Annotated in this window: 118 protein-coding genes (2 of these 118 only partly in view); 66 read left to right on the top strand and 52 right to left on the bottom strand. The window is 58.9% G+C overall.

Features of this window, described 5'->3' with window-relative positions; translation table 11 throughout:
* The 3 genes in view from pilO to EDC23_RS01590 are tightly spaced (each overlapping or abutting the next) and all read right to left on the bottom strand, a layout consistent with a single transcriptional unit that may run on beyond the window.
* Positions 1–139: the 5' end (the start) of a type IV pilus inner membrane component PilO gene (gene pilO, locus EDC23_RS01600; RefSeq protein ID WP_134080523.1), read on the bottom strand. It extends 464 nt beyond the left edge of the window; only the first 139 of its 603 coding nucleotides appear in the window; the start codon lies at positions 137–139; its stop codon lies beyond the left edge, outside the window.
* Positions 136–711, bottom strand: a complete 576-nt coding sequence (locus tag EDC23_RS01595) for a PilN domain-containing protein (RefSeq protein WP_134080522.1) — start codon at positions 709–711, stop codon at positions 136–138. Before EDC23_RS01595 ends, pilO begins: the two co-directional genes overlap by 4 nt.
* On the bottom strand, positions 711–1778 hold the full coding sequence (locus EDC23_RS01590; protein ID WP_134080521.1) for a pilus assembly protein PilM: 1068 nt from the start codon (positions 1776–1778) through the stop codon (positions 711–713). Before EDC23_RS01590 ends, EDC23_RS01595 begins: the two co-directional genes overlap by 1 nt.
* Before the next feature lie 184 nt (positions 1779–1962).
* On the opposite strand from EDC23_RS01590, the gene EDC23_RS01585 reads away from it, so the two are divergent.
* Positions 1963–4554, top strand: a complete 2592-nt coding sequence (locus EDC23_RS01585; protein WP_134080520.1) for a penicillin-binding protein 1A — start codon at positions 1963–1965, stop codon at positions 4552–4554.
* An 8-nt stretch (positions 4555–4562) separates the two neighbouring features.
* Positions 4563–5174, top strand: coding sequence for a hypothetical protein (locus EDC23_RS01580; RefSeq protein WP_134080519.1), 612 nt, complete (start codon positions 4563–4565; stop codon positions 5172–5174).
* Here the strand turns inward: EDC23_RS01580 and EDC23_RS01575 are convergent.
* The 6 genes from EDC23_RS01575 to trxA all read right to left on the bottom strand — a co-directional run bounded on the left by EDC23_RS01575 (position 5171) and on the right by trxA (position 10030).
* Positions 5171–6409 (bottom strand): malic enzyme-like NAD(P)-binding protein, encoded by a 1239-nt coding sequence (locus EDC23_RS01575; RefSeq protein ID WP_134080518.1) that lies wholly within the window; start codon positions 6407–6409, stop codon positions 5171–5173. The two genes, EDC23_RS01580 and EDC23_RS01575, sit on opposite strands and share 4 nt — an antisense overlap.
* Before the next feature lie 131 nt (positions 6410–6540).
* A complete protein-coding gene (locus EDC23_RS01570) occupies positions 6541–7332 on the bottom strand; it encodes a thermonuclease family protein (protein WP_134080517.1) in 792 nt (263 codons plus the stop codon).
* Between the two features lie 4 nt (positions 7333–7336).
* The gene (gene rpmE, locus EDC23_RS01565; protein WP_134080516.1) at positions 7337–7543 is read right to left on the bottom strand and encodes a 50S ribosomal protein L31; all 207 of its coding nucleotides are present in this window, start codon (positions 7541–7543) and stop codon (positions 7337–7339) included.
* A 121-nt stretch (positions 7544–7664) separates the two neighbouring features.
* A complete protein-coding gene (locus tag EDC23_RS01560; RefSeq protein WP_134080515.1) occupies positions 7665–8015 on the bottom strand; it encodes a DUF3135 domain-containing protein in 351 nt (116 codons plus the stop codon).
* Between the two features lie 215 nt (positions 8016–8230).
* Positions 8231–9487, bottom strand: a complete 1257-nt coding sequence (gene rho, locus EDC23_RS01555) for a transcription termination factor Rho (RefSeq protein ID WP_134080514.1) — start codon at positions 9485–9487, stop codon at positions 8231–8233.
* A gap of 216 nt (positions 9488–9703) precedes the next feature.
* On the bottom strand, positions 9704–10030 hold the full coding sequence (gene trxA, locus EDC23_RS01550; RefSeq protein ID WP_134080513.1) for a thioredoxin TrxA: 327 nt from the start codon (positions 10028–10030) through the stop codon (positions 9704–9706).
* A gap of 226 nt (positions 10031–10256) precedes the next feature.
* Here trxA and rhlB point away from each other — a divergent pair, with 226 nt between their 5' ends.
* A complete protein-coding gene (rhlB, locus tag EDC23_RS01545) occupies positions 10257–11552 on the top strand; it encodes an ATP-dependent RNA helicase RhlB (RefSeq protein WP_134080512.1) in 1296 nt (431 codons plus the stop codon).
* A gap of 75 nt (positions 11553–11627) precedes the next feature.
* On the opposite strand, the gene EDC23_RS01540 is transcribed toward rhlB, so the two are convergent.
* From EDC23_RS01540 to fnr, 8 genes are all read right to left on the bottom strand, one after another.
* Positions 11628–11873, bottom strand: a complete 246-nt coding sequence (locus EDC23_RS01540) for a hypothetical protein (RefSeq protein ID WP_134080511.1) — start codon at positions 11871–11873, stop codon at positions 11628–11630.
* 39 nt (positions 11874–11912) lie between these two features.
* Positions 11913–12443, bottom strand: coding sequence for a FixH family protein (locus tag EDC23_RS01535; RefSeq protein WP_134080510.1), 531 nt, complete (start codon positions 12441–12443; stop codon positions 11913–11915).
* A gap of 18 nt (positions 12444–12461) precedes the next feature.
* Positions 12462–13871 carry a cytochrome c oxidase accessory protein CcoG gene (ccoG, locus tag EDC23_RS01530; RefSeq protein ID WP_134080509.1) on the bottom strand — a complete coding sequence of 470 codons (1410 nt, stop codon included), beginning with the start codon at positions 13869–13871 and terminating at the stop codon, positions 12462–12464.
* Between the two features lie 301 nt (positions 13872–14172).
* Complete coding sequence (gene ccoP / locus EDC23_RS01520) at positions 14173–15057, bottom strand: cytochrome-c oxidase, cbb3-type subunit III (RefSeq protein WP_134080507.1); 885 nt, start codon at positions 15055–15057, stop codon at positions 14173–14175.
* Complete coding sequence (locus EDC23_RS01515) at positions 15054–15230, bottom strand: cbb3-type cytochrome oxidase subunit 3 (protein WP_134080506.1); 177 nt, start codon at positions 15228–15230, stop codon at positions 15054–15056. The genes ccoP and EDC23_RS01515 overlap by 4 nt, the downstream gene beginning before the upstream one ends.
* A gap of 5 nt (positions 15231–15235) precedes the next feature.
* Positions 15236–15865, bottom strand: a complete 630-nt coding sequence (gene ccoO, locus EDC23_RS01510; protein WP_134080505.1) for a cytochrome-c oxidase, cbb3-type subunit II — start codon at positions 15863–15865, stop codon at positions 15236–15238.
* Positions 15866–15880: 15 nt separating this feature from the next.
* On the bottom strand, positions 15881–17299 hold the full coding sequence (gene ccoN / locus EDC23_RS01505; RefSeq protein WP_134080504.1) for a cytochrome-c oxidase, cbb3-type subunit I: 1419 nt from the start codon (positions 17297–17299) through the stop codon (positions 15881–15883).
* A gap of 154 nt (positions 17300–17453) precedes the next feature.
* A complete protein-coding gene (gene fnr / locus EDC23_RS01500; protein ID WP_134080503.1) occupies positions 17454–18230 on the bottom strand; it encodes a fumarate/nitrate reduction transcriptional regulator Fnr in 777 nt (258 codons plus the stop codon).
* 262 nt (positions 18231–18492) lie between these two features.
* On the opposite strand from fnr, the gene hisB reads away from it, so the two are divergent.
* From hisB to EDC23_RS01440, 12 genes are all read left to right on the top strand, one after another.
* Positions 18493–19086, top strand: coding sequence for an imidazoleglycerol-phosphate dehydratase HisB (gene hisB, locus EDC23_RS01495; RefSeq protein WP_134080502.1), 594 nt, complete (start codon positions 18493–18495; stop codon positions 19084–19086).
* A 42-nt stretch (positions 19087–19128) separates the two neighbouring features.
* Positions 19129–19779 carry an imidazole glycerol phosphate synthase subunit HisH gene (hisH, locus tag EDC23_RS01490; protein WP_134080501.1) on the top strand — a complete coding sequence of 217 codons (651 nt, stop codon included), beginning with the start codon at positions 19129–19131 and terminating at the stop codon, positions 19777–19779.
* 42 nt (positions 19780–19821) lie between these two features.
* Positions 19822–20562, top strand: coding sequence for a 1-(5-phosphoribosyl)-5-[(5-phosphoribosylamino)methylideneamino]imidazole-4-carboxamide isomerase (gene hisA / locus EDC23_RS01485; RefSeq protein ID WP_134080500.1), 741 nt, complete (start codon positions 19822–19824; stop codon positions 20560–20562).
* Between the two features lie 222 nt (positions 20563–20784).
* On the top strand, positions 20785–21552 hold the full coding sequence (gene hisF, locus EDC23_RS01480; RefSeq protein WP_134080499.1) for an imidazole glycerol phosphate synthase subunit HisF: 768 nt from the start codon (positions 20785–20787) through the stop codon (positions 21550–21552).
* Between the two features lie 149 nt (positions 21553–21701).
* Entirely contained in the window at positions 21702–22088 is a 387-nt protein-coding gene (gene hisI, locus EDC23_RS01475; RefSeq protein ID WP_134080498.1) for a phosphoribosyl-AMP cyclohydrolase, read from the top strand.
* Positions 22089–22129: 41 nt separating this feature from the next.
* Positions 22130–22447 carry a phosphoribosyl-ATP diphosphatase gene (locus EDC23_RS01470; protein ID WP_134080497.1) on the top strand — a complete coding sequence of 106 codons (318 nt, stop codon included), beginning with the start codon at positions 22130–22132 and terminating at the stop codon, positions 22445–22447.
* 7 nt (positions 22448–22454) lie between these two features.
* A complete protein-coding gene (locus tag EDC23_RS01465; protein ID WP_134080496.1) occupies positions 22455–22793 on the top strand; it encodes a histidine triad nucleotide-binding protein in 339 nt (112 codons plus the stop codon).
* Positions 22794–22869: 76 nt separating this feature from the next.
* Positions 22870–23109, top strand: a complete 240-nt coding sequence (tatA, locus tag EDC23_RS01460; protein WP_134080495.1) for a twin-arginine translocase TatA/TatE family subunit — start codon at positions 22870–22872, stop codon at positions 23107–23109.
* 90 nt (positions 23110–23199) lie between these two features.
* Entirely contained in the window at positions 23200–23607 is a 408-nt protein-coding gene (gene tatB, locus EDC23_RS01455) for a Sec-independent protein translocase protein TatB (protein ID WP_134080494.1), read from the top strand.
* Positions 23582–24508, top strand: a complete 927-nt coding sequence (gene tatC / locus EDC23_RS01450) for a twin-arginine translocase subunit TatC (RefSeq protein ID WP_134080493.1) — start codon at positions 23582–23584, stop codon at positions 24506–24508. Before tatB ends, tatC begins: the two co-directional genes overlap by 26 nt.
* 394 nt (positions 24509–24902) lie before the next feature.
* Positions 24903–25232 carry an HvfA family oxazolone/thioamide-modified RiPP metallophore gene (locus EDC23_RS01445; protein WP_134080492.1) on the top strand — a complete coding sequence of 110 codons (330 nt, stop codon included), beginning with the start codon at positions 24903–24905 and terminating at the stop codon, positions 25230–25232.
* A 201-nt stretch (positions 25233–25433) separates the two neighbouring features.
* Positions 25434–26027, top strand: a complete 594-nt coding sequence (locus tag EDC23_RS01440) for an HvfX family Cu-binding RiPP maturation protein (RefSeq protein WP_134080491.1) — start codon at positions 25434–25436, stop codon at positions 26025–26027.
* Positions 26028–26155: 128 nt separating this feature from the next.
* Here EDC23_RS01440 and EDC23_RS01435 read toward each other — a convergent pair whose 3' ends face one another.
* The 4 genes from EDC23_RS01435 to EDC23_RS01420 are packed head-to-tail and all read right to left on the bottom strand — an operon-like array spanning position 26156 to position 27893.
* Positions 26156–26332 (bottom strand): zf-HC2 domain-containing protein, encoded by a 177-nt coding sequence (locus tag EDC23_RS01435; protein ID WP_134080490.1) that lies wholly within the window; start codon positions 26330–26332, stop codon positions 26156–26158.
* A gap of 8 nt (positions 26333–26340) precedes the next feature.
* Positions 26341–27042: a sigma-70 family RNA polymerase sigma factor gene (locus EDC23_RS01430; RefSeq protein WP_208321241.1), complete on the bottom strand. Its 702-nt coding sequence runs from the start codon at positions 27040–27042 to the stop codon at positions 26341–26343.
* The gene (locus tag EDC23_RS01425) at positions 27039–27446 is read right to left on the bottom strand and encodes a thioredoxin family protein (RefSeq protein WP_134080489.1); all 408 of its coding nucleotides are present in this window, start codon (positions 27444–27446) and stop codon (positions 27039–27041) included. Before EDC23_RS01425 ends, EDC23_RS01430 begins: the two co-directional genes overlap by 4 nt.
* A gap of 12 nt (positions 27447–27458) precedes the next feature.
* Entirely contained in the window at positions 27459–27893 is a 435-nt protein-coding gene (locus EDC23_RS01420) for a DUF6789 family protein (RefSeq protein WP_134080488.1), read from the bottom strand.
* A gap of 350 nt (positions 27894–28243) precedes the next feature.
* Here EDC23_RS01420 and EDC23_RS01415 point away from each other — a divergent pair, with 350 nt between their 5' ends.
* The 15 genes from EDC23_RS01415 (at position 28244) to EDC23_RS01350 (ending at position 44144) form a co-directional block, all read left to right on the top strand.
* Complete coding sequence (locus EDC23_RS01415) at positions 28244–28579, top strand: DsrE family protein (protein ID WP_208321240.1); 336 nt, start codon at positions 28244–28246, stop codon at positions 28577–28579.
* 105 nt (positions 28580–28684) lie between these two features.
* Positions 28685–30967 (top strand): putative bifunctional diguanylate cyclase/phosphodiesterase, encoded by a 2283-nt coding sequence (locus EDC23_RS01410; protein WP_134080486.1) that lies wholly within the window; start codon positions 28685–28687, stop codon positions 30965–30967.
* 20 nt (positions 30968–30987) lie between these two features.
* Positions 30988–32472 (top strand): FMN-binding glutamate synthase family protein, encoded by a 1485-nt coding sequence (locus EDC23_RS01405; RefSeq protein WP_134081250.1) that lies wholly within the window; start codon positions 30988–30990, stop codon positions 32470–32472.
* 173 nt (positions 32473–32645) lie between these two features.
* Positions 32646–35486: a 2-oxoglutarate dehydrogenase E1 component gene (locus EDC23_RS01400; protein ID WP_134080485.1), complete on the top strand. Its 2841-nt coding sequence runs from the start codon at positions 32646–32648 to the stop codon at positions 35484–35486.
* Positions 35487–35488: 2 nt separating this feature from the next.
* Positions 35489–36715: a 2-oxoglutarate dehydrogenase complex dihydrolipoyllysine-residue succinyltransferase gene (gene odhB, locus EDC23_RS01395; RefSeq protein WP_134080484.1), complete on the top strand. Its 1227-nt coding sequence runs from the start codon at positions 35489–35491 to the stop codon at positions 36713–36715.
* Positions 36716–36741: 26 nt separating this feature from the next.
* Complete coding sequence (gene lpdA, locus EDC23_RS01390; RefSeq protein ID WP_134080483.1) at positions 36742–38181, top strand: dihydrolipoyl dehydrogenase; 1440 nt, start codon at positions 36742–36744, stop codon at positions 38179–38181.
* A gap of 235 nt (positions 38182–38416) precedes the next feature.
* Positions 38417–38875: a thioredoxin family protein gene (locus EDC23_RS01385; protein WP_134080482.1), complete on the top strand. Its 459-nt coding sequence runs from the start codon at positions 38417–38419 to the stop codon at positions 38873–38875.
* Positions 38872–40119, top strand: a complete 1248-nt coding sequence (locus tag EDC23_RS01380) for a hypothetical protein (RefSeq protein WP_134080481.1) — start codon at positions 38872–38874, stop codon at positions 40117–40119. The genes EDC23_RS01385 and EDC23_RS01380 overlap by 4 nt, the downstream gene beginning before the upstream one ends.
* Before the next feature lie 108 nt (positions 40120–40227).
* Entirely contained in the window at positions 40228–40614 is a 387-nt protein-coding gene (locus tag EDC23_RS01375; RefSeq protein ID WP_243830700.1) for a DUF192 domain-containing protein, read from the top strand.
* Between the two features lie 274 nt (positions 40615–40888).
* Positions 40889–41227, top strand: a complete 339-nt coding sequence (locus EDC23_RS01370) for a SaoD/DsrE family protein (RefSeq protein WP_134080479.1) — start codon at positions 40889–40891, stop codon at positions 41225–41227.
* Positions 41228–41300: 73 nt separating this feature from the next.
* Positions 41301–41450, top strand: coding sequence for a hypothetical protein (locus tag EDC23_RS14070; RefSeq protein ID WP_166668741.1), 150 nt, complete (start codon positions 41301–41303; stop codon positions 41448–41450).
* A 103-nt stretch (positions 41451–41553) separates the two neighbouring features.
* Positions 41554–41841: an encapsulin-associated ferritin-like protein gene (locus EDC23_RS01365; protein WP_134080478.1), complete on the top strand. Its 288-nt coding sequence runs from the start codon at positions 41554–41556 to the stop codon at positions 41839–41841.
* A 175-nt stretch (positions 41842–42016) separates the two neighbouring features.
* On the top strand, positions 42017–42481 hold the full coding sequence (soxY, locus tag EDC23_RS01360) for a thiosulfate oxidation carrier protein SoxY (protein ID WP_134080477.1): 465 nt from the start codon (positions 42017–42019) through the stop codon (positions 42479–42481).
* A 42-nt stretch (positions 42482–42523) separates the two neighbouring features.
* Entirely contained in the window at positions 42524–42838 is a 315-nt protein-coding gene (gene soxZ, locus EDC23_RS01355; protein WP_134080476.1) for a thiosulfate oxidation carrier complex protein SoxZ, read from the top strand.
* A 619-nt stretch (positions 42839–43457) separates the two neighbouring features.
* On the top strand, positions 43458–44144 hold the full coding sequence (locus EDC23_RS01350; RefSeq protein WP_134080475.1) for an alpha/beta hydrolase: 687 nt from the start codon (positions 43458–43460) through the stop codon (positions 44142–44144).
* A 51-nt stretch (positions 44145–44195) separates the two neighbouring features.
* Here EDC23_RS01350 and EDC23_RS01345 read toward each other — a convergent pair whose 3' ends face one another.
* The 6 genes from EDC23_RS01345 to prlC form a co-directional block, all read right to left on the bottom strand.
* Entirely contained in the window at positions 44196–44750 is a 555-nt protein-coding gene (locus EDC23_RS01345) for a DUF4136 domain-containing protein (protein ID WP_166668740.1), read from the bottom strand.
* 57 nt (positions 44751–44807) lie between these two features.
* Complete coding sequence (locus tag EDC23_RS01340) at positions 44808–45452, bottom strand: ParA family protein (protein WP_134080473.1); 645 nt, start codon at positions 45450–45452, stop codon at positions 44808–44810.
* Between the two features lie 532 nt (positions 45453–45984).
* Positions 45985–47454, bottom strand: coding sequence for a 4-hydroxy-3-polyprenylbenzoate decarboxylase (gene ubiD / locus EDC23_RS01335; protein ID WP_134080472.1), 1470 nt, complete (start codon positions 47452–47454; stop codon positions 45985–45987).
* Between the two features lie 176 nt (positions 47455–47630).
* Complete coding sequence (xth, locus tag EDC23_RS01330; protein WP_208321257.1) at positions 47631–48404, bottom strand: exodeoxyribonuclease III; 774 nt, start codon at positions 48402–48404, stop codon at positions 47631–47633.
* Positions 48405–48419: 15 nt separating this feature from the next.
* Positions 48420–49256, bottom strand: coding sequence for a TIGR04211 family SH3 domain-containing protein (locus EDC23_RS01325; protein ID WP_134080470.1), 837 nt, complete (start codon positions 49254–49256; stop codon positions 48420–48422).
* 71 nt (positions 49257–49327) lie between these two features.
* Positions 49328–51370, bottom strand: a complete 2043-nt coding sequence (prlC, locus tag EDC23_RS01320) for an oligopeptidase A (RefSeq protein ID WP_134080469.1) — start codon at positions 51368–51370, stop codon at positions 49328–49330.
* Positions 51371–51471: 101 nt separating this feature from the next.
* Here prlC and EDC23_RS01315 point away from each other — a divergent pair, with 101 nt between their 5' ends.
* Together EDC23_RS01315 and EDC23_RS14065 are read left to right on the top strand one after the other, a co-directional pair.
* Complete coding sequence (locus EDC23_RS01315) at positions 51472–52461, top strand: serine/threonine protein kinase (RefSeq protein WP_134080468.1); 990 nt, start codon at positions 51472–51474, stop codon at positions 52459–52461.
* Positions 52462–52538: 77 nt separating this feature from the next.
* Positions 52539–52697 (top strand): hypothetical protein, encoded by a 159-nt coding sequence (locus EDC23_RS14065; RefSeq protein ID WP_166668739.1) that lies wholly within the window; start codon positions 52539–52541, stop codon positions 52695–52697.
* Positions 52698–52854: 157 nt separating this feature from the next.
* Here EDC23_RS14065 and EDC23_RS01310 read toward each other — a convergent pair whose 3' ends face one another.
* Positions 52855–53175 (bottom strand): hypothetical protein, encoded by a 321-nt coding sequence (locus EDC23_RS01310; protein WP_134080467.1) that lies wholly within the window; start codon positions 53173–53175, stop codon positions 52855–52857.
* A gap of 131 nt (positions 53176–53306) precedes the next feature.
* Here EDC23_RS01310 and gorA point away from each other — a divergent pair, with 131 nt between their 5' ends.
* From gorA to EDC23_RS01290, 4 genes are all read left to right on the top strand, one after another.
* Positions 53307–54656, top strand: a complete 1350-nt coding sequence (gorA, locus tag EDC23_RS01305; protein WP_134080466.1) for a glutathione-disulfide reductase — start codon at positions 53307–53309, stop codon at positions 54654–54656.
* A gap of 116 nt (positions 54657–54772) precedes the next feature.
* Positions 54773–55300 (top strand): gamma carbonic anhydrase family protein, encoded by a 528-nt coding sequence (locus EDC23_RS01300; protein ID WP_134080465.1) that lies wholly within the window; start codon positions 54773–54775, stop codon positions 55298–55300.
* Positions 55301–55306: 6 nt separating this feature from the next.
* Entirely contained in the window at positions 55307–55999 is a 693-nt protein-coding gene (locus EDC23_RS01295; protein WP_134080464.1) for a DNA-3-methyladenine glycosylase, read from the top strand.
* Complete coding sequence (locus EDC23_RS01290) at positions 55968–56351, top strand: DUF2784 domain-containing protein (RefSeq protein WP_134080463.1); 384 nt, start codon at positions 55968–55970, stop codon at positions 56349–56351. Before EDC23_RS01295 ends, EDC23_RS01290 begins: the two co-directional genes overlap by 32 nt.
* Positions 56352–56671: 320 nt before the next feature.
* Here the strand turns inward: EDC23_RS01290 and aroE are convergent, their stop codons facing one another.
* The 4 genes from aroE to hemB form a co-directional block, all read right to left on the bottom strand.
* On the bottom strand, positions 56672–57520 hold the full coding sequence (gene aroE, locus EDC23_RS01285) for a shikimate dehydrogenase (protein ID WP_134080462.1): 849 nt from the start codon (positions 57518–57520) through the stop codon (positions 56672–56674).
* A gap of 27 nt (positions 57521–57547) precedes the next feature.
* On the bottom strand, positions 57548–58807 hold the full coding sequence (locus tag EDC23_RS01280; protein ID WP_134080461.1) for an inorganic phosphate transporter: 1260 nt from the start codon (positions 58805–58807) through the stop codon (positions 57548–57550).
* Positions 58808–58826: 19 nt separating this feature from the next.
* Positions 58827–59504 (bottom strand): TIGR00153 family protein, encoded by a 678-nt coding sequence (locus EDC23_RS01275; protein WP_134080460.1) that lies wholly within the window; start codon positions 59502–59504, stop codon positions 58827–58829.
* A gap of 211 nt (positions 59505–59715) precedes the next feature.
* A complete protein-coding gene (gene hemB / locus EDC23_RS01270; RefSeq protein WP_399359073.1) occupies positions 59716–60687 on the bottom strand; it encodes a porphobilinogen synthase in 972 nt (323 codons plus the stop codon).
* Positions 60688–60859: 172 nt separating this feature from the next.
* On the opposite strand from hemB, the gene EDC23_RS01265 reads away from it, so the two are divergent.
* From EDC23_RS01265 to EDC23_RS01220, 10 genes are all read left to right on the top strand, one after another.
* Positions 60860–61570, top strand: coding sequence for an MlaC/ttg2D family ABC transporter substrate-binding protein (locus tag EDC23_RS01265; RefSeq protein ID WP_134080458.1), 711 nt, complete (start codon positions 60860–60862; stop codon positions 61568–61570).
* Positions 61571–61879: 309 nt separating this feature from the next.
* Entirely contained in the window at positions 61880–62836 is a 957-nt protein-coding gene (locus EDC23_RS01260; protein WP_134080457.1) for a bile acid:sodium symporter family protein, read from the top strand.
* Between the two features lie 69 nt (positions 62837–62905).
* On the top strand, positions 62906–63445 hold the full coding sequence (gene hslV, locus EDC23_RS01255; protein ID WP_134080456.1) for an ATP-dependent protease subunit HslV: 540 nt from the start codon (positions 62906–62908) through the stop codon (positions 63443–63445).
* Positions 63446–63471: 26 nt separating this feature from the next.
* Positions 63472–64821 carry an ATP-dependent protease ATPase subunit HslU gene (hslU, locus tag EDC23_RS01250; protein WP_134080455.1) on the top strand — a complete coding sequence of 450 codons (1350 nt, stop codon included), beginning with the start codon at positions 63472–63474 and terminating at the stop codon, positions 64819–64821.
* A gap of 46 nt (positions 64822–64867) precedes the next feature.
* Positions 64868–65251 carry a gamma-butyrobetaine hydroxylase-like domain-containing protein gene (locus EDC23_RS01245; protein ID WP_134080454.1) on the top strand — a complete coding sequence of 128 codons (384 nt, stop codon included), beginning with the start codon at positions 64868–64870 and terminating at the stop codon, positions 65249–65251.
* 434 nt (positions 65252–65685) lie between these two features.
* Positions 65686–66429, top strand: coding sequence for a bifunctional demethylmenaquinone methyltransferase/2-methoxy-6-polyprenyl-1,4-benzoquinol methylase UbiE (gene ubiE, locus EDC23_RS01240; protein WP_134080453.1), 744 nt, complete (start codon positions 65686–65688; stop codon positions 66427–66429).
* Entirely contained in the window at positions 66426–66929 is a 504-nt protein-coding gene (locus EDC23_RS01235; protein WP_134080452.1) for an RDD family protein, read from the top strand. The genes ubiE and EDC23_RS01235 overlap by 4 nt, the downstream gene beginning before the upstream one ends.
* Positions 66926–67564, top strand: a complete 639-nt coding sequence (locus tag EDC23_RS01230) for a ubiquinone biosynthesis accessory factor UbiJ (RefSeq protein ID WP_134080451.1) — start codon at positions 66926–66928, stop codon at positions 67562–67564. Before EDC23_RS01235 ends, EDC23_RS01230 begins: the two co-directional genes overlap by 4 nt.
* A gap of 129 nt (positions 67565–67693) precedes the next feature.
* Positions 67694–67873, top strand: a complete 180-nt coding sequence (locus tag EDC23_RS01225) for a hypothetical protein (protein ID WP_134080450.1) — start codon at positions 67694–67696, stop codon at positions 67871–67873.
* 90 nt (positions 67874–67963) lie between these two features.
* On the top strand, positions 67964–69295 hold the full coding sequence (locus tag EDC23_RS01220; protein ID WP_134080449.1) for a 6-phosphofructokinase: 1332 nt from the start codon (positions 67964–67966) through the stop codon (positions 69293–69295).
* A 146-nt stretch (positions 69296–69441) separates the two neighbouring features.
* Here EDC23_RS01220 and EDC23_RS01215 read toward each other — a convergent pair whose 3' ends face one another.
* Entirely contained in the window at positions 69442–70482 is a 1041-nt protein-coding gene (locus EDC23_RS01215; RefSeq protein WP_166668738.1) for an aminopeptidase, read from the bottom strand.
* 105 nt (positions 70483–70587) lie between these two features.
* On the opposite strand from EDC23_RS01215, the gene EDC23_RS01210 reads away from it, so the two are divergent.
* The 4 genes from EDC23_RS01210 (at position 70588) to EDC23_RS01195 (ending at position 75164) form a co-directional block, all read left to right on the top strand.
* On the top strand, positions 70588–71523 hold the full coding sequence (locus EDC23_RS01210) for an AAA family ATPase (protein WP_134080447.1): 936 nt from the start codon (positions 70588–70590) through the stop codon (positions 71521–71523).
* A gap of 7 nt (positions 71524–71530) precedes the next feature.
* Positions 71531–72484 (top strand): DUF58 domain-containing protein, encoded by a 954-nt coding sequence (locus tag EDC23_RS01205; RefSeq protein WP_166668737.1) that lies wholly within the window; start codon positions 71531–71533, stop codon positions 72482–72484.
* A 5-nt stretch (positions 72485–72489) separates the two neighbouring features.
* Complete coding sequence (locus tag EDC23_RS01200; RefSeq protein WP_134080445.1) at positions 72490–74484, top strand: transglutaminase TgpA family protein; 1995 nt, start codon at positions 72490–72492, stop codon at positions 74482–74484.
* A gap of 179 nt (positions 74485–74663) precedes the next feature.
* Positions 74664–75164 carry a potassium channel family protein gene (locus EDC23_RS01195; RefSeq protein WP_134080444.1) on the top strand — a complete coding sequence of 167 codons (501 nt, stop codon included), beginning with the start codon at positions 74664–74666 and terminating at the stop codon, positions 75162–75164.
* A gap of 93 nt (positions 75165–75257) precedes the next feature.
* Here EDC23_RS01195 and EDC23_RS01190 read toward each other — a convergent pair whose 3' ends face one another.
* From EDC23_RS01190 to rpmH, 6 genes are all read right to left on the bottom strand, one after another.
* Positions 75258–76073, bottom strand: coding sequence for a M48 family metallopeptidase (locus EDC23_RS01190; RefSeq protein WP_134080443.1), 816 nt, complete (start codon positions 76071–76073; stop codon positions 75258–75260).
* Positions 76074–76093: 20 nt separating this feature from the next.
* Positions 76094–77425 carry a tRNA uridine-5-carboxymethylaminomethyl(34) synthesis GTPase MnmE gene (gene mnmE / locus EDC23_RS01185; protein ID WP_317622972.1) on the bottom strand — a complete coding sequence of 444 codons (1332 nt, stop codon included), beginning with the start codon at positions 77423–77425 and terminating at the stop codon, positions 76094–76096.
* Between the two features lie 87 nt (positions 77426–77512).
* A complete protein-coding gene (gene yidC, locus EDC23_RS01180; RefSeq protein ID WP_134080441.1) occupies positions 77513–79213 on the bottom strand; it encodes a membrane protein insertase YidC in 1701 nt (566 codons plus the stop codon).
* Positions 79214–79435, bottom strand: coding sequence for a membrane protein insertion efficiency factor YidD (gene yidD, locus EDC23_RS01175; protein ID WP_134080440.1), 222 nt, complete (start codon positions 79433–79435; stop codon positions 79214–79216).
* Positions 79420–79779, bottom strand: a complete 360-nt coding sequence (gene rnpA / locus EDC23_RS01170) for a ribonuclease P protein component (protein ID WP_134080439.1) — start codon at positions 79777–79779, stop codon at positions 79420–79422. The genes yidD and rnpA overlap by 16 nt, the downstream gene beginning before the upstream one ends.
* A gap of 14 nt (positions 79780–79793) precedes the next feature.
* Complete coding sequence (gene rpmH / locus EDC23_RS01165; RefSeq protein WP_134080438.1) at positions 79794–79928, bottom strand: 50S ribosomal protein L34; 135 nt, start codon at positions 79926–79928, stop codon at positions 79794–79796.
* Between the two features lie 243 nt (positions 79929–80171).
* Here rpmH and dnaA point away from each other — a divergent pair, with 243 nt between their 5' ends.
* From dnaA to EDC23_RS01130, 7 genes are all read left to right on the top strand, one after another.
* Complete coding sequence (dnaA, locus tag EDC23_RS01160; protein ID WP_134080437.1) at positions 80172–81560, top strand: chromosomal replication initiator protein DnaA; 1389 nt, start codon at positions 80172–80174, stop codon at positions 81558–81560.
* A gap of 225 nt (positions 81561–81785) precedes the next feature.
* Positions 81786–82886 (top strand): DNA polymerase III subunit beta, encoded by a 1101-nt coding sequence (gene dnaN / locus EDC23_RS01155; RefSeq protein ID WP_134080436.1) that lies wholly within the window; start codon positions 81786–81788, stop codon positions 82884–82886.
* Between the two features lie 10 nt (positions 82887–82896).
* Positions 82897–83973 carry a DNA replication/repair protein RecF gene (recF, locus tag EDC23_RS01150; RefSeq protein WP_134080435.1) on the top strand — a complete coding sequence of 359 codons (1077 nt, stop codon included), beginning with the start codon at positions 82897–82899 and terminating at the stop codon, positions 83971–83973.
* 28 nt (positions 83974–84001) lie between these two features.
* A complete protein-coding gene (gyrB, locus tag EDC23_RS01145) occupies positions 84002–86422 on the top strand; it encodes a DNA topoisomerase (ATP-hydrolyzing) subunit B (RefSeq protein ID WP_134080434.1) in 2421 nt (806 codons plus the stop codon).
* Between the two features lie 166 nt (positions 86423–86588).
* Complete coding sequence (locus EDC23_RS01140; protein WP_134080433.1) at positions 86589–87206, top strand: aldo-keto reductase family protein; 618 nt, start codon at positions 86589–86591, stop codon at positions 87204–87206.
* A 232-nt stretch (positions 87207–87438) separates the two neighbouring features.
* Positions 87439–88740 carry an ammonium transporter gene (locus EDC23_RS01135; protein ID WP_134080432.1) on the top strand — a complete coding sequence of 434 codons (1302 nt, stop codon included), beginning with the start codon at positions 87439–87441 and terminating at the stop codon, positions 88738–88740.
* Positions 88741–88757: 17 nt separating this feature from the next.
* A complete protein-coding gene (locus EDC23_RS01130) occupies positions 88758–89441 on the top strand; it encodes a hypothetical protein (RefSeq protein WP_134080431.1) in 684 nt (227 codons plus the stop codon).
* 17 nt (positions 89442–89458) lie between these two features.
* Here EDC23_RS01130 and EDC23_RS01125 read toward each other — a convergent pair whose 3' ends face one another.
* From EDC23_RS01125 to glyQ, 7 genes are all read right to left on the bottom strand, one after another.
* Positions 89459–90493 carry a class 1 fructose-bisphosphatase gene (locus EDC23_RS01125; protein WP_134080430.1) on the bottom strand — a complete coding sequence of 345 codons (1035 nt, stop codon included), beginning with the start codon at positions 90491–90493 and terminating at the stop codon, positions 89459–89461.
* A 149-nt stretch (positions 90494–90642) separates the two neighbouring features.
* Positions 90643–90765: a hypothetical protein gene (locus EDC23_RS14305; protein WP_279585910.1), complete on the bottom strand. Its 123-nt coding sequence runs from the start codon at positions 90763–90765 to the stop codon at positions 90643–90645.
* Positions 90766–90867: 102 nt separating this feature from the next.
* Positions 90868–91581: a lysophospholipid acyltransferase family protein gene (locus EDC23_RS01120; RefSeq protein WP_134080429.1), complete on the bottom strand. Its 714-nt coding sequence runs from the start codon at positions 91579–91581 to the stop codon at positions 90868–90870.
* A gap of 4 nt (positions 91582–91585) precedes the next feature.
* Positions 91586–92131, bottom strand: coding sequence for a D-glycero-beta-D-manno-heptose 1,7-bisphosphate 7-phosphatase (gene gmhB, locus EDC23_RS01115; protein WP_134080428.1), 546 nt, complete (start codon positions 92129–92131; stop codon positions 91586–91588).
* Between the two features lie 81 nt (positions 92132–92212).
* A complete protein-coding gene (locus EDC23_RS01110) occupies positions 92213–92545 on the bottom strand; it encodes a MazG nucleotide pyrophosphohydrolase domain-containing protein (RefSeq protein WP_134080427.1) in 333 nt (110 codons plus the stop codon).
* Positions 92546–92549: 4 nt separating this feature from the next.
* The gene (gene glyS, locus EDC23_RS01105) at positions 92550–94622 is read right to left on the bottom strand and encodes a glycine--tRNA ligase subunit beta (protein ID WP_134080426.1); all 2073 of its coding nucleotides are present in this window, start codon (positions 94620–94622) and stop codon (positions 92550–92552) included.
* On the bottom strand, positions 94619–95521 hold the full coding sequence (gene glyQ / locus EDC23_RS01100; protein WP_317622971.1) for a glycine--tRNA ligase subunit alpha: 903 nt from the start codon (positions 95519–95521) through the stop codon (positions 94619–94621). The genes glyS and glyQ overlap by 4 nt, the downstream gene beginning before the upstream one ends.
* Before the next feature lie 219 nt (positions 95522–95740).
* Here glyQ and EDC23_RS01095 point away from each other — a divergent pair, with 219 nt between their 5' ends.
* From EDC23_RS01095 to EDC23_RS01055, 9 genes are all read left to right on the top strand, one after another.
* Entirely contained in the window at positions 95741–96319 is a 579-nt protein-coding gene (locus EDC23_RS01095) for a hypothetical protein (protein ID WP_134080424.1), read from the top strand.
* A 239-nt stretch (positions 96320–96558) separates the two neighbouring features.
* On the top strand, positions 96559–97602 hold the full coding sequence (locus EDC23_RS01090) for a tRNA (5-methylaminomethyl-2-thiouridylate)-methyltransferase (protein ID WP_134080423.1): 1044 nt from the start codon (positions 96559–96561) through the stop codon (positions 97600–97602).
* Entirely contained in the window at positions 97590–97835 is a 246-nt protein-coding gene (locus tag EDC23_RS01085; RefSeq protein WP_134080422.1) for a sulfurtransferase TusA family protein, read from the top strand. Before EDC23_RS01090 ends, EDC23_RS01085 begins: the two co-directional genes overlap by 13 nt.
* Complete coding sequence (locus EDC23_RS01080) at positions 97822–99006, top strand: cation diffusion facilitator family transporter (protein WP_134080421.1); 1185 nt, start codon at positions 97822–97824, stop codon at positions 99004–99006. Before EDC23_RS01085 ends, EDC23_RS01080 begins: the two co-directional genes overlap by 14 nt.
* Before the next feature lie 212 nt (positions 99007–99218).
* Complete coding sequence (glnA, locus tag EDC23_RS01075) at positions 99219–100625, top strand: glutamate--ammonia ligase (protein WP_134080420.1); 1407 nt, start codon at positions 99219–99221, stop codon at positions 100623–100625.
* A gap of 711 nt (positions 100626–101336) precedes the next feature.
* Positions 101337–101897 carry a DUF4124 domain-containing protein gene (locus EDC23_RS01070; RefSeq protein WP_166668736.1) on the top strand — a complete coding sequence of 187 codons (561 nt, stop codon included), beginning with the start codon at positions 101337–101339 and terminating at the stop codon, positions 101895–101897.
* 232 nt (positions 101898–102129) lie between these two features.
* Positions 102130–103191: a nitrogen regulation protein NR(II) gene (glnL, locus tag EDC23_RS01065; RefSeq protein WP_399359072.1), complete on the top strand. Its 1062-nt coding sequence runs from the start codon at positions 102130–102132 to the stop codon at positions 103189–103191.
* A gap of 7 nt (positions 103192–103198) precedes the next feature.
* Positions 103199–104590, top strand: a complete 1392-nt coding sequence (ntrC, locus tag EDC23_RS01060) for a nitrogen regulation protein NR(I) (RefSeq protein ID WP_134080418.1) — start codon at positions 103199–103201, stop codon at positions 104588–104590.
* 363 nt (positions 104591–104953) lie between these two features.
* A complete protein-coding gene (locus EDC23_RS01055) occupies positions 104954–105457 on the top strand; it encodes an REP-associated tyrosine transposase (protein WP_134080417.1) in 504 nt (167 codons plus the stop codon).
* A gap of 769 nt (positions 105458–106226) precedes the next feature.
* Here the strand turns inward: EDC23_RS01055 and EDC23_RS01050 are convergent.
* From EDC23_RS01050 to EDC23_RS01025, 6 genes are all read right to left on the bottom strand, one after another.
* Positions 106227–110627 (bottom strand): DUF6701 domain-containing protein, encoded by a 4401-nt coding sequence (locus EDC23_RS01050; RefSeq protein WP_134080416.1) that lies wholly within the window; start codon positions 110625–110627, stop codon positions 106227–106229.
* A 293-nt stretch (positions 110628–110920) separates the two neighbouring features.
* Positions 110921–111397, bottom strand: a complete 477-nt coding sequence (locus EDC23_RS01045) for a pilus assembly PilX family protein (RefSeq protein ID WP_134080415.1) — start codon at positions 111395–111397, stop codon at positions 110921–110923.
* A 91-nt stretch (positions 111398–111488) separates the two neighbouring features.
* Positions 111489–112292 (bottom strand): prepilin-type N-terminal cleavage/methylation domain-containing protein, encoded by an 804-nt coding sequence (locus EDC23_RS01040; protein WP_134080414.1) that lies wholly within the window; start codon positions 112290–112292, stop codon positions 111489–111491.
* Positions 112292–112849, bottom strand: a complete 558-nt coding sequence (locus tag EDC23_RS01035; RefSeq protein WP_166668735.1) for a type IV pilus modification PilV family protein — start codon at positions 112847–112849, stop codon at positions 112292–112294. The genes EDC23_RS01040 and EDC23_RS01035 overlap by 1 nt, the downstream gene beginning before the upstream one ends.
* Positions 112839–113333 (bottom strand): prepilin-type N-terminal cleavage/methylation domain-containing protein, encoded by a 495-nt coding sequence (locus EDC23_RS01030; RefSeq protein WP_134080412.1) that lies wholly within the window; start codon positions 113331–113333, stop codon positions 112839–112841. Before EDC23_RS01030 ends, EDC23_RS01035 begins: the two co-directional genes overlap by 11 nt.
* A protein-coding gene (locus EDC23_RS01025; RefSeq protein ID WP_134080411.1) for an O-antigen ligase family protein crosses the window boundary here: on the bottom strand, positions 113284–113573 show its end. It continues 1696 nt past the right edge of the window; only the last 290 of its 1986 coding nucleotides appear in the window; its start codon lies off the right edge, out of view — the gene reads right to left on this strand; it ends in the stop codon at positions 113284–113286. The genes EDC23_RS01030 and EDC23_RS01025 overlap by 50 nt, the downstream gene beginning before the upstream one ends.

Here is a 113573-nt window from a genome sequence, read left to right as displayed (position 1 = left end):
CCATTTTTTTCTGGACATGCAGGAAATACCCCAGCGCCAGTACTGCAACACAGACAACCGCGACTACCGCCGCCTTGGCGGCGGTCGGCCAGGATCCGATGGTGCTCAGGTCTAATTCACTTAAATCGAGATCTTTCATTTTTCCCGGTCCTCACCAGCATTGTCCACACTGACCTGCGACATATGCAGAACAAATGACCTTGAGCTGTCTTGCTCATCACCTTTGCCTTTTTTCTCGATTACTTCCAGCCGCGGTTCAGTCAGCCAGTTCGAAGATTCGATATTGCGCATAAAGGCCGATACACGGGCATTGGATTCCGCCACCCCGTTAAGTACTACCTTGTCACCAGACTGGTTCATACTCTCCAGATGAACGCCGTCCGGGATAATATCAAGCATCTCATCAAACAGATGAACCACCTCGGGGCGGTTGCGCTGTAATTGCTGGATAACCTCCATGCGTGCCAACAGGCGCTGTTTGTCTTCTTCAATCTGATCAATTTCCTTGATCTGCTTTTCCACCTTGCTGATTTCATTTTGCAGATACCGGTTGCGCGACTCCTGATGATCGATCATTGCGGCCAGGCGCAGGTGCACACCCAGAATAATCACGCCCATAAGAATGACGGACAGAACCAGCGTCGTCAGAAACTGCCGCTGCCGCTCACGGCGTAGCTCTTCGCGCCAGGGTAAAAGGTTGATATGCGCCATCAGTCAAAGCTCCTCATGGCCAACCCGCAGGCAATCATCAATGCCGGGGCATCATTACTCAGACTCTGCGCTTTGACCCGCGAGGCCAGGGTCATATTGGTGAACGGATTGGCCACCGAGGTGGGGACGCCGAGCTTGTCGGCAATCAGCTCGTCAATACCGTCAATCATGGCACTGCCGCCGGCCAGAACAATATGGTCCACGCTGTTATACGCGCTGGAGGAGAAGAAGAACTGCAGGGAACGGCTGACCTGCTGGACCATGGCATCCTTGAACGGCTCCAGCACTTCGGGCACGTAATTGTCCGGCAAGCCGCCCTGGCGCTTGGCCATGCCGGCCTCTTCATAGGAGAGGCCATAACGGCGTTGAATCTCCTCGGTCAGCTGCTTGCCGCCGAAGACCTGTTCACGGGTATAGATGTTTTTCAGATCGTGCATCACATTCAGGGTAGTCATGGTGGCGCCCACATCGATCACCGCCACGGTCAGATCCAGCCCCTGCTCCGGTAACTGGGGCGCCAGCAACTGGAACGCGTTTTCCATGGCATAGGCCTCGACATCGACGATTTTCGCCTTCAACCCGGCCAGCTCCATGGCAGCCACCCGCACATCCACGTTCTCGCTGCGCGAGGCGGCCAGTAACACGTCAACCCGTTCGGGATCCTCCGAGTCGCCCATCACTTCGAAATCGAGGTTCACCTCTTCCAGGGGATAGGGAATGTATTGATCCGCTTCCAGATGGATCTGTTGCTCCATGTCGTCTTCGCCCAGTGAGGCGGGCATGGAGATAATCTTGGTAATAACCGCCGAACCGGCAACAGCAGCGGCCGCCTGCCTGGTACGGGTCCCCGAGCGCTTCACCGCCCGTTTGATCGCTTCACCCACCGCCTCGACATCGGAGATATTTTTCTCGATCACCGAGTTGGCCGGCAGCGGCTCCACTGTGTAACTTTCAACCCGCAGACGATCGCCGCTCTTGCCCAGTTCCAGCAACTTGATTGCCGTGGAGCTGATGTCGAGCCCGAGCACCGGGGGTTTTTTTGGCTTGATAAGATCCCTGAGGGCCATATTTTTCTTTATTCGTAGTAAGTTATAGTAGATATATGTATAACTACTTTAGGTTTATGAGTCAACTATAGGTCAGCAAAACTATAAATACAAATGGGAATAGTGTTCACAGAACGGAAGAATTATACTGGACGCTTGTCCTCTATCGGGTGGCACAATCCGATTCTTTATTAAAATTAGGTATATGAAACCCATATTTAAGAAGTTGGTCACATTTTCCCTCGCCTCCGCCCTGACCCTGAGCCTGCTCGGTGCCCTTGGCCTGCTGGGGGCCTACGCCTACATCACCCCGCGCCTGCCGGATATCGACACCCTCAAGGATGTCCGCCTCCAGGTTCCCTTGCGAATCTACGATAAAGAGGGGGGATTGATCGCGGAATTCGGCGAAATGAAGCGAACTCCGTTGAAATACGAGGAGTTCCCCGAACAGCTCATTCAGGCGGTACTGGCCGCCGAGGATGACCGTTTCTTCGAACATCCGGGCGTCGATTACCAGGGTATCCTGCGCGCGGCGATTAATTTGATCCTCACCGGCGAAAAGGGGCAGGGCGGCAGCACCATCACCATGCAGGTGGCCCGCAACTTCTTTTTAAGCCGGGAGAAGACCTACCTGCGCAAGCTCAACGAAATTTTCCTGGCGCTGAAAATCGAGGGCGAACTCTCCAAGGAGGATATTCTCTCCCTCTATCTGAACAAGATCTATCTGGGCAAGCGGGCCTACGGCGCTTCGGCGGCCGCACAGGTCTATTACGACAAGGCGCTGGCCGACCTGAGCCTGGATGAGATGGCGATGATTGCCGGACTGCCCAAGGCCCCCTCCAGCTACAACCCGGTGGCCAATCCCGCACGCGCGATTCAGCGTCGCAACTATGTACTGGGCCGGATGCGCGATCTCGATTACATCTCCGACGAGGCGTACCAGCTCGCCCTGGCGGTGCCGGTCCACGCCAAAACCTATGGCCAGTCTTCCGATCTCGAGGCCCCCTACATCGCCGAGATGGCGCGCAACGAAATGGTCACCCGTTACGGCGACAAAGCGTACACGGCCGGCTACGAGGTCTACACCAGCGTCGATCCCCGCCGCCAAAAGGCCGCCAACCGGGCGCTGCGCCAGGCCCTGCTGGAATATGATCGGCGCCATGGTTATCGCGGTCCTGTCAATCACATTGATCTGTTTGCCGGCGTCACCCCCGACCCGGCAGTGCAGCCCGGGGAAGTACCCCGTGAAGCCCGGCAATCCCTGCTCGAGATCCCGGTCGGCGAGGCTCAGTGGAGCAGCCTGCTCAAAAATGTTCCCGCGCCGGGCAACCTGACTCCGGCACTGGTACTGCAGGTCGAGGAGCAGGCGGTCTACGCCCTGACCCGCGACAACCGGCTGACCTACCTGCCCTGGGAACAGATCAACTGGGCGCGCGAATATATTAATGAAAACAGCCGTGGACCGGAGCTGGAGTCAGCCGCCGAGGTACTGCAGCGGGGCGACGTGATTTACGTGACACCCGCCGGGGCGGGCTGCAGCTGGCTGGCCCAGCTGCCGCAGGTGGGCGGCGCGCTGGTCTCGCTCAACCCCGATAACGGCGCCATTGAGGCTTTGAGCGGCGGCTTCGACTATTACACCAGTAAATTCAACCGGGTCGTCCAGGCCGAGCGCCAGCCCGGTTCCAGCTTCAAGCCGTTTATCTACTCCGCCGCCATCGACAAGGGTTTTAACGCCGCCAGCATCATCAATGACGCCCCGGTCGTGTTCGAGGCCCCCGGACTGGAGGATACCTGGCGCCCGGAAAACTACAGCGGCCGCTTCCACGGCCCCACGCGCCTGCGCGCGGCACTGGTCAACTCGCGCAACCTGGTCTCCATCCGCCTGTTACGCGAAATCGGCATCGGTTATGCGTTACGTTATCAGCAACGCTTTGGCTTTGACCCCAATACCCTGCCGCGGGATCTCTCGCTGGCGCTGGGCAGCGGTGTCCTGACCCCCCTGGAGCTGGCGCGCGGCTATGCCGTGTTTGCCAATGGCGGTTATTTTGTCCAGCCCCATCTGATCGACCATGTCCTGGATGCCGATCAGAGGGTGGTGCTCCTCGATCGACCGGCCCGGGTCTGCCCGGACTGTCTCGAGTCGCAAAGCGACGGAGAGATCGAGCTGGTAACCGATCCCCTGCGGCAGATGGACAGCACCCCGCCGGCCGCTGAGACCTGGGTGCCCAGTTTCACCCGGGACGATGTGACACCCGGGGAATGGAGACAGGTCATGCAGGGCCCGCGACAACCGCGCATTGCCCCGCGGGTGCTCACTCCCCAGACCGCCTTCTTGATGAACAGCATGATGCGTGATGTGGTTCGCCGCGGCACCGGCCGCGGCGCCATGGTGCTGGGCCGGGAGGACCTGGCCGGCAAAACCGGCACCACCAACGATCAGCAGGACGCCTGGTTCTCCGGCTTCAACCGTAACCTGGTCTCCACCGCGTGGGTCGGCTTTGATACCCCCCAGCCGCTCGGCCAGCGCGAAACCGGGGGGCGCGCTGCACTCCCCATGTGGATCAAATACATGCGCGAGGCCCTGCGCGACGAGCCCGAGGCGCGCCTGGAGCAGCCGCCGGGCATTGTCTCGGTATTGATTGATCCCGAAACCGGGGAGCTGGCCGGCAGCGGTGCGCCGGACGCCGTGTTCGAATACTTCCTGGAAGATCAGGTCCCCGAACGTCGCACCGACAGCCGGAGTGACTCGAACGGCGACCGGAAGGATAATGGTAATATTACCCGCGATCTCTTCTAGGCGTCGCAATGGGACACAAACACACCAAGGATCTGCAAATGCGACAGCGGCTGGCCCAGGCCGCCGCCCAGATCCTGGCGGAGAGCGGCAGCCGCGATTTTTATGCCGCCAAACGCAAGGCGGCCCTGCACCTGGGCGCGGTCGACACCCGCAACATGCCGAGCAACGCTGAGATCGATCAGGCCCTGCGCGAATACCAGCGCCTGTTCCGTGCCGACGCCCAGCCTGCCGCCCTGCAAAACCTGCGTGCCCGGGCCCTGCAGGCGATGGAATTTTTCGCGCCCTTCAGGCCCAAACTGGTCGGCAGCGTCCTCGACGGCAGTGCCGACATCCACTCCCCCGTGGTCCTGCACCTGTTCGTGCCGCGCCTGGAAGATCTGGATATCTTTTTGATGGAGCACCAGATCCCCTATGAGCAGGGCGAACGCAAAGTCCGCTTCTCCGCGGAACAGACCCTCACGCTGCCGGTGCTGCGCTTTTATGCCGAGGACACCCGTATCGAGCTGGTGGTGTTTGTGCAGGACGGGCCCCTCCAGCCGCCCCTGAGCCCGGTCGACGGGCGGCCGATGCAACGGGCCTCATTGAACCGGGTGCGGGAACTTGTCGGCCCGGCCGCCTAGGTATCCCTCACCCGCGCCACGCCGCTCTCCTGTGCCGCCCGCGCCACGGCCCCGGCGACAAACTCCCGCAGCCGCGGATCAAACGGTTTGGGAATGATGTAGTCCCGCCCGAAAACAAGCTGGTCGAGCCCGTAGGCCTGTAGCACCTCCTCGGGCACCGGCTCATGAGCCAGCTGTGCCAGCGCCTTCACTGCCGCGATCACCATCTCGGTATTGATGGCCGAGGCCTGCACATCCAGCGCGCCGCGAAAAATAAACGGAAATCCCAGGACATTGTTCACCTGATTGGGATAGTCACTGCGCCCGGTTGCCATGATCAGATCACTGCGTGCCGCATGGGCGTTGGCCGGGGTGATCTCCGGATCGGGATTGGAGAGGGCAAAGACGATCGGGTTGTCAGCCATGCCCTGCAACATGCCCGGCGAGACCAGGTTCGGCCCCGACACCCCGATAAAGACATCCGCCCCGGCCAGCGCCTCTTCCAGGGTGCGCAGGCCGGTGCGCCGGGCAAATTCGCGCTTGTGGGCATTGATGTTGCGCCGCCCGGCATGCACCACGCCCTTGCGATCCACCAGGGTGATATGCCGCTTATCAGCGCCCAGTTCATGTAACAGCCGCATGGAGGCGATGCCCGCCGACCCGGCACCCAGGCAAACGATCCGCGCCTCCTTGAGCGTGCGCCCGGTCAGTTCCAGGGCATTGAGCAGGCCGGCGGCAATAATGATCGCGGTGCCGTGCTGATCATCATGGAACACCGGAATATCCAGTTGCTCCTTGAGCGCCTGTTCGATATCGAAGCAGTCGGGCGCGGCGATATCCTCCAGGTTGATACCGCCAAAACTCGGCGCGATGCGGCGTACGGTATCGATAAAGGCTTTCGGAGATTCGGCATCCACCTCGATGTCCACCACATCCACATCGGCGAAATATTTAAACAGAACCGCCTTGCCCTCCATCACCGGCTTGCCGGCCAGCGCACCCACGTTACCCAGTCCCAGCACCGCCGTGCCGTTGGAGATGACCGCCACCAGGTTCCCCTTGTTGGTATAGCGATAGGCCAGTTGCGGGTCCCCGGCGATGGCACGCACCGGCACCGCCACGCCGGGGGTGTAGGCCAGGCTCAGATCGTGCTGGGTCACGACCGGTTTGGTCAGGGCGGTGGCGGTTTTACCCGGGCGCGGTTCGGCATGATAGCGCAGGGCCTGTTCGGAAAAGGGCAGTTCGTCGTCATTCATGGGTGCAAGTTCAGCCCGGGATGTTGTGCCGCCGGCCAAGCTGCCGACGGGGTCAGAGTAACGGCGCCAACGCGGCGCTGGAATGCCTATGGTGGCGCATGGTCTGCGGTTTTACCAGTGGCACAAATTCTTCAGTCAGCCGCCTCCAGCAGATTTGCCGGATGGCGCAGGCGCATGCGCCATTGATCATTGCGTCGATAGATCCAGCCCTGCGCCAACAGCGGTTGCCGGCGCCAGGTTTCGATCTGCCGGCGCTCGAAATAGTCCCGATCCGATCCGGCAATGCGCAGTGCAAAATCCTCATCCTCACCCAGGTTGAGCCACAGCGCGGAGCGGCTTTCGCCGATCCGGCCCAGCTGTCCCCGCACCAGACGGTATTGCCCGACGTGGCGGGCGCGCAACTCGTCCGCCGCCAGCGGCCGGTAGGCCGACAGCGCCCACAGACCCCGTCGTGCCCGGCGCGCCGTTTGCTGGGCGCGGCGGTAACAGTCGACGAATTTCAGATTGGGCGGGATAACCAGCAGCTGCCCGGCCCCCGCGGCGAGCAGCCGACGGGTAATGTTGCGCCCCTGCCGATCGAACACATGGGCCAGCAGGCGACCGTAACGATCCCGCCGCTGCTGATCATAGACCAGCGACCAGGGCCCTTCGGCCTGGGCCTGCAGCTGGCGCCGCGCGGTGTCTGCATAGGGCTCGGCGGGCTGTTCCTCGCGGGCCCGTTCGGGGGTATTGATACCGATGATCCGCAACTTGCGTCCATCGCGCAGGTGCACGGTATCGCCGTCATGGACATAACGTACGCTGACCTGGGCGTCGAACTGTGCCGGACGGCAGGGGTCGGCGATCGCCGACGGCCCCGCCAGTAACAAAAAAGGCGCTGTAAACAGCGCCTTTTTGATAACTTCCGTCGTGCGTATTGCCACGGACTTACTTTTTCATGCCGTACTTCTGGCGGAACTTGTCCACGCGACCGGCGGTATCCAGCAGTTTCTGCTTGCCGGTATAGAAGGGGTGACACTGGGCGCAGACTTCGATATTCAGATCCTTGCCAACCGTCGAACGGGTGGTGAAGTGATTGCCACAACTACAGGTGACGGACACTTCCTGGTAAGCGGGGTGAATTTCAGCTTTCATTTGGTAAACCTCACAGTTCTCTTTCGGGCGCATCGCCACACCGGCCTGTCCGGGCACCATGCGCATCGAGGCGGGCGATCATACGGGAATTGGCCGCCGCAGGGCAAGTCTCGCCGACGATTTACACCTTGCTGCGGGGCGGCTGTTCGGGAAACGGCAGAATCCGGGCACAGCGGCGGAACGGACGCCGGGCGTGCTGCAAATCGTCATAGGCCTCGCCCAGATGATTGAAGCTGGACCACATCATGTTGGAGATGGCGATGCAGGCCGAAAGAGGATTGCTGGCGGTGTTGCGCACCTGGTTGACACGCCATTGCAGACGCCGCAGCCGCTCCTGGCGATCAGCCGGAGCACGGGCAATCGAGTAATCCAGCACCCGGTCCCGCAAATGCTCGAACCGCGCCGGATCGGTCCGGGCCAGGCGCACCCAGTCGTCGAAATCAATGTGGTAGGTCGTCCCGGATCCTGGCATGGCTCGATCCTGCAGCTACCGGGGCACCGATGCCCCTACAATAATCTTCGTTCTTTTTCCCGAAACTGTCAAAACCGGCGCGGTGGGTCAGCGCACAAACCACCTGAACAACTGTTTACAGTCGTTTGTCCTGGCTGGCATTTTCGTCCTGGTTCAGTCCTGCCGCGGGAGCCTGAACGTTGCCCGATCAACGCGGCCTGATCAACGCTGCCGGATCAACGCTTCATGGAATCGAAAAACTCGGCGTTGGTCTTGGTCGCTTCCAGCTTGTCGTGCAGGAATTCCATGGCGGCCACTTCATCCATGTCGTGTACCACCTTGCGCAGAATCCACATTTTCTGCAGCTCATCGGGCGCCGTCAGCAACTCCTCGCGACGGGTACCGGAGCGATTGATGTTGATCGACGGATAGATGCGCCGCTCGGCAATCTTGCGATCCAGGTGGATCTCCATGTTGCCGGTGCCCTTGAACTCTTCGTAGATCACGTCGTCCATGCGCGAGCCGGTCTCGACCAGTGCCGTGGCGACGATGGTCAGGCTGCCACCTTCCTCGATATTGCGTGCCGCGCCGAAGAAGCGCTTGGGCCGTTGCAGGGCATTGGCGTCCACCCCCCCGGTCAGCACTTTGCCGGAAGAGGGGACCACGGTGTTGTAGGCCCGCCCCAGACGGGTAATGGAATCGAGCAGAATCACCACATCCTTTTTGTGCTCGACCAGGCGCTTGGCCTTCTCAATCACCATCTCGGCGACCTGCACGTGGCGGCTTGCCGGCTCGTCGAAAGTACTGGAGACCACCTCGCCGCGCACCGAGCGTGACATTTCCGTCACCTCCTCGGGCCGCTCGTCGATCAGCAGGACGATCAAATGACATTCGGGGTAGTTATGCGTAATGGAGTGAGCAATATTGTGCAGCATCATGGTCTTGCCCGCCTTGGGCGGTGAGACCAGCAGGGCGCGCTGGCCCTTGCCGATGGGGGCAACCATGTCGATCACCCGCGCCGTGATGTCTTCGGAGCTGCCGTTGCCGATCTCCAGTTGCATCCGTTCATTGGGATGCAGCGGCGTCAGATTTTCGAACAACACCTTGTTCTTGGCTTTTTCCGGCGACTCAAAATTGATGTCATTTACCTTGAGCATCGCAAAGTAACGTTCGCTGTCTTTGGGCGGGCGAATCTTGCCGGAAATCGTGTCGCCGGTACGCAGGGCAAAGCGCCGGATCTGGCTGGGCGAGACATAGATATCATCGGGGCCGGCCATGTAGGAACTTTCCGCCGAACGCAGAAAGCCGAAACCGTCCTGCAGGATTTCCAGGACCCCATCGCCGTAGATATCTTCGCCGCTTTTGGCATGGGCCTTGAGAATGGAAAAGATGATGTCCTGTTTGCGGGAACGGGACATTCCTTCGATACCCACCTCCTGGGCGAGCACGATCAGATCGGCGACGTGTTTTTGTTTGAGTTCCGTGAGGTTCATAGGTGTTGTCTTACAATCAGGTTGGGTTACGCGGCATCACACGCACCGGACTGCCGGCTACGCGGTCAGCGTCTGTATCAGGGTTGCTTGAGGGGTTGCCCGTGAAGGCCGGTTACAAATAAAACGATGGTATTCGTATGCGTTCTTGGCCTTAAAGTTATCACCAAAAAACAGGTTCGTCCAGCCCCGGCGTGATGAGCTGGACCAAAAAAATGCTCACAGGTTGCTGTCGATAAACGCGGTCAGCTGGGACTTGGAAACCGCGCCCACCTTGGTCGCCTCGACATTGCCGCTTTTGAAGAGCATCAGGGTTGGAATACCGCGGATGCCGAATTTGGGCGGGGTCCCGGGATTTTCGTCAATATTGAGTTTGGCGATCTTGATCTTGCCACCATACTCATCGGCGATTTCATCCAGAATCGGGGCAATCATCTTGCAGGGGCCACACCAGTCGGCCCAGTAGTCGACCAGGACCGGTTCTTCCGCCTTGAGAACTTCATCTTCAAACGTGGCATCTGTGACGTAAACGATCTTGTCGCTCAACGTGTTTCTCCCATTTGTGTTGTTTTGCAGTCGCAGAACATTGACTGACTCGGGTGATATCGGGCGGCTAACCTTAACACGTCTTCGGGCGCCTGACATACCATGTGGGCCATTGCCCTGCCCGTGCGGGGTCGCTTGTGCAGGGAGCGTATGAAGTTACATTTGAGCCCAAGATTGGCGTTATTTCAAGTCCCAAAAAGATGCTGATCTGCTATTCTGTGTGCCCATGAGTGATACGCACCTGTCACAGACCCGCTTCGCCAGTCTGGATCTGCCCGCCCCGTTGCTGCAAGGCATTGAAGAGGCGGGCTTTTCATACTGCACTCCGGTTCAGGCCGAGACCCTGCCCCTGGCCCTGGCGGGCAGGGACGTCTCCGGTCAGGCCCAGACCGGCACGGGCAAGACGGCGGCCTTTCTGATCGCCCTGTTCGCCCATTTGCTGCGTCACCCGGCTGACGCGCAGCGCCGGCCCAACCAGCCGCGCGCCCTGATCCTGGCTCCGACCCGCGAGCTGGCCGTCCAGATCCACAGGGATGCCGAGCTGCTCAACAAACACCTCGGTATGCGCCTGGGCCTGGCCTATGGCGGCACCGGCTACGACAGCCAGCGCCAGCAGCTGGAGACCGGGGTGGATATCCTCATCGGCACCCCGGGGCGAATCATCGATTATTTCAAGCAGAAGGTGTTCGATCTGCAGGCCATCCAGGTGATGATACTGGACGAGGCCGATCGCATGTTCGATCTCGGCTTCATCAAGGATATCCGGTTTTTATTGCGCCGCCTGCCCGAGGCCGACCGGCGGCTGAATCTGCTGTTCTCCGCCACCCTCTCGCACCGGGTCAAGGAGCTGGCCTACGAGCACATGAACAATCCCGAAGCGGTGGAAATCGAGCCGGAACAGATCACCGCCGAGCAGGTGATTGAGAGCGTCTACTACCCCGCCAAGGAAGAGAAGATCAGCCTGCTGCTGGGCATCCTGGCCACCCAGCACGTCGAGCGCGCGGTGATCTTCGTCAACACCAAACGGGCGGGGGAGAAGATCGCCGACTACCTGCGCGGCAACGATCAGGCCGCTGCCCTGCTGACCGGCGATGTACCGCAAAAACAGCGCCTCAGACTGTTACGCCAGTTCAGCGACGGGGAGCTCAACCTGCTGGTGGCCACCGATGTCGCCGCACGTGGTCTGCATATCCCCGCAGTCAGCCACGTTATCAACTTCGATCTGCCCCAGGACGCCGAGGACTACGTGCATCGCATCGGGCGCACGGCCCGCGCCGGCGCCACGGGCGAGGCGATCAGCTTCGCCTGTGATGAGTACGTCTTCTCCCTGCCGGATATCGAGGCGTACATCGGCCACAAGATCCCCGTGGCCCCGATGGATCCGCAATTATTGATCAAACCCAACCCCCCACAACGGGATCCCAACGCCCCGCCGCCGCGCCAGAAACCCCCGCAGGGTCGGCGGCGCCCCGGACAGGGCGGCCAACGCCGCGGTGGCAATGCCCGCTCACGCAATGGCTAACCCCGGCCCCTGAGGTCGATCCGCGTGGTTATCCTGCCTGCTGCTTCGTAAAACGCAAACCCGCCGGGCCGCTACTCACCGGGGCCGGGGCAGGGGCTTTTGAAAATAGCAGGTCAGGGCGCAGGTCACCGCCGTCAATAACCAGAACAAAAAGAAGCCCATGGTGTACCCCGCCAGACGACTGATCTCGCCGTAACCGGCCAGCTCCATCAGCAACTGCGGATCAAACGCCGTAAAAAACAGGATCGTTGCCAGCGCCGCTGTCAAAAACGAGGGCCAGAGTACCGCGACCACCTGCTGGATTTTCGGTATTTGCGACATCCTCTTTCTCCCGGATAAAAGACCCGCTGATTATAGCCCTTATTCGTCTGCGCCCCGAGCGGGCGCGAGCTCGATCTGCCCCTCGCCGGGCCATTCCAGGCGGCCGACCAGGCGCCAGCCACCCTGTTCCGGCTCCAGCAGCAGATGCCAGCGGCCCGGCTGCGGCGTCTCAAGCTGGCCGCGATAAGCGGTGGTGGGGGACTCCCCCGCCTCTAACCAGCGTGTCTGGTCTTCATCGGCCCGGGTGGGATGGAGCAGACGCAGGCGAAGCCGCTGCGCCGCGACAGGTTGCTTGCCGTCCAGGGTCAGGCGGATCGCGCCGTCCGCTCCGATCCGGCCCGTTGCCTGCAGGCCGAGAAAACGGGCCTGGCGATCCCGGGCCAGGGTCTGATTAATCGCCAGGCCCTGCTTGTAATAGTCATCCACCACCAGCCCATCGGGGTTCTGTATGGCAATGATCAGGGTCGCAATACTGGCGATGACCGCCGTGCCCGGCAGGGCGATCAAAGCCCAGGGCCAGAACTGCCGGTACCAGGGTGGTGGATTGTTTTCGACAGCTGTGTAAACCATTACCGAGGGTCTCCCTGGTTAGCGCATCGCCGGACCGATAAACCGGCCGGTCTGGGTTACCGTCAACTCCGGCTCGTCGACAGCTTCCAGGTGGAATTGTATGTCATAGCCGGTTTTCTCCAGATGGACCGGATCGATACGTAACTGAACCGGGAATTCCATCACGCCGCCGCGCTCCACCCTCAACACATCGCGCGCCATTTGCAACTCCATCTGCGGCGGACCGTCGATGGTCAGGCGATAGGTGTGCGCCGTATCGTCCATATTCAGAATCTTGAGCGTATAGATATTCTCCACCAGCCCCTGATTGGTTTCGCGATAGAGGGTATTGCGATCGCGCATCACGTTGAGTTCCAGGGGCACGCGTGTGGCAATGCTGTAAAAGACCGCCGCGGTAATCAGCAGCAGTAACAGACCATAAACAAAGATGCGCGGGCGCAGCACCCGACTCGGCTTGCCTTCCAGGGCATTTTCGGTGGTATAGCGGATCAGCCCGCGCGGATAATTCATCTTGTCCATGACTTCATTACAGGCATCGATACAGGCGGCACACCCGATGCACTGATACTGCAGGCCGTCACGGATATCGATGCCGGTGGGGCAGGCCTGCACACAGAGCGTACAGTCGATACAGTCCCCCAGCCCTTTCGCCTCTTTGTCCGTCCCCCGTTTGCGCGCCCCGCGCGGCTCGCCACGGTTGGGATCGTAGGAGATGACCAGGGTATTCTTGTCGAACATGGCGCTTTGAAAGCGCGCGTAGGGGCACATGTAAATACACACCTGCTCGCGCATGAAGCCGGCATTGCCATAGGTCGCAAAACCGTAGAAGAAGACCCAGAAGGTTTCCCACGGCCCCAGATCGAATTGCAGCATGCTCTGCCATAATTCGGTAATCGGCGTGAAATAGCCGACAAAGGTGAAGCCGGTCCACAGGGACAATAAAATCCACACAATCTGCTTGCTGCCACGGCGTACGAGCTTGTTGGTGTTCCAGGGCGACTTGGCCAGTTTCATCTGCTTGGGCCGATCGCCTTCGATCTTGCGCTCGATCCAGAGAAACAGCTCGGTCCAGACCGTCTGCGGACAGGCATAACCGCACCACAGCCGTCCCGCCAGGGCAGTGAAGAAAAACAGCGACAGGCCGGCGATGATCAACAGCGCGGCCAGATAGAAAAAGTCCTGTGGCCAGAAAGTCAGATCGAAGATATAAAACTTGCGCGCCGGCAGATCGAACAACACCGCCTGATGGCCGTCCCAGGAGAACCACGGCAACAGGTAATAGAGCCCCAGCAACACCAGCACCCCGATAATCCGCAGGGTGGCAAAAATACCGTGCACCTCGCGCGGATAGATCTTCTGGTGTTTGGCGTAAAGTTCCTGCTCAACGGCCTGTTCGGACGGCCGGGCCTTGTCTTGCCGGTTACTCATCAAAACTCCGACAACTGGCAGATTGTTTCACCACGCTCGACTACCTCCGTCATACATACCGGCCCGAATATCATCGCCCAGAGTTGACGCCTTGCCGGAAAGGCACCCTGTGCATGATGCGACTACTTTTTCGGCGGCCTGAAAAAAAACATATAGAAAAGATAGCCGATAATCGCCACGGAGACGATCAATACACCCAACGAGAGGATACCGGTCCAGCTTCCGAACAATAGATCCAGCATGACGCAACTCCTTATGATACCGGGCGGCGGGTATCCACTCCCGCCGCCGCTGATGAGGGTTAATCAGACAGGCTATAGACGTAGGCCGCCAGCAGGTGTGCCTTGTCCTCACCGAGGAATTCGCGATGCGCGGGCATCTCGCCCTGACGCCCCTCACGAATGGTCTGACGGATAACGCCCGGCGAACCTCCGTACAACCATATATTGTCGGTCAGATTAGGTGCGCCCATCGTGCTCTGACCGGTACCGTCCGAACCATGACATACCGCGCAGTTTTGTTTGAATACCTGCTGACCGGCCCTGATCTTTTCCTCATCCGCCTCGCGACCGCTGAGGCTCATCACGTAGGCCGTGACATTGTCGATCGCCTCCTCACCCAGGTGCCCCTGCGCCGGCATCACCCCGGTGCGACCATCGAGAATACTGGTCTTGATTGCCTGGGGATGCTCCCCCCATAACCAGTCATCGTCCTTGAGGCTGGGGAAGCCGCGCGCGCCCCCGGCATCGGAACCGTGACAGGTGGCGCAATAAGTCAGAAACAGACGCCGACCGGAGGCCATCGCCTCGTTATCCTGTGCCAGCGCCGGAATCTCCGTTTCGGCGTAACCGGCAAAGATGGGACCATACTCCTGCTGGGCCACTTCCATCTCCTGTTCATACTGGCCGGTCGAGGTCCAGTTTAAAACGCCTTTAAAATTACCCAGTCCCGGATAGAGCACCAGATAGATCAGCGCGAAAATGATGGTGATATAAAACAGCCACAACCACCAGTTGGGCAACGGGTTGTTATACTCCTCCAGGTTGCCGTCCCAGGTATGCCCGGTCACATCGCCTTCGGCCGCTTCACCGCTACGCCGTCGGGTAGTCCACTTGATCAGCCAGTAGCAGGCGAGAATCATGCCGATCGAAATCACGGCCACAAACCAGCTCCAGAAGGTACTCATGATCCGTTCTCCTTATTCTCTTTGGCGCGGGGATACTCCGGCTCATTCAATGGCAGATGCGCAGCTTCGTGAAAATCTTTTTTGCGTTTGCTGCTCCAGGCCCAGATAACGATACCGATAAACACTGCGAAGACGATCAGGGTGTACCAGCTGCGTACATCATTCATGTCCATGCTCGTTACCTCCGCGTCTTAATGCTGGTACCCAGGCTCTGCAGATAGGCAATCAGGGCATCCATTTCCGTCTTGCCCCTGACCTGCTCGGCCGCATTGGCGATCTCTTCCTCGCTATAGGTCTGGCAACCGGTACAGGTCGCCTCAGTAAGCTGGTTCATAACCTGTAGCTTTTTCGCCGTATGTTTGCCATCCAGCTCATTTTCCGCCAGCCACGGGAAGCCCGGCATATTGGACTCGGGGACTACATCGCGGGGGTTGATCAGGTGCACCCGGTGCCAGTCGTCCGAATAACGTTCACCGACCCGCGCCAGATCCGGCCCGGTACGCTTCGAGCCCCACTGGAAAGGCCGGTCATAGACGAATTCGCCCGCCACCGAGTAGTGACCATAGCGCTCGGTCTCCGCCCGAAACGGACGGATCATCTGTGAGTGGCAGGTATAGCAGCCTTCACGCACATAGATATCACGCCCCTCCAGTTCCAGGGCACTATAGGGTTTCAGCCCATCGATCGGCTCGGTGGTGTCCTTGATAAAGAACAGGGGTACGATTTCCACCAGACCGCCGAAGCTAATCACGATGATGACGAACAGGGCCAGGAGGCCGGCATGGGTTTCGACTTTTTCATGACTCATGATGCTGTCCTCCGGTTAAGCCGTCTGTGGAATGCGGTCATCCGCCGCGGCCTTCGGGCCGGCGATGGTCTTCCATACGTTGTAGGCCATGATCAACATGCCTGCCAGATACAACACCCCGCCGAGCAGACGCACCGCATAGAACGGGTACATCGCTTCCAGACTTTCCACAAAACTGTAAGTCAGGGTGCCGTCATCGTTCACCGCACGCCACATCAGCCCCTGCATGACCCCGGCGATCCACATCGCTGCGATGTACACCACGATACCGATGGTGGCGATCCAGAAATGTACATCGATCAGTTTCACCGAATGCATCTGCGCCCGGCCAAACAGTTTGGGGATCAGGAAATAGACCGAGCCGATGGTGACCAGCCCGACCCAGCCCAGCGCGCCGGAATGCACATGGCCGATGGTCCAGTCGGTGTAGTGGGAGAGGGAGTTGACCGTCTTGATCGACATCATCGGCCCTTCAAAGGTGGACATGCCGTAGAACGACAGCGAGACGATCAGGAACTTGAGAATCGGATCGGTGCGCAATTTGTGCCACGCCCCGGAGAGGGTCATGATGCCGTTGATCATGCCACCCCAGGAGGGCGCCAGCAGGATCAGCGAGAACACCATCCCCAGCGACTGGGCCCAGTCGGGCAGGGCGGTGTAGTGCAGATGGTGCGGCCCGGCCCACATATAGATAGCAATCAGCGACCAGAAGTGCACGACCGACAGCCGGTAGGAGTAGATCGGCCGCTCCGCCTGCTTGGGGATAAAGTAATACATCATACCCAGAAAGCCCGCGGTCAGGAAAAAGCCCACCGCGTTATGGCCGTACCACCACTGCACCATGGCATCGATGGCCCCGGGGTAAACCGAATAGGACTTGGTCAGTGTCACCGGCATGGCCAGACTGTTCACCACATGCAATACCGCGATGGTCAGGATAAAGGCACCAAAGAACCAGTTGGCCACATAGATATGTTTGACCCGGCGTTTGGCGAGGGTGCCGAAAAAGACAATGGCGTAGACAACCCACACCACGGTGATCAACAGATCGATCGGCCATTCCAGTTCGGCATACTCTTTACTGCTGGTTATCCCCAGGGGCAGGCTGATGGCCGCCAGCAAAATTACCAGGGTCCAGCCCCAGAAAGTAAATGCCGCCAGCCGATCGCCGAACAGACGCACCTGACAGGTCCGCTGCACCACATAGTAGGAGGTGGCAAACAGTGCCGAACCGCCGAAGGCGAAGATTACGGCGTTGGTATGCAAGGGCCGCAGGCGGCTGTAGGTGAGCCAGGGGATATCGAAATTGAGCGCCGGCCAGACCAGCTGCGCCGCAATCAATACCCCGACCAGCATGCCGACGATGCCCCAGACGACGGTCATTACCGTAAACTGGCGCACCACCTTGTAGTTATAGGTCGATTGGTTATCCATGGACTTTCCTTTTTGTTCTCAGCAAACCAAGGGAAGGCTACGAGCTTGAACCATATCCAAGCCACAGGAGTAAACCTAGTCCAGGCCTTGATCTGGATCAAAAGAAAAGCCGTATTTTTTTTAACGTCGGGGAATTGCCGCCCGGGTGAGCGGCTCAGGCGCTGTGGGAACTGGAGTTATCCACGGGACTGTCGGGCAACTCGCCACACTGGCCGGCGATCGCGCGCAGACCGGCCGCATCCAGAATACGGATATGTTTGCGTTCCACCTGGATCAGGCCCTGCTCCTGAAAACCGGTCAGCAACCGGCTGATGGTCTCCATGGCCATCCCGAGCATATTGGCGATATCGCTACGCGACATACTGAGATTGAACTCGCTGGCCGAGTAACCGCGCAGTTTGTAACGATCGGACAGGCTCAGCAAAAAACTGGCCAGGCGGTTCTCCACCGGCATGCGGGCGAGTACCGTCATGTGACATTGATCGTGCTGAATCTCGGCGCTCATCAACCGGAACAGATGATGCTGCAGACCGGGGATCTCGCGACTCAGCGCCTCCAGGTGCTCGAAGGGAATCTCGCAGACACTGGTGGTCTCCAGTGCCACCGCCGAACAGCCGTGACGACTATCGCCAATCGCATCCAGGCCAATCAACTCGCCGGGCAGGTGCATGCCGATCACCTGTTCCTGGCCATCACTCTGGCTGGTATAGGTCTTCAACGAACCGGAGCGGATGGCATACAACGAGATGAAGTCCTCGCCAAGACGAAACAGAAATTCGCCTTTTTCCACCGGCCGGCGACGTTTGATAATTTTATCGAGCTTGTTGAGATCGCCTTCGGCCAACCCCATTGGCATGCAAAGCTGATAAAGGCTGCACTTCTGGCACTGGGTGCGCACTTCGGACAGATTGACGACGCGTTGTTTGGACATGGACCTCGACCGACTCCGGTTGGTTATGACAGATTTAGCGGCAGCCTGCAGGACCACCTTGATAAACTATACGCGCACCGGGCCCGACTTAACAAAACAGTTGGTTTAATAGCTTGATTAAAAAATCACGAAATACCCGAGCCGAAACCTGCGGCATTGCGCCGGGAATCTGCTAGAATCCGGATTTTGCCGCAGCCGCTTATTTCGGTATGCTATCGCCTTTATAATCCGGCGCTGGCCCGCGCCATTGACTGGAGCCATCATGTCCGCACGCCGTGCCAACATCGAACGCAACACACTGGAGACCCGGATCCAGGTCGGTATTGATCTGGACGGCCAGGGCGAGGTCCAGCTCAGTACCGGCCTGCCGTTTCTCGAGCACATGCTCGAGCAGGTGGCGCGCCACGGCATGATCGATATCACCCTCCAGGCACAGGGCGATCTGCACATCGACGCCCACCACACGGTGGAGGATATCGGCATCAGCCTGGGCCAGGCTTTTGACAAGGCGGTGGGCGACAAGCAGGGCATCCGCCGCTACGGGCACGCCTATGTCCCGCTGGACGAGGCACTCTCCCGGGTCGTGATCGATTTCTCCGGCCGGCCGGGGCTGGAATACGGCCTCGATTTCCCGCGCTCGCACATCGGTGAGTTTGACGTGGACCTGTTGGGCGAGTTCTTCCAGGGCTTCGTCAACCACGCCCGGGTAACCCTGCATATCGACAACCTGCGCGGCCGCAACGCCCACCATATTGCCGAAACCGCCTTCAAGGCCTTCGGCCGGGCGCTGCGTATGGCGCTGGAGCCCGATCCGCGAATGCAGGGCATCCTGCCGTCCACCAAGGGCAGCCTCTGAACCCACCACCGGGGGCGACCCCGCTTAACCACCTCGACGACTATGTCTACTGTTGCTGTAATTGATTATGGAATGGGCAATCTCCACTCGGTGAGCAAAGCTCTGGAAAAGGCCGATCCTGCCCGCCGGGTTCTGGTGACCGCCGATCCCGAACAGATCGCCCGGGCCGGGCATGTTGTCCTCCCCGGGGTGGGCGCGATTCGCGACTGCATGGCGGAGATCCGTCGCCTGGGCCTGGAGCCGGTGATTCACCAGGTGGCCGAACAGGGCACGCCACTGCTGGGGGTCTGCGTCGGCATGCAGGCGATGATGGAGTACAGCGCCGAGAACGACGGCACCCGCTGTCTGGGGCTGCTGCCCGGCAAGGTACTCGCCTTCAACAAAGCCATGCGCGATCCTCTCAGCGACGAACCGCTCAAGATCCCGCACATGGGCTGGAACCAGATCTATCCGCAGGTGGAGCATCCGCTGTGGCAGGGCATTGCCAACGGCGCCCGCTTTTACTTTGTCCACAGTTATTATGTGGAACCGAGCGAACCGGACCTGATCGCCGCCTCCTGCAACTACGGGATTCCGTTTACCTGCGCACTGGCAAAAGGTAATGTATTTGCCGTACAGTTCCATCCGGAGAAGAGCCAGCACGCCGGCATACAACTGTACACCAACTTTTTGAACTGGGACGGTTCCCTCTAAGCACACCACTGTGACGTTCGAACAAACACGAGAGATTTCACCATGCTGCTGATCCCTGCCATCGACCTCAAGGACGGCAAATGCGTCCGTTTGCGTCAGGGTAAAATGGAAGATGAAACGATTTTTTCCGACGACCCGGTCAGCGTGGCCGCCCGCTGGGTGGAGGCCGGCGCCCGCCGCCTGCATATCGTCGATCTCAACGGTGCCTTCGCCGGCAAGCCGGTCAACGCCGAGGTCGTCCACGCCATCGCCAGCGCCTATCCCGATCTGCCCATTCAGATCGGCGGCGGCATCCGCGACGAGGAGACCGTGGAAGCCTATCTCGATGCCGGCGTGCAGTACGTCATTATTGGCACCAAGGCGGTCAATGCGCCCCATTTCGTCAACGATCTCTGCCTGGAATTTCCCGGCCACATCATCGTCGGTCTGGATGCCAAAGACGGCAAGGTCGCCATCGACGGCTGGTCCAAACTCTCGCGTCACGACGTGATCGATCTGGCCCAGCATTTTGAACAGGACGGGGTCTCGGCCATCGTCTACACCGACATCGGCCGCGACGGCATGATGAGCGGGGTCAACGTTGAGGCCACGGTCAAGCTGGCCCAGTCGATGGCCATCCCGGTCATCGCCTCCGGCGGCATCACCAACATGGACGACATCCGCGCCCTCTGCGACGTCGCCGACGAAGGCATCATGGGCGCCATCACCGGCCGCGCCATCTACGAAGGCAGCCTGGACTTCGCCGAAGGCGCCGCCCTGGCCGACACCTGCGGCGGCGAATAGTGCCATTTTTCCAGGTTGCTGATTAAAAACGCAGAGATCGCGGAGGCGCGGAGGCGCGGAGGCGCAGAGGAGACGAAAAGTAATAATTTTGAATGTTGGGTTTTAAATTTTGAATTAACTCCCGGTTTGGCAATTCAAAATTCAACATTAAGCATTCAAAATTGCTCTACGTTGCCTCTGCGTCCTCCGCGTTAAATTCTGAATGTAGAAAAGAGAACTGATATGGGCCTGGCCAAACGAATTATTCCCTGCCTGGACGTGGACAAGGGCCGCGTGGTGAAGGGTGTGCAGTTTGTGGATATCCGCGATGCGGGGGATCCGGTGGAGATCGCGCGCCGCTATGATGAGCAGGGCGCCGATGAGCTGACCTTTCTGGATATTACCGCCAGCCACGAAAACCGCGAGACCATGATCAATGTGGTGGAACAGGTCGCCGGCCAGGTGTTTATTCCCCTGACCGTCGGCGGCGGGATTCGCAAGATCGAGGATGTGCGCGCCATGCTCAACGCCGGGGCCGACAAGGTCGCCATCAATACCGCCGCGGTCGACCACCCCGAGTTCGTGCGCGAGGCGGCAGAGAAATTCGGCTCCCAGTGCATCGTGGTCGCTATCGACGCCAAACAGGTGAGCGAGGATCCGAAAAAATGGGAGATCTTCACCCACGGCGGACGCAAGGCCACCGGCCTGGACGCCGTCGAATGGGCGCAAAAGATGGTCGAGTACGGCGCCGGCGAGATCCTGCTGACCAGCATGGATCGCGACGGCACCAAGCAGGGCTTCGATCTCGATCTGACCCGTGCCATCTGCGAGGCGGTCAGCGTCCCGGTCATCGCCTCCGGCGGCGTCGGCAACCTGGACCACCTGGTCGACGGCATCAAACAGGGCCACGCCGACGCCGTGCTCGCCGCCAGTATCTTCCACTTCGGCGAATACAGCATCGAGGAAGCCAAACGGCGCATGGCCGGCAGCGACATCGAAGTCCGGCTCTAGTTACACGGGTTATTAACGCGGAGGTCGCAGAGGCGCAGAGCCGCGGAGAATGAAATTGATAACCCAGAGAATGCTGTCAGCCTGAATTTTTTTAAAACTCTGCGGCTCCGCGACTCCGCGATCTCCGCGTTTTCAAGAGTACTATGACTATGAGCACAAACTGGCTGGATGAGATCAAGTGGACGGAAGACGGGCTGGTGCCGGTGATTGCCCAGGAGGCGGGCACGGGCCAGGTGCTGATGCTGGCCTGGATGAACCGCGAGTCGCTGGCGCTGAGTGTGCAGGAGGGCAAGGCGATCTACTGGTCGCGCTCCCGGGGCAAGCTGTGGCGCAAGGGCGAAGAGTCGGGCCACGAGCAGATCATCCACGATATCCGCCTGGACTGCGACAATGACGTGGTTTTGCTGGAGGTGGAGCAAAAGGGCGGCATTGCCTGCCACACCGGCCGACATCGCTGTTTTTTCAAGCAGTTACAGGACGATCAGTGGGTCGAGGTGGAGCCGGTTATCAAGGATCCCGACGCCATATATAAATAGCATCCCCACAAACGCCCCCAAACGTGGAATAATCCCCGCCTATGAGCGACATATTGCAACAACTCGCCGAGGTGCTCGAACAGCGCAAGGGGGCCGATCCCGACAGCTCCTACGTCGCCGGGCTCTACGGCAAGGGACTGGACGCGATTTTGAAGAAAATCGGCGAGGAGGCTACCGAGACGGTGATGGCCGCCAAGGACGGGGATCCGCAACAGATCGTTTATGAAACCGCCGATCTGTGGTTTCATACCCTGGTGATGCTGGCGCAGCAGGGGCTTGGCCCGGATCAGGTGCTCGACGAGCTGGCGCGCCGCTTCGGCCTGTCGGGACTGGAAGAGAAAGCCAACCGGAAGCAGTGAGGTCATCATGAGCGATTGCCTGTTTTGCAAGATTCTCGCCGATGAGATTCCCTCGGATCGGGTCTATGAAGACGAGCTGATGATCGTCTTCAGGGACATCAATCCCAAGGCCGAGGTGCATCTGCTGGCAATCCCGCGCGAGCACATCGCCAGCCTCAACGAGCTCGATCCGCAGCACGATGCGCTGCTGGGACACATGCTGCGACAACTGCCGAAGATCGCCAAACAGCAGGGGCTGGATGACGGCTTTCGCACCATTATCAACACCGGAGAAGGTGGCGGGCAGATTATCTTTCATCTGCACATTCATCTGATGGGCGGCCGGAATATGCCCGGCTTTGAATAGTCACGGCGCTGATTGTTTGTAATTGATACAGACAGCGCCTCAATAATCGTTAACGTTTACGACGTGGAGTAACATCATGGGTATTGGTATCTGGCAACTGGTTATTATTCTGCTGATTGTGCTGCTGCTGTTCGGCGCCAAGCGGGTGCGCAATATCGGCTCCGATCTCGGCAGTGCCGTGAAGGGCTTCAAGAGCGCGGTCAAGGACGAGGAAAAGACCGACGATAATGATGATTCGGCTAAACTGGAAAGCAGTGACGAAGGCCAGACCATCGAAGGCGAAGCCAGCAAGGTCAAGGACCAGGACAAAACCTGAACAGGGATCTGAGCATGGCACATCTGCGCGGAGCCGGGCGACTGCCCGTCTCCTCGTCCCTCGTCCCGCGTCACTCGCCCCTTTAATTTTATGTTTGATATTGGCTTCCTTGAAATGATTATCATCGCCGTGGTCGGCCTGGTGGTGATCGGTCCCGAGCGTCTGCCCGGCGTGGCCCGCAGCGTGGGCAAATGGGTCGGCCGTACGCGCCGCTTTGTCACCCAGGTCAAATCCGATATCGATCGCGAAATGAAGCAGGAAGAGCTGCGCAAGGCCCTGGAAGAAGACGCCGGCCTGGACGAGATCAAGCAGATCATGGACAGCGACCGTTTTACCATCGAGGAAGAAGAGAAGCCGGATTACCCGGTCAAGGCAAGCCGTGACGAAAAGACGGAACCGGCAGGCCCGCAATCCGACACTGAAACCACTGACACGCCGCCTGACGACGATCAGGCGTCCGACACCCCCGCTGATGAGCAAGACAGACCCGAACGATAACGATCAGGGTGTGGAACAGGAGACCCCGTTCCTCTCGCATCTGGTCGAGTTACGCGATCGCCTGCTGCGTATCGTCGGGCTGGTATTGATCCTGACCGTGGCCTTGATGGCGGTCGCCAACGATCTCTACTATTACTTCTCGTTACCGTTACAGGGCTATCTGGTCGAGGGCAACAAGATGCTTGCCATCGGCGTGATTTCGCCTGTCTTTACGCCATTCAAGCTGGCGTTGATTGCCGCGTTTTTTCTCTCTGTCCCCTATGTCCTTTATCAAATCTGGTCGTTTATCGCACCCGGCCTTTACAAACATGAGAAAAAACTGGCTCTGCCTTTGCTGTTGTCGAGTATTGTGCTGTTTTACCTGGGCATGGCTTTTGCCTATTACGCCGTTTTTCCGCTGGTGTTCGAGTTCACATCCAACTTCGCCTCGGAAGGTATTGACTACCGGCCGGATATCGCCAGCTATCTCGACTTTGCCATCAAGCTGTTTTTCGCTTTCGGGGTGGCGTTTGAGGTCCCCATCGCCACGATCATGCTGATCCTGGCCGGGGTCACAACCCCCGAAGCTCTGGCGCAAAAACGACCCTACATCATCGTGGGCGCCTTCGTTGTGGGCATGTTGCTGACCCCGCCGGATATTATTTCCCAGACCCTGCTGGCTGTGCCTATGTGGCTGCTGTTTGAAGTCGGGGTCATCTTCGGGCGCATCATGAAACGCAAGCGCGAAGAAGAAACGGCGGCCGCTGACGAAGCCGATCAGGAAGAGGCCCCGCTCAGCAGCGAGGAGATGGAAGCTGAAATGGAAGCCGAACTTGATCGGGCCATTGCCGAGGAAGAGGGGCTGAACAAGGATAATAACAGCGATAACAGCGATAACAGCGACGATACTCGAAAGGAGTGATCTTTCAGGGGATCCGCTCCATCATGCCGGACAGCGCCTCCTCCAGTGACGCGGCCGCCACCCCCGGTCGCGGCCGCCTGACGCATTTTCCCCGAATCTGAGCCGGGCCTGGGCCGGGTCCTCCCTTCCCGCGCCCTCTTTGACAGATCCTTGCACGACGAATTGTTCGCCTTTTTGAAAGCGTTTTTTCTGGCTCCAGCGAGACAGATCGTGTAAGGAACCCCGCACCCCGACGACCAATCAGTAACGAAGAAGTCTGAACAACAACCTGTTTGCTCTGTTGTTCGAATCAGCCCTCTTCGCTGGAATCAATACCTCGTGCATTGGCAACCATCCCGGCCATGCGGAGGAGCATCAACAGGATGGTCATTCAAAAAGCTAATGGAGAATTCATATGTCACATTCAAACAAGACACTCAAGTCCGTATCGTGGGCCGTCGGGGCCACACTCGCTACCACCCTGGCCGCCAGCAATATCGCCTCCGCCGCCACACCGGCAAGCGACAACCCCTTTGCCATGAGCGAGCTGGACAACGGTTACATGCTGCTTGCCGAAAAAGGCAGTGAAGGTAAATGCGGCGAAGGCAAGTGTGGCGAAGGTAAAAGCGCCGACGCCAAAACCCAGGAAGGCAAGTGCGGAGAAGGCAAATGTGGCGCCCAATCCGAGAAAAAAGATAAAGATGCCGAAGGCAAATGCGGTGAAGGTAAGTGCGGCAGTAATTAAACCTGTCGCTCAAGGCCGTATGACTGCATCATCAGCCTGACGGACAATATTATCGGGCACTGCGGCATCTCTCTTTCGCCGCAGCGCCCGATTTCATCAGGCAGGCAATGAACAACACGGCCCCGATGCCGTTATGCGATTCTGTCCCTGCAGTTACAGGGGCAACCCCCTCAAAACAATGAAACCGGTCTGGAGGATACAATGAACTTTCTACTGAAAATGCAGGGGCTGCTCGATAAGAGCCGGCAGTTCGATTTTCTTGCGCCGCTGTTGTTGCGGCTGTTTCTCGCACCGATCTTTATTCTTGCCGGTTATGGCAAGCTCACCGGCCTGGAAAACACAGCCTATTATTTCGGCGAAATGCTGGGTCTGCCCGCACCGATGCTGATGGCCGTGCTGGCCGGTGCGGCGGAATTTTTCGGTGGCATCGCCATCCTTATCGGGGTAGCCACGCGCTGGTTTGCCATCCCCCTGATGATCACCATGATCATGGCCGCGACCACGGCACACTGGGAGAACGGCTGGCATGCCCTGCCGGAAACCACCCTGACCGTCCCCTGGGAGTGGCGCACGGACATGATCGAGGGTGCGGTGGAACGCCGCGACGTCGCTCGTGAAATTCTCAAAGAACATGGTAATTACAACTGGCTGACCGAGCACGGCAGTATCACCATTTTGAAAAACGGCATCGAGTTCGCTGCCACCTATTTCATCATGCTGCTGGTGCTGTTCTTCCATGGCGCCGGACGGTATGCCAGCCTGGATTACTGGATTGGTCGCAAGCTAAACCCCTGAATTACATTGCCTCCGCGTAAGCGTTTGCCGGCCCGATCCTCCCGGGCCGGCTTTTTTATATTCAATACAGTCAGTAACATGAATGCGTGGCAAGGTATCGAGATATCAGGCCAGGCCTCCCGGATCGGCTACTCTTTACCGCTGAACCGTCGGCACGCTTTATGGATAAAATCGATCTGCTTGTTATAGTTGCGGCAGCCCGAACACATCATCAGGTGAAAGCGCAGGGCCATCCGCCTGCGCAACGACAGCGATTGATCCTGCTGTTGCGACAGAAGTCGGGTAGTGTCTTTGCAGTTGAGCATGCTGTTTATTACCCCTGTGCAAACCATTCTTTTTCAAGACACAGGCGCAGGCGGGAGCGTGCCCGATGCAGAATCACCCAGCAGTTGCTTTCGCTGATGCCCAGTTCGGCGCAGATCTCCGCCGTCTCAAAACCGAGAAATTCTCGCATGCTGAAGACCCGTGCCGGCTGTTCGGCCAGCTCATCCAGGCAGAGCTCGAAGATGCGCCAGAACTGGGTGTTGTCGAGCTCGGTTTCGGGATCGCCCCAATCGGTGGGACGCTTTTGCCTGTGCCACATGCCCTTTTCATTGAACAGCTGTTCGACTTCCATATCGCTGCCGTCGTCAGCCGTCAGGCTCTGGGTCGGGTGCCGGGTGCGCTGACGCAGGATATCGATGATCTTGTTGCGCAGGATCGAAAAGACCCAGGTCTTGAGCTGGGAGCGGCCGGCAAACCCGTCGCGGGCGACATAGGCGGCGGCCAGCGCCTCCTGCACCGCATCCTCCGCAGCGGCCTCTTCCCGCAACTGCAGGCGGGCAAAGCGCAGCATGTCGTGGCGCAACGCGGCGATAGCCGCTTCGGAGAAGGCATCTTCGGCCCCTTGATTGGCAACACTCTGTAATGGTTCGCGCATGACGGAAAACGGTCCGGAGAAATAACCCACAGTGTAACCGAGCCAACCCGGGATGGGTATCCCTGGGACAGGGTAGCAGGCGGTGTGCAGACTCATGCCATGCTCTCCGCGCCCCTCTCCAGACGGGCGCGCAACCAGCTCTCCCCGGCGGCGCCGAGCCTGAGCTCACTGATCCGGTCGTTCGTGACAACCACAAACGAGGGCGTGACAGCGATACCAAATTCATAGGCCAGCCGGGGATGCGCGGTAACATCCACCGAGATCAGATTGGAATATTGCCGCGACAGCTTATCCACCACCGGTGCCGCAGCCCGGCACGGCCCGCAACGAGGAGCATGAAAAAAGTAGATCCGGTGCCGTGCCGTGCAGTGCCTGTCAACTGCCCGGGTATCCGGCGCCGCGCGGCCGACAAGACGTCGCGCCCGGCGCCGCATGGCCCATTGCCACCAGAGCAGGAGGCCGGTTACGGTGACAATCAACCCGAAAAAGAGAAGTTCCATGAGAAAGCCGCTTTACACTTCGGCGTGGCCGAGTCTTCCATAGACCCCGCCCAGTACCGCACCAAAAATGACGTGCAAAATCAGGGTGGCGATGGGGACCATCATGCCGCTGGGCATGCCTGAGCCAAACAAACCGCCCCCCATCATTGGCATCAGCGCCAGCATCATTACCAGCCAGCCCACAACACCCAGCAGAATGCCACGCACTCCATGGCCTCCCAGCGGCAGGCGACGAAACAGCAGACTATAGGCCAGGCCGTAACCGACAACTCCGATCATAATGTGGGCCAGCCACCCCATGGTCGGCCCCGAACCCATCTGAGCGGCCAGCATACCGATCACATTCAGATCGGGCATCAGCCCCATCATATCTTTTATCACCATGAGTACCGACAACACGACGGTGGCAACAAGGCCGGCCAACAGGCCATTAATAACATGGTTCATTCGCTCTCTCCTGATTCACTTCGCCGGTACCTATCCCGGGATTACAGTTTGGTCGCCCGGACCGCCCGATCCTTACAGCCTCCACGATTCTCTTGCAGACGGTTGTAAGGCAACCTGTTTTTGAGCGTCTAATCAATAACTCCGTTGTGGCGAGGGCGGCATCTGTATGGCGACCTTCCATAACCGGTTAATCCCCTGACAACCATCATTTGTAGGAGAGATCCATGAACCGAACAGCAGACTTGCGCAGTAGAAGTTTGATACGCATTACACTGATAAGCTTATTGACATTGGCTTTTCTAAGCATAACGGCGGCTGAAGCAAATTCTCCCACGGCCGGCAAACAGAAAATGGTCATCCAGGTCAGCGATAACAGTCCCGGCAAATGGAACCTGGCACTCAATAACGCCAGGAATGCTCAAAATGCGCTGGGTGGTGCCGATAACGTCGATGTTGAGATCGTAGTCTACGGCCCCGGCATCGGAATGCTGGAGATGGACTCGGAAACCGGTAACCGTGTCGCCAACGCACTGGACCAGGGCGTTAAGATTGTCGCTTGTGAAAACACCATGCGCGCCAGGGATCTGACAAAAGGTGACATGCTGCCGGACATCGGTTACGTGCCGGCCGGGGTAATTGAGATCATGAAACAACAACAGCAGGGGTATACCTATATTCGTCCCTGAAAGGACAGATTTGAGGCTATTGCCGGGTGAAGGGAGTCACCTTTCCAAAAAAGTCGTCGGCAAAAGAAGCCTTTCACTAATTCAACCGATGGAGATAAGCAGATTTTGAACTTTGGGCGTCACTGGTGGTTTCTAATCTATCTTGTCGTGCTCGGCCTGGGTTCCGTGCTTTCTTTTTATATCTACCAGCAGAGCCAGAGCATGCGTGACGAGATCCTGCGCCTCAGCAACGAGGATATCACGCACCTGCATCGGATAGCCGATCTCAAACAGGCCGTCACCGCCCGCGAGCCGATTCTCTATCGCTACTACACCGATACCGATCGTCACAGCTATCAGAGTTCATACAATCGCAACACAAAACAGATCAATGACGGAATAGACTGGCTAACCGACACATTTCCTGACAACACCGGACTCGGCGAATTACAGAACGAGCACGCTGCGCTACAAAAGCTGGCCGAAAAGCTCGATCAGGTCTTGACTGCAGATACGGTAGACTGGGATGAGGCACGCCGAATACTCGGCGACGTCGCCGCCGTCTCCCGGTCACTCAATAATCGACTCGAACGTTTTGTCCGCGCCGTTGAGCGCCAGGTTGTAGAGCGTGGAGAGTATGTTTCCCGTGCAACACAGGAGATGTTTTACTCAGTGGTGGCTGTGAGTGTGGTGTTCTTTATCCTGGCGCTGTTTTTCGGCCATTACGCCTATCAGCACCTGTCCGATGCCAGAGCACGTCGGTTGCTCGCACTGTTCCCGGAGCGCAATCCCAACCCGGTTTTTCAGATCGACACTCATGGCAAGGTACTGTTTGCCAACCCCGCCGCCTACAACATGCAGAGCGTTATTTTCCCGGACACCCGGAACCTGGAGGCGTTGCTCCCGCCGAACATCGAGGAAAATATCTCGGCATTGCGCTCCAGGCATGCACCCTTGATGCGCTTTGAATACCAGGTAGCGACATATATCTTTTTCTGTACCCTGCAATACCTCGAGGATTTCGATACCTGTCACGTCTATCTGCAGGATATTACGGCACGCCGCACTGCCGAGGACCGCAATGAATTTCTGGCCTACCATGATCCGTTGACCGGACTGGCCAATCGGCGACAACTGGAAAAAGATGTCTCCGGGATGCTCCAGCAAACCGCGCCAGGTAACCGGATTGCGGTAGCAATTGCCAATATCGACCGTTTCAGCATGGTCTCAGAAAGCCTGGGACACCTGGCGGGCGATGAACTGATCACGGCCGTGGCGAGTCGCCTTGAACACTGTTTTTCTCAAATGGTGTCCGATAACCCGATCAGGATTTACCGTCTCGAAGGCGATCACTTTGTCATTCTGGCAAAGGATGCGGAAGATTCGTTTTCCGATGAACTGTCCGAACAATTACAACGCGCCAGCCGGGATCCCGTTATTATCGATAACCGCACTCTGTCACTTTCAATGAGTGTCGGACTGGCGTACTTTCCGGAACACGGCAAGGATATCTTTCAGTTACTTAAAAACGCTGAAAGCGCCATGCGCCGCATCAGCAATCAGGGCGGCAACGGTGTTTGTGTTTATCAATCCGAAATGAATGCCGATGCGCTGTTGCGACTCGAGCTGTCCCACGATCTGCGCCAGGCCGCGGAGCAAAACGAGCTGCTGATCTACTACCAGCCGAAAATCAATCTTATCAACGGCAATCTCATTGGCGCGGAAGCGCTGGTCCGCTGGCAACACCCGCAGCACGGAATGATATCGCCGGCCGAATTCATTCCGCTTGCCGAGGAGACCGGCAGCATCGGCCGGATTGGCGAGTGGATTTTGCGCGCCGCCTGTGCGCGGAATCGGCAATGGCAGACCGAGGGCTATCCGCCACAGAGCATTGCCGTCAATCTCTCCGCTCGTCAGTTTAATCGGGAACTTCCCAAGCAGGTTGCCCAGATACTGCGTGACACAGGACTGGAGGCGAAATACCTGGAGCTGGAAATCACCGAAGGCATCGCCATGTCGGTCGACTCTTCCATCGATATCATGCGACAGCTGCGGGAACTAGGGGTCAAACTGGCGATCGATGACTTTGGCACCGGTTTCTCTTCCCTGACTTATCTCAAGCAGTTTCCCATCCAGACACTCAAGATCGATCAATCCTTCGTCAAACAGCTGGAGCACAGCCTGTCGGATCGCGCCATCGTCCGTTCGATTATCGAACTCGGACACCATCTCGAGCTTGATATTGTCGCCGAAGGGGTTGAAACCGTCGAACAGAAACAAATGCTTGAAGAATACCGCTGTGACACCATGCAGGGCTACTTGTTCAGCCGTCCGGTTCCAGCCGATGAGTACGAAAAATTTCTTATTACACCCTCACCGGGTTCGAGCAACAAGAGGAAAACGACATGACACCCTTGTCTGATGTCACCATGCAGGCACTGATTTTTCTGGCTACATTATTCATTTTTGTTGTCGGTCTTATGGTGCTGATCACCATCATTGTTTTCATCCGGGACGTTTCCCAGAAAAAAGATGCTATTCGCCACAATTACCCCGTCATTGGCCGGTTTCGTTATCTGTTCAGCTCGCTGGGCGAATTTTTCCGCCAGTATTTCTTCGCCATGGATCGCGAGGAGATGCCTTTTAACCGCGCCGAGCGGGAATGGGTCTACAAGTCCTCTGACGGTGCCGACAATACCGTGGCCTTTGGCTCGACCAAAAACCTGACGCCCACCGGCACACCGCTGTTCGTGAATACCTCTTTTCCGACCCTGACGGAACATACCAGTGAGCCACCACCGGTCACCATCGGGCCTTATTGCCCACAGCCCTATGCACCGACTTCGCTGATTAATATCTCCGCCATGAGCTATGGCGCGCTTTCCGAACCGGCCATACGCGCTCTGTCACACGGGGCCAAACTGGCCGGCTGCTGGCTGAACACCGGCGAGGGCGGGCTCGCCCCCTATCATCTGGAAGGGGGCTGCGATCTGGTATTCCAGATCGGTACGGCCAAGTATGGCGTGCGCAATACCGAAGGCCAGTTTGATGTTGAAAGATTGCATGAACTTGCCGCCTCGCCCCGGATTAAAATGTTTGAAATCAAACTGAGCCAGGGTGCCAAACCCGGCAAGGGTGGCATCCTGCCCGGTGAAAAAGTCACGCCGGAAATCGCCCGCATCCGTGGCATTCTCCCCGGCCACGCCTCCATCTCGCCCAACCGGCATATCGAGATAGGCGATACCGGTGAATTGCTCGATTTTATCGATGTAGTGCGTGAGGCAACAGGCAAGCCGACCGGCTTCAAGCTCGTGCTGGGCGAAGACGAGTGGCTCACCCAACTTTGTATGGCAATCCACAAACGCGGCATCGAGCATGCGCCGGACTTTATTACCGTGGACAGTTGTGACGGCGGAACCGGCGCCGCGCCCATGCCATTAATGGACGATGTCGGACTCCCCATCAAGGAGTCACTGCCAACCGTGGTGGATATTCTCACCCGCTATGGCCTGCGCGATCGAATACGCCTTATCGCCTCCGGCAAACTGATTACCCCCTCCGGGGTCGCCTGGGCACTGTGCAGCGGCGCCGATTACGTTAACTCCGCACGCGGCTTCATGTTTGCTCTGGGCTGCATCCAGGCGCTCAAGTGCAACCGCAATACCTGTCCGACCGGGGTCACCACCCATGATCGGCGCCTTCAAAAAGGCCTGAACCCGGAAGAAAAGGCCGTCAAAGTGAAGAATTTTGTCGACAAGATTCATTACGGCACGGCGCTGATTGCCCACTCCTGTGGCGTGCCCCATCAGCGCGCCCTGACCCGGTCCCATTGCCGACTTGTCCAGCCGGACGGCAAGTCGGCGCTGATGAGTACCCTCTATCCCCGACCCGAGGTGTTGCCGGAATACCGATAATAGCCTTTTATCCACCACTCGAGGACAATGACGCACCATCCATTCCGCTTTAATACCGAACCGGACGCTTTTGTGCTTGAAAATTTCGGTATATATGCCGAAATAAAGAGTATGAACATGACGGGTGACAGCGTGTCCAACCCGGCAATACTCCACAACAAGGATGTCGGTTAATGTCCGATGAGAAAGGCCTGAAAGCCCGCTGGAAAAGTTCCGCTTTTGCCGGCCCCAATGCGGGTTATCTCGAACAACTGTACGAAGAGTATCTTCAGGATCCCGAGTCGGTGGATCCCCAGTGGCGGACCCTGTTCCGGGAGCTGCCCAGGGTCGATGGCATCGACAAGGACATCTCCCACGCGGCGATCCGCGCCCAGTTCCGCCATCTGACCCCGTCTCACCGGCGCAGTGATGTCGATGTCAGCCTGATCCACAAGCAGGTCAGGGTCCTGCAGCTGATCAATGCCTACCGTTTTCGCGGTCATCAGCTGGCCGATCTGGATCCGCTGGGCCTGCGCGAGACACCCGAAATTCCCGAGCTGACACTGGCGCATCACGAGCTCAGCGACGCGGATCTGGATACCGAGTTTGAAACCGGATCACTGGTGGGGCCGGATCGGGCGCGGCTGGCCGAAATCCTCAACATCCTGGTCAACACCTACTGCGGTTCGGTCGGCTCCGAGTACATGCATCTGGTCGACACCACCGAAAAACGCTGGATTCAGCACTACCTGGAGTCGGCCCGGGGTCACGCCGATTTGTCGGAGGCGCAAAAACGCGATCTGTTTGATCGCCTGGCCGCGGCCGAAACCCTGGAAAAATACCTGCACAACAAGTATGTGGGTCAAAAACGCTTTTCCCTGGAAGGGGCCGAAAGCCTGATTCCCATGCTGCACCGGCTGATTCAGCGCGGCGGCGAGACCGGGGTCAAAGAAATGGCGATCGGCATGGCCCATCGCGGCAGGCTCAATCTCCTGGTCAACGTGCTGGGCAAAACGCCCGAGGAGCTGTTCCGCGAATTCGAGGGTGTGCATCCCGAAAACGGCAACGGTACCGGCGATGTGAAATACCATCTCGGCTTCTCCTCCAATCTCAACACCCCCGGCGGCCTGTTGCATGTGGCCCTGGCCTTCAATCCGTCCCACCTGGAGATTGTCGATCCGGTGGTCGAGGGCTCGGTGCGGGCCCGCCAGGATCGGCGTCAGGACCAGGAAGGCAGCCAGGTGGTACCGGTGCTGATCCACGGCGACGCCTCCTTTTCCGGACAGGGGGTGGTGATGGAGACCCTCAACATGTCCCAGTCACGCGGCTTCTCCACCAAGGGTACCGTGCACATCGTGATCAACAACCAGATCGGCTTTACCACCAGCAATCAGGACGAGGCCCGCTCCACCCTCTACTGCACGGACGTGGGCAAAATGGTCAGTGCACCGATTTTCCATGTCAATGCCGACGACCCTGAAGCTGTGCTGTTTATCACGCAGCTGGCGATCGATTATCGCATGCGCTTTTACAAGGACGTGATCATCGATCTGGTCTGTTACCGCCGTCACGGTCACAGTGAGGCGGACGAGCCCATGGCGACCCAGCCGCTGATGTATCAACATATCAGCAAGCTGCATAGCAGCCGCGAGCTGTATCAACAACGACTCGAGTCGGAAGGGGTGATCGACAGCACCGCAGCGACACAAGTGGTCCAGGATTATCGCAGCGCACTGGAACATAACAATCCGGTGGTTCGCGAAATGATTCCACCCGAAGAGGCCGACTATCCCTATAGTGCCGACTGGAGCGCTTACCATAATCGCGACTGTGTTAACGATATCGACACTGCGGTGGACAGCGAGACGTTACTGGCGCTACACGATAAACTCGATCACTTACCCGAAGGCTTCAAACTGCATCGGACGGTCGAGAAAATCATGGACAACCGGCGACGCATGGCGTCCGGTGAGCTGGAGATGGACTGGGGCTTTGCGGAAACTCTGGCCTATGCCAGCTTACTGCATGATGGCTATCCAATCCGGATCTCCGGCGAGGACAGCGGCCGCGGCACGTTTTTTCATCGCCAGGCCGTACTCTACAACCAGGACGATGGCGAGGCCTATGTGCCCTTGCGCAATCTCTCTGATGATCAGCCCAACTTCCTGGTGATCAACTCCCTGCTCTCGGAAGAAGCGGTACTGGCTTTCGAGTACGGTTATTCCACGACCGATCCGCGCAGCCTGGTAATCTGGGAGGCCCAGTTCGGCGATTTTGCCAACGGCGCCCAGGTGGTGATCGATCAGTTCATCAGCGCCGCCGAGCAAAAATGGGATCGCCTCAGCGGCATTACCCTGTTTTTACCCCACGGTTATGAAGGTCAGGGACCGGAACACTCCTCGGCACGCCTGGAACGGTTTTTACAACTCTGCGCCCAGCACAACATGCAGATATGTATTCCCACCCACGCGGCGCAGATCTTTCATCTGCTACGCCGCCAGATGCTGCGTCAGTGTCGCCGGCCGTTGATCGTCATGACGCCCAAGAGTCTGCTGCGTCTGCCCGAAGCCTCGCGCCCCTTCAGTGATCTGAGTCAGGGCAAGTTTTACCGGGTCATCGACGATGAACAGGTCAATCAATACGACAAGGTCAAACGACTGATTCTCTGCAGCGGCAAGGTCTACTATGATCTCGATCACCGCCGCCGGCAGGATCAACGGGAGGATGTGGCGATCGTTCGTATCGAACAATTATACCCGTTCCCCGAAAAAGCCTTGAAGGCCGCGCTCAAACGCTATCCGAATGTCCAGGAATACATCTGGTGCCAGGAAGAGCCCATGAACCAGGGGGCCTGGTACTCCAGTCAACATCATATGCGTCATGCGATCGGTGAGCAGTACGGCCTGCAGTATGCCGGTCGTCCGCTGATGGCCGCCCCGGCGGTCGGCTATCCGTCCCTGCACAAACAACAACAGGAAAAACTCGTTGCCGATGCACTGGGTACTCCGCCTGACAATAAAAACCAAAGGAATTGACCATGGCCATTGATATCAAGGTCGCACAGTTTCCCGAATCGGTCAGCGAAGGCACGTTGATCGAGTGGCACAAACAACCGGGTGAGACGGTTCGCCAGGATGAACTGCTGGCCGAGATCGAAACCGACAAAGTGGTCTTCGAGGTCAATGCCCCCGAAGACGGCGTGCTGGACGACTTGCTCGTCCAGCAGGGCGACACGGTCAGCTCGGAACAGGTAATCGCCCGCATGCAACCCGGTGACGTACCGGCGTCCGCCACCCGGGAGCCGGCCGCAACCCCAACCGATACCGAAACCACCGCGACCAGCGATGACACGCCCAGGCTGGCGCCGGCCGCGAAAAAGCTGATCGCCGAACACGACCTCGATGCCAACCTTATCAAAGGTACGGGCAAGGATGGGCGGATTCTCAAGGAAGACGTGCAGGCCTATCTCGATCAGGCCGACAAGCCCGGCACGACAGAGCCATCCCGACAACCCGGATCCGCTTCTGCGCCGCCCTCAACGGGCGAAGATGAAACGCAAGGCGAACGGCCGCAAAAACGGGTACCCATGAGCCGCCTGCGGGCGCGGATCGCCGAGCGGCTGGTCGAAGCCCAGCAAACCGCGGCGATCCTCACCACCTTCAACGAGATCGATATGCAGCCGGTAATGGATCTGCGTGCACGCTACAAGGAAAAGTTTGAAAAACAGCACGGGGTCAAACTCGGTTTCATGTCGTTTTTCATCAAGGCCTGCCTGGAGGCGCTGCAACGCTTTCCCGAGATCAACGCCTCTATCGACGGCGAGGAGATCATCTATCACGGCTTTTACGACATCGGCATCGCGGTGGGTTCGCCGCGGGGGCTGGTGGTGCCGATCCTGCGCGATGCCGACACGCTGAGCATGGCGGCGATTGAAAAACAGATCGCCGATTATGCCGAGCGCGCCCAGACCGGCAAGCTGTCGCTGGACGAGATCACCGGCGGAACGTTTTCGATCACCAATGGCGGCATCTTTGGATCCTTGCTCTCCACGCCTATCCTCAATCCGCCGCAAAGCGCCATTCTCGGCATGCACAAGATCGAAAAGCGGCCGGTCGTGATCGATGATGAGATTGTCATCCGGCCGATGATGTATGTAGCGCTCTCTTACGATCACCGCCTGGTGGACGGCCGCGAGGCGGTGCAATTCCTGATGACCATCAAGGAGGGCGTGGAAGATCCGGCCCGCATGTTGCTGAATGTGTAACCGATACCCGTTTCAGGAACCGTTTTATGAGTGAACAGTATGATGTCATCGTCATCGGCGCCGGCCCGGCCGGGTATGTGGCCGCGATTCGTTGTGCCCAGCTGGGTTTCAACGTCGCCTGCATCGATGATTATCTCGATGAGCAGGGCCAACCCTCGCCCGGCGGCACCTGCCTGAATATCGGCTGTATCCCTTCCAAGGCATTACTGGAATCGTCTCACCATTATCAACAGGCCGAGAAACAGTTTGCCGAACACGGTATCCGTATCGGTCAACTGGTACTGGATCTGGCGACGATGCAAAATCGCAAACAGAAGGTGGTTCGGGATCTGACCGGCGGCATTCAGTCCCTGTTCAAAGCCAACCAGATCGCTTTCTATGCCGGACGCGGCACGCTCAAACAGAATAACCGGGTAGAGGTCATCGATCATGACAACAATTCCACCACGCTAAATGCTGAGCACGTCATTCTGGCCAGTGGTTCGCGCCCGGCTGAACTGCCCTTTGCCCCGTTCGATGGTAAACAGGTGGTTGACTCCACCGGCGGCCTGGCTTTCGACAGCGTGCCACAACGCCTCGGCATCATCGGCGCTGGCGTGATCGGCCTGGAGCTGGGCAGCGTCTGGCAACGGCTGGGTGCCGAGGTCATCGTGCTCGAGGCCCAGGAGCGCTTCCTGCCCGATGCCGATCCGGCGATCGCCAAACAGGCGAGCAAACTGCTTGGCCAGCAAGGACTCGACATTCGCCTGGGCAGCAACGTCGAATCGGTCAACACCGATAAAACCGTCCAGGTGGCGTATACCGACGGCCAGGGCAGCCAGCATCTGGAATTCGACAAGCTGATCGTCGCGGTGGGCCGACGGCCCAACAGCGAAGCGTTGTGCGCCGGCGATCTGGCCCTGACTACCGACCAACGCGGCTTTGTGCAAGTGGACGATCACTATCGGACCAACCTGGACAGGGTCTATGCCGTCGGCGATCTGATCCCCGGGCCCATGCTGGCGCACAAGGGGATGGAAGAGGGCATGGCCGTGGCCGAACAGATTGCCGGGCAGTTTGCCGAGGTGGATTACGACAACATCCCGCTGGTGATCTACACCCATCCGGAGATCGCCTGGACCGGACGCTCGGAACAACAACTCAAGGAGGCGGGTATCGATTACACCAGCGGCCAGTTTCCCTTCAGTGCCAACGGCCGGGCCCGTGCCGCCGGCGAGACCGATGGTTTAATCAAGGTACTGGCCGATGCGCACACCGATCGCGTGCTGGGCGTGCACATGATCGGACCAGGCTGCTCCGAACTGATTGGCCAGGCAGTCATCGCCCGGGCCTTTGGCGCCAGCAGCGAGGATCTGGCATTGACCATGTTTGCCCATCCCACGCTCTCCGAAACGCTGCACGAGGCGATGCTCGACGTGGCCGGGCGAGCCATCCATCGCGCGCCTTCGCGCAAAAAACGCCCGTAACCCGCGTGCGTGATGCCGGCGTGCGCATAAACATGAGTCTCCTGCTCGGTCTTTACCCGCAATGCGGCAACCGACCTTATTTCGACGAAGCTGATTCATCCACCCGGGGAACTCTGCAGCAAACAAGGCGTCTTTACTGTTACAGTGATCCGGAACCGATCCATTGTCAGGCCGGGCTGGACAAGCCAACCCGAATTTCATTCAATAGCAACTGAATTCGTTGTGGAGACCAGAGATGTTGCGTTATCTGTTAGTGCTATCAATGGCACTGGTGTTTCAGCCCGCCCAGGCCGATGCCCCTGAAGGCTATCCTTTCCTCTCGTTTGATGAAGCCATGCAACAGGCTCGCGAACAGGACAAGACCCTGTTTGTTTATTTCGGCCGCTACGGCTGCGGTTACTGCGAGAAGACCAACAAGGAAGCGTTCTCCGATGAGACGGTTCGCCAGGTTTACACCGACAACTATGTACTGGCCTATGTGGACTCGGAAAGCGGCAAGCGCCTGCAACTGCCCAGCGGGGAGCGGATCACCGAACAGGAAGTCGGCACGCGTTACGACGCCTTTGTCACGCCGGTTTTCACCTTCATGACACCGGAAGGTGAGCCGTTGAAACGGCTGGTAGGCGTACAGCGAATCGAGGATCTGCTCGACGCCGACGAGAAAGTCCAGTCCCAAATCGGTGGTCAGTCATGATAGTGCGGCTTCGCGACCTCGCGCTGCTGCTCGCCGGTTACGGCATGATCGCGCCCGCCGGCGCCCAGCCCTGGGAGTTCAACGCGCCGATCGAGGTGACGAGCGTACACGGCGAGGGGATCTTTCATCATCTGGAATCGGCGGGCCGGCGCAACATTGCGGTGGCCGGCGAAACGGTTGCCATAAGCTGGGAGGACAATCGCCAGGACGGGCCCGCTATTTACCTGAGCCGCAAGCGGCTCGATGCCGACAGCTTCGGATCGGCCGTCCGCCTCAGTGAGACCGACGAAGCTTATGAGCCGTCACTGGCGGCCGTCGGCCCGGATCGCTTTGCCGTCGCCTGGGAAGAAGCCGGCCGGGTGCGTCTGCGACTGGTTGACCAGGGAAAACCCGGTCCCGTCCTGTCGCTGCCCGATCGACAGGCCGGCCAGGCCAGCCTCGCGGCAGGGGACGGCGACGCGGTATGGCTCATCTATACCGCGGCGGACAACGGCACCCGCCACCGGCGCGTCTACCTGCGCCGGATCCGGCTCGACAAGGGTGAGCCGGCCGCCGGCGAAGCCTGCGCGGTGGATCCCGAACCTCTGGAACAGGCCCAGCTTTACCCCACTGTCGTCAAATTGCCCGATCGCAGCGTGGCGGCCTGGGAAGATCGGCGGCATGGACACACCATCATCATGGCAGCCGAAAACCGGGAACCCGGCAGCTGCCGTTTTGCTAAACCGCAGCGCATCAGTGAACCGCCGCCCGGCCCGCGGCCTCCCTATGGCAAGGGTCACGGCGTGACGCGGGTTGCCCTGGCGGCTTACGGTCAACAACGCATCCTCGCCGCCTGGGCCGACAAACGTGACTTTCGCGAAGGCTATGACATTTACGCCAGCCATTATCCGGGCGAGGACGACGCGCTGTTCGGTCCCAACGAAAAAGTACAGGACCCGTTCGGCGGCGTGGCCCAGCAGTGGCATCCCGCCGTTACCGGGCATCCCGACGGCCAGCGGGTAACAGCCTGGGACGATGATCGCGACGATCAGACCAACATTCTGCTCAGCTGGCATGAAGCGGGGCAGTGGAGTGATGATCTGCCGGTCCCCGGCGCCAGCGGCGCCCCGGAACAGAACCACCCGTCGATTGTGCTGGACGCCGACGGCAATCTGCACCTGGCCTGGGTGGAGCGGCAAAAGACGGGCGGGGCGACCCGTCTGCGTTACCTGTTCGGCGAACGTACGTCCGACGCCACCCGGTAGATTTTGAGATTTCTTCGAGTCCGCCAGTGACACTGACAGGCTATCGTGGATAATCGGGGCACAACACGCCGCGCTCTACTGGCAGGTATCGCCGTCAGCTTGCTGCTTGTGCCCCTGCCCGGACACAGCCTTGAAAAAACCGATCTGCTCCTTGGCGGTAAACCGTTCCGGGTGGAGCTGGCGGTCACCCGAAGCGAACAACAGCAGGGTCTGATGCACCGGGATCGCCTGCCCGCCGGAACCGGCATGTTGTTCATTCTCGATCCGCCCCGGCCAACCCGTTTCTGGAACAAGAATGTCCACTTTCCCATCGACATTCTTTATTTCGACAGCAACCGGGCTTACCTGGGCGCCGACACCCACGTCCTTCCCTGTCCCTATTCGGACTGTCCCATCTATCGAACCGGGCAAGCGGTGAAATACGTGCTTGAATTGCCGGCCGGTACCCACGCGCAGCTCAACCTTCTGGCCGGCGACAAATTTATATTTCGCTAACAGGCCTGTCCGTCAAAAAGCCGGGTTGTCCAGGCCGCTGACCTGCCGATAACCCTGTCACGCAATGCAAAGACCCCTGCACTGTATTCCCTTATAGGCTATACGTTGTTAGCCATCCGCCGAGGCCTTACCATCAGGGCGAAGCGCACTAAACCGCAGCTTCGCGCAAGAATGCATGGCATGTTACTTCGTCGGTTCCCTCGAGTTTATCGCGACCCGGCTTCCGCATCCGCCTGCCGCATTAAGACAGACAACACAAGCCAGGGAGACTAAAATGAAAGTCGCTTATATCTTTTCCTCGCAGGGACATACTGTCTCCTACAAACTCGCCCAGATGATCCTTCCGCAACTGGAACAACAAGGCCATGGTGTCGAGGTTGTCGGTATGTTCTTTTTTGAGGACAATAACTATGTACTCGTCAAGGGTGATGCGATTGGCGAACGTCTGGCCAAAGTGGCCGAGGAGCAGGGCATCCTGTTGATGGGTTGTGACAAATGCTGCTACGAGCGCCAGATCGACGACAAACTGGTCAACGGTGCCGGTATTGGCTGTTTTCCTGATCTGTATGCCGCACTGGCCGGCAATATGCCGGATCAGGTAATCACGCTGTAACCCGGCCCTTCTCTTCGCGTCGGGCTTCGCCACGCGGAAGAGTCATCGACCGACAAAAACAAGGAGAAAATCTGTGTTATTACCACGACATGTAGGAACGATCGTACTGGCGGCCTGGCTGATCCTGACCGGCCTGTCGGCTTTTGTGAATCTGGGCGATCTGCGCAAACTACTGGACCTTGGCGCTATTGCTGCCGGCGTATTGCTGTTGTTATCCCGTTAGGTATTTTCATTGATAAAAGTCAACGCCTTCGGGCGTGACGCTCAATAGTATTTACGCTAATGTGATAATCATGATTTCAAACCGGATACGAGGAATTCCATAAATGGCAAATGAAGGTTTTCACGAAGCGATTGACGAGCTTTCTGACGAAACCCGGGACATGCATCGCGCCATTGTCTCGCTGATGGAAGAGCTGGAGGCAGTCGACTGGTACAACCAGCGCATGGATGCCTGCAAGGACGATGCGCTGCGTGCGATTCTCAAACACAATCGCGATGAAGAGAAGGAGCATGCCGCCATGGTCCTGGAATGGATCCGTCGCCACGACGACAAACTCAATGACGAGCTGAAAGACTACCTGTTTACCGACAAACCGATCGCTCACGACTAGCCGGGCGGGCCCGACAACTGCCCGCTGCGTCGATTCTGCAATCCGGTCGTGCAAATTGCATGACCCCGCGCCCCCTGCTACCCGGCAAACTCACCTATCCTGTTGTTTTATGGATGGTTTCATTTCTGGCCCGAATATTGCGAGAGAATAATCACCTATATAGGAGGAGAAGCTTATGCAACGTAGAACTTTTCTCAAGGGCAGCCTGGCCGGTAGCACCGTCGCGGTCGCCGTCGGCGCCGGCCTGCTCACCCCCGGTGCGGTCATGGCCGCCTGGCCCAAGCGGGCATTCGAAACCGAAGATATGCAAACGGCCATGAAGGACCTGTTTGGCACCGCCCAGACCGAGCCGACCGATGACATCAGCATCAAGGCCCCGGACATCGCCGAAAACGGCGCCGTGGTCCCGGTTTCCATCACCTCCGGCATCGCCGGCATCGAGGAAATCGCTATCATCGCCGAGAAGAACGGCACGCCCCTGGCGGCCAACTTCAAGCTGGCCGACAACGCCAAAGGCTTTGTCTCAACCCGCATCAAGATGGCCAAAACCTCCAATGTGGTTGCCGTGGTCAAGGCCGGCGGCAAGGCCTACTCGGCCCGCAAAGAGGTCAAAGTCACTATCGGCGGTTGTGGCGGCTAAGCCCGTCGTCATCGAAACGAATCGATCAAGAGGAACACTATTATGGCTAAGAGTATCCGAGCCCGGGCGACCCTCAAGGGGGACACCGTTACAGTCAAGTCGTTGATTACGCACGTTATGGAAACCGGTCTGCGCAAGGACGAGAAAACCGGCGACAAGATCCCGGCACACTACATCCAGGAAGTGACCTGCGAACACAACGGCAAGGAAGTTGTGCTGGCGCAGTGGGGACCGGCCGTCTCCAAGAACCCGTATCTCTCTTACGAGTTCACCGGCGGCAAATCCGGCGATGACGTGTCCATCAGCTGGGTCGACAACAAGGGAGAGAAAGACTCCCTGACGGTCCAGGTCAAGTAACCTTTTTTCTCAGGTTCACTTGTACAAAAGGCGAAGGGTTCTCCCTTCGCCTTTTTTATTGGCGCACCTGTTCATATTGCTGTGACATAAAACCGGCTAAACAACTGTCCGAACTTATGCACACTTTATACCCTGGCTAATCCTGCAGGTCACGCTGGCGTTAACCTGCGTGACACCCTGCCGATACGGAGAATGTCAGGTAGCGCTGCGCGCAACCTGACCTACGCCACTTTTCCAAATTTATGCATACTTTATACCCTGGCTAGTCCTGCAGGTCACGCTGGCGTTAGCCTGGGTGACACTCTGGCCAATACGGAGAATGTCAGGTAATGCTGTGCATAACCTGACCTACATCTTGTGTTCCTGCGGCCTTGGTGCAAAACCGCTAACCCATTCAACATACCACCGAACATACCGATAACACTGAATAATATTTTCAGTGACGCTGTCCTTTCGATATCTTCATTATTTTATTGGATCTTCAGAAAAGTAAGGGACGTGAGCCTGCTCGACATTCCTTTCATAGGAAACGCGATGAATTGGGCACTGTCACAAGTTGTAGATACATCAGTACCGTCATGTGTACAATCGCAACACAATCACAATCCCCTGAAAACTTATGTCCCAATTACCCGAATGTGTGGAAGTCGGCCCCGCCGAGGCACAACACTGCGTCATCTGGCTACACGGCCTGGGTGCCGACGGTCATGATTTCGAACCGCTGGTCCCCGAACTGGGGCTGGTGGATCGGTCCGTCCGGTTTGTTTTTCCCCACGCGCCGGTCCAGCCGGTCACGCTCAACGGTGGCATGGCCATGCGTGCCTGGTACGATATCCGTTCGCCCCGGATTCAGGAGAATGAAGATACCGGAGGAATCCGGGCTTCACAGGCGATGGTCGAAGCGCTGATTCAGCAGCAACACCAACGAGGTATTCCCTCCCATCGGATCATTCTGGCCGGCTTCTCCCAGGGCGGGGCGATAGCGCTGCATACCGGCCTGCGCCAGGCGGAACCCCTGGGGGGCATACTCGCGCTTTCGGCCTATCTGCCACTGGTTTCGGAGCTCGACAATGAGCGACACCCCGCCAGTCAGGTGACGCCGATCTTTATGGCCCACGGCAGTGACGATCCCGTCGTACCCTTATCGCTGGCCGAACACGCCTGCCATGTTCTGCAACAGGCCGATTACAGCGTGACCTGGAAGGTCTACCCCATGCAGCACCAGGTCCACCCGGCGGAGATTGCCGATATCGCGACCTGGTTACGCCAGCAACTGGATCTCGGGGCAGAACCCTCTGCGCCCTGAAGACACGTTACCTCTGTATACAACAATGGATCGGCAGGGATCGCGCCACGCTCAACGTGGCGGAAATTTTTTCAAAATGGCCTCGACCAGCTCATTGACCAGCTCGGTGTTGCTTTTCGGGGTGCTGCCGGCATACAGGCGACGACTGTCAGAACCGCGCCAGAGCAAGTCGCCGGTTTCACGATTGTCCAGATCAATCGTCAACACCAGACGATCATAGGATTCCACCCCGGAGGTCGGAAAACCGTAGCCGAAACCGATACCGACATTCCGGCTGAAGGTGCCAAGGCCCACCGAGACGCCGGATGAATCGCTTTCGATCTCCTGTTTTATATCAAGCCGATAGCTGACCCGGACTTCGCCCGGCTTCGCCTCACGCAATCCGGCCTGCTGCAGCTCGGCACGTATAGCCCGGATCAGACGTTGTTGCATCATCGGCGTATCCAACCGGGGATCGTCGTCGATCCGCTCCGGCGCCTCCTGCAGGACATACGTTTTAAGTGCCGCGAAATTGTAGCTCTGCTCGTAATCCACATTCACGGTGGAGCTGCAGCCACCGAGCAGCAACGCCGTTAATAACAAGGCAAAATACCGCCTGCAATGCATACTATGTGCTCCCGGCCGTGCGATCAGCCAGGTCTGTCCTGATTGCGCCTTAATCATTTACGAATCCGCCCGACTGCGTTTGCTTCTCAACCAGCGCACCAGCGGTTCCCACTGCTCCCGATCCCACCACACCTGCGACGGGGCCATTTCAAAAATACCCACGCCCCGTTCTTCGGCACGGATGTAATTCTGGGTATCCCGTAAAGAGGTGACAAACGGTATTCGCAAACTCTTGAGAAACGCCTGTAACGACTGATAGATCAATGTATTTTCCCTCACCCGATTGGCGACAACCGCGACCCGGGTCTCTTTTCGAGAGACCTTCCCGGTGGTGAGAAGTTCCTTCATGAAGTCGGCCGCGGCCCGAATATCGATGGGGGAGGGCAATACCGGAACGATAATCGTCTCCGCCCGGCGTACCAGCCGGGTCAGCTCCGGGCCCTGCACACGCGCCGGGGCATCCATAATCACAACCTCACTCGTCCCGGGAATGCGGACATTTTCCCGGGTGGCGTCAATCCCGTGAATTTGCGGGTAGTCTTCGGGGCGTACCCTGAGCCAGGCCATGCTGGATCCCTGGGGATCGAAGTCGGCCAGGGTGACCTGTTTTTCCCGCTCGTACGCGTAATAACTGGCGAGGTTTGTCGCAATCGTGCTTTTGCCACAACCGCCCTTGGCATTCAGGACCATGATCTTGCGCATCCGATACGACCTCCTTCTCTCTTTCCAAGGTACGAGGTACGAGGGACGAGTAACGAGGCCGGATAGCCAAGCGTTACCGGGGATAAATTCATGCTTCAAGTATAGTGCAGATTGCTGTGTCGGGGAATCTATGGAGGACGAGATCTTCGCGATCCGTGGCTTGCTGAGACACAAAGAGATAGGTAGTCGTGATGAAAACTATTCACCACGAAGGCGCGAAGACTCGAAGGTAATCACTATGCAAATCTTCGAGGCTTCGTGTCTTCATGGAGAGAGCTAATTGAAAAAATTCGACAATGGTGCCGCAATCCATCCCATCAGTACCGAAGAACTGATGACTTTGAAATAGTAAAGTAGTGATGAAAAATATTCACCACGATGACGCGAAGGTAATGAACATACAAATCTTCGAGACTTCGCGTCTTCGTGGTGAGAACGGATTGAGAGGAGTAAGGGAATATAGCAATCAGGGACTTTGATAGGTAGCCACGAAAAGTTTTGTGTTTGCTTCGTGTCTTCGTGGTTATGTTTTTTAACCGTTATCGAATATGCCCAGCTCGTCCCAGATGGCGTCAATGCGTTGCTTGACGTTCTCGTCCATGCTGATCGGCCGCCCCCATTCACGCTGGGTCTCGCCCGGCCATTTGTTGGTGGCGTCGAAGCCGATCTTGCTGCCCAGGCCGGAGACCGGGGAGGCAAAATCGAGATAATCGATGGGTGTGTTGTCGATCAGGGTGGTATCGCGAATCGGATCCATGCGCGTGGTCATAGCCCAGATCACATCCTGCCAGTTACGCACATCCACATCCTCGTCGGTGACGATCACAAACTTGGTATACATAAACTGGCGCAGGAACGACCAGACACCCAGCATCACCCGCTTGGCATGGCCGGGATACTGCTTTTTCATACTCACCACCGCCATGCGATAGGAGCAGCCTTCCGGCGGCAGGTAAAAGTCGACGATTTCCGGGAACTGCTTTTGTAACAGCGGGACGAACACCTCGTTCAGTGCTACACCCAGCACCGCCGGTTCATCGGGCGGACGGCCGGTATAGGTACTGTGGTAGATCGGATCGGGGCGATGCGTGATACGCTCGACGGTGAATACCGGAAACTGCTCCACCTCGTTGTAGTAGCCGGTGTGATCGCCAAAAGGCCCCTCTTCGGCCATCTCGTCGGGATAGATAAACCCTTCGAGCACAAACTCGGCCGAGGCGGGCACCTGCAGATCGGAGCCGAGGCAGGTTGTAACCTCGGTCTTGTCACCGCGCAACAGACCGGCGAAGCCGTATTCGGAGAGCGTATCGGGTACCGGCGTGACCGCGCCGAGAATGGTGGCGGGATCGGCGCCCAGCGCCACCGCGACCGGAAACGGCTCGCCGGGATGCGCCTGCTGCCAGTCACGAAAATCGAGCGCCCCGCCGCGGTGCGCCAGCCAGCGCATGATCACCTTGTTGCGGCCGATCACCTGCTGGCGGTAGATGCCCAGATTCTGACGTTCTTTACTGGGTCCTCTGGTGATGACCAGCGCCCAGGTGATCAACGGGCCGGCATCCCCCGGCCAGCAGGTCTGGACAGGCAACTGACCCAGATCCACGTCCTCGATCACCTGCTTCTGGCAGGCGGCGCCCTTGATCACCTTCGGCGCCATGTTCAGCACCTGTTTGAAGATCGGCAGCTTGCTCCAGGCATCCTTCATCCCTCTGGGCGGATCCGGCTCCTTGAGAAACGCCAGTAATTTACCAACTTCGCGCAATGCTTCGACCGACTCTTCCCCCATACCCAGCGCCACCCGCTGCGGGGTGCCGAACAGGTTAGCCAGCACCGGAATCGTTGAGCCTTTGGGATTTTCAAACAACAGCGCCGGGCCGCCTGCGCGCAGGGTGCGATCGCAGATCTCGGTCATCTCCAGATGGGGATCGACCTCGGTCTGAATCCGTTTGAGCTCGCCGCGCTGTTCCAGCTGGGCGATAAAATCACGTAAATCGCGGTATTTCATACTAAAGAGCCTGATGGGTTTCACTGCATCATAACGACAGCCGGATAACATGTCATCCATATAGTGGTTTGAATATGACTCTCGCAAAGACGCGGCGGCGCAGAGTAAGAATTAATTTGTTTCAAACTTTGCGTACTTTGCGCCTTGGCGAGAGTTATTTATCAAGATTAAAAAGTTCAAAGTTGAACCGTTGCCACCACCGGGGCGTGATCGGAGGGGCGTTCGAGTTTGCGCGGGGCGGTGTCGATCGTGGAGCCCATCACCCTGTCGGCCAGATTGTCGCTGACCAGAATATGATCGATACGCAGGCCGAGGTTGCGACGAAAGGCGGCGGCGCGATAGTCCCACCAGCTATAGGCGCCTTCGGATTGATCGCACAGCCGAAAACTGTCCTTGAACCCCAGTGCCAGTAATTGACGAAACTTTTCCCGCTCCGGTTCGCTGACCAGGACCGAGCCTTGCCAGGCCTGCGGATCATGGACATCGCGATCTTCCGGGGCGATATTAAAGTCACCGACGACTACCAGATTTGGATAACGCTCTCGTTGTTGTTGCAGATAGGCAGTCAATGCATCGAGCCAATCGAGCTTGTAACGGAACTTGTCCGAGCCGACCTCGGCGCCATTGGGCACATACAGATTGATCACGCGCAGATCGCCACAGGTTGCCGCCAGCACCCGGCGCTGCGGGTCGTCGAAGTCAGGCAACTCACGCGCCACCTCTTCCGCCTGCAAGGGTTGGCGAGAGAGCAGTGCGACACCGTTATAGGTTTTCTGACCATTGGCGACCACGTTGTAGCCGGCCGCGTTGAGTTCGGCCACCGGAAAGTGCGCATCCTGCAATTTGGTCTCCTGCAGGGCGAGCAGATCCGGCCGGTTGGTGGCCAGCCAGTCGAGTACCTGGGGCAGGCGCACCCGCAGGGAATTGACGTTCCAGCTGGCGACCGTCAGCATCGGACTGAATCGCTAGACGCGGAAACCACCGTGACGTCGGCGCAGGCGATAATCCATCCAGCCAATTCCTCCGACAATACCGATAATCAGTACCATCAATAACGTCCCCCAGTACCAGCCGGGCAGAGAAGGCCGCCACTTTTCTATCTCTTCGGCACTGGGCAGCTCTTCACGGGTCAGAAACTCCCGGGCGAGGTCGATACGTGCCTGCAGATCCTCGTTGCGTTTTGACTGCCGTTCCAGTTGCTCCCGATACTGTTCCACTTCGGACAGTTCCATTCCGGGCTCTTGCGATGCTACCTGCTTTGTCGCTAACTTCTCTTTCAGATTGTCGATCTCACTCTGCAATTGCTCGATCCGACGATCTTTTTCCGCCAGTTTCTGCTGTTGCGCCTCACGGCTCACTTTACCCTCGGCTCCGGCCTCGATCTGTTTTTCCAGCTTGTCGATGGTGGTCCTGGCATTGGACAGCTCGTCCCGACGGGCTTGCAGATCACTCTGAACTTTTTTCAGTTGCTGATTTCTCTCTTCAAGCTGCCTGCTCAACTGTTCGTTCTTGCTGGCCAGCTGATCGTCTTGTGCCGTTTGCGGTGGCTCTTCGCCCAGGTACTGTGCCCGAACCCAGCCCTGATCACCGTTGTCCAGAGTGATCCGTTTAAATTCACCCTGCTCCTGCAACACTTCCACACTGTCACCGATGGACAGTTTGCCGGTAACGGTGCTGTTAATACTGGGTTGTTGATACAGATCGATTTCGAGCTGGTCGGAGACATACTCGGTTTTCGCCAGGGCCGGTGAAACCATCGCGACCAGCAGGATGAGCGAGAACAACTGAAGGCATTTTTTCATTCTGTCGGATTCCGGATTATTCGTTAGGGGTACGTCACACTTCTCTCTGCCCGGGGATGAGCAACGTTCGCTCAGGCGGCAATTCCGGTATGTCGCAACAGGGCTTCGATCTGCGGCTCGCGACCGCGGAAATTGACAAACAGATCCATTGGCTCCCGAGTGCCGCCTTGCTCCAGTATTGAGTTCAGGAAATGCTCGCCGGTTGGACGATCAAAAATCCCGTTCTCCTCGAACAGGGAGAAGGCATCCGCCGATAATACCTCGGCCCACATGTAGCTGTAGTAACCTGCCGCATAACCGCCGGCAAAAATGTGCGCGAAACCGTGCTGGAAGCGATTATACGGTGCCGGCCTGACCACGGACACCTCCTCGCGCACCTGATCGAGAATCGTCTGAATCCGCCCGCCCTGTTGCGGGTCGTACTCCAGATGCAGACGAAAGTCGAACAGCGAGAACTCCAGCTGGCGCACCATCAACATGCCGGCCTGGAAATTCTTCGCAGCATACATCTTGCGGTACAGCTCATCCGGTATTGGTTCACCGGTTTGATAATGGGCAGCGATCAAATCCAGTGCCTCGCGCTCCCAGCACCAGTTCTCCATGAACTGGCTGGGCAGCTCCACCGCGTCCCAGGCCACCCCGTTGATGCCCGACACACCGATATGATCGACCCGGGTCAACATGTGGTGCAGGCCGTGACCGAATTCATGGAACAGGGTGATCACCTCATCGTGGGTAAAGAGTGCAGGCTGGTCGCCGACCGGCGGTGTCAGGTTGCAGGTCAGATAGGCCACCGGCGTCTGCAGCTCGCCGCCGGTGTGGCGCAGCCGGCCGCGACAATCGTCCATCCAGGCGCCGCCGCGTTTTTTCGCCCGGGTATAGAGATCCAGATAGAACTGACCACGCAACTCACCCCCGGCGTCGCGGATCTCGTAGAAACGGACATCCGGGTGCCAGGTCTCGACGCCCTCGACCTCGTTGATCGCAATACCGTAGAGCCGTTTGACCACCTCGAACATGCCGGGGATCACCCGGGTTTCGGGAAAATAGGGTTTGAGATCTTCCTGGGAGATGGCGTACTTGTGCTGGCGCAGTTTTTCCGAATAGTAGGCGATGTCCCAGGGTTCGAGCTTGTCCAGGCCGTGCTGCTGGCGGGCAAATTCGCCCAGTTCGGCCAGATCCTGTTCCGCCACCGGTTTGGCCCGCCGGGCCAGATCGTGCAAAAAGGACAATACCTGTTGCGGCGACTCGGCCATCTTGGTCGCCAGAGAACGTTCGGCATAATTGGCAAAACCGAGCAACTGCGCCAGTTCATGGCGCAGGGCGAGGATCTCGTCCATCACCGCGGAGTTGTCCCACTGGCCCGCGTTGGGCCCCTGATCCGAGGCCCGGGTCACATAGGCTTCGTGCATCTCGCTGCGCAGGGCGCGATCGGCGGCATGGGTCATCACTGCGTAATAGGACGGAAAGTCCAGGGTAAACACCCAGCCGTCCAGCCCTTTCTCTTCGGCGGCCTGTTTGGCCATGGCCCGGGCCGAGTCGGGCAGACCGGCCAGTTGGGCCTCGTCGGTGATCGGTTTGTACCAGGCGTGCGTCGCATCCAGCAGGTTCTCCTCGAATTTGGTAGTCAGGCTGGAGAGCCGTTGCTGGATTTCCTTGTAACGTTGTTTCTTGTCGGGGGGCAGATCCACGCCAGAGAGATGAAAATCGCGCAGGGCGTTGTCGATAATCTTTTTTTGCGCTGCCTCCAGCTGTTCATACCCGGGCGAATCGGCAATCGCCTTGTAGGCGGCATAGAGCTGTTCGTTCTGCCCCAGTTCCGTGGCGTAGTCACTGAGTTTCGACAGGCAGGCGTTGTACGCCTCGCGCAACGCGTCGCTGTTGACCACCGAGTTCATATGACTGACTGGCGACCAGGCCCGATCCAGCCGATCGTCCATCTCTTCCAGGGGCTGGATCAGGTTCTTCCAGGTATAAACTTCGTTCTGCGCCAGCAACTGCGCCAGCTGTTCCCGGTTTTGCTGTAACAGGGTATCGATCGCCGGTTCAACATGTTCCGGGGCGATCCGGCCGAAGGCGGGGAGGGCGGGCATTTCAAGAAGCGGATTGGACATCAATAGGTTACCTGTCTGATACTGTGTGGGTGAGCCGGGGCGCGACGTGACGCGCCATAATTTAGCATGAACCGTAACCGCCTGTGGGGTTGGAGACAGAATTGCCTGACACCGCCCTGCCGTACGCCAACCTGACACCGAGCCTCATACTGGATGCTGTCGAGGCCTGCGGATTTCAAGCCAGCGGTGCCCTGCTGGCCCTCAACAGTTATGAAAACCGCGTCTACCAGGTCGGCCTGGATGACGGCAGTTTCCTGGTCACCAAGATCTATCGCCCCGGCCGCTGGAGCGACGCGGCGATCCTCGAAGAGCACGCCTTTGCCCGGGAGCTGGCGGAGCTGGAAATCCCGGTGGTCGCCCCGCTGCCACTGGCCGCGGGCGGGACCCTGTTGCATTACGCCGATTACCGGCTGGCCCTCTATCCGCGGCGCGGCGGCCGCCCGCCCGAACTGGAAGATCCCGAGCACCTGCGCTGGCTGGGCCGCATGCTGGGCCGCATCCACGCCTGCGGCAGCCAGCGCCTGTTCCGCCACCGAGCCCGACTGAACATCGAGCTGCTCGGCACCGGCCCCTATCACTATTTGATCGAGCACGGCTTCATCCCGCCCGAGCTGGAACATAATTATCGCCAGGCCGCCGAGCAGTTACTCGGGGAGATCGAAAGCATCTGGCGGGAAGTTGCCGACTGGGTGGAACCGATTCGCCTGCACGGCGACTGCCATCCCGGCAACATCCTCTGGACCGAACAGGGACCCCATTTTGTCGATCTCGATGACTGCATGATCGGACCGGCAGTGCAGGATCTGTGGATGCTGCTCAGCGGCGATCGGAGCGATATGACCCGTCAGCTGGGCCTGCTGCTGGAGGGCTACAGCCAGTTTTACGACTTCAACGCCCTGGAATTACGCCTGATCGAGGCGTTGCGCGGCCTGCGACTGATTCACTACAGCGGCTGGCTGGCCCGGCGCTGGCACGATCCCGCCTTTCCCATGCACTTTCCCTGGTTCAATACCCCCCGCTACTGGGAAGAACAGCTCAATACCCTGCGCGAGCAGCTCGAACGACTGGAGCAGCCGCCGCTGGAACCCTGAAAAATCCGGGAATAAAATGAACTCGCCCATCCGTATAGCCGGGCTGAGCCCGGCACGTTTATGGCCCGGGAATCGACATGCCGATCCCGGTCCCCATCCGACCGGAGGCCGTCTCCGCCGGGCGCGGCAACCGGATCATCAGCCGGGCCCGGGTGGAAGCGAACGGGGTCGACATCAAAGACGGGATCAGCGGCGACGCGCCGGGCACCGCCCGGACCCAAATCAACGTCGTTTGACAGGAATAATGAAGGTACTAACCCGTCAGGGCGCTTGTACCCCCGTTTTCTATTTCCCGCTTGCGACACGCGCGATGAACATCGGGCCATATCGCATAACGGCAGGCAGGATCCTGGATTGGCAAGCCGCAATGGCCGGCTTGCCGCGGCGTCAGACTTATTCCGGTTTCCAGATCCCCACAGCAGGATCATCTGTTTGCACGCTCTGTCCTTTGGGTGCGGCCGGCGCCGATTGCTGCTGTCCCGCCGAATCCTCCGCCTCCTGGGCGGCCACGTGCTTGGCAAAGGCGGCCAGCTGATCGATCACCTCATCGCGTTCGTTTGCGCCACCGGGGTGACCGGCGGCCAGATAGCCGGAGATTGCGGACAGGTATTGCAGCGCCAGCATCATGTTCTTTTCCACATCGGCGTCGTGTTGCGCGATGACATTGTAAACGCCATGGATCAGGTCATCGGACAGGGTGATGGAATCACTCATTCTCTACTTCCCGCTTTCGCTTCATAAATGGATGCAGGATTTTACAATCAATATATAATGTTGTCTCTACCCGTAAGACCCTGTCATTTTTCAGGCAAATTCACCCCAATCGCAGCAGTGAGTTCCTTGCTATGAGTAAACACTTTGATCTGATCTCCATCGGTGCGGGCAGCGGCGGGCTTTCCGCCGCCGAACGCGCCGCCGAATACGGCAAAACAACCGCCGTCATCGAAAACAACAAACTGGGCGGCACCTGCGTCAATGTCGGCTGCGTGCCCAAAAAAGTCATGTGGTTTGCCGCCGGCGTTGCCGAGACCCTCCAGGATGCCAGCGGTTACGGTTTTGACGTCAGCCTCAACCAGTTCGACTGGGGCAAACTGGTCGAGGCGCGCGAGGGCTATATCAACGGTATTACTGATTGGTACGGCAACTACCTGAAGGATTCCAACATCGAGCACATCCAGGGGACGGCCCGTTTTACCGATCCCCACACCCTGGACGTGGACGGCGAGCGATACACCGCCGATCATATCGTCATTTCCCCCGGCGGCTATCCCGTGGTGCCGGACGTGCCCGGCGCCGAGCACGGCATCACCTCCGACGGCTTTTTTGCCCTGAAGGAGCAACCCAAACGGGTGGCAGTAGTCGGTGCCGGTTATATCGCAGTGGAGCTGGCCGGCGTGCTTAACAGCCTCGGCAGCGAGGTCAGCATGCTGTTGCGCCGGGACCATTTTCTCTCCGACTTCGACGCCATGCTGCGCGAGACCCTGATGGAAGAGATGATGAACGCCGGGGTCAACATCATGTCGCGGGTTAACGTGGAACGGGTGGAGAAGCAGAACGACGGCACGCTGACCATTCACTGCCAGAGCGGGGTTACCCTGGAAGATTATGATTGCCTGATCTGGGCCATCGGCCGCGCGCCCAATACCGCTGATCTCGACCTGGATGCCGCCGGCGTACAGTACAACAACGATGGCACCATCCCGGCCGATGCGTACCAGCAGACCAATGTCGAGGGCGTCTATGCCGTCGGCGATGTCATCGGCAAGGCCCAGCTCACCCCGGTGGCGATCGCCGCATCACGCCGCCTCTCGGATCGGCTGTTCAACAACATGCCCGAACGCCGGCTCGACTACGAAAACATCCCGACGGTGATGTTTACCCATCCGCCTATCGGCACCATCGGCCTGACCGAGGACGAGGCCCGTGAAGTCCACGGCGACGCGGTCAAGATCTACCAGACCGGCTTCACCGCCATGTACCACGCCTTCAGTCCCCATCCGCAGCGCACCGCCATGAAACTGGTCTGCGTCGGCGCCGAGGAAAAAGTGGTCGGTTGTCATATCATCGGCATGGGCGCCGACGAAATGCTGCAGGGCTTCGGCGTAGCGATCAAAATGGGCGCGACCAAGAAAGACTTCGACAACTGCGTCGCGCTTCATCCCACCAGTTCCGAGGAACTGGTGACTTTGAGATAGGAAGTCGTGATGAAAACATTCACCACGAAGACACGAAGTCCCGAAGATTTACATATTTATTTCCTTCGAGTCTTCGCGCCTTCGTGGTGAGAACGGATTGAGAGGAGTAAGGGAATATGGCAATCAGGGACTTTGAAGAGGTTATGCCGGATCTGCATCCGGACGTCTATGTCGATGAGTCGGCGCTGGTGATCGGGGATGTGGTGATCGGCAAGGATAGCTCCGTCTGGCCGTTTGCAGTGATTCGCGGTGATGTGAATATCATTCGCATCGGCGCCAGTACGAACATCCAGGACAATTCGGTGCTGCATGTGACCCACGACGGACCACACAACCCCGGCGGTTACGCGCTGAATGTGGGCGACAACGTCACGGTCGGCCATCGCGTCATCCTGCACGGCTGCAGCATTGCGGACAATTGTCTGATCGGCATGGGCGCAACCATCATGGACGGAGCGGTCATTCCTGAGCACACCATCATCGGTGCCGGCTCGCTGGTGACGCCCGGTAAGGAACTGGAGAGCGGTCTGTGGCTGGGCAGCCCGGCGCGCAGGGTACGGGAGCTGAGCGACGAGGAGCGGGACCTGATTGTCTATTCCGCCCGGCACTATGTTCGACTGAAAAACCGACACCAGCAATCCTGACAGACCATGGCACGACTGACGCCGGCCTTTTTCGATCAAGCGCCCTGCGAGCTGGCCCGGGCACTGCTCGGCAAGGTCATCCGCCATCGCTATCATGATCAGGGGCGGGACCACTGGCTCGCCTGCCGCATCATCGAAACCGAGGCCTATTATCTTGCCGAGCGTGGCAGCCACTCCTCGCAGGGCTATACCCCCAAACGGGCCGCGATGTTCATGCCGCCGGGCACCATTTACATGTACTACGCACGCGGCGGCGATTCGCTGAACATCAGTGCCCGTGGCAAGGGCAATGCGGTGCTGATCAAGTCCGCTGTCGTCCATTTCGACCGCACCTCACCCCGCGACAATCTCAAGCTCATGCAACGCCTCAATCCCGTCAAGAGCTCCGGCAAATTACGGCTCGAGGCGAAACTGTGCAGCGGTCAAACACTGTTATGTGCGGCACTGGGGCTCAAGGTCGACCGCTGGGATCAGCAGCAGTTCGATACGCAACACTTCTATCTCGACGATGTCGGTTACCGGCCCGGGACGATCATTCAGACCACCCGCCTCGGCATACCCGCCGGGCGCGACGAACACCTGATGTACCGCTATATCGATTACGCCCACGCAGCGCAATGCACCAGCAATCCGCTGCGCAAACGCAACCAGCAGGAAGATCGGGACTATGTCCTCCACCCTCTATCTGCTACTGGCTGAGCTCACGGTTCTGCTGCATTTTCTGTTCGTGGTCTTTGTGGCTGTCGGTGCGCTGTTACTGCTGCGCTGGCCGAAACTGATCTGGCTGCACCTTCCTGCGTTGTTCTGGGGGATCTACATCCAGTTCAGCGGTGGTTACTGTCCGCTTACCCCGCTGGAAAAAACCTTTCGCCAACTGGCCGGGCTGCGGTTGTATGAGGGCGGCTTCATCAACCACTACCTCATCCCGATCATCTACCCGCCCGGATTGACCTACGAAATGCAGATCCTGATCGGTATCGGGCTGATCATATTAAACGTACTGATCTATAGCCTGTTTGTCTTTCGTCAACGGCGCGCGAGTAGTCGCTGAGGTTACTGGAAATAACGCAGAGGACGCGGAGTCGCGGAGGCGCAGAGAAAGAAAATGATTATTTTTTGGACTTATCGCGAAGTTTAAACAGATACCAATCCACTGCCATGATGGTTATATCGACAGTCCTAACAATAATTTTATACGCACATCCGGGAAATCGTTGTTTGTTACGCAATCCAGAACAAGCAACGAGACAATTATAGTAATGATGGCAATAAGGCTGTTATCAATATCCTGTTCGCCATGTTGCCCGGGTGACCCTTCATTCAAATTGTTCTCCGCGACTCTGCGCCTCCGCGTTTCTTCCACCAAACTACCTAAGAGGCCAGCTCCCGGCGCAGTTGTTCGATGACGGGTTGGGTCTCGGGGCGCACCCCGCGCCAGATATAGAAGGACTCGGCGGCCTGTTCCACCAGCATGCCCAGACCGTCCAGTACGGTGGCGGCGCCATGCGCGCTGGCCCACTGCATGAAGGGGGTCGGCGCGGTGCCGTACATCATGTCGTAACAGGCCGCGCCATCGGCGAGCAGGTTGTCGGGCAGTGGCGGCAGTTCGCCCTGTAAACTGGCGGCGGTGGCGTTGATCACCAAATCGAACTGTTTGTCTTCCAGCGCCTCGTAGCCACTGCCTTCAATGCTGCCCAGATCGTTGAAGGCCCCGGCCAGCTCCCGGGCCTTTTCGGCGGTGCGGTTGGCGATCACCAGTTGCGCCGGCTGTTCGGCCAGCAGCGGGGCGAGTACTCCGCGCGCGGCACCGCCGGCACCCATTAGCAATACCTTTTTATCCCTGATCGGGATCCGATGGTTGAGCAGATCGTTAACCAGACCGATACCGTCGGTGTTGTCGCCGTACAGCGTACCGTTATCGAATTTGATGGTATTGACCGCGCCGGCACGCTCGGCCCGTTCGCTGCGCTCATTGACCAGCTCCCAGGCCTCCTGTTTGAAGGGAACCGTGATGTTCAGCCCCTTGCCGCCGTTGGCGTCGAAATTCCCCACCGCCTGGGGCAGACCACCGGGATCCACCTGAATGGCTTCGTAATGCACCGGCTCGCCGGTCTGCTCGGCAAACAGGGCATGAATGCGCGGTGACTTGCTGTGTGCCACCGGATTGCCCATAACGGCATAGTCGTCGTGGCGGCGGCTGAAATCAAACAGATCGCTCATGTCGGCATATCTATTCCCATCAACCGACTAGCCGCCGAAGATGCCCTTGAACATAAAGAAGAAGAAAATGGCCAGAATCGCACCGGCAGGCAGGGTGACGATCCAGGACATGAAAATGGTACGCACCACGCCCATGTTGACCGCCGCGATCCCGCGCGCCATGCCGACACCAAGTACGGCACCCACCAGGGTATGGGTGGTGGAGATGGGCAGGCCGGTGCCGGAGGCAACGACCACGGTAGTCGCCGCAGCCAGGGTGGCGGCAAAACCGCGGCTCGGGGTCAGTTCGGTGATGCCCTGGCCGACGGTGGCGATCACCTTGTGGCCGTACATCATCAGCCCGGCCACGATCCCGATCCCACCGAGCAGCAGGATCCACGGCGCCATCAACGAGCGCTGGGTCACCTCGCCATCGTTTTGCACAATGCTGACTACCGCTGCCAGCGGACCGACGGCATTGGCCACATCGTTGGAGCCGTGCGCAAAAGCCATGGCGCAGGCGGTGACCATCATCAGGATGCCGAAGACCTTCTCCACATTGGTGAAGTGGTACTCGCGGTCCGCATCGGGATCGAACTTCAGCCGGCGGATAAAATAAATCCCGATCCCCATGATAATGAGACCCACCACAATGGCAACCATGTAATTCTGAAGCATGCTCAGTTCCAGGCCGACGTGCTTGAGTCCCTTGAACATGGTGACCAGGGTGACGATGAAGCCGACCAGAAAAATATACAACGGGACATAACGCCGGGCGTTGGCCAGAGGATCGCTGGTATTGAAGATCAGCTTTTGTACACTGAGGAACAGGAGAAAGGCGATGGCGCCCGAGGTCACCGGCGAGATCACCCAGCTCATAACGATGGTGCCGACCTTGGCCCAGTGAACCGCCTCGATCCCCAGCCCGACCGCGGCAAAACCGACAATGGCGCCAACAATGGAGTGGGTGGTGGAGACCGGCCAGCCGGCGCGGCTGGCAATCAGCAGCCAGATACCGGCAGCCAGCAGGGCGGCCAGCATGCCATAGACCAGTAACTCCGGTGAGCCGGCCATCATTTCCGCATCGATCATGCCCTTGCGAATCGTCGCAGTGACCTGGCCGCCGGCCAGAAAGGCGCCGAGAAATTCAAACACCGCAGCGATGATGATCGCCTGCTTGATGGTCAGCGCCTTGGAGCCGACCGAGGTAGCCATGGCATTGGCCACGTCGTTGGCGCCCACACCCCAGGCCATGAACAGACCGAAGACACACGCCAGAATAATGAAGGTAATACCGAATTCCATCATCTTCCCCTTGTTGTTATTTTTATCGGGCCAGCATCAACTCAAGCCGGCTGCCGACGCGCTGCGCCAGATCCGCCAGATCCCCGATCCAGTCAAGAACCCGGTACATGAACATCACGTCGACAGGGGGAAGATCCTTTTCCATTTTGAACAGTATGGCGCGCACCGCGACCTGAATATCGTCGGTATCGCTTTCGATGGTATCGAGCTTGTCGATCATCGACTCCACCAGATCGATTTCATTCCCGCCGAAACCGGTAGCGACCAGCTCGTCCAGCTCATTGATGGCGGTCTGGGCCTGGGCGGTCGCATCGGAACAACGATCGACAAAATCCAGCAGGGGTGCATGCATGGTGTCGGGGAAGCGCATCTTGCGCCCCAGCATCAGCCCGGCGATGTCCTTGGCCTTGTTGGCGATGCGATCCTGCATGGTCAGCACTTCCAGCAAATCGCGGCGTGAGACCGGCATGAACAGTCCGTGGGGCAGCTTGAGTCGTAATTCGCGCTTGAGCGCATCGGCCTCGTCCTCGCGAACGGCGATCAGTTGCTGCATGGATTCGGCTTTTTCCCAGTCCTCAACCAGCGCCGCCTGGAAAAAGGGCAACAACTCCTCCACCGTGGCCTGTACCTTGGCCATGTGCTGCTGTAATGGGGAAATGGGGGAGGTGCCGAACAGGCCAGAGATATAACTTCGGGGCATGCTAACTACCTTGCGTTATGGGCTTGCGGTCAGTTGCGCATGCGGGCCAACGAAAGCCGGCATGAACGCGCGAAGTATAACGGCCTATTCCGGAATATCAACAGTCTGTGAGCATCGATTTAACTGGCAACCGGCCTGTTCGCGGTGTCCACATAGCGCCCGTCTGCGAGTGAGCTGCAAGTAACTGGATCTTAAGGAGATTATCCGGATCTCACTCCGCTTTCAGCCACTGGGCCGCGCGCTTGGCAAAATAGGTGAGAATCCCGTCGGCCCCGGCGCGCTTGCAGCCGAGCAGGGACTCGAGGATCACCGCTTTTTCGTCCAGCCAGCCGTTTTGTGCCGCGGCCATCAGCATGGCGTATTCGCCGCTGACCTGGTAGACGTAGGTCGGCGCGCCAAATTCGTCTTTTACCCGGCGCACGATATCCAGATAGGGCATGCCGGGCTTGATCATCACCATGTCGGCCCCCTCGTCGAGATCCAGCGCCACCTCCCACAGTGCCTCATCGCTGTTGGCCGGGTCCATCTGGTAGCTGTACTTGTTGCCACCGCCCAGATTGGCCGCCGAGCCGACCGCGTCGCGAAACGGGCCGTAGAAGCTGGAGGCATACTTGGCCGAATAGGCCAGAATCCGGGTATGAATGTGACCAGCGCCCTCCAGCGCCTCGCGGATCCGGCCGATACGCCCGTCCATCATGTCCGAGGGGGCGACCACGTCGGCGCCGGCCTCGGCGTGGGACAGGGCCTGTTTGACCAGCACCTCGACGGTCTCGTCGTTGAGCACATAGCCGCTGGCGTCGATCAGCCCGTCCTGGCCGTGGGTGGTGAAGGGATCCAGCGCCACGTCGGTGATGACGCCCAGTTCCGGCAGCTGTTCCTTGAGCGCACGCACCGCGCGCTGGGCCAGGCCGTCGGGATTGTAGGCCTCGCGAGCGTCGTCGGATTTGACCCCGGCAGGGGTCACCGGAAACAGGGCAACGGCGGGGATGCCCAGCTCGAGCAGCTGCTCACCCTCGCGCAGCAATTCGTCGATACTGACCCGCTCGATCCCCGGCATGGAGGCCACCGGCTCGCGCTGACCTTCACCCTCGAGCACAAACAGGGGGTAAATCAGATCATCCGCGCTCAGCTGCGACTCGCGCATCAACCGACGGGAAAAATCGTCGCGGCGCATGCGACGCATACGCACCCCGGGAAAACGGCCGCGTCCGGTCTCAATCTGGGCCACCTGCCTCTCCTGTAATAAAGTGAACTGATACCCCATCCAGGTATCGAAGTTACATCGACGATATAATAAGCTTGTGCTGATTGAGCATATCGTAACCCACACTGATTTTAAACGGGAGCCGCGCGCCATGAATATCCTTACTGCCAGCCCGAACCACCGTCGCACGTTCCTGTTGCGCCTGCCCCGTCTGTTCAGCGCGCTGCTGCTGGCCCTTTTCCTGTCGCTGCCGGCCCAGAGCGTAACCGCTGCCGACGAGCCCGATAAAGCCCGGCAGATTCTGGAAGAGGTCGCCCGGGAGATGGTCCAGGCCACCAACGCGCGCCGCGACGAGATCAAAGCGGACCCCAAGGTCGTCGAGGAGCTGGTCGAGGAGCTGTTGTTGCCCCATATTGATCTGCTCACCGCCTCGCGCTGGGTCCTGGGCAAGCACTGGCGCACCGCCAGCAAGGAGCAGAAGCTCAACTTCATGCGCCACTTCCGTGGCATGCTGCTGCGCTTTTATTCCACTGCCCTGGCCGATTACCTGAGTGAAAATACGGTGGATGAAGATCTCATTCGCTTCCAGCCGGTACGCGCCGAGGCCGATAGTGACGACGTCACCGTGCGCTCGCGCGTCCATCCGCCAGGCGGCGACAGCATCCCGGTCAACTATCACATGCACCTGACCGACAAAGGCTGGAAGGTCTACGATGTCTCCGTCGAGGGGGTCAGCGTGATCACGACCTATCGCAACAGCTTCAACGATGAGATCCGCCGCGATGGCCTGGACAAACTCATCGCCCGCCTGGCCGACAGGGACAGCGATCTGATCAAAGAGCCGCCGGGCGCCAACGGCTGAGAACAGAAGCGATTGCGACCACTTGACCGGGTGACTTAAACAATCAGGAAGTTGGTACAGCCTGTACCAACTTCCCGGCCTGTATCAAGGATACTTTCAGCCATACGGTATCAGCTTTCCGATCATCCTTTTAAAACATGACAAAACACAACCCGCATAGCCTTTTTCTGCTAACTGTCAGCTGAAAGCCTGCGACTTTCAAAATCGCCAACGTCTTAATCGAACAGGCCAGTGGCCGCAGAAAATAATCTGCCGCAAAACATACATTGTTGTGCTGAGTTCTCACCGACTTATCAGTAAACTGCCCGCATGTTTATTTTCCGTTTCATCGCCAACGCCCTCGCACCACTGACTTTGATCGCGGCGGCAATGGCCTGGTGGTATCCGCCGCTGTTTTTGATCTTCAAGCCGATCTTCATCTGGCTCTTCGCGGCGACCATGCTGGCGGTGGGCGTGACCCTGGATCGCGACGAGCTGGTAACGACGCTCAAACAGCCGTTGCAGATCGCCCAGGGCGTGGCGACACAATATGTGCTAATGCCGTTGCTGGCGTTCGGAATCGTCACCCTGGCAGATCTGCCGCCGGCGCTGGCGCTGGGCTTTATTATTGTCGGCTCTGCGCCGGGTGCGATGGCCAGCAATGTGATGGTCTATCTGGCCGGCGGGGCGGTGGCCCTGTCGATCGCCATGACCACGGTCTCCACCCTGCTCTCGCCAATGCTGACCCCGGCACTGGTGGAGTGGCTGGGGGGACAATTTCTTCCGATCCCCTTCGCGGCGATGATGCGCACCATCGTGATCACCGTGGTGCTGCCCATCGGGCTGGGTTTATGGCTGCAACCTTACCTGGGTCGCCATCTGGCGACCGCCCGCGACGTGGCGCCGGGGATCGCGGCCGGCGCGATTATTATCATCTGCGCCTACGCCATGGCCAACGCGGTCAGCCACAACGCCCTGGCCATGCAGGATTACGGTCTGTCGGTGCTGGGGCTGGTCATCCTGCTCAACGCCCTGGGCTATGCCGGGGGCTGGGCCCTGGCACGACTGTACGGCTTCGATCGGCGCCGGCGTCTGACCCTGGCGATCGAGATCGGCATGCAGAACGCCGGACTGGGGGTCGTTCTGGCGCTGGCCCATTTCGCCGATCAGCCCCAGACCGCGCTGCCCGGGGCGGTATTTGCCGTGTGGTGCATCGTCACCGCCGCCGGGGCCACCCACTGGTTCCGACGACACGGGGTGACTCCGGCTGCGGATAGTCCCGCCTGAGCCGCAGGGTTTTTTGTCACTCTCCCTGGTGTACAATGCCCGCCCCCGTGACAGCGACAGGAGCAGGCGGTGAAACAGTTCGACGGTACGACAGTGCTCTGCGTGCGGCGCGACAACAAGGTGGTGCTGGGCGCCGATGGCCAGGTCAGTTTTGGCGACACGGTGATGAAGGGCAACGCCAGCAAGGTGCGCCGGCTTTACCACGGCAAGGTGCTGGCCGGCTTTGCCGGCGGCACCGCCGACGCCTTTACCCTGTTTGAATACTTCGAGGGCAAGCTGGAGAAACACTCCGGCAACCTGGTGCGCGCCGCCGTGGAGATGGCCAAGGACTGGCGCACCGACCGCGCCCTGCGCCGGCTCGAGGCCCTGCTCACCGTGGCCAACAAGGACGCCATGCTGGTCATCTCCGGCAACGGCGATGTGGTCGAGCCGGAACATGCGCTGGTAGCGATCGGCTCCGGCGGCCCCTACGCCCAGGCGGCGGCCCGGGCCTTGCTGGAGAATACCGAACTCGATGCCCGCGTAATTACCGAGAAGGCCTTGAATATCGCCGCCGACACCTGCATCTATACCAACCATAATCTGGTCATCGAAGAACTCGACACCTGAAACCCGACTCTAATCAAGGCCCCTGCATGTCCCAGATGACGCCCCGCGAAATTGTCCAGGAGCTGGACAAACACATTATCGGTCAGTCCGCCGCCAAACGGGCGGTGGCCATTGCTCTGCGTAACCGCTGGCGGCGCAGTTGTGTGGATCCCGAACTGCGCAACGAGATCACGCCCAAGAATATCCTGATGATCGGCCCCACCGGGGTGGGCAAGACCGAGATCGCCCGCCGCCTGGCACGCCTGGCCAATGCCCCGTTTATCAAGATCGAAGCGACCAAGTTCACTGAAGTCGGCTATGTCGGGCGTGATGTGGAGTCGATTATCCGCGATCTGGTCGAGATCGCCATCAAGATCACCCGCGAACAGGAGATGGACAAGGTCCGTCACCGGGCCGCCGATGCCGCCGAGGAGCGGGTACTGGACATCCTGCTGCCGCCGGCGCGCAGCAGCGTGGGGTTCGGTGGCGAGCCGGAGCCAAGCGGCGGACCGGAGCAGGAAAACGCCACCCGCCAGAAATTCCGCAAAAAGCTGCGCGAGGGGGAGCTGGACGACAAGGAGATCGAGATCGAGGTCAGCGCGGCACCCATGGGCGTGGAGATCATGGCCCCGCCCGGCATGGAAGAGATGACCAATCAGTTACAGGGCATGTTCCAGAACATGTCCGGCCAGCGCACCAAGACCCGCAAGATGCCGATCCATCAGGCGCTCAAGGCGCTGACCGACGAGGAGGCCGCCCGGCTGGTCAACGAAGAGGAGATCAAGGTCAAGGCGGTGGACAATGTGGAACAACACGGCATCGTCTTCCTCGACGAGATGGACAAGATCGCCAAGCGCAGCGAGAGCTCCGGCACCGATGTCTCCCGCGAAGGGGTACAGCGGGATCTGTTGCCGCTGGTGGAAGGCTCCACCATCAGCACCAAGTACGGCATGGTGCGCACCGACCACATCTTGTTTATCGCCTCGGGCGCGTTCCATCTGTCCAAGCCCTCGGACATGATCCCCGAACTGCAGGGCCGCTTTCCGATCCGGGTGGAACTGGAACCACTGACGACCGAAGATTTCGTGCGCATCCTCACCGAGCCCGATGCCTCGCTGACCGAACAGTATCGCGCGCTGTTGTATACCGAGGATGTCAGCCTCGAATTCACCGACGAAGGCATTCACCGCCTGGCGGAGATCGCCTGGCAGGTGAACGAACGCACCGAGAACATCGGCGCCCGGCGTCTGCACACCATGCTGGAGCGCCTGCTGGAACAGATTTCGTTCGATGCCTCGGAGCGAGGCGGCGAGCAGGTCAAAATCAGCGCCGACTATGTGGATGAAAATCTTGCCGAGCTGGCGCAAGATGAGGATCTGAGTCGTTATATTCTGTAAGCGCGCCGCGCCGGACAGACTCACCGTACTATAGAGGTTATCAAGCATGAGCAACATCAAACCGACCGAAATCAATTTGCACCAGGCATCCCATGTGCTGGAGATCGCCTTCGACGACGGCAGCCGTTTCGAATTGCCCACCGAATATCTGCGGGTCTATTCCCCCTCCGCCGAGGTCCAGGGCCATGGGCCGGGACAGGACAAACTGCAGATCGGCAAGCAGGACGTGAACATCGAGCGCATCGAACAGGTTGGCCACTACGCCATCCAGCTGTTCTTCGACGACAACCACGACACCGGCATCTACTCCTGGGACACGCTCTATAATCTGGGCAAGAACTACGACGAGCTGTGGCAGAAATACCTGGATCGGCTCAAGGAAGCGGGCAAGGAGCGGCCCGAGCCCGAACACCTTAAAAACAGGGCCTAGGGACGAGTTACGAGGAAAAGCTTAACCACGAAGGCTCGAAGACACGAAGAAAAATATAACACTTCGAGTCTTCGTGACTTCGTGGTGAAAAATCTACCTCTCGATATGCTGACGCTTTGCGAAGTTTGTAAGCCCTCCCGGGGAGCACCAGGTCGCAATTTACGGTGAATAGGGTAGAATTTATAGCGGTCCATGAGGATGTGAACACGCCCTAAAACAGGGCCTGGGGACGAGGAAGAGCTTAACCACGAAGGCTCGAAGACACGAAGAAAAATATAACACTTCGAGTCTTCGTGACTTCGTGGTGAAAAACGTCCCTCCCGGTATGACGACGTTTTGCAAAGTTTGCATAACCTCCCGGTTGGCACCAGGTCGCAATTTACGGTGAATAGGGTAGAATTTATAGCAGTCCATGATGATGTGAACCCGCCACTATGAAAAAGACCACCCATTTCGGTTTTGAGGAAGTTCCCTACGAGGAGAAGGTGCGCAAGGTCGCGGGGGTGTTTCATTCGGTCGCGGGCAAGTACGATCTGATGAATGACCTGATGTCGATGGGCGTCCATCGGCTGTGGAAGCGTTACACCCTGGATATGAGCGGGGTGCGGCGCGGGGATCATGTGCTGGATCTGGCCGGCGGGACCGGCGATCTGGCGGAAAAATTCTCGCGCATGGTGGGGCCGCAGGGGTCGGTGACCCTGGCCGACATCAACGACTCCATGCTGAAAATGGGCCGCGAGCGGCTGGTCAATGACGGGATCGTCGGCAATCTCCAGTATGTGCAGGCCAATGCCGAGTGTCTGCCGTTTCCCGATAACCATTTCGATGCGATCACCATCGCCTTCGGCCTGCGCAACGTCACCGACAAGGAGGCCGCGTTGCGCTCCATGTTGCGGGTCCTCAAGCCGGGCAAGCCGCTGCTGGTGCTGGAGTTCTCCAGGCCGGTGATCAAGCCGCTCAATCCGATCTATGACGCCTATTCCTTCAAGGTCCTGCCCCTGCTCGGCAAGCTGTTCGCCGATGATCCGGACAGTTACCGCTATCTGGCCGAGTCGATTCGCAAGCATCCGGATCAGGAGACGCTCAAGGCGATGATGGAGGAGGCCGGCTTCGAGCAGTGCGCCTATTACAACCTGAGCGGCGGGATCGTCGCCCTGCATCGCGGCTACAAACTATGAGCGCCACGGCGACCAGAACGCAGTATGCCGGGTTCTGGCGCCGTCTTCTGGCACTGGTACTCGACAGCGTTCTGTACACCGCCCTGATCCTGCCCCTGCTGGTGATGACCTACGGACCCGGCTATCTGCGCTGGTGGCTGGGTGACAGTAGCGAGCTGGCCAGTTACGGCTTCCTCGATTTGTTTTTGACCTATGTATTGCCGTTTATCGCGGTGGTCGCCTTCTGGCGCACCTGGCAGGCGACACCCGGCAAGCTGCTACTCAACTGCCGGGTAGTGGACGCCCGCACCTTGCAACCGCTGGGCCTGCGCCAGGCGATCATTCGAGCCCTGGCTTATATCCTCTCGGCCCTGCCGTTGTACCTCGGCTTTGTCTGGGCCGCCTTCGACAAACGCAAACAGGCGCTGCATGACAAACTGGCCGGCAGTGTGGTGATTCAGGTGATCGACGACGACAGTCATCTCACCGTGCAACAGTGGCAAGAGCGGGTGAAAGTATGAGCCTGGCGGCCGAAGGGTTGGTCTACGTCGAAGCGGCGGTGGAAACCGCGCTCAACCAGGCCCTGCGCCTGGATCCGGTGGCGTTTGCCCGGCTGGAACAGTTCGAAGGCAAGACCATCGCGCTCGAATTGCAGGGTACCGGTCTCACCCTGATGCTGTGGCCGGGTCGGGACGGCATTCAGGTCATGAGCACCTCGGTGGAAGAGGCGGACACGGTGATCAGCGGCACGCCACTGGCCCTGGCCGAACTGAGCTTCGGTGACGCCCGACGTGTGCTGTTCGCCGGCGAGGTGACTATCCGTGGCGACGTGGAGACCGGGCAAGCCTTCAAGCGTCTGCTCGATAACCTGGCGATCGACTGGGAAGAACACCTCAGCCGCCTCAGTGGTGACGTGGTAGCGCACCACATCGGGGACGTGTTCCGCGGCCTGCAGCAATGGGGCCGGCAGGCCCGACAGGTTCTCGGCCGCAACCTGGCCGAATACCTGCAGCAGGAGAGCCGCCAGCTGGCCACGCGCGAGGCGGTCAACGCGTTCGTGCGCGAGGTTGACCAGTTGCGCGATGACAGCGAACGCCTGCAGGCACGTCTTGCCCTGCTCCAGCAACATCTGCAAAATAGCGACAAAAGATCATAAAGCTCGCTTTGCCGGCCATATAAAAGTTCACTTGCACCCGTATCTCAGGCGCTCAGAATAGGGCGTCATGCAATTTTGGAGGTATTGCGGTATGCTTTGCCTTTCCATCTGCTTGAAGGAGCAGGAATCATGACTCAGCCCCCGGGCTTCAACAGTGCGAAGCGCCGCGCCGTCGACAATACCCTGCAAAAACGGTATAGACAGCCGCTCGGTGCCGGTACAAAGCCGGCCGATCGTCTGATCGCCTCTCTGCGGGGGGAGACCGGCCTTGCGTTGCAGAATAAGCCGGTCAGGGCGTTCAATCCGTAATTTTTACAATGCCTGCTCCGTGCAGGCATTGTTGTTTTGATTATGACAAAAACCCGTACCACCATATCCAGTTAACAAGGGGAACCGAACATGGCTGCCAAGAAAAAGGCCAAAAAGAAAGTTGCAAAGAAAAAGACCACCAGTACCCGGCGCACGAAAAAAGAGGCGCCCAAAAACGCCTTTTACGCCCAATCCGGCGGTGTCACTTCGGTAATCAACGCCAGTGCCGCGGGCGTGATCGAAACCGCGCGCAACAACAAAAACAAGATCGGCAAGGTCTATGCCGGCCGCAACGGCATTATCGGCGCGCTGACCGAGGATCTGATCGATACCAGCAAGGAGTCTGCCTCCGCGATCAAGGCACTGCGCCACACCCCCGCCGGCGCTTTTGGTTCCTGCCGTTATAAATTAAAGAGCCTGGAAGCCAACCGCCGCGAATATGAACGGCTGATCGAGGTGTTCGAAGCGCACAACATCGGTTACTTCTTCTATAACGGTGGCGGCGACTCGGCCGACACCTGTCACAAGGTCTCCATGCTCTCGGAGAAGATGGGCTACCCGGTACAGGCGATTCATGTACCCAAGACCGTGGACAACGATCTGCCCATTACCGACAATTGCCCCGGCTTCGGTTCGGTGGCCAAGTACATCGCCGTCTCCACCCGCGAGGCGAGCTTCGACGTGCAATCCATGGCCAAGACCTCAACCAAGGTTTTCGTCCTAGAAGTCATGGGTCGCCATGCCGGCTGGATTGCCGCCGCCGGTGGCCTGGCCTCCAGTGAAGATACCGAGATCCCGATCGTCATCCTCTTCCCGGAAGTCAAATTCGATCAGAAAAAATTCCTGGCCAAAGTCGACAACATGGTCAAAAAACACGGTTACTGCTCGGTTGTGGTCTCCGAAGGGGTACAGTGGCCCGACGGTCGTTTTCTGGCCGAATCCGATCGCAAGGACGCCTTCGGCCACGCCCAGCTGGGCGGTGCCGCCACGGTGATCGCCGAAATGGTGGGTAACGAGCTCGGTCACAAGAACCACTGGGCCGTCGCCGATTACCTGCAACGTGCCGCGCGTCATATCGCCTCCAAGACCGATGTGGATATGGCCTATGCCATGGGCAAGGCGTCCGTGCAGCTCGCCATCAAGGGTCACAATGCGGTGATGCCCACGGTGGACCGCATCTCCAACAAACCGTTCAAATGGAAAGTCGGCATGGCCCCGCTCTCCAAGGTCGCCAATGTCGAGAAGATGATGCCGAAAAACTTCATCACCACCGACGGCTTCGGGATCACCAAAAAATGCCGCGACTACATGCTGCCGTTGATCAAGGGCGAGGACTATCCGCCCTACAAGGACGGCCTGCCCAAGTACGTGCGGCTGAAGAACGTGGCTGTTCCGAAGAAGCTGAAAAAGTTCAGCGTATGACCGGTTAACAAAAACAACCATAAAGCAGTAAGAAGTTGGGGCGGTTTTTACCGCCCCGTTTTATTTACAAAAGCAATAATGTTGAGTTCTGAGTACTTAGTACTTAGTACTTAGTACTTAGTATTGAGGGTAAGCTGATTTTCCATTTATTCAACGTTATTGAGCAATGCGGCTTTTCGCTGCCCGGGGGGAAGTTTTGCGAGCCGCTCTACTGCCGTATAGAAGGCCGCCAGATCGCCGTTATGCTGCTCGAGCAACCTTTCAAAGCGAGCCACATGCTCGCGATAGGTGGCAACCAGTGCCAGATGGGCGTTGTTCAGCGGTTGTTGCATCCATTCATCATAACCGCCGTACCCGTTCCACTGCCGTTTTAGCTGTCGATACGCCTGCTTGAGATCGGCAAAGTGCTGCCGCTTTTGCTCGCGCTTGATCCTGTCCGGTTGCTCGCTGGCATACAGTTTCGCCAGTTTTTCCCGGGTCTCCAGCAGCAGCCCATGGAACCGGGCACGACGTTGCACGGTTTGTTGATAGCGATCGGCTGCTTCGTCCATGCCCTGTGCCTCGAACCAGCGCCGGACACCCACTTGCTGAACAAACACGGCAAACCCTTCGTTAAACGCCGGATCGTCGTCGATATAGATCTTCTGATGCGCCAGCTCATGGAACAACACACCGAGACGGTGCGCCTCATCGTGTAACAGCATGGTGTTGAGCAGCGGATCATCAAACCAGCCCAGGGTGGAATAGGCGCGGGCACCTGCCACATGGGTATCATCGCCTTGCTCTTGCAGCTGCCTGGCATACGCGTCTGCCTTGTGTTCGGAAAAATAACCGCGATAGCTAAAACATCCGACAAGCAGGAAACACCACTGCCGGGGCTCGACCGACAGCTCGGGCGTGGCGATCACATTCCATACCGCATACGGGCGATCAATATCGGCGTAGTAACGATAACTGTCATTATCCGGCAACAACAGCGCCTCGACGGCAAAGCGGCGCGCCTGCTGGATCTGCAGCAGGGCGTCGCGCACCGTTTCACTGGTCGCGGGATCCTTGACGACCTCCCCGACCGGCCGCTGGCGGTTGAGTATCTCGGCATGGCCGTTGACCGCGCCGAGATAATAGGAAAGAGTGCTGCAACCCGGCAGGGTGATGACGATCACAAACAACAGCAGGAGGGTACGCACAGGGTCGCCTTTTCGGTAAATTGTCGACGGGCGGCGCCGATACAGGACCGCATCTACTCTATATAATAGTGTGTCAGATTTTCCACACCTTTCGAGCGAGTCATTATGGACACTCCGGTCAAACCCGACACCCGCCCCCTGCACCAGGCCATCGCCCGTCTCGGCGAGATCATCGTCGGCAAGCAAGAGGCCATTCAGCTGGCGGTCACCTGCCTGCTGGCCCGCGGCCATTTGCTGATCGAGGATCAGCCGGGGGTGGGTAAAACCACCCTGGCCCATGCCGTCGCCGCGGTGATGGGGCTGCAGTATCAGCGTATCCAGTTTACCAGCGACCTGCTGCCGGCCGATATTCTCGGGGTCTCGATCTTCGAACAGGCGACCAGCCGGTTCACCTTTCATCCGGGGCCGATCTTTGCCCAGCTGATCCTGGCCGACGAGGTCAACCGCGCCACCCCCAAGACCCAGAGCGCCCTGCTCGAGGCGATGGAAGAACGTCAGGTCACCATGGAGGGGCAGACCCGGCCTCTGCCCGAACCCTTTTTCGTCATCGCGACCCAGAATCCCACCTATCAGATCGGCACCTTTTCCCTGCCGGAATCACAACTGGATCGCTTTTTGATTCGCCTGGAACTCGGCTATCCCGACGCCGATGCCGAGCGCGCGCTATTGAGCGGCGTGGATCGCCGCGACATGCTGGAGCATCTGAGCCCGGTCCTCACTCCCGACGATCTGCTGGTTTACCAGCAGGCGGTCAGCCGCATCCATGTCAGTGACGGCTTGCTCGATTATCTGCAGGCGATCATCGCGCTGAGTCGCGAACTGCCGGAGATCGCCAGCGGCCTGTCCCCGCGCGCCGGGCTGGCACTATTGCGCGCGGCCCGGGCCCGGGCGCTGCTGGCCGATCGGGATCATGTCCTGCCCGACGATCTGCAGGCGGTCCTGCCCGGGGTGGTAACCCACCGGCTGCGCCCGGCGACCGGCGAGAGCGGCCATGTTGTCGAGCGGCTGGTGCAACAGCTGCTGGATGTCCCGATCCCCTGAGCCGGGTATGCGTACCACTTCACTGATCCGGCGTTTCAACCTGGCGCGCTTTTTCCAGGGTGACGCGCCCAGCCCCGCGCCCTGGCGGCTCAACCGCCGCAACGTCTATATTCTGCCGACCCGGCAGGGGATCTTTTTCGGCGTGACCCTGGCGGTGATCCTCCTCGGCGCGATCAACTACAGCAACAGCCTCGGTTATTTTCTCACCTTCCTGCTGGGCAGCATCGCCCTGGTCGGTCTCCTGCACACCTACCGTAATCTGCTGCAACTGCAACTGCGGGTGGCAACCATCAATCCGGCCTTTGCCGGGGGCGAGGTCAGCGTGCCGGTGGTACTCGAAAATCCCGGCCCGACCCCCCGCTATCGCCTCGCGATCGCGTTCGCCGACCAGCCGCCCGTGATCTGCGAGCTCCCGCCCGGTCGCCACACGACGGTCACATTACACAAACCGGCCGGAATGCGCGGCTGGCAGCCGGTTGGTCGCTTTACCCTGGGCTCCACCTTTCCCCTCGGGCTGTTCCGCGCCTGGAGTCACGTGGTGCCGGACGAACAGTACCTGGTCTACCCGGCGCCGGCGACCGGCGCCGGGCTGCCGCAAGCCTCTCGCTACATGGCCAGTCTGCTGGGGGATCAGGGCGTTGGCAGTGACGACTTTGCCGGGCTGCGCGGCTATCGCGGGGGCGACTCGCTCAAACACATCCACTGGAAAGCCCTGGCCCGGGAACAGGGCCTGCTGACCAAACAGTTCGGCGGCGATCGCAGCGAACGTCTCTGGCTGGACTGGCGCATGCTGGCGGGAATGGATCCGGAGAGCCGGCTCTCCCGGCTGTGCCGCTGGGTGCTGGAGGCCGAACAACAGGGTCTGGAATACGGCCTGTGGCTGCCCGATCAAATCCTTGAACCGGGCCACGGCCCGCAACACCGGCAACAGTGCCTCCGGGCGCTGGCCCTGTTCGGCTGAAGTCGATGTTAGGTTTTCGATCCCTCTCCCGCCCACCACTGGCCAACGGCCTGTTACTGCTCGCGATACTGCTGGTGATCCTGCCGCATCTGCCCCATTTGCCGATCTGGCTCGCCTTGGCGGGGCTGCTGGCAATCGGCTGGCGCCTGTTACACGATACAGGGCGGGTCCCGCTTCCCGGTCGCCTGGTGCGTACTGGCCTGGTGGTGCTGGCGATTCTGGCGCTACTGGCAACCTATCGCACCCTGGTCGGCCGCGAAGCCGGCAGCGCCCTGTTACTGTTGATGCTGACGCTCAAGCTGTTCGAGATGCGCAGCTGGCGGGATGTCACGGTCGTGGTCTTTCTCGGCTTCTTTGTCATGGTGACCGCCTTTTTGTTCAGCCAGTCCCTGTTGATGGGGATCTACACGCTGGGGGTCGTGACCTTGCTGGTTGCCAGCATGATCAGCTTTCAACTCCCGGCACAGCCTTTTGCGCGACAACCCTTGCTGCGTGACCTGCGCCTGGGCTCGCGGCTGCTGCTCCAGGCACTGCCGGTGGCGTTGATCCTGTTTCTCCTCTTCCCGCGCATTCCCGGTCCCCTGTGGGGGCTGCCGGAAGACGCTACCACTGGACGGACCGGTTTGAGTGATGAAATGGCGCCGGGGCGCATCAGCCGGCTGGCCGATTCGAATGCCGTGGCGTTTCGAGTCCAGTTCGATGGCCCGGTGCCGGCCCCGGAACAACGTTACTGGCGCGGCCCCATACTCTGGCAATACAACGACAACAAATGGCAAACCCGGCCGCATCAGATCCGCCTGCTCCAGCAGTTTGATCTGAGATTTCAGGGGCAGCCGGTGGACTATCAGGTGACGCTCGAGCCGCATAACCGCCAGTGGCTGTTCGCGCTGGATATGCCCGCCACGCTGCCGGACAACGCGCAGGTCAACAGCGAATACCAGCTGCTGGCCCGTCGGCGTATTGATGAAGCCTATCGCTACCCCATGCGCTCCTACCCGGATTATCAACTGGATCCGCAGGTACTGGCGGAGCGGGCGCGTTACCTGAGCCTGCCCGCAAACACCTCCCCACGCAGCCGCGAACTGGTGGCGGAACTGGCGGCGAAGACCGACTCGGCGAGCGAACTGGTGGAGGCGGTGCTGGATTATTTCGCCGATCAGCCGTTTTACTATACCCGCGAACCACCACTGCTGTTCGATGATCCGGTGGACGAGTTTGTCTTCGAAACCCGGCGCGGCTATTGCGAGCACTACGCTTCCGCCTTCACCGTGATGATGCGTCAGGCGGAGATTCCGGCGCGGGTCGTGACCGGCTATTACGGCGGTGAAATGAACCCGCTGGCCGATTACATGATCGTGCGCCAGTCCAACGCCCATGCCTGGAGCGAAGTCTGGCTGGAGGGACGCGGCTGGGTGCGGATCGATCCCACCAGTGTCATTCCCCCCTCGCGCGTGGAGCTGGATGCCGATCTGGCTTCGCGCCAGCCCGAGGTGCGCAGCCAGCTCGATGCGCAACGCTCCTGGCTGCAAAAATCGCTGCGCCAGGCCGGGTTTGTCTGGGACGCGCTCGACAACCGCTGGCAGCAGTGGGTGATCGGCTATAACCGCTCGCAACAAAATGCCCTGCTCAAGGCACTGGGGCTCGACGACATCAACTGGCGCACTCTGATCATGCTGCTGTTTATCGGCATCGGCGTCGCTCTGCTGGTCATTGCCGCCGTGCTGTTCCGTCCGACGCCACGCTCGGCGCCGGGCAATCGCGCGGCGCGCCTCTACCGGCGGTTTTTGCGTAAACTGGCGCGACGTGGCTGGCAAAAAGCGCCCGGCGAAACGCCGGCGCGGTTTTGCCGACGCGTCGCTTATCAACAACCGGGCGTGGCCGACGCGGTTACACATATTACCCGTCACTACCTGCAGTTACGCTATGCGCCGCTGAACGGGGATCAATACCGCCGGCATCTGAAAAGCCTGCGCCGTGCCGTACGCCGCTTTTCACTCTGACCGCCGCCAACCCGGCGTGACAAGTGCGCCATCGCTTTAACCTAATCGGATCGCATACCTGGAGAACAGCGCGATTCACGCCTTCCTTTTTCCGGCAACAAAGTCTGTGGCTTGCTGTGCCCGCCGTGATCCATCATCTACACTCAATGGACTTTCATAACCCCCATCCGGAATGACCCATGCGCCGTCATACACCTCACACCCGACTCAAGCGTTTTATCAGCGATGTTTATACCCATACCCCGCTAACCAAAATGGTGTTGCTGTTAATCATCCTGTGGCTGGTTTTCTCCCTGGGACTCTATCTGGTCGAGCGGGGAATTGCGGGATCGTCCATCCAGAGCTATTCCGAGGCGCTGTACTGGGGGGTTGCCGCCTTTTCGACTGCGGGCATTGCCGATACACCGGTCTCGGGGCTGGCCAGATTGATCGGCGGGGTGTGGATCGTTATCGGATCTTTGCTGTTTTTTGGCACGATTGTCGCTACCGTGACCACCTATTTCATGCGGCCCATGCAGCGTCCGCACAAGAAGATCATCGACACCATTGAATATAACCTTGAACAGCTCGATGCACTGAGTCTGGATGAGCTCGATCTGTTAAAAGAGACCGTGGATGGCCTGATTACCCATGTCGAACAACTCAAGGCGAAGCATTTGTCCGCGCATACGCCGGAATAAGCTTTGTCGGTGTCGATAAACGTTCTGACTACAGACATTCCGCACACCCGCCGCGTACAAAGCGCACCCTGTTCGGGAAGTCGGATCGCCTGTTCAGCGCGCCAGGGTCACCGGGGCCACGGGGCCAAGTGTCGCGGGCTGCAGCTTGCGCATCTTCGGCACCAGTTTGCCGAGCGTTGCCTGACGATCGCCCGGCGCGGGATGGGTGCTGAGAAACTGCGGCGGGCCGCCGCCGCCGACCTTCTCCATCTTCTGCCAGAGCGTCACCGCCGCCGCGGGATCGTAGCCGGCCCGCGCTGCCAGCTCGATCCCGATGCGATCGGATTCGGATTCCGCCGTCCGGCTGTTGGGCAGCTGTACCGCCAGTTGCGCCGCAATGGCTCCGGCGGTCATGCTTGTATCCGAGGCATCGGTCGCGATGCCGACCGCGGTGACACCCACCTGCGTCATCATCGCCACCGACATCTGCTCGGCGGTATGGTTGGCCAGCGCATGGGCGATCTCGTGGCCCATGATCTGGGCCAGCTCGGCATCGGTCAGTTTTAACTGTTCAAGCAGTCCGGTATAGACCGCCATGCGCCCCCCGGCCATCGCCCAGGCATTGACGGTTTCGGCATCGTCGATGACCGCCACGCTCCACTTCCAGTTTCGGGTGCGCGGATACTGCTGCTCTGCCACATAAACCACCCGGCCGGTGATCGCCTGTATCCGTTTATTGATCGCCGGATCGTTGAGCAGCTTGTTTTCCTCGCCCAGCGCCTTGACCGTGTTGACATACGCTTTTTCCGACTCGACGATGGCGGTCTCGGGTGAAACCAACATCAGTTGCGAGCGTCCGGTGGGACTGGTGGCGCAGGCGCTGACCAGCGCGATGCTCAGCAGCAATAATCCGTAGTGTCGTCCTTTCATCGTCGTGCTCCCTTGTGCGGCTATTTACCGATACAGAAACTGGAAAAGATTTTCCCGAGCAGATCATCGCTGCTGACTTCACCGGTAATCTCGCCCAGTACCTGTTGCGCCTGGCGCAGATCTTCAGCCAGCAGTTCGCCGGCCCCGTGTTCACTTAACTGGGCTGTGCCATTGGCGATCAACTCATCGGCCCGTTGCAGCGCATCAACATGGCGGCGTCGCGCCATGAACATGCCCTCACCCTGTGGAGTATAGCCTACGCAGGCCTTGAGGTGATCGCGCAACAGATCGATGCCGAGTTGCCCGGTCGCCGACAGGTAAAGCCGGACACTCTGTTCATCTTCATCCAAACGGGCTGCCTGCCCGGTAAGATCGATCTTGTTATACACCCGGGTGACCGGCAGGTGGGCGGGCAGTTGTTGCAGAATCTGTTGCTCGGGCTCGCCAAACCCCTGGCGATCATCGATCAACAGCAGAACCCGATCGGCCTGTTCGATCGCCTGCCAGGTGCGTTCCATCCCCAGTCGCTCCACCTCATCACCCCCCTCACGCAGACCGGCGGTATCGATAATGTGCAACGGCAGGCCGTCGATGCTGATCTCCTCGCGCAACACGTCGCGGGTGGTCCCGGCAATGTGGGTCACGATGGCCGATTCGCGGCCGGCCAGGGCATTGAGCAGACTCGATTTACCGGTATTGGGTCGCCCGGCCAGCACAATGCGCATCCCTTCGCGCAGCAGTTGTCCCTGGTGGGCCTGTTTGATCACCTCGTTCAGCTCGCGCTGTAACCAGGCCAGTTGCTCGGTGACCCGTCGATCCGAGAGAAAGTCGATCTCCTCCTCGGGAAAGTCGATGGCCGCTTCCACATAGATGCGCAGTTCGGTCAGTTGTTCGACCACACTGTGAATCCACTCGGAGAAGACCCCCTGCAGGGAGCGCTGCGCCGAACGCGCCGCCTGTTCCGAGCCAGCCTCGATCAGATCGGCGACCGCTTCCGCCTGGGCCAGATCCAGTTTGTCATTGAGATAGGCCCGTTCGGAAAATTCCCCCGGCCGGGCCAGCCGCGCCCCCAGCGCGATCACCCGCGCCAGCAGCATATCCATCACCACCGGACCGCCGTGGCCCTGCAATTCCAGCACATCCTCGCCGGTAAACGAGTGGGGAGCGGGAAACCAGAGCGCCAGACCGGTATCGATGGCCTGGTCGGCATTATCATAAAAGGGGCGGTATTCGGCATGGCGGGGGCGAGGCAGCTCGCCAAGCACCGCCCCGGCGATCGCCGCGGTGGCCGGGCCGGAGACGCGAATGATCCCGACGCCTCCGCGCCCCGGCGGGGTAGCCAGGGCGGCGATGGTGTCGGGGGCGTAAGCGCGGGAACGCGTTAAATCGTCAGTTGAACCGGGATTAACGCGATCTCGCGAACTCACGCCCTCGCCACCTCACGCCTTCACCACATAGCGCGTGATGTAGTACTGCTGGGCAATCGACAGAAGGTTGTTGACCACCCAGTAGAGCACCAGCCCCGCCGGGAAGAAGGCGAAGAAGATGGTAAACACAAACGGCAGGAACATCATGATCTTGGCCTGGATCGGATCCAGCGGCGCCGGATTGAGTTTCTGCTGCACGAACATGGTGACCCCCATCAGCAAGGGCAGGATAAAGTAGGGATCCGGGGCGGACATATTCTGGATCCAGAGAATCCACGGCGCCTGGCGCATTTCCACGCTCTCCAGCAACACCCAGTAGAGGGCGATAAAGACCGGAATCTGCACCAGGATCGGCAAGCAGCCGCCCAGTGGATTGATCTTCTCCTTCTTGTAGAGATCCATCAGCGCCTGGTTCATCTTCTGGCGATCGCCGGCATGTCGCTCCTTGAGCTGCTTCATGCGCGGCTGCACCCGGCGCATGTTGGCCATGGATTTGTAGCTTGTTTCAGAGAGCTTGTAGAACACCAGCTTGATCAGGATCGTCAGCAGCACAATGGACCAGCCCCAGTTGCCGACAAAATCGTGAATGAAATCGAGAATCCAGAACAGCGGCTTGGAGATGAAATGGAGCAGGCCGTAATCAACGGTCAGATCCAGCCCCGGCGCCACCTCCGCGAGACGTTCCTGCAATTTCGGCCCGACAAACAGGCGGTTGCTGAGGGTCTGTTGTTCACCCCCACCGACCCGCAGCTCGTCGGCCGACTTCATGCCGAGCACATAACGGGTGTCGTTCTCGATATAGCGGCTGTAGAAGGTTTGTTGCTTTTCCGCGGGGGGAATCCAGGCACCGACAAAATAGTGCTGGATCATGGCCGCCCAGCCACCGGTGATCTTGCGTTCCAGATCGTCGTCCTGCATGTCGGAAAAGTCGATCTTCTCGTACTTCTCTTCCGGCGAGTAGATCACCCCGCCCATATAGGTGTAGACGAACTGGGGCGTGTCGATTTCCGAGACCTGGGTACGCTGCAACTGGGTATAGAGGTTCCCCCGCCACAGCCGATCCGTCGGGTTGTTGACGGTGTGTTCCACATCGATCAGATAGTCGCCGCGGCTGAACCTGTAGGTCTTGATAAACTCCACGCCCTCGGAACTTTCCCAGACCAGATCCACGCTCAGGCTGTCGTTACCCTCGCGCAGCCGATAGCGCGTCGCATCGGCCTGATAGCGACTGTAATGGTTGGGGGCTTCCAGCAGACTGTCATCACCCTCACGCTCGCGCTTGGCGGTAAAACCGGACTGGCTGACAAACAGGTTGGGCAGTTTGTCATTCATCAACACCACCGGCTCGTCCGGCTTGTCGCTTTCAACCGGATACTCGAGCAGCTCCACCTTGCGCAGATCACCGCCGACGGTATCAATCTCCGCACGGAACACATCAGTCACGACTTCGATGCGTTGCTCGCTTTCCAGCACGGTTCCGCGCTCATTGCCGCTGGCGGGAACATCCGACGCTTCCGGGCTCTGGTCCGACCTGGACGCCGAATCGGCGCCCATGGGCACATCGCTGCGATCCGGTTCCCGGTCACCGGATTGTTCCGTTTGTTCGCGCGACTGGGAAGTGGGTTCGGGGCCAAAATCCCGTTGCCAGGCGTCCCATAACAGAAACAGGACGATCGCAAGGGCAATGAATAAGAGCGGGCGTTGTTGTTCCATTTACTTCTTCTTCTCGGGTACCGGGTCGATACCTCCCTCATGCCAGGGATGGCATCGACTGATGCGTTTGACGGCCATCCAGCCGCCCCGCAAAGCACCGAACCGGCTGACGGCGGTCTGGGCATATTCGGAACAGCTGGGATAATAACGGCAATGCGGGCCCAACACCGGACTGATCAGATAGCGATAGCCACCGATTAACAGAATCAGGAGTCTGCGCATACCGTTGCCAGTTTTTGCCAGTGTGATTCCAGCACGTCGCGTAACTCCCGGTTACTCAACCGGTCCGCGCCGCCACGTGCCAGCATGACAATATCCCATCCTACCAGTTTCGTCTGCCAGGCGCGAAAAGATTCGCGAATCTGACGTTTGATACGGTTGCGATCCACTGCGCGTCTGATGTGACGCTTGGGAATCGCCAGACCGAGACGGGCATAGGCGTGCTGATTGGATCTGACCAGCATCGTCAGATGGGGGTGGTTAAAGCGCCGGGGATGAGCAAAAACGTGCCGGAAGTCGGAGGAGGTCAGCAGCCGCTGTTGCCGAGCAAAACGCCCGGGAGTCATACACTGACTCCGGATCAGACGGCCAGACGATGGCGGCCTTTGGCGCGACGCGCGTTGAGGACCTTGCGACCACCGCGGGTTTTCATGCGGGCGCGGAAACCGTGCGTCCGTTTGCGTTTCAGATTGCTGGGCTGGAAAGTACGTTTCATGACCTAAACCATTGTTAATCGAACGATTTTATCGGCCATTCAGGCCGGCCGATTTGCCCCGAAAAAGGTCGGCAACAATACTGCGCCGGCCGCCGTCTGTCAACTGTTTGACGGCCAAATCCCGCATGAAAAAAGGGCCCACCGGTCTGTGGATAACTTTCGGTGAAGGGTATAGACTTGGTGCCCCCTGTCCGGGGATCAAAATAACAACCCATCTCACTTACAAGTTTCAGGGGGAGAAACGTGTCCGATTCGCTATGGGATCAGTGTTTGCAGCGCTTGCAGGGGGAGCTGACAGCCCAGCAGTTCAATACCTGGATCCGACCCCTGCACGCGGTTTACGACTCCCATACCCTGCGTCTGCTGGCGCCCAACGCGTTCGTCAAAGAGCGGGTAGAAAGCAACTTTATGACGCAAATTGCCGCGATCGCCTGCGATCTGGCCGGTTTATCCGTGCCTATCGTCACCGAGGTCGGTACTCAGGCACTGAGCGACACGCCAGCAACGCCGGCGGCGAGCCCGGCAACAGAGAATCCGTCGCCGGCCGCCAGCGATGAGCCGGCGACGACGCCCCGCAGTGCCACCGTCACCGCCCAGCCGGTCAGTTCACGCAATACCAGCCTGAACCCGAACTTCACCTTCGACAATTTTGTCGAGGGCAAATCCAACCAGCTGGGCAAGGCCGCCTCCTTCCAGGTGGGGGAGAACCCGGGCAAGGCCTACAACCCGCTGCTGATTTACGGCGGAGTCGGCCTGGGTAAAACCCACCTGATGCATGCGGTCGGCAACATGATCGTGCAGCAAAAACCCAATGCCAAGGTAATTTATCTCCACTCCGAGCGGTTTGTCGCCGAGATGGTCAAGGCCCTGCAGCACAACACCATTAACAACTTCAAACGTTTCTATCGCTCGGTCGATGCCCTGCTGATCGACGATATCCAGTTTTTCGCCGGCAAGGAGCGCTCCCAGGAGGAGTTTTTCCACACTTTCAACTCCCTGCTCGAAGGGGGCCAGCAGGTGGTAATGACCTGCGATCGCTATCCCAAGGAGGTCGACGGCCTGGAAGAGCGGCTCAAATCCCGCTTCGGCTGGGGACTGCCGGTGGCCATCGAGGCGCCCGAGCTGGAGACCCGGGTGGCGATCTTGATGAGCAAGGCCCAGCTCTCCGGCATCGAGATGCCCAGCGAGGTGGCCTTTTTCATCGCCAAGCGGATCCGCTCCAACGTGCGGGAACTGGAAGGCGCCTTGCGCCGGGTCATCGCCAACGCCCACTTTACCGGCCGGCCGATCACCATGGATTTCGCCAAGGAGGCACTGCGGGATCTGCTGGCCATCCAGGACAAGCTGGTTACCATCGACAATATTCAGAAAACCGTGGCCGAATATTTCAAAATCCGGGTCTCGGATCTCCACTCCAAACGGCGCAACCGCTCCATCACCCGGCCGCGCCAGATCGCCATGGCCCTGTGCAAGGAGCTGACCAGCCACAGTCTGCCGGAAATCGGTGATGCCTTCGGGGGACGCGACCACACCACCGTGCTCCATGCCTGCCGCAAGGTGGAAGAACTCAAAGAAGGGGATCAACGGATTAACGAGGATGTCTCCAACCTGTTAAGAACCCTGAGCACATGATGCGTATAAGCTGTGAACAAGCTGTTTTCAACTTGACCCTTCTCGATCGGATGCGGCATCCTCACAGTTTATCCACAGCTCATACCGTCTTCATACCGGGATTGTCTGCCACTTGTTAGGCAAGATAAGTCCATAATGTACAAACAAAAAATCGACTTATTAACTATTTTTGTCTGGACTAATAGATCTAACAATAAGAAGATATATATTTAGGTATTTAATATAATGAATATCACTCTTGAACGTGAATCCCTGTTGCGCCCACTCCAGGCGGTAGGCAGTGTTGTCGAACGACGTCAGACATTGCCGATCCTTTCCAATATCCTGTTTTCCATCGATGGGGGGAAATTGACCCTGACCGGTACGGATCTGGAAGTGGAAATGGTGGCGCAACTTCCGGTAGAGACGCCCGACAGCGGGGACATTACCCTTCCGGCAAAGAAGTTCATCGACATCTGTCGTGCTCTGCCGGAAAACGCCCGGCTCGATCTCAAGCTCGAGCAGGACAAGGCGATCATTCGTTCAGGACGCAGCCGGTTTACCCTGGCCACCATGCCGGCTGCCGAATTTCCCAATATCGATCCCATCGAGTCACCGCTGGAGTTTTCCATCTCCCAGCAGCAGCTGAAAAAACTGATCGAACAGACCCAGTTTTCCATGGCCCAGCAGGATGTGCGTTACTACCTCAACGGGTTAATGCTGGAGCTGAGTCAGAATGTATTACGCGCCGTGGCCACCGACGGGCACCGCCTTGCTGTCTGTGAAGTGGATGCCGAGCTGCCGATCACCGAACCCCGCCAGGTGATCCTGCCGCGCAAAGGGGTGACCGAGCTGATGCGCCTGCTGGAGGAGAGCGAGACCACGGCCCGCATTCAGCTGGGGGAGAACCATATTCGGGTCGAATTGCCGGATATCAGTTTCACTTCCAAGCTGATAGATGGAAAATTCCCGGATTATCAACAAGTTATACCAAAAGATCCGGCTCGTATTGTTACCTGCGAGCGCCAGCCGCTGTATGAAGCGCTGCATCGTGCTGCGGTACTGTCCAATGAAAAATACCGCGGAATGCGACTGACCCTCTCCGCCAATCAACTCAAGGCGACGGTCCATAACCCCGAGCAGGAAGAGGCCGAGGAAGAACTGGAAGTCAGTTACGACGGCGACGAATTCGAAATCGGTTTCAATGTGAGCTATTTCCTCGATGCGCTCTCCGCGCTGAAATCGGATCAGGTGACCATCGGGATGATCGATGCCAACCACAGCTGCCTGATTCAAGGGAACGAGGATCACAACAGCCGCTATGTGATCATGCCGATGCGGCTCTGATGTCAGCCGAATGAGTCTGGTCCATCTGGAGATCGCCCGGGTTCGCAATTTGAGCTCGGTACGGATAGTCCCCTGTGACCGGATCAATCTCATCCACGGCCAAAATGCCAGCGGCAAGACCAGCCTGCTCGAGGCGATCCATCTGCTCTCCCTGGCCCGCTCTTTTCGCACCCATCCGATCCAGCACGTCATTCAACGGGATCACGCCAGCCTGACCGTCTTCGGCCGGATTCAGGGGCGGGGCGGGCAAACCACCGCCGTGGGCATTGAAAAGGGGCGGGATCTAACCCGTATTCGGATTAACGGCCAGACAGTCCAGAAAAGCTCGGCACTGGCGGCGGTTTTACCGGTTCAGATCATCAATCCCGATATCCACCGCATCCTGGAGCAGGGACCCCGCTATCGTCGCCAGTTTCTCGACTGGGGCGTGTTCCACGTGGAACATACCTTTTTGCCGGTGTGGCAGGCCTATCACAAGGCGTTGCGACAGCGAAATGCCGCGCTGCGGGCCCAGTCGCCGCCCGCCGAAATTCGCTACTGGGACACCCAGTTGATTGAACACGGTCAGCAGTTGACCGCCCTGCGGCAAAACTATGTCGCCGCATTAACACCCTGGCTGACCCGCTATTGCCAGGCCCTGCTGGGCAGTGCGCCCGAGGTGCATTATCAGCCGGGCTGGGCCCAGGATCGTGATTTTCAGGCGGCGCTGGAAAAGGGGTTTGAACGGGATCGCCAGCAGGGGTTCACCCACAGTGGGCCCCACCGGGCCGATCTGGTCTTGCGCCAGGAGAAGATGCCGGTACAAAACCACTTTTCCCGTGGTCAGCAGAAATTGCTGGCCAGTGCCATGCGCCTGGCGCAAATCGCCCAGTTTCGGGACGTGCGCGATCAGATCCCGGTGCTGCTGGTCGATGACCTGCCCGCGGAGCTGGATCCCGATCGGCGTGCCCGCCTGCTCTCCCTGCTGGTGGAGTCGGGTGCCCAGCTGTTCATTACCGCCACCGAAACGGGACTGATTGACACCACAGGTTGCGAACCGGTCAAAGTGTTCCACGTGGAACACGGTGCGGTGCAAGAAGTGGTATAATAGTTAACCGACTGGAGGTCCCCACCTAATGAGCGAAAAAATCTACGATTCCTCGAATATCAAGGTTCTGAAAGGGCTGGATGCCGTTCGCAAACGGCCCGGTATGTACATCGGTGACACCGATGACGGCACGGGCCTGCACCACATGGTTTTTGAGGTGGTGGATAACTCCATCGACGAGGCTCTGGGCGGCTATTGCAAGAATATTGAAGTGACCATCCACAGTGACGCCTCCGTGACGGTCCGCGACGACGGCCGCGGCATACCGACCGATCTGCACGAGGAGGAGGGGAAATCGGCGGCGGAAGTCATCATGACCGTCCTGCACGCCGGCGGGAAGTTCGATGACAATTCCTACAAGGTCTCCGGCGGACTCCATGGCGTGGGGGTGTCGGTGGTCAATGCGCTTTCCGAGCAGCTCAAGATCACGATTCGCCGTGACAACAAGGTTTATCAGCAGGAATACCAGCTGGGCGAGCCCCAGTATCCGCTCAAGGTGATCGGCGACACCGAACAGAGCGGTACGGAAATCCGTTTCAAGCCGAGTACCGAGATCTTCACCGATACCGAATTTCATTACGATATCCTGGCCAAGCGACTACGCGAATTGTCCTTTCTCAATTCGGGGGTACGCATCGTCCTGAACGATGAGCGGGAGCCGGACAAGCAGGATGTCTTTGAGTACGATGGGGGCATCCGGGCCTTTGTCGAACACCTCAATCGCAAAAAGACCCCGCTGCACGAAAATGTCTTCTATTTGAATACCGAAAAAGACGGGATCTGGGTCGAGCTGGCCATGCAGTGGAATGACTCCTATCAGGAGAATATCTACTGCTTTACCAACAACATTCCGCAGCGCGACGGCGGCACCCACCTTTCCGGATTCCGTACCGCGCTCACCCGGACGCTTAATAATTACATTGAAAATCAAGGGCTTGGAAAAAAGGCCAAGGTCAATCCCACCGGCGACGATGCGCGGGAAGGGCTCTGTGCCGTGCTCTCGGTCAAGGTCCCTGATCCCAAGTTCTCCTCCCAGACCAAGGACAAGCTGGTCTCTTCCGAGGTCAAAAGCGTGGTCGAATCGCTTATGGGTCAGAAGTTCAGCGATTACCTGATGGAAAGCCCCTCTGATGCCAAAGCCATCTCGTCGAAAATTGTCGACGCCGCCCGGGCGCGCGAGGCCGCGCGTAAGGCTCGCGAAATGACCCGCCGCAAGGGGGCGCTGGATGTGGCCGGGTTGCCGGGCAAGCTGGCCGATTGTCAGGAGAAGGATCCGAGTCTCTCCGAGCTGTTCCTGGTGGAGGGCGACTCAGCCGGCGGTTCGGCCAAACAGGGCCGGGATCGCCGTGCCCAGGCGATTCTGCCGCTCAAGGGCAAGATCCTGAACGTGGAAAAGGCCCGTTTCGACAAGATGCTCTCCTCGGTGGAAGTGGGCACCCTGATTACCGCCCTGGGCTGCGGGATTGGCAAGGACGAGTTCGATATTAACAAGTTGCGTTATCATCGCATCATTATCATGACCGATGCCGACGTGGACGGCTCCCATATCCGCACCCTGCTGCTGACCTTCTTCTATCGCCAGATGCCGGAGCTGATCGAACACGGTTATATCTATATCGCCCAGCCGCCGCTGTACAAGATCAAAAAGGGCAAACAGGAGCGTTATCTCAAGGACGATCCCGAACTCAACGCCTATCTGTTGCAAATGGCCCTGGACGGCGCCGAGTTGCATGTCAACGAGACCGCGCCGCCGCTCAGCGGGGAGGCGCTGGAAGAGCTGGCCCGCCAGCACATGCTGGTCAATGATACGCTGCGGCGGCTGAGCCGGCGCTACCCGCAAATCGTGCTGGAGAAGATGATCTACATGCCCGGGCTCAAGGCTGAACAGCTGCTGGACAACGACGGCATGGCCCAATGGTTTGGCGAACTGCAGCAACGTCTGGAAAATGATGACACCACGAATAAACGGTTTGATTTCAAGTTCAACAGCGACGCGAATGAAAGCGGCAGCTGGCAGGTGACCGTGACCGCGACGCGCCACGGCATCAGCAGTGATTACCGGTTTACCCGGGAATTTTTCGAAATGGGCGAATACCAGGCGATTCGCACCCTGGGCGAACAACTCGATGGCTTGCTGGAGACCGGCGCCTTTATCCAGCGCGGCGAGAAACGTCAGCCGGTGGTCGCCTTCCGTCAGGCGATGGAGTGGTTACTCGAGGAGGCCAAGCGCGGCCAGCATATCCAGCGCTACAAAGGGCTGGGTGAAATGAATCCCGAACAGTTGTGGGAAACCACGCTGGATCCCGAATCCCGACGTCTGTTGCAGGTGCAGATCGAGGATGCCATCGCGGCCGATGAAATCTTTACCACCCTGATGGGCGATCAGGTCGAGCCCCGTCGCGACTTCATCGAAGCCAACGCCCTCAATGCCAACAACCTTGATGTCTAAAAAAACGATGTCTAAAAACACGATATCTGACCAGTAGACCTGTTTTACCTCCGGTCATGTCTCATTGTCGTGACCCGGGGGTCGGCGTAAAGTCGTTCACTGAGTGAAGTCTGCCGCAACGGCGGCTAACAACGGTGTCTGAAACGGCTATGCCAACCCACCCATCATGACTGATCTGTACTGCGATCCCGGCTTTGAGCAACTGCTGGCCCAGCACTTTTCGCTTGCCACGCTGGAACAGCAGCCGGGAACGGTGTATGGCCTGTGGCCGGATCTGACCCTCGCCTATATGAATCCGGCCTGGTTCCGTTTTGCACGCGATAATCAGGGCGAACCGGCCATCAGCTGGCAGTGGCAGCGGGGGCGCGCGGTAACCGAGGCCCTGCCGGACGTGTTGCATCCCTTTTATGTCGAGTTGTATCTGCGTGGCCTGGAACAGCAAGACGACAGACCGCTGGAACATGCTTATGAGTGTTCCTCACCGGAGCAATACCGGCGGTTTAGTATGACACTGCATAATCTCGGCTACGGAGCGGGACTGCTGATTATCAATTTTGAGCGGCAGGTGGCACAACACCGGCGTATTCCCCGGCAGGGCGATCCGCGTTCGTATGTCGATGATCGGGGCTATCTGGTTCAGTGCAGCCATTGCCGCTGCTATCGACACAATCAACAAAAAAATCACTGGGACTGGATCCCGACCTGGTTAGCAACTCCGCCGGACAATCTCACCCAGACGCTTTGTCCTGACTGCTTTAATCATTACTACAGCTTTACCGGCTGATCCCGGCGCGACGCCCCCTCGTTGATCGTCATCGTTTTGTTGTCTGTTTTGACCACGGCAACGTCTCTCTGACAGGCCAGGCCACATCCTGGTGCAGGCGTGTCATACGTTTGTGCACCAATGTGGCAAACCGTTCGCATTGATAAGGAAAATCCCCGGGATTTTCTGGCACGGCAATTGCTCAATCTTGTGTTGCGAAATAATGCGATAGACAAAAACACAAAGGTGGGTAATGAAAAAACATCGCGGATGGTATTTGCTGGGGACGGGGTTGGCGCTGGTTACGCCTGCGACAGCAGACAATGGCGTCGGGTTGCAACAGGCGATGGATACGGTATGGCTGATCACCGCCGGGGCGCTGGTGTTTTTCATGCAGGCGGGATTCGCCTTGCTGGAGAGCGGTATGTCACGCGCCAAGAACTCGGTTAATGTGGTGATGAAAAACTACATGGACCTGTGTCTGGGCAGTCTGGCTTTCTGGCTGATCGGCTATGGCCTGATGTTCGGGGACAATCCCACAGGGTTGCTGGGACAGACTCACTTCTGGCTCGGTAACGCCGACCATATGGATTACAGCCTGCTGTTTTTCCAGACCATGTTCGCCGCAACGGCGGCGACCATCGCCAGCGGGGCCATGGCCGAACGCACCCGTTACGGAGCCTATCTGATCGGCGCGGTAATCGTTTGCGGAATGATCTATCCGGTGTATGGCAGCTGGGTATGGGGCAGCCTTTATAAAGGTAGTGGATGGCTGGCCGAGCTGGGATTTATCGATTTTGCCGGTTCCACTGTGGTGCATTCTTTAGGGGGCTGGATCGCTCTGGCCGGGATCATCGTGCTGGGTCCCCGCCTGGGTCGCTACGATGAAGGAGGAAAAAGCCGACTGATCGCAGGACATAACCTCAACAGTGTCGCCCTGGGCGGATTGATTCTGTGGCTCGGCTGGTTCGGGTTCAATGCCGGCAGTACCGCCAGCGCCGATGTCAGCATCGGCCTGATTGCCCTGAATACCCATCTTGCCGCGGCCGCGGGTGCGGTGGGTGCCCTGCTCACCATGTTGTTGTCGCGCAAGCCGATACTGTTGACCCACACGATCAATGGCGGGATCGGGGGGCTGGTCTCGATCACGGCCGGTTGTGCCAGTATGGAACCACTGTATGCGGTCATCACCGGGCTGGTCGCCGGCTGGGTGGTGGTCATTGGCAGTGCCTTGCTGGATCGCCTGCGCCTGGATGACGTGGTCGGTGCGGTGCCGGTACATGGCTTTGCGGGTGCCTGGGGGACGTTGGCGGCGGGATTGTTTGTCACCGGGGATATGTTCAATCCGATCCAGATCCTGGTGCAGGTGCTGGGGATCCTTGCCGGTTTTGCCTGGGCGTTCCCGGTGGCGTTGCTCATGTACGGGTTGATTCATTTGACGGTCGGTCTGCGGGCGGGAACGGTCGACGAACAACGGGGACTCGATTTCAGTGAGCATTACGAGGTTGCCTACCCCGAATTTCAGTCCGCCCTGTTGCATCAGGGAAAACATTAAATACAAAGGAAAGAGCTATGAGACAAAATGCCGCACTATCGGCATCGGATGATCTCGAATTGCGTAAACAGGCGATCATGATCGGATTGAGTCACTTCATGTCGGCGGATGAATGCCTCACGGCGGTCCGTCATTGGGAACAGCACTTCAGTCGTGCACCCCGCTTCGCGCTCCAGGCGTATGTTAAAGAGCTCATCCAGCCGGACAGTCCCCTCTGGCCCTATCGCAAGGAGATGTTCCTGAATATCACCCGGACCATGACCCTGCCACGACAGGAAATCGAAGCCCGGTTCGCGACGTTGTTTGCGGCGGAGATCGTTCCTGGGGACAACACGCAAGCGGTCCAGCAATCAGAGGCGCAACCGGTATTCGAGCAGCTGTACCGGGTGTTGATGCAGAAACTGGAAACGGAGAGTTACCCGAGTGCGCTGGCGCTGCGCAAATTTTTGCGTGAGAAGATATTGCAGCAGGAGCCGTTCAGCATGGAGACTCAGCGACTGAATAACTGGTTGCTGGGCATTAAACCGGAGCTGGATGGGGTGTTGACCCTGCAGCAGATGCGTCACATTGTGCACGAGCTCTGGCGGGGCAGTTGTGAATATCTGGGGCCGGTAAAGACGGATCGGATGTTTGCCGAGGCGATTGGCAAGGTAGAAAAAAAGACCCGTGGCGAGGGCGTCTCACCACGGGTCTTTTTATAACGCCTGACGGACAGGAATCAGGCTGCGGCGTCCGCGTCGTGCTGTTTGTGGTAGTCCACCACCCGCTCGACTTCCTGTTTGGAGCCGAGAATGACCGGCACGCGCTGATGCAGGCCATCCGGCTGGATGGTCATGATCCGTTCGCGTCCGGTGGAACTCATGCCGCCGGCCTGTTCCACGATAAACGACATCGGGTTGGCCTCGTACATCAGGCGCAGCTTGCCGGTCCCGCCGTTGGCTTTCATTTTCTCATCCAGCGGGTACAGGAAAATACCGCCGCGGATCAGGATACGATGGACTTCGGCCACCATGGAGGCGATCCAGCGCATATTGAAATCTTCATCGCGATCACCGGCGGAGCCGGAGAGACACTCATCCACGTAGCGTTTGACCGGCGGTTCCCAGAAACGCATCTTGGAGGCGTTGATGGCGAATTCCTGCGTGGATTCGGGAATGGTCAGGTTGGGGTGGGTCAGAATGAACTCACCGATGTTCTGATCCAGGGTAAAGCCGTTCACGCCGTTACCGGTGGTCAGCACCATCATGGTGGAGGGGCCATAGAGGGCGTAGCCGGCGCAGACCTGTTCGGTGCCGGGCTGCAGGAAGTCCCCGGTGGCGGGGTTCTGGCAGTCGCCCTGGCAGCGCAGGATGGAGAAGATGGTACCGACCGAGACATTGACGTCGGTATTCGAGGAGCCGTCCAGCGGATCAAAAGTAAGTAAGTACTTACCACGCGGATACTGGCTGGGAATATGAGAGATCTCCTCCATTTCTTCGGAGGCCATGGCCGCCAGATGGCCGGACCACTCGTTGGAACGCAGGAACACATCATTGGTGATGATATCCAGCTTTTTCTGATCCTCGCCCTGCACATTTTCAGTCCCGGCCTGTCCCAGCACACCGATCAGATCGCCGTGGTTGACCAGGTTGGAGATCTCCTTGCAGGCGGTGACGATGTCGTTCAGTAGGGAGGTAAAGTCACCCGTGGCATCCTTGATGCGGCGTTGTTCTTCGATGATGAACTGGGTGATAGTAATTCTTCCGTCTCGCATAGTTGCCTCGGTCTGTTCTCGGTTAAATTCTTGCCGTTGGCCCCGTGCGCAGAGCCGACGGGGCAAAGCATATAAGTATATCAATATTCACGGATATACTGAACCTGGACACTGGCGAATCGCCCTGTGTATCATCTTTTTTAATAGGGTTATTGCAACAGTTCGGCGATGTGACCCATGCGGGCGATCGCCCTGAAAAAGCCGGTCCGGCCGATCAGCGAGGCAACAGGGACCAGCCGGTTTCGGGCGGGGATCCGCTGTGCGTGATTCACATTACGTGGCGTAATCGGTACGGGGACCGTTTGTTTCGCTCGCGACGTGCAGTGAGACGTTGATAGGCGACGCGGGCGATCGAATCCCGGTCATCTTCGCCACTATTCAGAAGGGCGGAATCTGGCCATTTCGTCTTCAATGAACTGTTCCGCCTCGGCCAGGATGGCTTCGGCGGGTTTTCCCTGCGTGTCGATCGGTGGGCCGATGACCATCCGGATGGTGCCGGGATGTTTGAGAAACTGTCCCTTGGCCCAGAAGTATCCGGCGTTGTGGGCGACCGGAACGACCGGATAACCCGACTCGGCGGCCAGCACGGCACCCCCGATCTTGTAGCGCCCTTTGGTGCCCGGAGGCACCCGGGTCCCCTCGGGAAAAATGACCACCCACAGGCCGCGTTTGAGGCGCCGGGTCCCCTGTTCGATAATCTGACGAATGGCGTTACGTCCGGCCGAACGGTTGATGGCGATCGGATCCATGCGCGACAGGCCCCAGCCGAAAAAGGGTAACCACAGCAGCTCGCGTTTAATAACGAACGTCAGCGGCGGGAAAACCTGTTGCAGGGAGATGGTCTCCCAGGTGGACTGGTGTTTGCTGAAGATGATGGCGGCGCTGTCGGGGATATTTTCCCGCCCTTCAACCACATAATCGATTTTGCAGACGGTTTTCAAGACCCACAGATTATAGCGGGCGAACTGGCTGATGATGGCGTAGCGCCAGGAAAACGGTGCAAAATAAAAGAGCAGCACGGTACAGGTAATCACCACGCTGGTGATAATCACCGACAGGCTGAACAGGGCGGAGCGCAGGAAAACCATTTAATTAACCGTCCTCATTGGTAAGAAAATCATCAACAAACCGGGCCAGATCGGCATACGCCGGAACCCCTTCCAGTCCCTCGCCTTTGGCCAGCGTCCGTTCGCCCTTGCCGGTTCTGACCAGATAAGGCGTGGCGCCCACGGCCCGGGCCGATTCGATATCCCGCAGGGAGTCCCCGACGACTGGCACATTCTCCAGTGGGTGATCGCTGAGATGGGCGATGCGTTCCAGCAAGCCCGGCAGCGGTTTGCGACAGTCACACTGATCCTCCGGCCCGTGCGGGCAGTAGACGATGCCATCGACCCGGCCGCCCTGCGCGGCGAGCAGTTCGCGCAGCTTATCGTGCATCTGCTGAAGCGTGGCTTCGTCGTAATAGCCGCGGGCAATCCCCGACTGGTTGGTCGCCACGTAGACATGATAGCCGGCACGGTTCAGACGCACGATCGCCTCCAGGCTGCCGGGAATCGGCACGAACTCGTCGACGCTTTTTATATAATCGTCGGAGTCATAATTAATCACCCCGTCACGATCGAGAATGATCAGTTTCATAGCAGGAAAAATTTACCACGAAGGCACGAAGACACGAAGTCAATCTTAATAAATCTTCGTGTCTTCGAGTCTTCGTGGTGATCAATCATCTTTAAATTCAGAAACACGTATTCGCCCGTTTACCATTTTCGATTCGCGCTGCATGATCTTGTCCATTTTTTTCCAGAACGCTTCGTCCAGATTGAAGTCGGCGGCGATGGCGGTGCCCATGATCAGGATCAACAGATCGGCGACTTCTTCGGCGAGTTCGTCCTTGTCCTTACCCTTGGTGACACAAGCTGAGATTTCACCCAGCTCCTCGGCCATCAGGGCGATGCGATACGGCATATCCTCACCGCCGGTCCCTTTGAAATCGTGCTTGTCATGAAAGGCCTGTACGGCCCTGAGCATGTCCTGATAGGAGTCGGAATTCATGGGCTCACCCTTGCAATTTGGCGATATCGGCGATTTGTAAAAATAGCTGATGTAACCGGTTTAACAATGCCAGGCGATTGTTGCGCAGGGCGTCATCGTCGGCCATGACCATCACCTGATCGAAAAACTGATCCACCGGTTCGCGCAGGCCGGCGAGAGTCGCCAGTGCCGGCTGGTAATCGCCCTGATCGATCTGCTGCTGGACCTGCTGCTGCAGGCCGGCCAGGGCGTCGTACAGGGCGTTTTCCGCATCTTCCTCAAAACGTGTCGGGTCGATCTGCTCCGGTAACGGACTGTCGACTTTCTTGAGAATGTTGCCGATGCGTTTGTTGGCGGCGGCCAGGCTCTCGGCCGCATCAAGCTGGCGGAAATGATCCACCGCCTTGAGCCGTTGTTCGATGTCCAGCGGTCGGGTCGGGCGGTTGGCGGTGACCGCTTCGAGCACATCCGCGCGGATGCCCTGATCGCGGTAATAGGCCTTGAGGCGATCGAGAATAAAACCGATGACCGGCTCCACGGCCTCGGGGGCATTGAGGGCGTTATCAAAGCCGGCGGCGGACTGTTCCAGCAATGTTTGCAGATCGAGATCGAGTTGTTGCTCGATAAAAATCCGCAATGTGCCGAGCGCGGCACGACGCAGGGCGAAGGGATCCTTGTCACCGGTGGGGATCTGGCCGATGGCAAATATGCCGACCAGGGTATCGAGTCGATCGGCCAGCGCCAGGGACTGACTGATTACCTCACCGGGCAGATCGTCGCCGGCGAAGCGCGGTTTGTAATAATCATCCAGGGCCCGTGCTACCTGCGGCTGCTCGCCATCGAGTTCGGCATAGTAACGGCCCATGATTCCCTGCAGTTCGGGGAATTCTCCGACCATCTCGGTCATCAGATCGCATTTGCACAACTGCGCGGCGCGGATGGCCAGTTGCTTGTCGCCGCCCAGTTGTTGGGCAATGGCGCCGGCCAGTTTTTCCACCCGCTGCGTCTTGTCGTAGAGCGTCCCCAGTTTTTGCTGGAAGACGACGCTTTTGAGCGACTCGAGCCGTTGTGCCAGCGGAGTTTGCCTGTCCTGTTGCCAGAAAAATTCGGCATCGGTAAAGCGCGGGCGAATGACCCGTTCATTGCCTTTTTGAACCTGTTCGGGCTGTTTGCTTTCAATGTTACTGATGGTGATAAACAGCGGCAGCAGGCGATGGTCGTTGTCCACCAGATGAAAATATTTCTGGTTGGTTTTCATGGTGGAGATCAACGCCTCCTGGGGCACATCCAGAAAACGTTCATCAAAGCGGCCGGTCACGGCCACCGGCCATTCGACCATGGCGGTCACCTCATCGAGCAACGCCGCGTCGATCACGGCGCTGGCCTGGTGCTGACTGGCGGCCTGTTCGATCTGAGCACGCACGGCGGTGCGCCGGCGATCGAAGTCGGCGATGACCTTGCCTTCACTCTCCAGCAAGACCTCGTATTCGGCCGGCGCGGGTATATAAATGGTATCGGGATGATGAAAGCGATGGCCACGGGTTTGTCGACCGGCTGAGACACTCAGGATTTCGGCCTCGATCACCTCGTTACCGAACAGTAACACCACCCAGTGGACCGGGCGCACAAACCAGGCGTCGAGGTCGCCCCAGCGCATGCGTTTGGGGATCGGCAGTTTATCCAGCGCCTGGCGGACGATCTCCGGGATGAAGCGGGCGGTGGGTTCGCCGGGCCGCGTGGTCCGATAAACCAGTCGGCTGCCCTTGTCCGTGTCTTCGCTTTGCAGCTCTTCTACCTTGATACCGCACTTGCGAGCAAAGCCTTCCGCAGCTTTGGTCGGGCAGCCGTCTTCATCGAAGGCGGCGGACAGCGGCGGGCCGTGTTGCTCGATGCTGCGATCCGCCGTGGCGGTCGGCAGGTCTTTGATCAACAGGGCCAGCCTGCGAGGGGTGGCATACTGATGGATGTCAGGACTGCCCAGATGATTTTCCTGCAGTCCGTGACGCACGCCCTCTGCAAACGCGTTGCAAAGCGTTTGCAGTGCTCTGGGCGGCAACTCCTCGGTGCCGATTTCGATCAACAGATCCGCCTGACTCATTGATCGGTCTCCTTGCACATCGGAAAGCCGAGCGACTCGCGCGCCGCATAATAGGCCTCGGCCACGGCGCGGGAGAGGTTGCGCACCCGCAGGATATAACGCTGGCGTTCGGTGACCGAGATAGCATGGCGGGCGTCGAGCAGGTTGAAACTGTGCGAGGCCCTGAGCACCTGTTCATAGGCCGGCAACGGCAGCTGTGCCTCGATCAGTTGCTGACTCATCTTTTCGGCTTGGTCGAACTGGTGAAACAGATCGTCCACGTCGGCATGGTCGAAGTTATAGGTGGATTGCTCCACCTCGTTTTGATGAAACACATCGCCGTAGGTCACCTTGCCGCGCGGGCCGTCGGTCCAGACCAGATCGAAGACGCTTTCCACGCCCTGCAGATACATGGCGATGCGCTCCAGCCCGTAGGTGATCTCGCCGGTGACCGGTTTGCAGTCCAGGCCGCCCACCTGCTGGAAGTAGGTGAACTGACTGACCTCCATACCGTTGAGCCACACCTCCCAGCCCAGCCCCCAGGCGCCGAGGGTGGGGGATTCCCAGTTGTCCTCGACAAAACGGATATCGTGGACCAGCGGATCGAGGCCGAGCATTTTCAACGAGCCCAGATAGAGCTCCTGAATATCGAGTGGGGACGGTTTGATCACCACCTGGAACTGGTAATAGTGCTGCAAGCGATTGGGATTCTCCCCATAACGGCCGTCAGTGGGCCGGCGCGAGGGCTGCACATAGGCGGCGGCCCAGGGTTCGGGGCCGATGGCGCGAATAAAGGTGGCGGTATGAAACGTTCCCGCGCCCACCTCCATGTCGTAGGGCTGCAGGACGATGCAGCCCTGCTCGGCCCAGTAGCGCTGCAGGGCGAAGATCAGCCCCTGAAACGTGCGGGCCTCGGCGATCTGGCGCGATTTACTCAAGCTGATACCTTTATATATATGGGTCAGGGGAAAAGAGGCCACATTATAGCCGCGCCACGGCCCCGTGATAACCATATGAGATACGGTTTTTGGTATTTGGCAAGTTCAGGATTCGCCTGCTGGACGGGTAAAAGCTTCAAGTTGGCGGCAAAAGGGTCGATGATTTAATTGAAGAGGTATCCGATCAGGAGGGGCGTTGTGATGGACAAAGAGAACGGTCAACTATCCCAGTGGCACAGTCTGGTCAGCGATGCCGAGCAACTGGCCGGGATTCAACTGGAACCGGATCTTGAAAGTTATCTGGTCTTTACCCTGATGCGCTACCTCAGCCGGCCGGAGATGACCCAGCGGGTTCTGGCCCTGGACTATCTCCAGGCCGCGCTCAGCCAGGGACGCGAACAACAGCATCAGCTGCGGGACGTGGGCGATCAATGCCTGCTTTACTGCGGCCTGTTTCCACGCCGCGCCGAGCGTCGCCGGGTCCGGGTCAGCTATTACGTGGATCTGGGCCGCAGCGCCTACCGGCATCTGGGCGACAGTCGCGATCCCCTGTCAACCCTGTACACCGAACTGGCCCTGACCTTTGTCATGGCCATGGACGTGCTGCAGGCGATCCGCAATATGCGTCAGGAACAGAGACTGGATCCGCTCAACAATCTTGAACTGTGGCAGGACACCGGCTCCGCCCTGGCGCAGCAGTCATTGAAGCAGGTGACCGATGCCACGCCCCAGGCCGATCCCGACTCCCGCCGAACTCGCGGCAAGGGAAGATTGCACTGAATCCCGAGAAAAGATCCAACGCAGAGGCGCTGGCCCTTCGGGCAGGGACGAGGTACGAGGCACTAGTTACGAGGTTTTGTTAAGGTATTCCGGCTATCGCCGGAATATCTTGATGAGGCCTCATCAAAAATAATAATTCTCTGCGACTCTCTGCGTTAAGAATGTCTTGGTGAGTCGAGGGGCGGAATCTGCTATCCTTGCCCTCCCCAGACAAATCCCGCTAGCACCGGTAAGTACCCATGAGCAAACAACCCAAAGCCGTCGCCCTCATTTCCGGAGGTCTCGATTCCCTGCTGGCCGCGCGGGTTTTGCAGGAGCAGGGCGTGCATGTGGAAGGGATCAATTTTTTCACCGGCTTTTGCGTCGAGGGTCACACGCATGCCATCCGCAAGCAGGATCAGGCCAAACCGAAACGCAATAACGCGCTGTGGGTGGCCGAGCAGCTGGGCATCAAGCTGCACATTATCGATGTGATCGAGGAGTACAAGGATGTGCTGTTGAACCCGAAGCACGGTTACGGCCAGAACATGAATCCCTGTCTTGATTGCAAGGGGTTTATGGTGCGCAAGGCGGATGAGTGGATCGCGGCCAACGGTTTTGACTTTATCGTCACCGGCGAGGTGATTGGCCAGCGTCCCATGTCCCAGCGCAAGGAGACCATGCCGGTGATCCAGCGCGAGTCCAGGGCCGGCGATCGATTACTGCGACCGCTGTGTGCGAAGAATCTGCCCCCGACGCTGCCCGAGCGCGAAGGCTGGGTGGATCGGGAACGCTTGTATGATTTCAGCGGCCGTTCGCGCAAGCCGCAGATGGCCCTGGCGGCGCAGTTCGGTTTCACCGACTATGCCCAGCCGGCCGGCGGCTGCTGTTTTCTCACCGACAAGAACTACTCCGACAAGCTGGTGGATATGTGGCAGCATCGCTCCAGCCGCGATTACCAGCTGGATGACATCATGTTGCTCAAGGTGGGTCGGCATTTGCGACCGGCCCCCAATTACAAGGTGATCATCGGTCGCGAGGAGGGGGAGAACAATTTCCTCGAGGGCTATCGTAACCAGTTTATCCATCTGCGCATCGCCAGCCACAAGGGGCCACTGGCCCTGATCGACGGCGAGACCAGCGAGGCCGATCTGGAAACCGCCGCCCGGGTCGCCGCCCGTTTCAGCCAGGGGCGCGACGCCGGGGCGGTCGAGGTGGAGGTGAACTACACCGACGGCCGGCAGCAGACCCTGCAGGTGGCGCCGATGGCGCTGGATGCGATTCCGCAGGAATGGTATTTGTGAGTACTCACCAACTTGATGCGCGCCGCCTGCTCTGCCCGATGCCGGTGATCCGGGTGCAGGATGCGCTCGCCGCCCTGGCGCCCGGGGAGATACTGGAAGTCACCTGTACGGACCCGGGTGCGCTGAATGACATCCCCGCCTGGTGCCGGATCAACGGCCATCGGGTGCTGGACACCGCGCAACAGGATAATGAGATCGTGATTCGGATCGAGGCCGGTGATGGCGACGACTGAGCGGGATCAGGCCCCGGTGATCACCCGTGCCCAGCGGGATGATCGCACCCGCCAGATTACCCGCGTCACCCTGGTCGGCGCCCTGGTGGATCTGATTCTCGGGGTGCTCAAGGTCGTGGTCGGCTGGCTGGCCCAGTCCCAGGCGTTGATCGCCGACGGGGTGCACTCCTTTTCCGATCTGGCGACCGATGCGGTGGTGATTTACGCCGCCCGCCACTCCAGCCGCGAAGCCGACGCCGAACACCCCTACGGCCACGGACGTTTCGAAACCATGGCGACGGTCGGTCTGGGGATCGCCCTGATGGCGGTGGCGGCGGGGATCAGTATTGATGCCGTAATCCGCCTGTTCAATCCCGACAAATTGCTGCATCCGAGTTTCTGGGCGCTGGTGGTGGCCGGTGTTTCAATCCTGGGCAAGGAGGCGATCTACCACTACAGCATGACGATCGCCCGTCAATACAAATCCCACATGCTCAAGGCCAATGCCTGGCACAGCCGTTCCGATGCCATCTCCTCGCTGATCGTGCTGCTGGGGGTCGCCGGGAGCATGGCGGGGCTGGAATACCTGGACGCCATCGCCGCCATCGGTGTCGCCTACATGATCGCCAAGATTGGCTGGAGCCTCTCCGCGCACAGCGTCAAGGAGCTGGTGGATACGGCGCTGGAGCCGGAGCGCCAGGAGGCGATTCGTAAAGCGATCCTGAGTGTTGACGGGGTCGCGGCGCTGCACATTCTGCGCAGCCGGCGCAGCGGCGCCGAAGCGCTGGTGGATGTACACATCCAGGTGGATCCCTATCTGAGCGTCTCCGAAGCCCACTATGTCAGTGAGCGGGTGCGCAAGAAGGTGATCAGTGACGTGGAAGAGGTCAACGATGTGACCGTGCACATCGATCCGGAAAATGACGAACGAGTCCCGTTGAATCTGAACCTGCCAGGTCGCAGCGATCTGCTGGGACGTCTGGAGAAAGCCTGGTCCGGGATTGAAGAGTCCCGCTGGATTGCCCACACTACGCTACACTACCTCGACGGGGGCATTCAGGTGGAACTGATCCTGCCAATCGATCTGGTGCTGGAGCGCGACCCGAATCAGCGCGAAGCCCTGCGCCAACGCTTTGCCCGCGCCGCGCGGGAAGTGGAGGGGGTGCAGTCGGTCAGGTTACTGTACCGCTAATGAATCATATTGGTGCACCATGTAAATATAATGCACTATTTTAGTGCAATCGGTCCCCGGCGCTGTGATCTACAGGGGCCGGGCCCCTGCCAAATCAATTCGTTACGGTATGGCATGGTTCGTGCATTTGAACGGGCAACAGATTTTGGACTGCGCCGTCTGCCGCGCAATTCTGAATAACACTGAATATTGAAATAACCGGAGAACCTGCAATGTCTGACAATGTCATGAAGATGATCAAAGATAACGGCGTCAAGTTTATTGACTTCCGTTTTTCCGATACCCGCGGCAAGGAGCAGCACGTTTCCGTGCCGGCCCATGCCGAGGATGAAACCCTGTTTACCGAAGGCAAGATGTTTGACGGCTCGTCCATCTCCGGCTGGAAGGGCATTAACGAATCGGACATGATCCTGATGCCCGATCCCGACAGCGCTTTTCTGGACCCCTTCTCCGAAGAGCCGAGCCTGAACCTGACCTGCGATATCCTGGAGCCGACCACCGGCCAGGGCTATGAGCGGGATCCCCGCTCCATCGCCAAGCGCGGTGAAGCCTATCTGCAGTCCACCGGCATTGCCGATACCGCCCTGTTCGGCCCGGAACCGGAATTTTTCGTTCTCGACGATGTTCGCTGGGGCGCGGATATGAGCGGCGCCTTCTACAAGGTGGATTCCGAAGAAGCCGAATGGAACTCCGAGCGGGTTTACACCGACGGCAACATCGGTCACCGCCCGGGCATGAAAGGTGGTTACTTCCCCGTGCCGCCGGTCGACTCCCTGAACGATCTGCGTGCCGCCATGTGCCTGGCACTCGAAGAAGTCGGTGTGCCGGTCGAAGTGCACCACCACGAAGTGGCCACCGCCGGCCAGTGTGAAATCGGCACCAAGTTCAGCACCCTGGTGGAACGGGCCGACTGGAACCAGCGCATGAAATACGTGATCCACAATGTCGCGCACATCTATGGCAAGACCGCCACCTTCATGCCCAAGCCGCTGGTCGGCGACAACGGCAGCGGCATGCACGTGCATCAGTCACTGATGAAGGACGGCCAGAACCTGTTCTCCGGTAATGAGTACGGCGGTCTCTCCGAAACCGCGCTCTACTATATCGGCGGGATCATCAAGCATGCCCGCGCGCTGAACGCCTTCACCAACGCCTCGACCAACTCCTACAAGCGTCTGGTGCCGGGCTTCGAAGCGCCGGTCATGCTGGCCTATTCGGCCCGTAACCGTTCCGCCTCGATTCGTATCCCGTACGTGGCCAACCCGAAAGGTCGCCGCATCGAGGTGCGCTTCCCGGATCCGACCGCCAACCCGTACCTGGCGTTCACCGCCATGATGATGGCCGGTCTGGACGGCATCCAGAACAAGATCCATCCGGGCGATGCCATGGACAAGGATCTCTACGATCTGCCAGCCGAAGAAGCGGCCAGCATCCCGACCGTCTGCCACTCCTTCGATCAGGCGCTGGATGCACTGAGCGAAGACCGGGCCTTTTTGACCCAGGGCGGTGTGTTTACCGATGATGTCATTGACGCCTACATCAAACTGAAGATGGACGAGGTTACCCGCTTCCGCATGACCACCCACCCGGTCGAGTTCGACATGTACTACAGCCTGTAAGTACCAGCACAGGTGAAAACAAAACGCCCCCGCAAGGGGGCGTTTTTGTTTCAAAACGTAAAAAATATTAACCACGAAGACACCAAGACACGAAAAAGGCGAATAAATTATGTTGTTGTGGGAGCCGGCCCCCTCAGCGATCCAGCCTCGATGATTGTACTATTCTTAACCAATCAGCCAGAGGGCTGGCCTCCTACAGCCTGCATTTCCCTCGCGCCTCGTTACTCGTCCCTCGCCCCTGAGCTCTAACTAACAGGGTGAACTACTGATCATTCAACCAGCCGGATAATAACTATTGGTTGCTGATGCACCGTCAGGGCACGAAGAAGGCGAATAAATTGTGTCTTTGTGATGTTGTTGAGTTGACTATGATCACTTCCTCGTACCTCGTACCTCGTACCTCGTACCTCGTACCTCGTACCTCGCCCCTGAGCTCTCACTTACAAATTGGAGATCGGGTTGATAATCGATGCTGATAATAAAAAACTATTGTAGATGACCCGTCAGGACACGAAGAGAGCAAATAAATTATTTTTTTGTGATGTTGTTGAGTCGACCATGATCAATTCCTCGGACCTCGTTACTCGTCCCTCGTCCCTGAGCTCTTACTAACAAAGTGGATTCCGGGCCAATAACCCGGTCTGATAATAAAGACCTGTTGTAGATGCTCCGTCCGAGGGCTATTCTTGAGACATGAGAAATCTCTGTTTGATGCTGCTGTTGGTTTTCGCGCTGCCCGTCGCGGCGGACGACAAGATCTATAAAAAGGTCAATCCGGACGGCTCGGTGGAATACAGCGATCAGCCTTCCGAGGGCGCGGAAGCGATGTCTCCGAGGGGGGCGCCCGCGACCCGGTTTGAAAAATCCCCCGATATCAATTTTGAACCGCCGACCCGCCGGGATCGGGAGGATACCCCCCCGTATGAAGTGGCGGTCACCTCGCCCGCCAATGATGAGAGCATCCGGAACAATGCCGGCAATATCACCCTGCAGGGCAACGTGACGCCGGGATTGCGCAGCGGTCACACTCTGCGCTGGAGCCTGGATGGCGAGCGGCTGGATGAGGAGGGGGTCGCCGTGTCGCTGAGCAACGTGGACCGGGGGACCCATACGGTCAAACTGGAGGTGGTGGACGGCGATGGCGAGGTACTGGCTTCCAGCAGCAGCGTTACCTTCCACCTGTTGCGCCACAGCCGGATCCCGCCGGCCAACCCGGCGCCCAATATGACGCCGCCGAAGCAGCCGGCCATTCCCTCCGCCCCCTCTCCCTGATCTGTTTGCACCATAATAGTGCACAAGAGTGACTTCTGCGTTATGCTCTGCTCAGAGCAGGCGGCCGGCGCACATTGTAAACGCACCAGATACCGGGCACTCTCCCCGCAACCTGTCTTAACTTACTGTTTTTAAACGGTCTTAATCGTGCAACGCAAAAATCCGCTGATCGGTGCCTGAAAACGGCGCGTGTGGTTTGGTTTTTGCTATAGCACAGGGTATGGACGCGATGATCCCCTCTTCGGACACACAACAGCGGGTCCTCGAGGCGATGACCTCGGGGTTGCTGCTGTTCGATCACGATCTGCGCCTGCGCTATGTCAACGCGGCGACCGAGATGCTGTTCGGCAGCAGCGGTCCCCACCTGATCGGCCAGCGTTTCGAGACGCTGTTTGAAACGAGCGATAATGTGGCCGCGGAGCTGCGCGAGGCGCTGGCCAGCGGGCATCCCTTTACCCGCCACGAGGTCACGCTCAAGCTGGTGCACGGCCGCGAGGTGGTGGTGGATCTGACCGCCCTGCCGCTGATGGAGCGGGAACAGAGCCCGGAACTGCTGGTGGAGGTGAGCCGGATGGATCGCCTGTTGCGCATCACCCGGGACGAGAGCCGGGCGACCCAGCAACAGACCACCCAGCAGATGCTGCGCGGGCTGGCCCATGAGATCAAAAACCCGCTGGGCGGGTTGCGCGGCGCGGCCCAGTTACTGGCCCGGGAGCTGCCGAGCGACGATCTCAAAGAGTACACCGACGTCATTATCAACGAGGCCGATCGGCTGCAAAAGCTGGTCAACCGGATTCTGGGGCCCAACAAGCTGCCGCAACTCGCGCCGGTCAATATTCATGAGCTGCTGGAGCACGTGCGCAGCCTGCTGCTGGCCGAAGCGCCGCAAGGCATCCAGATCCGGCGGGATTATGATCCCAGTATCCCCGAACTGACGGGAGACGCGGATCAGATCATCCAGGCCCTGCTCAACATCATTCGTAACGCCATCGAGGCGCTGCAGGGCGAAGGCGAAATCCTGCTGCGCACCCGGGTGGTGCGCAAATTCACCATCGGCCAGAAACAGCACGATCTGGTTGCCCGCATCGAGGTGATCGATAACGGTCCGGGCATTGCGGCGGAGGTGCTGGAGCGGATTTTCTTCCCCATGGTCTCCAGCCGGGCCGAAGGGACCGGTCTGGGGCTGTCGATTGCCCAGTCGCTGATTCAGCAGCACCACGGCATTATCGAGTGCGACAGTGAACCGGGCCGGACCGTGTTTTCCATCTATATCCCGATCGAACTTGAGGCGTGAGATAACCATGAGCAAGGAAACCATCTGGATCGTCGACGACGACCGCTCTATCCGCTGGGTACTGGAGAAGGCGTTTAAAAATGCCGAGATGGAGGTGCGCAGTTTCGACGAAGCCGACAGCGTCTTGCGCGCCCTCAATCGTAGCGAGCCGGATGTGATCATCAGTGACATCCGTATGCCGGGCATGGACGGCCTGGAACTGCTGGGTCGGATTCATGAAAAGTATCCGGGTCTGCCGGTGATCATCATCACCGCGCACACCGATCTCGACAGCGCGGTCAACGCCTATCAGGTAGGGGCGTTCGAGTATCTGCCCAAGCCGTTCGATGTGGACGAGGCGGTGGAGCTGGCGCGTCGCGCGGTGAGTCACCGGCGCGCCAGCGAGCAGGGCGAGCTGCAGGCCGGCCAGGTGGATGCGGAGATCATCGGCGAGGCCCCCTCCATGCAGGAGGTGTTTCGCGCCATCGGCCGGCTGGCCCGCTCCAACATTACGGTGCTGATCAACGGCGAGTCGGGCACCGGGAAGGAGCTGGTCGCCCAGGCCCTGCATCGTCACAGCCCGCGCGCCGAGCAGCCGTTTATCGCCCTGAACATGGCCGCGATCCCGCGGGATCTGCTCGAGTCGGAACTGTTCGGGCACGAAAAGGGCGCGTTCACCGGTGCCAATGCCGCCCGCCAGGGGCGTTTTGAACAGGCCGACGGCGGCACCCTGTTTCTGGATGAGATCGGCGACATGCCGTCCGAACTGCAGACCCGCCTGTTGCGGGTGCTGGCCGACGGCGAGTTCTATCGGGTCGGTGGCCACAGCGCGGTCAAGGTCGACGTGCGCATCATCGCCGCCACGCATCAGAATCTGGAGACCCTGGTGGAACAGGGTCGCTTCCGCGAGGATCTGTTCCATCGCCTGAATGTTATCCGGATTCATATTCCCGCCCTGCGCGAACGGCGCGAGGACATTCCATTACTGGCGCAACATTTTCTGAATCGCGCCGCCAAGGAACTCGATGTCGAGGCCAAGAGCCTGGACAGGGCGGTGATGGACTACCTGGCGCAACAGGAGTGGCCCGGCAACGTACGGCAACTGGAGAACACCTGCCGCTGGCTGACGGTCATGTCGCCGGGCCAGGTCGTGCATCTGGACGATCTGCCGCCGGAGATGTTGCACGGCAAAGCGGAAAGCCATTTCGACGGTGACTGGAGTGAGTTACTGCGTCACTGGGCCGAACACGAACTGGCCCGGGGCCATACAGCCATCCTCGATGAAGCCACGCCGCAATTCGAGCGGGTGATGATCGAAACCGCTCTCAAAAAAACCGGCGGCCGCCGCCAGGACGCGGCGAAGTTGCTCGGCTGGGGCCGCAACACCCTCACCCGCAAGATCAAGGAGCTGAATTTATAAAAAGTCTAACCACGAAGACACCAAGACACGAAGAAAAGATTTGTTATATATCCGGGTAGGCCGGACATAGCGCGAGCGGTGTCCGGCAGCCTCCGGGATGCCCGGTACCGCTGCGCTTTATCGGGCCTACGCCGGGTTGTGTTTCGGGTAGGCCGGACATAGCGTTAGCGGTGTCCGGCAGCCTTCGGAATGCCCGATACCGCTATCGCTTTATCGGGCCTACGGTCTGGTCACGTTTCGGGTAGGCCGGACAAAGCACCCTTCGGGCATAAACTGCGCGATTTCCGGCGAAAATTTGTCATGATAAAACAAATCCCGTAAATTGCAGCAAAGGGCCACAATGACCAGGTTCAGGGAGGAACCATGTCCGATTATCGACGCCTTTATTATCCCGGCGGTGTCTACTTCTTCACCGCGGTCACAGCGAGCCGCCAGCCATTATTTACTGAAGCATCTAATGTGGATGTTTTACGAAACGGATTTCGACATGTTATGGCCCGGCGCCCCTTCAAGCTCGAAGCGATCGTGATATTGCCCGATCATATCCATTGTATCTGGCGAATGCCTGAGGAAGATGCGGATTTCTCGAATCGGTGGAAAATGCTCAAAGGCTATGTGACGCGACACCTGAAAGGTGCGTCTGGAAGAATATGGCAGTCCAGGTTCTGGGAACACGTGATTCGAGATGATGAAGACTGGCGGCGCCATATGGATTACATCCATTACAACCCGGTAAAACACGGTCTGGTCAATGATCCCGATGCCTGGCCGTTCAGTTCATATAAAAGATACCTGGAGCTTGGATACTATGCACCCGGTTGGGGCGAGAGTGAACCACGAAATATTGCAGGAATAGAGCTCGAATAAGGGAATAGCCCGATGCCGCTGCGCTTTATCGGGCCTACATCGAGTTGCGTTTCGGGTAGGCCGGACAAAGCGCGAGCGGTGTCCGGCGGCTTCCGGATATGCCCGATACCGCGGAGTTTATGCCCGAAGGGTGCTTTATCGGGCCTACGTCGGGTTGCGTTTTGGGTAGGCCGGACAGAGCGCGAGCGGTGTCCGGCGGCTTCTGGATATGCCCGATACCGCGGAGTTTATACCCGAAGGGTGCTATATCGGGCCTACGCGGGTTGCGTTTCGGGTAGGCCGGACAAAGCGCGAGCGGTGTCCGGCGGCTTCCGGATATGCCCGATACCGCGGAGTTTATGCCCGAAGGGTGCTTTATCGGGCCTACGCGGGTTGCGTTTTGGGTAGGCCGGACAGAGCGGCAGCGGTGTCCGGCGGCCTTCGGAATGCCCGATACCGCTGCGCTTTATCGGGCCTACGTCGGGTTGCGTTTCGGGTAGGCCGGACAAAGCGCGAGCGGTGTCCGGCGGCTTCTGGATATGCCCGATACCGCTGCGCTTTATCGGGCCTACATCGGGTTGCGTTTTGGGTAGGCCGGACAGAGCGCGAGCGGTGTCCGGCAACCTCCGGGATGCCCGATGCCGCTAACGCTATATCGGGCCTACAGTCTGGTCACGATTTGGGTAGGCCGGACATAGCACCCTCCGTGCATAAACTTCGCGGTGTCCGTCAGCCGTTGTTGTCAATTTTATTCTTGGTGTCTTCGTGTCTTGGTGGTGAGTCTTTTGTTTTAGAATTTTTCGCGCCAGTAGATAACCCGGTCGTCGCCGCGATAGCGGCCGAAGCTGATGGTGGCGGCGGGCTCCTCTTCAGTCGCATCATCGTCCCAGTCATACTGTAAATAGGCGGGTGCATCGGCCCGGACGGTGAGGGTACCGTAAATCGGATCGTCGGGATCGAAGCTGCTGTCGTCGTCGGGTGCCTTGAGATAGAGCGTGTACTCGCCGGCATCGGGTGGTGCGTCGGTATACTGAATATCCGTATCCGCGGCGATGGCGCAGCCGGCGCCGCTGTCCCCGGAATCGTCGGTATCCTGCACACAGGTCTCGCCACGTGTCTCACCGTCGCCGACTTCCAGGGTGTCGGTGGGGTTGAGCAGACTGATCGTGACGCCGTTGTCACAGATATCCTCTTCGTTGCGTACAAACGCATCACCGTCATAGTACTGGGCAACCATCGGCACGCGCAGATCGACCAGCTCCGAGCCGTAGGCGTTGTCCAGGGCGATGCGGCCGCTGCGGATGTTTATTTCACCTTCCGTATAGGTGTCGGACGTGATGCCGTCGCTGTCGGTGGCGCGCAATTCGGTGATGTTGAGCGGGGCGGTCTTCTTGTCGGGGAAGGTGTAGGTGATATCCGTGCGCTCGCCAATGCCGTCGTTGGTGGTGAACTCGCTGCTGCCCAGTGTGTTGTTGCTGAAGTTGTCGGTATCGCCGGCATTGGAGATCACCGGATCCCGCACAAAGCCGTCGCGGTAGTTGCGAGTTGGGTTGTCGCCCTGGTTGCGTGCCTCGGCTGTCACCGTAAACGGCTGGCCCGAATAGGTGAAGCTGTCGTTACAGGCCTCGGTCGCATTGACCACAAAGTGATGCGGGCTGAAACGGCCGATGTTGTCGCTGGTGTTGAGCGTGGTATTGCCGATACTGGTCTCACCAAAATAATCCACACCACTACCGAGACTGGCGGTAAAGGTGAAGACACCGACTTCGGAGACAGTCTGGTTGTTGATCAGATGCTCGCCATTGTCCTCGTCGGCGATATTGAAGTTGGTGACATTAATGGAACCGCTCTCCCCACCGGCGGGGGCCACGAGATTCTGGGTCAGATCGATGTTATCCAGCCGGAAATTGGGTGTCAGGCTGTTGTCGGCACAGGCGCCACGTACCTTCATATTGAAGCTGTCGCCGGCGGCGGTCAGCCGCGAGCAAGTGGCGTCGCCGCTGGCACAGTCGGCGTCGGTGTCGTCACTATGGACATACAGCTTGGCCGGCTTGGTGACATAGGTGCTGTCGCCCAGCATGGTGAGGCCGGCATCGTCGCCACTGCCTTCGTATTGGGTCTTGAGCACCAGCCGGCCGGCGTCGGGATAGGTCAGGTTGTAGGTCGCCTCGGCATCGGCGTTGAACTCGATCGGGATGTTGGTGGCGCCCGGCTCCGTGTCGGGCAGGGAGTAGTCATTCCCGGCGTGGCTCAGCTCGACGCTTTGAGTCCCGCTGGCCGGATCCGAGTATTCGGCCCAGATTTTCAGGTTCTTTGTCGTACTGGCAAAGGCCGGGACACATTTTTGAGTCACGTCATCGGTGCGAACCGCGCTCAGAGTGAGATCGCCGGAGGTCTGACACGAGGTCTGGGTCGGCACGTCGACCAGAAAACCGCTGTCATGGAAGGTCAGATCACAGCTCTCGTTGTCGGTGGCCGTGTTGACGCAGACCGGTGTGTTGTTGGGACTGGGGGACGAGCTGTCAATATCCAGGGTTACCGTCCCCGTGGTCGTCTTGCGCAGTTCAAACTCCTCGGAACCGCCGCTGAGGACCTTGTTGTCGCCACCGACCCAGCCGCCTGGTGACAGGGAAACGCTGACATCGTAGGCATAGAGATTGTTGCAGTTAGTGTCAATGCAGGCCTTGACGGTAATCGATTTGGGTTGGCAGGTCAGGCCCTGCCCGTTGTATTCCAGGCGAAAGTGGTCAAGCGGCGGTCGCTTGAAATCGATGGCGGCGGACTCGTCTCGCAGGGGCGAGCCGTACAACGCGGGTTCGTGGGATTCGGGCGTAACGTTGACGGTTTCGGCGACACTGTTGGTGATGGTCATCGTGGCGGTGCCGTCCGTATCGTCCAGAAGCCCGGTCACCTTTTGTCCCGAAATGGTGGCATTGCCCAGCGAGGTGGAGACAATACTCGCCGAACCGTCGACCGTGACAGTGACCAGCAGTGGATTGGCCGTGGTCGGCGGATTGGCGGTAATCAGATCGCCATTGGAATCCTCCGGGATCGCGTGATTAAAGCGGTCATGGAGCGCCAGATCGACTTCTACATTGGTGTCGGTGGTTTCCGTATCGCCCGAATGGCTGGCCTCAATGTGATCGGGGCCCACATAAAAGTCGGTTTCCTGGTGAAGTTCACGGTCAGGGGTCGTATCGTGCCATACCTTCACATTCCAGGTCCCCAGCGTCGCGTCGTCGGGGAGTTTGTAGGTGTCGGGCAAAACGGTACCGAGGACAGTCGTTGTCGAAGAAGTGCGAACCAGATCACCCGCGGGATCATACCACTCGAAGTAATAATCCTCGCCGTCAGTGAGGCCGAAGGCCTTGCCATAGACATTATTGCCCGCCGGATAGATGTAGCTCTCCTCCTCGTAGTCGGGATCCCAGAAGAGGCCCAGCTCCTTGATCGTCGTGGTGTCCTTCGCCGAGGCGGAAACACCGCTGGTGGTGCCGGTTGTGGTGACAACGCAGCTGTCCCCGATCGCCGCCGAATTCGGAGCTGTCACCTCGACGACAATATCCGTGTTGTCACCGTTGCCGTCCAGATCAACCGAACTGATCACCGTCTCGCCATCAGCCTCATAAATGGTCGCCTGCCAGTCGGTACAGTCACCCGTCATAGCGGTTGATAACGAGATGGTTTGCGACGAGCTGAAATTGTTCTGCAGGGTATGCTCGTAGGAGAAGGTCTGTCCGGGTCCGCCGGCAGCGGTATTGTCGGGAACCAGTGTCAGAAGCTCGGCAACCGTTGTCTTGGCTGTGGCGCTTGCCGTCATGGTCGGGTCATCGCCCGAGGTGGCGGTAATCGTGGTGGTATCGAAGTCATCGATGCTTGCCCCGGCGGGAATCTCCACCTCCAGGGTGAAGTCGGCCGAACCCTCCGAGTCCACCGTGAGCGTGGCGTCGGATAACAAGACATTCCAGCCCTCGCTGGATACCGCCGAGAGACTGATGTCATCCTCCCAGGGGGTAAAATTGTTGACGGTATACTCGTAGGTGACGGTATTGCCGGCCGCGCCTTCTTTGTTCTGAGAGGTGGGCGAAATGCCGATCTCATCGACAATGGTGTTGGTGTCGCTCGCCGAATTGGTGTGGCTGCCCATGGTGACGTAGCCGGTATTGGTAATGGTGTCGTTGGGATCGCCGGTCAGGGTCGCTTCGATTTCGAATGTCAGACTCCCGCCGTCCGGCATGTCCGGCAGCGTGATCCCGTCGCCCTGCATATCGGCGATCGTATACCCGGTGGGACAGGTGGCGCCGCCGCTTGCCGTGCAGTTGAGGCTGTCCACGCTCATGTCGCTTACGGCCGGGTCGCTGAATTCGGCGCCGCCAAGCTCGTCACCGGTGTCGTTGGTAATGGTCACGTCGTAAGTGGTGGAGTCGCCGGACTTGATATACTCGATGTCGTCGCTCTTGCTGATGCTCGGCATCACCCCGACCTGAATGGTGCCCTGGGCGATGTCCGGCGCGTTGCACTTGGATTTTGTGCGGGGCACCGGATCGCGTTCGTCGCTGCAAACATTTTGGCCCTGTTTGTCCTGGTCCCAGCTGACGACGAAGGGGACATAAAGGTCGTTACCGGAGCCGGGCATCGCCTGACAGGGTACCGTGACGTCGGTCATGTAGAACGTGCCGGAACCGGTCCCGCCGCTGATGCTCTGGTTGCCGTCGCCGCAGCTATCGCCGTCCAGATCCAGAAAGGGGCTCTCTGTCGGCAGCTCGCTGACCGAGCAGCTTGCGGCACCGCCATTGGCCTCGGTAGTCTGCGGATCGTTGCCGTCGTTGGAGATAAAGACGCCGATGTCGTTACGGTCTGGTGAAGCAAAGTTGACCGTGACCTCGAGGTCGACCACGATATCCGTGCCGCCCTCGCACCAGGTCATGTCGCCGATGACCTGCATATTGGTGATGGCGACATCGTTGGCGGTACAGTTCAGGTCGGAGCCAAAGCGGTCGGCGGCGCACTGGTCGGCCGGGTAGGCGTTGGCGGATGGCGCCGGTGCAAGCAGCAGGGCGCCCACCAGCAGCGCCCCGGCGATCCGGGCGGTTTTGCGCCAGCCCCGGCGCAGGCTGGCGAGGGTGTCCGCCAGGCGCGATTCCCGGCCCGCCAACCCGAATGGCGCCCTCGCGTCGGGATATTGTGCCATTGCCCCGGCCATTACCGGGCGACTCGCCCTGGAGCGACGTGCTCCAGCGCCGGCGTCGCGCGCCGCGGCGGGCAGATGGAATCGCGATCAGCTGTAGAAGGCTGCATGGTGTTGAATGCTTCGTTTTTATAAAACACAGGATACGGGCGTCGGGATAGCGTCACTATGCCGCCATTTTAGCTTATCGGCGGTGGCGCGGCAGAGTTTAGTTGCCGGCGCGGGGTTTAAACGCCGAACCAGGGAACCGGGGCCTGCGAGGCCGGGTCCCGACAGGTTATCGCAAGGGGGGTTGTTCACGGCAGCCTCACCATGACCTCCACCTGCCGCCGGGTGTCGTTGTCAGCGAAACTGCACTCAGCGTCGCTGGTGATCCGGTAATAGGTGTCGCCCGCCAGAGTCAATGTCTCGCAATCAAGGGTGGCCGTGCACCCGCTCAGCTCGGCCGGCGAGAAATTCATGCTGTTGCTGACGGCGGTGCAGCCGGGGTTGCCGCCACCCAGCGGCACGACCTGGGCGACGGCGGTCTGGGCGCCGGTTTCGGCGGCGTAGAAGGTGCGGATCGACTGCACCTCGCTGGCCACCGAGCGCTGGCCGCTCTGGGTGAGGCTGACCATGGCGGTCCCGATCAGGGCCATCACGACGATGATGAAGATCGCCAGCGGGAGGCTGAAGCCGCCCTGGCGCACCCGCCCTGCGGGCAGGGACGAGGGACGAGGGACGAGGGACGAGGTCCACAACAAGTGTTCGGGACACGGCAGATTCTCTGTCACGGACATTCCGGTCGCGGCGGAGCCGCTCCTACAGCACGCGGAGGGATTCAGCGCTGCAGGAGCGCCAGTGGTGCGATGATTTACGACATGATCAGGGTACATTGCGGATTTGCACCTCGTGTAACAGTCTGACCCACTCGCCCTCTTCCATAAAGCGCAGATCCAGGGTCACCACGGCGCTGCGTTGCAGGGAGCCGGCTGTGTAAGCAAACGGGGTAACCGCGTTGCCCCCGTCGCTCAGTTGAAGGTTCTCGGCCAGCAGGGCGCCGGTCACCCCGGTGGGCGGTACTGACTGGGTGCTGTCGATGCCGTAGCCGCGATAGCGTTTCAGATCGCCGTCGGGGTCGACACAGTAACTGACCGGTTCGCCGGTAAGAAAAAACCGTTTACGCGGTGAGTCGTGGGTAAAGCGGTGGTCGTTGTCGAGATAGACCACCCCGTTGGCCGGTTCGGAATTGGCGGGGTCATAATCGGCCAGCGGTCCGGGGTTGTTGTGGGTATACAGGGGCTGGGTGGCGTGGGGGAAGACCGCCACATGGGCCGGCGTTTGCGGCGGCGCGTAAGCGATGGCGGCAAAGGAGATGTTGGCCGCCGTGCGGGGGACCGAGTCGTAGGAGGAGCCGCTCTCCACGGGAAAAAATTCGATACAGTGGGTGGTGCCGCTGTCATTGTCGACGCGCACGCTGTTGGGCAGGGCGTTGCGCAGTTCGCGGGTCAGGCGTTCGACGGCAACCCGCGCGCCACTGGTGAGTTGATCCCGGCGCACGGTATCGCTGTAGGCCTCCATGCTGCGCACGACATAGAGGGCCGTGCCGGCGCTGATCGCGCCCAGCACCACGATCACCACGATCAGCTCGACCAGGGTAAAGCCGGATTGTCGGGCTCGCCTCAGCATCAGAAGTTGGTCCGGTAAACGGTGACAGGGATTTGTTGATTGCGCGGGGTGCGCACCGTCAGGTCGATCCGTTTGGCACGGCGGTCGTCGGTAAAATCCACCAGTTCGCTGCCGGCATAAGTGATCTCAATGCGCACCTCGTAGTCGCTGTAATTGGGCAGGGGATCGCCGTTGGCATCGGTCACGGCCTCAAAGGCGGGAGCGTGATAATCATCCACATCATCGTAGCGACTGCGGCTTTCCGACGGCCCATCCGGACCAAAGTTGCCGGCGTCGGTACAGGGATCCCCGTCCGCGCCGTCGCAGGGTGGCGATCCCCCCTGGGGCGTATTCTCGTCATACTTTTTGGCCAGAATCTCGTCCAGGTATAACTGGCTGATCTCCATCGCCCGGGTATTGACCAGCGCCTCGGGCGCATCCAGCAGCGTGCGGTTGATCACCAGCACCACCCCGGACAGCCCCACCGCCAGCACCACAATAAACACCACCATCTCCACCAGCGTAAAACCGGCCTCGTCCCTCGTCCCTCGTCCCTCGTTACTGTGTTTAACAACCATGCGCATACCCCGTCGTTTCAATACAGACCTGGCGGGTGATGCCGTTGGCGATGCTCAACGTCAATGGACCGCTCAAGGCGCCGGAGCTGTCATGGGCGTCGCCGAGGCTGTCGTAGCTGATATTGGCGGCGGTGATGGTAATGTCATCCGGCAAATCGATGGTCATGGGCGAGCCGCTGCCGCCGTGGGTGATGGTTACCCGCTTGTTGCTGTTGTCGGTGGCGAACAGGACATTGCCGCCATTGTTCATCGCCAGTTGCTGGGCGTGGCGGGCGGCGGCAATCACCTGGGCCTGGGCCGCGCCGGGGGTGACACTGCCGCGATCGATAAAGCGCGGAATCAGCACCACTGCCAGGATGCCAATGATAATGATCACGGCGATCAGTTCCACCAGGGTAAAGCCGCGATGGCGCTGCGCAAAAGGCCGCATCGGATCAGTAACGCTGCGAGGGCCGGCGCCGGCCCTGTTGTTGCTGACGTTCATAGTCTTCCTGAAACTGCTCCAGTCGATCCTGCAATCGGGTGGCAAGTGCTTTTTCGCCGTTCCGGGCGGCCAGTTGCGCGGTCAGTTGCATATAATCGAGCAGCTCCCGGCTCAGGCTGTGATAGGGGTAATCCAGTCCTTTTTTCAGTATAGCAAAGGCCTCGTCGGGCCGGTTCTGTTGCCGGTGGTGACGGGCCAGCGCCATGCGCGCCGGTAAAAAGCGCGGGTTGTTCTTCAGGG

Source organism: Thiohalophilus thiocyanatoxydans (assembly GCF_004366735.1).
GTDB classification, from domain to species: domain Bacteria; phylum Pseudomonadota; class Gammaproteobacteria; order UBA6429; family Thiohalophilaceae; genus Thiohalophilus; species Thiohalophilus thiocyanatoxydans.
This window is presented reverse-complemented; position numbering and strand designations above follow the sequence as displayed.

Coding starts and splice junctions, on each gene's coding strand:
- EDC23_RS01345 (WP_166668740.1), bottom strand. CDS start 44,750: ATGCATTGCAGGCGGTATTTTGCCTTGTTATTAACGGCGTTGCTGCTC.
- EDC23_RS01030 (WP_134080412.1), bottom strand. CDS start 113,333: ATGAACGTCAGCAACAACAGGGCCGGCGCCGGCCCTCGCAGCGTTACT.
- EDC23_RS01055 (WP_134080417.1), top strand. CDS start 104,954: ATGTCCGATTATCGACGCCTTTATTATCCCGGCGGTGTCTACTTCTTC.
- EDC23_RS01195 (WP_134080444.1), top strand. CDS start 74,664: ATGCGCCGTCATACACCTCACACCCGACTCAAGCGTTTTATCAGCGAT.
- rho (WP_134080514.1), bottom strand. CDS start 9,487: ATGAACCTCACGGAACTCAAACAAAAACACGTCGCCGATCTGATCGTG.
- rpmH (WP_134080438.1), bottom strand. CDS start 79,928: ATGAAACGTACTTTCCAGCCCAGCAATCTGAAACGCAAACGGACGCAC.
- EDC23_RS01130 (WP_134080431.1), top strand. CDS start 88,758: ATGAGACAAAATGCCGCACTATCGGCATCGGATGATCTCGAATTGCGT.
- EDC23_RS01190 (WP_134080443.1), bottom strand. CDS start 76,073: ATGAAAGGACGACACTACGGATTATTGCTGCTGAGCATCGCGCTGGTC.
- EDC23_RS01415 (WP_208321240.1), top strand. CDS start 28,244: ATGGTCATCCAGGTCAGCGATAACAGTCCCGGCAAATGGAACCTGGCA.
- EDC23_RS01400 (WP_134080485.1), top strand. CDS start 32,646: ATGTCCGATGAGAAAGGCCTGAAAGCCCGCTGGAAAAGTTCCGCTTTT.
- EDC23_RS01380 (WP_134080481.1), top strand. CDS start 38,872: ATGATAGTGCGGCTTCGCGACCTCGCGCTGCTGCTCGCCGGTTACGGC.
- EDC23_RS01325 (WP_134080470.1), bottom strand. CDS start 49,256: ATGAAAAAATGCCTTCAGTTGTTCTCGCTCATCCTGCTGGTCGCGATG.
- tatA (WP_134080495.1), top strand. CDS start 22,870: ATGGGTATTGGTATCTGGCAACTGGTTATTATTCTGCTGATTGTGCTG.
- gorA (WP_134080466.1), top strand. CDS start 53,307: ATGAGTAAACACTTTGATCTGATCTCCATCGGTGCGGGCAGCGGCGGG.
- EDC23_RS01210 (WP_134080447.1), top strand. CDS start 70,588: ATGGACACTCCGGTCAAACCCGACACCCGCCCCCTGCACCAGGCCATC.
- EDC23_RS01310 (WP_134080467.1), bottom strand. CDS start 53,175: ATGAGTGATTCCATCACCCTGTCCGATGACCTGATCCATGGCGTTTAC.
- EDC23_RS01560 (WP_134080515.1), bottom strand. CDS start 8,015: ATGCCAGGATCCGGGACGACCTACCACATTGATTTCGACGACTGGGTG.
- EDC23_RS01340 (WP_134080473.1), bottom strand. CDS start 45,452: ATGCGCAAGATCATGGTCCTGAATGCCAAGGGCGGTTGTGGCAAAAGC.
- EDC23_RS01280 (WP_134080461.1), bottom strand. CDS start 58,807: ATGATGGAATTCGGTATTACCTTCATTATTCTGGCGTGTGTCTTCGGT.
- ccoP (WP_134080507.1), bottom strand. CDS start 15,057: ATGAGTACCTTCTGGAGCTGGTTTGTGGCCGTGATTTCGATCGGCATG.
- EDC23_RS01365 (WP_134080478.1), top strand. CDS start 41,554: ATGGCAAATGAAGGTTTTCACGAAGCGATTGACGAGCTTTCTGACGAA.
- EDC23_RS01465 (WP_134080496.1), top strand. CDS start 22,455: ATGAGCGATTGCCTGTTTTGCAAGATTCTCGCCGATGAGATTCCCTCG.
- hisA (WP_134080500.1), top strand. CDS start 19,822: ATGCTGCTGATCCCTGCCATCGACCTCAAGGACGGCAAATGCGTCCGT.
- EDC23_RS01470 (WP_134080497.1), top strand. CDS start 22,130: ATGAGCGACATATTGCAACAACTCGCCGAGGTGCTCGAACAGCGCAAG.
- EDC23_RS01595 (WP_134080522.1), bottom strand. CDS start 711: ATGGCGCATATCAACCTTTTACCCTGGCGCGAAGAGCTACGCCGTGAG.
- dnaN (WP_134080436.1), top strand. CDS start 81,786: ATGAATATCACTCTTGAACGTGAATCCCTGTTGCGCCCACTCCAGGCG.
- EDC23_RS01245 (WP_134080454.1), top strand. CDS start 64,868: ATGAGCAACATCAAACCGACCGAAATCAATTTGCACCAGGCATCCCAT.
- recF (WP_134080435.1), top strand. CDS start 82,897: ATGAGTCTGGTCCATCTGGAGATCGCCCGGGTTCGCAATTTGAGCTCG.
- EDC23_RS01095 (WP_134080424.1), top strand. CDS start 95,741: ATGGACAAAGAGAACGGTCAACTATCCCAGTGGCACAGTCTGGTCAGC.
- EDC23_RS01445 (WP_134080492.1), top strand. CDS start 24,903: ATGTCACATTCAAACAAGACACTCAAGTCCGTATCGTGGGCCGTCGGG.
- soxZ (WP_134080476.1), top strand. CDS start 42,524: ATGGCTAAGAGTATCCGAGCCCGGGCGACCCTCAAGGGGGACACCGTT.
- ccoO (WP_134080505.1), bottom strand. CDS start 15,865: ATGAGTCATGAAAAAGTCGAAACCCATGCCGGCCTCCTGGCCCTGTTC.
- EDC23_RS01205 (WP_166668737.1), top strand. CDS start 71,531: ATGCGTACCACTTCACTGATCCGGCGTTTCAACCTGGCGCGCTTTTTC.
- ntrC (WP_134080418.1), top strand. CDS start 103,199: ATGAGCAAGGAAACCATCTGGATCGTCGACGACGACCGCTCTATCCGC.
- EDC23_RS01350 (WP_134080475.1), top strand. CDS start 43,458: ATGTCCCAATTACCCGAATGTGTGGAAGTCGGCCCCGCCGAGGCACAA.
- hslU (WP_134080455.1), top strand. CDS start 63,472: ATGTCCCAGATGACGCCCCGCGAAATTGTCCAGGAGCTGGACAAACAC.
- glyS (WP_134080426.1), bottom strand. CDS start 94,622: ATGAGTCAGGCGGATCTGTTGATCGAAATCGGCACCGAGGAGTTGCCG.
- rnpA (WP_134080439.1), bottom strand. CDS start 79,779: ATGACTCCCGGGCGTTTTGCTCGGCAACAGCGGCTGCTGACCTCCTCC.
- EDC23_RS01070 (WP_166668736.1), top strand. CDS start 101,337: ATGCTGCTGTTGGTTTTCGCGCTGCCCGTCGCGGCGGACGACAAGATC.
- EDC23_RS01050 (WP_134080416.1), bottom strand. CDS start 110,627: ATGGCACAATATCCCGACGCGAGGGCGCCATTCGGGTTGGCGGGCCGG.
- rpmE (WP_134080516.1), bottom strand. CDS start 7,543: ATGAAAGCTGAAATTCACCCCGCTTACCAGGAAGTGTCCGTCACCTGT.
- ccoG (WP_134080509.1), bottom strand. CDS start 13,871: ATGAGTAACCGGCAAGACAAGGCCCGGCCGTCCGAACAGGCCGTTGAG.
- EDC23_RS01225 (WP_134080450.1), top strand. CDS start 67,694: ATGACTCAGCCCCCGGGCTTCAACAGTGCGAAGCGCCGCGCCGTCGAC.
- EDC23_RS01265 (WP_134080458.1), top strand. CDS start 60,860: ATGAATATCCTTACTGCCAGCCCGAACCACCGTCGCACGTTCCTGTTG.
- ubiD (WP_134080472.1), bottom strand. CDS start 47,454: ATGAAATACCGCGATTTACGTGATTTTATCGCCCAGCTGGAACAGCGC.
- EDC23_RS01035 (WP_166668735.1), bottom strand. CDS start 112,849: ATGGTTGTTAAACACAGTAACGAGGGACGAGGGACGAGGGACGAGGCC.
- EDC23_RS01425 (WP_134080489.1), bottom strand. CDS start 27,446: ATGGAACTTCTCTTTTTCGGGTTGATTGTCACCGTAACCGGCCTCCTG.
- hisI (WP_134080498.1), top strand. CDS start 21,702: ATGAGCACAAACTGGCTGGATGAGATCAAGTGGACGGAAGACGGGCTG.
- EDC23_RS01120 (WP_134080429.1), bottom strand. CDS start 91,581: ATGGTTTTCCTGCGCTCCGCCCTGTTCAGCCTGTCGGTGATTATCACC.
- ccoN (WP_134080504.1), bottom strand. CDS start 17,299: ATGGATAACCAATCGACCTATAACTACAAGGTGGTGCGCCAGTTTACG.
- EDC23_RS01290 (WP_134080463.1), top strand. CDS start 55,968: ATGTCCTCCACCCTCTATCTGCTACTGGCTGAGCTCACGGTTCTGCTG.
- EDC23_RS01440 (WP_134080491.1), top strand. CDS start 25,434: ATGAACTTTCTACTGAAAATGCAGGGGCTGCTCGATAAGAGCCGGCAG.
- EDC23_RS01040 (WP_134080414.1), bottom strand. CDS start 112,292: ATGCTGAGGCGAGCCCGACAATCCGGCTTTACCCTGGTCGAGCTGATC.
- EDC23_RS01220 (WP_134080449.1), top strand. CDS start 67,964: ATGGCTGCCAAGAAAAAGGCCAAAAAGAAAGTTGCAAAGAAAAAGACC.
- hisH (WP_134080501.1), top strand. CDS start 19,129: ATGTCTACTGTTGCTGTAATTGATTATGGAATGGGCAATCTCCACTCG.
- tatB (WP_134080494.1), top strand. CDS start 23,200: ATGTTTGATATTGGCTTCCTTGAAATGATTATCATCGCCGTGGTCGGC.
- tatC (WP_134080493.1), top strand. CDS start 23,582: ATGAGCAAGACAGACCCGAACGATAACGATCAGGGTGTGGAACAGGAG.
- EDC23_RS01590 (WP_134080521.1), bottom strand. CDS start 1,778: ATGGCCCTCAGGGATCTTATCAAGCCAAAAAAACCCCCGGTGCTCGGG.
- hemB (WP_399359073.1), bottom strand. CDS start 60,687: ATGCGTCGCATGCGCCGCGACGATTTTTCCCGTCGGTTGATGCGCGAG.
- EDC23_RS01435 (WP_134080490.1), bottom strand. CDS start 26,332: ATGCTCAACTGCAAAGACACTACCCGACTTCTGTCGCAACAGCAGGAT.
- EDC23_RS01140 (WP_134080433.1), top strand. CDS start 86,589: ATGACTGATCTGTACTGCGATCCCGGCTTTGAGCAACTGCTGGCCCAG.
- EDC23_RS01235 (WP_134080452.1), top strand. CDS start 66,426: ATGAGCGCCACGGCGACCAGAACGCAGTATGCCGGGTTCTGGCGCCGT.
- EDC23_RS01295 (WP_134080464.1), top strand. CDS start 55,307: ATGGCACGACTGACGCCGGCCTTTTTCGATCAAGCGCCCTGCGAGCTG.
- EDC23_RS01370 (WP_134080479.1), top strand. CDS start 40,889: ATGAAAGTCGCTTATATCTTTTCCTCGCAGGGACATACTGTCTCCTAC.
- hisF (WP_134080499.1), top strand. CDS start 20,785: ATGGGCCTGGCCAAACGAATTATTCCCTGCCTGGACGTGGACAAGGGC.
- gmhB (WP_134080428.1), bottom strand. CDS start 92,131: ATGAAACTGATCATTCTCGATCGTGACGGGGTGATTAATTATGACTCC.
- yidD (WP_134080440.1), bottom strand. CDS start 79,435: ATGCGCAGACTCCTGATTCTGTTAATCGGTGGCTATCGCTATCTGATC.
- EDC23_RS01260 (WP_134080457.1), top strand. CDS start 61,880: ATGTTTATTTTCCGTTTCATCGCCAACGCCCTCGCACCACTGACTTTG.
- prlC (WP_134080469.1), bottom strand. CDS start 51,370: ATGTCCAATCCGCTTCTTGAAATGCCCGCCCTCCCCGCCTTCGGCCGG.
- EDC23_RS01540 (WP_134080511.1), bottom strand. CDS start 11,873: ATGTCGCAAATACCGAAAATCCAGCAGGTGGTCGCGGTACTCTGGCCC.
- fnr (WP_134080503.1), bottom strand. CDS start 18,230: ATGTCCAAACAACGCGTCGTCAATCTGTCCGAAGTGCGCACCCAGTGC.
- EDC23_RS01405 (WP_134081250.1), top strand. CDS start 30,988: ATGCAGGCACTGATTTTTCTGGCTACATTATTCATTTTTGTTGTCGGT.
- EDC23_RS14065 (WP_166668739.1), top strand. CDS start 52,539: ATGCCGATCCCGGTCCCCATCCGACCGGAGGCCGTCTCCGCCGGGCGC.
- EDC23_RS01515 (WP_134080506.1), bottom strand. CDS start 15,230: ATGGACATGAATGATGTACGCAGCTGGTACACCCTGATCGTCTTCGCA.
- ubiE (WP_134080453.1), top strand. CDS start 65,686: ATGAAAAAGACCACCCATTTCGGTTTTGAGGAAGTTCCCTACGAGGAG.
- yidC (WP_134080441.1), bottom strand. CDS start 79,213: ATGGAACAACAACGCCCGCTCTTATTCATTGCCCTTGCGATCGTCCTG.
- EDC23_RS01535 (WP_134080510.1), bottom strand. CDS start 12,443: ATGGTTTACACAGCTGTCGAAAACAATCCACCACCCTGGTACCGGCAG.
- EDC23_RS01300 (WP_134080465.1), top strand. CDS start 54,773: ATGGCAATCAGGGACTTTGAAGAGGTTATGCCGGATCTGCATCCGGAC.
- EDC23_RS01575 (WP_134080518.1), bottom strand. CDS start 6,409: ATGAATGACGACGAACTGCCCTTTTCCGAACAGGCCCTGCGCTATCAT.
- EDC23_RS01430 (WP_208321241.1), bottom strand. CDS start 27,042: ATGAGTCTGCACACCGCCTGCTACCCTGTCCCAGGGATACCCATCCCG.
- EDC23_RS01090 (WP_134080423.1), top strand. CDS start 96,559: ATGAGCAAACAACCCAAAGCCGTCGCCCTCATTTCCGGAGGTCTCGAT.
- EDC23_RS01110 (WP_134080427.1), bottom strand. CDS start 92,545: ATGAATTCCGACTCCTATCAGGACATGCTCAGGGCCGTACAGGCCTTT.
- hisB (WP_134080502.1), top strand. CDS start 18,493: ATGTCCGCACGCCGTGCCAACATCGAACGCAACACACTGGAGACCCGG.
- EDC23_RS01085 (WP_134080422.1), top strand. CDS start 97,590: ATGGTATTTGTGAGTACTCACCAACTTGATGCGCGCCGCCTGCTCTGC.
- rhlB (WP_134080512.1), top strand. CDS start 10,257: ATGAGTGATACGCACCTGTCACAGACCCGCTTCGCCAGTCTGGATCTG.
- EDC23_RS01580 (WP_134080519.1), top strand. CDS start 4,563: ATGGGACACAAACACACCAAGGATCTGCAAATGCGACAGCGGCTGGCC.
- odhB (WP_134080484.1), top strand. CDS start 35,489: ATGGCCATTGATATCAAGGTCGCACAGTTTCCCGAATCGGTCAGCGAA.
- EDC23_RS01275 (WP_134080460.1), bottom strand. CDS start 59,504: ATGCCCCGAAGTTATATCTCTGGCCTGTTCGGCACCTCCCCCATTTCC.
- lpdA (WP_134080483.1), top strand. CDS start 36,742: ATGAGTGAACAGTATGATGTCATCGTCATCGGCGCCGGCCCGGCCGGG.
- EDC23_RS01230 (WP_134080451.1), top strand. CDS start 66,926: ATGAGCCTGGCGGCCGAAGGGTTGGTCTACGTCGAAGCGGCGGTGGAA.
- EDC23_RS01200 (WP_134080445.1), top strand. CDS start 72,490: ATGTTAGGTTTTCGATCCCTCTCCCGCCCACCACTGGCCAACGGCCTG.
- soxY (WP_134080477.1), top strand. CDS start 42,017: ATGCAACGTAGAACTTTTCTCAAGGGCAGCCTGGCCGGTAGCACCGTC.
- glnA (WP_134080420.1), top strand. CDS start 99,219: ATGTCTGACAATGTCATGAAGATGATCAAAGATAACGGCGTCAAGTTT.
- EDC23_RS01420 (WP_134080488.1), bottom strand. CDS start 27,893: ATGAACCATGTTATTAATGGCCTGTTGGCCGGCCTTGTTGCCACCGTC.
- EDC23_RS01385 (WP_134080482.1), top strand. CDS start 38,417: ATGTTGCGTTATCTGTTAGTGCTATCAATGGCACTGGTGTTTCAGCCC.
- EDC23_RS01080 (WP_134080421.1), top strand. CDS start 97,822: ATGGCGACGACTGAGCGGGATCAGGCCCCGGTGATCACCCGTGCCCAG.
- EDC23_RS01135 (WP_134080432.1), top strand. CDS start 87,439: ATGAAAAAACATCGCGGATGGTATTTGCTGGGGACGGGGTTGGCGCTG.
- gyrB (WP_134080434.1), top strand. CDS start 84,002: ATGAGCGAAAAAATCTACGATTCCTCGAATATCAAGGTTCTGAAAGGG.
- EDC23_RS01125 (WP_134080430.1), bottom strand. CDS start 90,493: ATGCGAGACGGAAGAATTACTATCACCCAGTTCATCATCGAAGAACAA.
- EDC23_RS01585 (WP_134080520.1), top strand. CDS start 1,963: ATGAAACCCATATTTAAGAAGTTGGTCACATTTTCCCTCGCCTCCGCC.
- aroE (WP_134080462.1), bottom strand. CDS start 57,520: ATGAGCGATCTGTTTGATTTCAGCCGCCGCCACGACGACTATGCCGTT.